The sequence below is a fragment of the Escherichia sp. HH091_1A genome, from assembly GCF_030295175.1.
In the GTDB taxonomy this organism is placed as follows: Bacteria; Pseudomonadota; Gammaproteobacteria; order Enterobacterales; family Enterobacteriaceae; genus Escherichia; species Escherichia coli_F.
In genome coordinates this window covers 749,731-865,073 of sequence record NZ_AP025747.1, presented here as the reverse complement: position 1 = coordinate 865,073, position 115,343 = coordinate 749,731, and the positions used below count along the sequence as shown (strand labels likewise).

The window sequence follows — 115,343 nt, the reverse complement described above, 5'->3', positions numbered from 1 at the left end:
CGAAGCCAGTCAGCAATTTGGTATTGGTGCGCAATTTGGGGGTAAATATTTCGCTCATGATATTCGCGTCATTCGTCTGCCGCGTCACGGTGGCTCTTGCCCGATAGCTATGGCGCTCTCCTGTTCTGCCGATCGCAATATCAAAGCAAAAATTAACAAGCACGGTATCTGGCTGGAAAAACTCGAACACAATCCGGGGCAATATATTCCAGCCTCATTGCGGGAAGAAAATCACTCGCAACATGTACACCTGGATCTAAACCGTCCGTTGCGTGACGTGATGCAGGATCTCGCCAGATTACCGGTAGGTACCCGCGTGTCGTTAAGTGGTCCCATCGTAGTGGCGCGCGATATCGCCCACGCAAAAATAAAAGCGCGGCTGGATAGCGGCGAATCGATGCCGGATTACCTGAAGCATCATATTGTCTATTACGCTGGCCCGGCGAAAACACCGGAGAACATGGCCTGCGGTTCACTGGGTCCAACCACGGGCGGTCGAATGGACGGTTATGTCGAAACCTTCCAGGCGGCTGGCGGCAGTCTGGTAATGTTATCGAAAGGTAACCGCAGCCAGCAGGTCACCGATGCCTGTCACAAACATGGCGGCTTCAATCTGGGAAGTATTGGCGGTGCAGCTGCGTTACTGGCGCAAGAATATGTCAAAAGTCTGCGTTGCCTGGAATACCCGGAGCTGGGTATGGAAGCGGTGTGGATGATGGAAGTGGAAAATCTGCCCGCATTCATCCTGGTCGATGATAAAGGCAATAATTTCTTTAGTCAGTTTGAGCAGCAACACCGCTGCGCCAGTTGCCCTGCGGGACATTAAGGAAAATGAATGGAAGCGCGAATTTCAACTGAACGGCATATGCAGCGCCAGCAGAAATTGAAGGAACAGGTCGATACGCGCGTCGCGGCGGCGATAGAGAAAAAAGGGATCTTGATTGTTTTCACCGGCAACGGCAAAGGGAAATCCACTGCCGCGTTTGGTACTGTGACGCGCGCGGTGGGTCATGGCAAAACGGTGGGGGTTGCGCAGTACATCAAGGGGCAATGGGACAACGGCGAATACAACCTTCTCCAGCCGCTGGGGGTTGAGTTTCATATTATGGGAACCGGTTTTACCTGGGAGACTCAGAACCGGCAAGCGGATATCGACGCGGCGAAAGAGGTCTGGTCGGAAAGCAAACGGATGCTGGCTGACAAGCGTTACGACTTAGTGGTGCTTGATGAGCTCACCTATATGCTGGCTTACCATTATCTGGATACCGAAGAAGTGATCGCTTCTCTGCAAAACCGCCCGGCACAACAAAGTGTCATTGTCACCGGACGCGGTTGCCACAGTCAGATATTAAAAATGGCGGATACGGTCAGCGAAATCCGCCCCGTCAAACATGCTTTTGATAACGGCATTCAGGCCCAGCCGGGTATCGACTGGTAATAACTGCGCCTGGCATCCCGCCAGGCGCAGGTTTTACATCTCCTGCGGTACGACCGATTTCGCCAGCAACCATTCACGAAATTGCTGCAAGTGCGGCGAGTCAGACTTCTCTTCCTGCCACGTCATAATAAAACGATTACCGGTACGAATAGGCACATCACAGGGAATCACCATATCGCCACTATCCAAATCATGTTGAATAGCGAACCGTGGTAACAGCGCCACGCCGAGATTAGAGCGCACGGCGGCAATCAGCATTGAAAGCAAATCGAAACGTGGTCCGTTATTGACCAGCGGACTGCTAACGCCAGATAAAGCAAACCACTCTTCCCAGCCAGTAATACGGGTGCTTTGATGCAGAAGTGGTAACTCAGTAAGCAGTTCTGCCACTGACAGTTTTTGATCGGACATTGCAAGCAAACTGCCGCTGCATACCGGCAAAATCTCCTCTTCAAAGAGATATTCTACTTCCGCCCAGGGCGCGCAAAAATTTTCGCGCATAATGACAGCATCGTACTCCCGATTAAGAAAATCGCCGTTATTAGCTAAAGAATGAATATTAACAATAATATCGGGATGTAACTTTGTGAATTCATGTAAATTTGGGATTAACCAGTGGGTACTAAACGTAGGATTAACGGCAAGTTCAATAACCTGAACCGTAGGCTGCCAGGTCATAATCGTATTGGTATCGCGTTCCAGCTTATTTAATGATTCTTTTACTATCCCCAGGTAATACTTCCCTGCATCATTAAGAAAAATGCGTTTTTTAGAGTGTGAAAATAGCGGAGTATGTAAAAATTCCTCCAGCGCACTTACTTGTCTGAATACAGCACTTTGGGTTAACGCTAACTCCTCTGCCGCTCTGGTATAGCTTTCATGACGTGCGACGACCTCAAAAGTCACCAGCAGCTCCGTTTTAGGTATTTTTCCTCGCATAATGCCGTCCGTGAAAAAATAACAATTCAAAAATTATTTTATAAAAAACAGTAGCACTAATGAATATCATAATTCAAATAAACAAACCAGTCAGCTATATGTCTAACCAGGAAAATAAAGTGACAATAATCCTAAAACAGGAATTTCACCTCAGTTATCCGCATGCAATACTTTAAAGCTATTATTGCAAGAATATTATTCATATACATGAATATACTCTAAATAAGTCAAGTTGCAGGAAGGGAACAAATAATGAATTTCCAGAAGCTTACATAAGTAAGTGACCTGGGTGAGCGAACATCGATGCAGCACATGCAACTTGAATTATGACAAGTATACAATGATAAATTTATATACCCTATGTTATATATTATCTATGTCCGGTTAAATTGAATGAGTCATAGCCTTAAAAGACTTCACAAAAGATAATTCCTCTTTAACAATAAGCCAGATTTACCACTTGTAAAACTTGCTATCGCCACATACACTACGCGCGTTTTCTTTCCCTTTTGCTGGCTGCTGACCGGAAAGACAAAATTACCCTCGCAATACAGGGGGTTGTTTAACGTCTATATTTCAGGACAGCGTTATGCATCATCTTTTAAGGCTTGATAAAGCCTTTCTGCGCAAAGGGATCCAACTTTCCCGTGCCAACAATATTGTTTCATTATGTCGTCCATCAGGAGCCAGTGCCCGCGTACTGCTGCCGGACGAACTGCCGCTGGAAGAAAAAGCAGTGACACAACTGCTTGATTTTGCAGAAGTGAAGATACCAGGCCATCCAGGTTACGTACGCCAGACCTGTGCGACGCCAGATTTTCATCCCGGCAATGGCGTCCCCGTTGGCGCGGTGGTGGCCTCAACGCCGGATTTAGTCATTCCCGCCGCCATCGGCACCGATATTTCTTGTGGCATGCGGCTGCTGACGACCGGATTAACACTTGAGCAAGCCGAAGCGCATAAAGACATCATCACTCAGCGGTTAACGCAAGTGCTACTACAAAATGAGCGCGATGTTCCGTTATCCGCACAGGCGTTCACCGCGCTTTTTGATGGCGGACCGGCAGATTGCGTGTCGACCTTGCCATCAGCAGGTCTCTGGACACGCACGAATATCCCCCGAATGGTACAAGAGATTGACCGCTGCATTGGGCTTAACGAGCATAACAGTCATTCGCGTTATGCCCCACCCGCCCTGCTGGCAACGGACCGCGCATTACTCCGCGATCCTTGTCTGGGTACGCCGGGTTCAGGTAATCATTTTATTGAACTTCAGGTCGTTGATAGCGTGGTTGATCGCCATGTAGCCTGGCAACAAGGGCTGAAAACAGGCGATATTGTGGTGATGATCCACAGTGGATCGCGAGATGTTGGCTTTTACGTCGGAAGACGCTGGATGGATCGCGCCCGTGCTGAATGGCCCACCGGACATAAACATCCACAAAGCGGGTTATATGGTCTGGCAGGCGGACTGGCGGAGGAATATCTACAAGCGATAGGAATGGCGGCGCGTTACGCGTGGTTAAATCGCGTGACAATTGCCGAAATGGTGCGCGTATGTCTTGCCAATCTCTTTCATCAGGACAATTCGCATCTGGTGGTGGATGTGCCACATAACATCATCCTTCGCGAGCATGAAATGAATATTCATCGCAAAGGCGCAACACCGGCACGAGTGGGCAATCTGGCGTTAATCCCTGGTTCAATGGGCGATTATTCGTGGCTTGCGGTAGGTTGCGGCAACTCGGAGTGGCTGTGGTCATGCAGTCACGGAGCAGGACGCAGCCAGCGTCGGCAGGCCATGCGCTCACGCGCGACTGAAGAGTCAACGCTGCCGTGGCAATGCGTCACATTGCGCGAAGAACGACGTCTTGAAGAAGCGCCAGCGGCTTATAAAGATATTGGTCCGGTTATCGAAGCTCAACAAGAAGCCGGATTAATTCAGCCAGCGGTCAGATTTCGACCGTGGTTAACGTTTAAAGCATAAAAAAGGCCATCATATGATGGCCAACCATGTCGAAACCGACAGCCCTTCGCCATTCCTGTAGAGGGAAGCGGCGAGGGCTATTTCTTATTACAAGTATTTATTTCAGAACAGTTTTCAGAGCTTCACCGATGTCAGCCAGGCTGCGAACGGTTTTCACGCCTGCGGCTTCCAGAGCAGCGAATTTCTCATCCGCAGTCCCTTTCCCACCGGCAATGATGGCACCCGCGTGGCCCATACGTTTGCCTTTCGGCGCAGTTACACCAGCGATGTAACCTACAACTGGCTTGGTAACGTGCTCTTTGATGTACGCAGCCGCTTCTTCTTCAGCGCTACCGCCGATCTCACCGATCATCACGATCGCTTCGGTCTGCGGATCTTTTTCGAACATTTCGAGGATGTCGATAAAGTTAGAACCAGGGATCGGGTCGCCGCCGATACCGACACAGGTCGACTGACCGAAACCGTAATCCGTGGTCTGTTTAACCGCTTCATAGGTCAGTGTACCGGAACGGGAAACGATACCCACTTTACCCGGTTTGTGAATGTGACCAGGCTGGATGCCGATTTTACATTCACCCGGAGTGATAACGCCCGGGCAGTTCGGGCCGATCATGCGTACGCCAGCTTCGTCCAGTTTCACTTTCACCGTCAGCATATCCAGCGTCGGGATGCCTTCAGTGATGGTGATAATCAGTTTGATACCTGCGTCGATGGCTTCCAGAATGGAGTCTTTGCAGAACGGAGCCGGTACGTAGATAACAGAAGCGGTAGCGCCAGTGGCAGCAACGGCTTCACGCACGGTGTTGAACACCGGCAGACCAAGGTGGGTAGTACCGCCTTTACCTGGGGTTACGCCGCCAACCATTTTAGTGCCGTATGCAATGGCCTGTTCAGAGTGGAAAGTCCCCTGGCTACCAGTAAAGCCCTGGCAAATAACCTTGGTGTTTTTATCAATTAAAATGGACATTATTTCCCCTCCACTGCGGCAACAACCTGCTGAGCTGCATCCGTCAGACCTTTTGCTGCAATAATATTCAGGCCGCTGTCAGCCAGTTTCTTCGCGCCGAGTTCGGCGTTGTTACCTTCCAGACGTACCACGACCGGTACGTTAACACCCACTTCCGCTACCGCGCCGATGATACCGTCAGCGATCAGGTCGCAACGAACGATACCACCGAAGATGTTAACCAGAACGGCTTTCACTTTGTCGTCAGAGAGGATGATTTTGAATGCTTCGGTTACACGTTCTTTGGTTGCGCCACCGCCAACGTCCAGGAAGTTAGCCGGTTCGCCGCCGTGCAGTTTAACGATGTCCATGGTGCCCATCGCCAGACCTGCGCCGTTAACCATACAACCGATGTTACCGTCCAGCGCAACGTAGTTCAGTTCCCACTGTGCAGCCTGTGCTTCACGTGGATCTTCCTGCGACTGGTCGCGCATTTCGCGCAGATCAGGCTGGCGGAACAGTGCGTTGCCGTCAGCGCCCAGTTTGCCGTCGAGGCAAATCAGATCGCCCTGTTTGGTGATGACCAGCGGGTTGATTTCGATCAACGCCAGGTCGCGCTCCAGGAAAATGGTCGCCAGGCCCATGAAGATTTTGGTGAACTGCTGAACCAGTTTACCTTCCAGACCCAGTTTGAACGCCAGCTCGCGTCCCTGATACGGCATCGGGCCAGTCAGCGGATCAAGCGCAACTTTGTGGATCAGGTGCGGAGTTTCTTCCGCCACTTTTTCGATTTCCACGCCGCCTTCGGTGGAGGCCATAAAGACCACGCGACGGGAACTACGGTCTACAACGGCACCAAGATACAGCTCTTTAGCGATATCGGTCGCTGCTTCAACCAGAATCTGGTTAACCGGTTGACCATTGGCATCTGTTTGATACGTTACCAGACGCTTGCCCAGCCAGTTTTCTGCAAAAGCACGGATGTCTTCTTTGCTGTTTACAACTTTCACACCGCCCGCTTTACCGCGGCCACCAGCGTGAACCTGACATTTCACTACCCACGGACCGGCACCGATTTTTGAAGCGGCTTCTTCTGCTTCGCGCGGAGTAGTACAGGCATAACCCACCGGTGCTGGTAAGCCATAGCGGGCAAACAGTTGTTTTGCCTGATATTCATGTAAGTTCATGTGTTCTGTCCATCCTTCAGTAATCGTTATCTTTTAAACCGTAGACCGAATATTTCGTATCGCTTCCGGGTATTGTCGGTCACCCGTAGGCCTGATAAGACGCGCAAGCGTCGCATCAGGCATCGCGTGTCGGATGCGGCGCGAGCGCCTTATCCGACCTACATCGGTGCTTCCCGTAGGCCTGATAAGACGCGTTAAGCGTCGCATCAGGCTTCAATTGCCGGAGAAAGCGATAATGCCTCATCCGGTCTACAGTGCAGGTGAAACTTAAACTACTACACGTCCAGCAGCAGACGCGTCGGATCTTCCAGCAACTCTTTGATCGTTACCAGGAAGCCCACGGACTCGCGACCATCGATCAGACGGTGATCGTAGGACAGCGCCAGGTACATCATCGGCAGGATCTCAACCTGACCATTCACTGCCATCGGACGATCTTTGATAGCGTGCATACCCAGAATTGCGCTCTGCGGCGGGTTGATGATAGGCGTAGACATCAGGGAACCGAACACACCACCGTTGGTGATGGTAAAGTTACCACCGGTCAGATCTTCAACCGTCAGCTTGCCGTCACGGCCTTTAACTGCCAGCTCTTTAATTTTCTTCTCGATGTCTGCCATGCCGAGGGTATCGACATCACGCAGAACCGGCGTCACCAGGCCGCGCGGCGTAGATACCGCCATGCTGACGTCGAAATAGTTGTGGTAAACCACATCATCGCCGTCGATAGAAGCATTCACTTCCGGATAACGTTTCAGGGCTTCAACCACTGCTTTAACGTAGAAGGACATAAAGCCCAGACGGATGCCGTGACGTTTTTCAAACGCTTCACCATACTGCTTACGCAGATCCATAATCGGCTTCATGTTGACTTCGTTGAACGTGGTCAGCATGGCAGTAGAGTTTTTCGCTTCCAGCAGACGCTCTGCCACACGCTTACGCAGGCGAGTCATCGGAACACGTTTTTCGCTACGTGCAGCCAGAGCCGGTTGCGCCGCCGTAGTAGCTGCTGCTGGTGCAGACTCTTTCGCCGGGGCTTTCGCCAGATGTTTTTCCACATCTTCACGGGTCAGACGACCACCTACACCGGTGCCTTTAATGGCGCTGGCATCAAGATTGTGTTCAGCCAAAAGGCGACGGATCGCCGGGCTTAAGGCATCGTTGTTTTGCTCTTCCAGAGACGCCTGTTGGCGTTGTGCCGGAGTTGACGCTTTCTCTTCAGATTTGGCGCTGGTTTCTTTACCGGCGCTGTTGCCTTCACGCAGGCGACCAAGGATCTGACGAGACGTTACGGTTGTACCTTCATCTTCCAGAACCGCATCCAGAATGCCGTCTGCTGATGCCGGTACTTCCAGTACCACTTTGTCAGTTTCGATTTCTACCAGCACTTCATCACGTACGACTGCGTCGCCGGGTTTTTTATGCCAGGTTGCGACGGTGGCATCGGCTACGGATTCAGGCAGGTCAGGGACCAGAATATCTACGCTACTCATTGTGTATCCTTTATTTATTCGACGTTCAGCGCGTCATTAACCAGATCTTGTTGCTGTTTCTGGTGAACGGACATATACCCTACCGCCGGAGAGGCGGAGGCCGGGCGGCCTGCATAACGCAGAGAAGCCCCAAACGGAATCACTTCACGGAAATGATGCTGGCTACAGTACCATGCGCCCTGGTTGAGCGGCTCTTCCTGGCACCAGACAAAATCCTTGACGTGAGCAAACTGCTGCAACACTTCCTGCATCGCTTTATGCGGGAACGGGTAGAGTTGCTCGATACGCACGATGGCGACATCGTGTTGATTGTTCTTACGACGTTGTTCCAGCAGGTCGTAATAAACCTTACCAGAACACATCACTACGCGCTTCACGCCCTTCGGATCAAGCTCGTCGATTTCACCAATGGCAGGCAGGAAGGTGCCGTTCGCCAGTTCTTCGAGGCTGGAAACCGCCAGCGGATGACGCAGCAGGGATTTCGGCGACATCACCACCAGCGGACGACGCATCCCGCGCAGCGCCTGACGACGCAGCATATGGTAAACCTGTGCCGGGGTAGACGGTACGCACACCTGCATGTTTTGTTCAGCACAAAGTTGCAGATAACGTTCCAGACGCGCGGAGGAGTGCTCCGGCCCTTGCCCTTCATACCCGTGCGGCAGCAGCATTACCAGACCACACATCCGGCCCCATTTCTGTTCGCCAGAGGAGATGAACTGGTCGATAACCACCTGCGCACCGTTAGCGAAGTCACCAAACTGCGCTTCCCAGATGGTCAGCGTGCGCGGCTCTGCGGTGGCATAACCGTATTCAAACGCCAGCACTGCTTCTTCAGACAGTACGGAGTCCCAGACGCGGAACGCGCCCTGACCATTATGGATATGTTGCAGCGGCGTGTAAGTGGAACCGTTGGACTGATTGTGGATCACCGCATGACGATGGAAGAAGGTACCGCGACCGGAGTCTTCACCCGACAGGCGGACCGGAATGCCTTCATCAACCAGCGTGGCGTAAGCGAGGTTTTCCGCGCCGCCCCAGTCGAACAGTTTCTCACCGGCAGCCATTGCCTGGCGATCGCCATAAATCTTGGCAACGCGAGACTGCATTTCAACCGCTTCCGGCACCGTACTGATACGTTTAGCCAGTTCCTGCAGGCGCTTCATCTCAACTTTGTTCGGGTACTCTTCGTCCCATTCGTGGTTGAGGTACGGCGACCAGGTGAAAGAGTGCATGTTCATCGGACGCCACTCTGCTACCACGCAATCGCCAGCATCCAGCGCATCACGGTACAGGTTAACCATCTCGGTGGCATCTTCCAGCGTCGCGACTTTTTCCTGCTCCAGCTTGTCAGCGTAGATTTTGCGCGGCGTCGGATGTTTTTTGATTTTCTGATACATCAGCGGCTGAGTTGCACTCGGCTCGTCGGCTTCGTTGTGGCCGTGACGGCGGTAGCACACCAGGTCGATGAAGACATCACGTTTAAAGGTGTTACGGAAATCGAGCGCCAGACGGGTCACAAAGGCAACGGCTTCCGGATCATCCGCATTAACGTGGAAAATCGGTGCCTGTACCATCTTGCCGATATCAGTACAGTACGGCGTAGAACGGGCATCCAGCGGGTTAGAGGTAGTGAAACCGACCTGGTTGTTGATAACGATACGTACCGTACCGCCAACTTCATAACCACGCGCTTTCGACATGTTCAGGGTTTCCTGAACCACGCCCTGCCCGGTCACTGCGGCGTCACCGTGGATGGTGATTGGCAGCACTTTGTTGCTGCTCGGCTCATCGAGTCTGTCCAGACGGGCGCGAACAGAACCGATAACTACCGGGCTTACAATCTCAAGGTGAGACGGGTTAAACGCCAGCGCCAGGTGAACCAGGCCGCCGTCGGTCTGGAAGTCAGACGAGAAGCCCATGTGGTATTTCACGTCGCCCGTGCCGAGGTGTTCTTTATGTTTACCGGCAAACTCGTCGAACAAGTCTTGCGGTTTTTTACCCAGCACGTTAACCAGCACGTTCAGACGACCACGGTGCGCCATCCCGAGAACCACTTCACGGGTGCCGCTATTGCCAGCATGGCGGATCATCTCTTTAAGCATCGGGATTAACGCGTCACCGCCTTCCAGCGAGAAGCGTTTTGCGCCAGGGAATTTTGCGCCGAGGTAACGTTCAAGGCCTTCAGCGGCGGTCAGTTCGCTTAAGAAGCGTTTTTTCTCTTCGCTATTGAAAGTCGCGCGACCAGACTCGATACGCTGTTGGATCCAGCGTTTTTCTTCGGTGCTGGTAATGTGCATGTACTCGGCACCAATCGGGCCGCAGTAGGTTTGCTTGAGGGCTTCCAGCAGCTCGCCGAGTTTCATGGTTTCTTTGCCGCTGGCAAATGAACCGACGTTGAAGGTCTCCTGGAAGTCTGCTTCGGTCAGATCGTGGAAAGACGGATCCAGATCGGCCACTTTATCTTGCTGCCACAGTCCCAGCGGATCGAGATTCGCATGCTGGTGACCGCGGAAGCGGTATGCGTTAATGAGCTGCAGGACTTTAACCTGCTTCACATTGGTGTCAGGGTCGGAGATCGTTGAAGAGTAACGTGAAGCGTCTTTCGCCAGGCGGCGGAAATATTCACGCGTTTGAGAGTGGAATTGATCCGGTTTGACTCCCGTACCAGGTAACTGCTGGAACGTCGAACGCCAGTTAGCGTCAACCGAGTCAGGATCGGTTAAGAAGTCTTCATAGAGCTGTTCTATCCAGCTCTGGTTTGCGCCAGAGAGGTAAGAAGAGTCCAACCAGGCTTTCAAAGCGCTGTTCTGCATCGTGATCCCTTAAGCATCTTTTTTATGCTTACTTCGCCGTGGATACTACCACGCACAGTGATGTGCGTGCCGGGGTTCACTTGCGAGCTCTTGTCTACGTAGTGGCTCGCGAAGGAACCTTTAAAAACTGTCTTAGTGTCAGGGGCAGTTTTTAAAGATTTCCTGCATTTCTTTTGTAGGCCGGATAACGCATTCACGCCGCATCCGGCACTGGTTGCCTGATGCGACGCTTGTGCGTCTTATCAGGCCTACGATTCCTGCATTTCTTTTGTAGGCCGGATAACGCATTCACGCCGCATCCGGCACTGTTTGCCTGATGCGACGCTTGCGCGTCTTATCAGGCCTACGATTTCTGCATTTCTTTTGTAGGCCGGATAAGGCGTTCACGCCGCATCCGGCCCTGGTTGCCTGATGCGACGCTTGCGCGTCTTATCAGGCCTTGAATTTATGCATTACGTTGCAACAACATCGACTTGATATGGCCGATGGCGCGCGTCGGGTTCAGCCCCTTCGGACATACACTGACGCAGTTCATGATGCTGTGACAGCGGAATACGCTGAATGCATCGCTCAAACCGTCGAGGCGGCTGTCAGTCTCGGTATCACGGCTATCGATCAGGAAACGATATGCCGCTAACAAGCCTGCCGGGCCGATAAACTTATCGGGATTCCACCAGAAAGACGGACAAGAGGTTGAACAACATGCGCAGAGAATACATTCATACAGCCCGTCGATTTTTTCGCGCTGCTCTGGCATCTGTAAATGCTCACGAGCTGGCGGATTTTGTCCATTATTCAACAGGTAAGGCTTAATTTTCTCATATTGCGCATAGAATTGTCCCATGTCTACCACCAAATCGCGGATCACCGGTAAACCTGGCAGCGGGCGAATAACAATCTTCTTGCCCGGCTGGTTGAGTGCCGAAATCGGGGTAATACAGGCCAGACCATTCTTACCGTTCATGTTCAGACCGTCGGAACCGCACACACCTTCACGGCAGGAACGACGGAACGACAGGCTGGGATCTTTCTCTTTCAACTGGATAAGCGCATCCAGCAGCATCATGTCGCGACCTTCTTCCGCTTCCAGGGTGTAATCCTGCATACGCGGAGCATCATCAACATCCGGGTTATAGCGATAAATTGAAAACTCGAGTCTCATTTTCCTGTCTCCGCATTAGTAAGTACGAATCTTCGGCGGGAATGCCGGGCGCAGTTTCGGTTCCATGTTGACGCTTCGGCGCGTCATGGATTCCGACTCTGGCAGATACAGGGAGTGGCACAGCCAGTTTTCATCATCACGATCCGGGAAGTCGAAGCGGCTATGCGCGCCACGGCTTTCGGTACGGAAGTTGGCAGAAACAGCCGTTGCATACGCCGTTTCCATCAGGTTATCCAGTTCCAGGCATTCAACGCGCTGGGTGTTGAACTCGCTGGAAGTGTCATCCAGACGGGCATTTTTCAAACGCTCACGGATCACTTTCAACTGCTCAAGCCCTTTTGCCATCGCATCACCTTCACGGAAGACCGAGAAGTTATGCTGCATACATTCTTGCAGTGCTTTACGGATCGCCATCGGATCTTCACCGTTACGGTTGTTGTTCCAGCGATTCAGACGCTCCAGAGACGCTTCTACATCAGACTCGCTGGCATCGCGCAGTGCGCCCTGCTCGGCAATAGACTCTTGCAGATGCAGACCCGCTGCGCGACCAAAGACCACCAGGTCCAGCAGCGAGTTACCGCCCAGACGGTTAGCGCCGTGTACCGATACACAAGCAATTTCACCTACCGCGAACAGCCCCGGAACAACCACATCTTCGCCTTTCTCGTTCACCGTCAGCGCCTGACCGGTCACTTTGGTCGGAATACCGCCCATCATGTAGTGACAGGTTGGGATAACCGGAATCGGCTCTTTCACCGGATCGACGTGTGCGAAGGTACGGGAGAGTTCAAGGATACCCGGCAGACGGGATTCGAGAACTTCTTTACCCAGGTGGTCGAGTTTCAGTTTTGCATGTGGCCCCCACGGACCATCACAGCCGCGACCTTCACGGATTTCGATCATGATGGAACGCGCCACCACGTCACGGCCCGCCAGGTCTTTGGCGTTCGGCGCATAACGCTCCATAAAGCGTTCGCCATGTTTGTTCAGCAGATAACCGCCTTCACCACGGCAACCTTCGGTGACCAGTACGCCCGCACCTGCTATACCGGTCGGGTGGAACTGCCACATTTCCATATCCTGCACAGGTACACCTGCACGGATAGCCATACCGACGCCGTCGCCGGTGTTAATGTGGGCGTTGGTGGTGGACTGATAAATACGCCCTGCCCCGCCGGTTGCCAGCACAGTCGCACGGGCTTTGAAGTAAACCACTTCACCGGTTTCGATGCACAGTGCGGTACAACCAACTACCGCGCCATCCTGGTTCTTCACCAGATCCAGCGCATACCACTCGGAGAAAATGGTGGTGTGGTTTTTCAGGTTTTGCTGATAAAGCGTGTGCAACAGTGCGTGACCGGTACGGTCAGCTGCCGCCGCAGTACGTGCCGCTTGCTCGCCACCGAAGTTTTTCGACTGGCCGCCAAACGGACGTTGATAGATACGACCATCATCAAGACGCGAGAACGGTAGCCCCATGTGTTCCAGTTCCAGAATCGCTTCCGGCCCGGTTTTACACATATATTCAATCGCGTCCTGGTCACCGATATAGTCCGACCCTTTTACGGTGTCGTACATATGCCATTCCCAGTTATCTTCATGGGTATTACCCAGCGCAACGGTAATGCCGCCTTGCGCAGAAACGGTATGGGAACGGGTCGGGAAGACTTTGGAGAGCAGCGCACAGGTTTGGCCGCTCTGGGAAATTTGCAGCGCCGCGCGCATACCTGCGCCACCGGCACCAATCACAACTGCATCAAATTCTCTGACTGGCAATTTCATCACACACCCCACACCACAACGAATCCATAAATCACGTAAACCACCAGTGCAACGACAATCACCAGTTGCAGCATCAGGCGCAAGGCCAGTGGTTTAACGTAGTCGGTCAACACCTGCCACATGCCGATCCAGGCATGGATCAAGATAGAAAACAGCGCCAGCAGGGTGAACACTTTGGTGAACGCAGAGGCGAAGAAACCAATCCAGACTTCATATGTCAGCTCGCCACTGGTAGCGAAAAAACCGACCATATAAATGATGTAAAGCGTCAGGACGATAGCGGTAGCGCGAACGAGGATGAAATCATGTACGCCATTGCGTCCTAATGCGGAGGCGTTGCTTACCATACGAGGACTCCTGCGAGAAGTGAAAGCACGACAGTAATAACAAAGGAGATTTTGGCGGAGCGTTTACCCGCTTCGAATGTTTCTTCCAGATAGCCAAAATCCATCATCATGTGGCGAATACCTACGACGACGTGATACGCCAGAGCGGTAAGGATGCCCCACATGATAAATTTGACGAAGAAGCTGCCCATAATCGCGGAAGCTTGCTCGAAACCTTCAGGGGAAGAGAGGCTGGTACCCAGAAGCCACAGCAGGATGCCCACTGCAACAAAGGTGATCACACCGGAAACGCGATGGAGAATGGACGCTATCGCCGTGACGGGGAACCGGATGGTCTGTAGGTCCAGATTAACAGGTCTTTGTTTTTTCACATTTCTTATCATGAATAACGCCCACATGCTGTTCTTATTATTCCCTGGGGACTACGGGCACAGAGGTTAACTTTCTGTTACCTGGAGACGTCGGGATTTCCTTCCTCCGGTCTGCTTGCGGGTCAGACAGCGTCCTTTCTATAACTGCGCGTCATGCAAAACACTGCTTCCAGATGCGAAAACGACACGTTACAACGCTGGGTGGCTCGGGATTGCAGGGTGTTCCGGAGACCTGGCGGCAGTATAGGCCGTTCACAAAATCATTACAATTAACCTACATATAGTTTGTCGGGTTTTATCCCGAACAGTGATCTGGGTCACGATAACAACATTTATTTAATTTTTAATCATCTAATTTGACAATCATTCAACAAAGTTGTTACAAACATCACTAGGAAAAGCATATAATGCGTAAAAGTTATGAAGTCAGTATTTCACCTAAGATTAACTTATGTAACAGTGTGGAAGTATTGACCAATTCATTCGGGACAGTTATTAGTGGTAGACAAGTTTAATAATTCGGATTGCTAAGTACTTGATTCGCCATTTATTCGTCATCAATGGATCCTTTACCTGCAAGCGCCCAGAGCTCTGTACCCAGGTTTTCCCCTCTTCCGCAGAGCGGCGAGCCAAATAACAAACGGGTAAAGCCAGGTTGATGTGCGAAGGCAAATTTAAGTTCCGGCAGTCTTACGCAATAAGGCGCTAAGGAGACCTTAAATGGCTGATACAAAAGCAAAACTCACCCTCAACGGGGACACAGCTGTTGAACTGGATGTGCTGAAAGGCACGCTGGGTCAAGATGTTATTGATATCCGTACTCTCGGTTCAAAAGGTGTGTTCACCTTTGACCCAGGCTTCACTTCAACCGCATCCTGCGAATCTAAAATTACTTTTATTGATGGTGATGAAGGTATTTTGCTGCACCGCGGTTTCCCGATCGATCAGCTGGCGACCGATTCTAACTACCTGGAAGTTTGTTACATCCTGCTGAATGGTGAAAAACCAACTCAGGAACAGTATGACGAATTTAAAACGACGGTGACCCGTCATACCATGATCCACGAGCAGATTACCCGTCTGTTCCATGCTTTCCGTCGCGACTCGCATCCAATGGCAGTTATGTGTGGTATTACCGGCGCGCTGGCGGCGTTCTATCACGACTCGCTGGATGTTAACAATCCTCGTCATCGTGAAATTGCCGCGTTCCGCCTGCTGTCAAAAATGCCGACCATGGCCGCGATGTGTTACAAGTATTCCATTGGTCAGCCATTCGTTTACCCGCGCAACGATCTCTCCTATGCCGGTAACTTCCTGAATATGATGTTCTCCACGCCGTGCGAACCGTATGAAGTTAATCCGATTCTGGAACGTGCTATGGACCGTATTCTGATCCTGCACGCTGACCATGAACAGAACGCCTCTACCTCCACCGTGCGTACCGCTGGCTCTTCGGGGGCGAACCCGTTTGCCTGTATCGCAGCAGGTATTGCTTCGTTGTGGGGACCAGCGCACGGTGGTGCTAACGAAGCGGCTCTGAAAATGCTGGAAGAAATCAGCTCCGTTAAACACATTCCGGAATTTGTTCGTCGTGCGAAAGACAAGAATGACTCTTTCCGCCTGATGGGCTTCGGTCACCGCGTGTACAAAAACTACGACCCGCGCGCCACCGTCATGCGTGAAACCTGCCACGAAGTCCTGAAAGAGCTGGGCACGAAGGATGACCTGCTGGAAGTAGCTATGGAGCTGGAAAATATCGCGCTGAACGACCCGTACTTTATTGAGAAAAAACTGTACCCTAACGTCGATTTCTACTCTGGTATCATCCTGAAAGCGATGGGTATTCCGTCTTCCATGTTCACCGTCATATTCGCTATGGCACGTACAGTTGGCTGGATCGCCCACTGGAGCGAAATGCACAGTGATGGCATGAAGATTGCCCGTCCACGTCAGCTGTATACCGGCTATGAAAAACGCGATTTTAAAAGCGACATCAAACGTTAACTGCTGATTCCTAAGCTGTAAATTCTGTTAACCCGCCTTTAAAAGGCGGGTTAATTTTTATCTACCTGAACACAAAAAAATGTAAAAATAAAATTAATTAACCGGCTGACATTAATATTGAAAAATAATAGAATTGTTCACTTTATCGGCAAAATAATAAATTTTAATTAAGGTATCTGCTTTTAGTTACATTTATAACCTCATGAAAATGAGGTATATCTCTCTCATTCCCCCCGATAACATTCATTAAATTATTAATTCATTACATCAAGTAGTTAACCTTGCATTTAATATAATTAATAATATTTTTAAGTAAAACTAAAAACATTCGACAATCAAATAAGATATTCTGATATCGCTATACTTTTTCTATTTCTGTAAAGGACTCAGTTATGTTTAAAGGACAAAAAACATTGGCCGCATTGGCCGTATCTCTGTTATTCACTGCACCGGTTTATGCAGCTGATGAAGGTTCTGGTGAAATTCACTTTAAAGGTGAGGTTATAGAAGCACCATGTGAAATACATCATGATGATATTGATAAAGAAATTGAGCTAGGTCAGGTGACCACCAGCCACATTAATCAGTCTCATCACAGCGATGCGGTTGCTGTCGACCTGCGTTTAATCAACTGCGACCTGGAAAACTCTAATAACGGTTCCGGTGGCAAGATTTCTAAAGTCGCGGTCACCTTCGATAGCTCAGCGAAAACCACTGGCGCAGATCCGATACTCAACAATACCAGCACTGGCGAAGCCACCGGTGTCGGCGTGCGTTTAATGAATAAGGATCAAAGCAATATCATTTTAGGCACTGCTTCTCCGGATATCGACCTCGCACCAACGTCCAGTGAACAAACACTGAACTTCTTTGCCTGGATGGAACAAATTGATCAAGCGACACCAGTAACGGCAGGGGCTGTTACAGCGAATGCAACCTACGTACTGGATTATAAATAAGCGTTATTGGGCGGCATCACTGCCGCCTTTCTTAAAATATTTATCTGGTATGGACACCGTGAATATTTATCGACTCTCTTTTGTATCCTGCCTGGTCATGGCGATGCCTTCCGCCATGGCGGTTGAATTCAACCTGAATGTCCTCGACAAATCGATGCGTGAGCGCATTGATATTTCATTATTAAAGGAAAAAGGTGTCATTGCTCCCGGTGAATATTTTGTCAGCATTGCGGTAAATAATAACCAAATCAGTAATGGGCAAAAAATTAACTGGCAAAAAAAGGGGGACAATACCATTCCGTGCATCAATGATTTATTGGTCGATAAATTTGGCTTAAAACCTGAAGTCCGTCAGTCGTTACCCCTGATTAATCAGTGCGTCGATTTTAGCACCCGACCAGAAATGCTCTTCAATTTTGATCAGGCCAGTCAGCAACTGAATATCACCATCCCACAGGCCTGGCTGGCGTGGCACTCAGATAACTGGACTCCACCCTCCACATGGAAAGAAGGTGTCCCCGGTGTCCTGATGGATTACAACTTGTTTGCCAGCAGCTACCGCCCACAGGATGGCAGCAGCAGCACTAATCTTAACGCCTACGGAACAGCCGGAATTAACGCGGGGGCATGGCGCTTACGCAGTGACTATCAGTTGAATCAAAATGATGGCAATGATAACCATGAACAGTCAGGCGAAATATCACGTACCTATCTTTTTCGCCCGCTACCGCAATTAGGTTCAAAATTAACCCTCGGCGAAACGGATTTTAGTTCCAATATTTTCGACGGTTTTTCTTATACCGGCGCGGCACTGGCGAGTGACGACCGGATGTTACCGTGGGAACTGCGCGGCTACGCTCCACAAATTAGCGGTATTGCACAAACCAATGCCACGGTGACGATCAGTCAATCAGGCCGCGTCATCTACCAGAAAAAAGTCCCACCAGGTCCGTTTATCATTGATGACCTTAATCAGTCCGTCCAGGGTACGTTGGATGTCAAAGTGACGGAAGAAGATGGTCGGGTGAACAATTTCCAGGTTTCGGCAGCATCGACGCCTTTCCTTACGCGCCAGGGGCAGGTTCGCTATAAACTTGCTGCCGGTCAGCCGCGAACATCTATGTCTCATCAAACTGAAAATGAAACCTTTTTTAGCAATGAAGTTTCCTGGGGGATGCTGTCAAATACCTCGCTGTACGGCGGCCTGCTGATTTCGGGTGACGACTACCATTCTGCCGCAATGGGTATCGGGCAAAATATGCTCTGGCTTGGCGCGCTATCGTTTGATGTCACCTGGGCCAGTAGTCAGTTTGATACTCAGCAGGACGAGCGGGGCTTAAGTTACCGCTTTAATTACAGCAAACAAGTGGATGCCACTAACAGCACGATTTCGCTCGCCGCTTATCGCTTCTCAGATCGTCATTTTCACAGCTACGCCAACTATCTGGATCACAAATACAACGACAACGATGCGCAGGACGAAAAACAGACGATCAGCTTATCCGTGGGGCAACCGATTACCCCACTGAACCTCAATCTGTACGCCAACCTGCTGCATCAAACCTGGTGGAATGCAGACGCCTCCACGACCGCCAACATCACGGCGGGTTTTAATGTTGATATTGGTAACTGGAGAGATATCTCTATTTCGACGTCATTCAATACAACCCATTACGAAGATAAAGATCGCGACAACCAGATTTACCTGTCGATTTCGCTTCCCTTCGGTAACGGTGGTCGGGTCGGTTATGACATGCAAAACAGTAGCCACAGCACCACACACCGCATGTCGTGGAACGATACGCTGGATGAACGAAATAGCTGGGGGATGTCTGCTGGACTACAATCCGACCGTCCGGACAATGGAGCCCAGGTGAGCGGTAACTATCAGCACCTGAGTTCAGCGGGTGAGTGGGATCTTTCTGGTACTTATGCTGCCAATGACTACAGTTCTGTTAGCAGCAGCTGGAGTGGTTCTTTCACGGCGACGCAATATGGTGCAGCCTTCCATCGCCGCAGCTCCACCAATGAACCACGCCTGATGGTCAGCACCGATGGCGTGGCAGATATTCCGGTTCAGGGCAATCTCGACTACACCAACCATTTTGGCATTGCAGTGGTACCGCTGGTTTCCAGTTATCAACCTTCCACCGTGGCCGTGAACATGAACGACTTACCCGACGGCGTGACGGTGACAGAAAACGTCATCAAAGAAACGTGGATTGAAGGCGCAATAGGTTACAAATCACTGGCATCCCGTTCCGGTAAAGACATTAACGTCATCATTCGCAACGCCAGCGGTCAGTTCCCTCCCCTCGGTGCGGATATCCGTCAGGATGGCAGCAGCATTAGCGTGGGGATGGTTGGCGAGGAAGGACACGCCTGGTTAAGCGGAGTCGCTGAAAATCAAAAGTTTACCGTGGTCTGGGGTGATAGTCAGCGTTGCTCGATCCATCTTCCTGAACATATGGAAGACACCGCAAATCGCCTGATTTTACCTTGTCATTAATTAAGGAAATGAAAATGACATTTATGAAAGGACTTCCCCTTTTGTTGTTGGTTACCAGTCTGTGTAGCCACGCTGCACTACAACCCGACCGCACTCGCATTGTGTTTAACGCTAATGATAAAGCTACCAGTCTGCGAGTAGATAATCGTAGCGATAAACTCCCCTACCTCGCTTATTCCTGGCTCGAAAATGAAAAAGGGGAGAAAAGCGACGATCTTCTGGTCGCCCTGCCACCGATACAACGTCTGGAACCGAAAGCAACAACGCAGGTGCGGATAGTCAAGCAAGCCTCGACCGCGAAATTACCGGGCGATCGCGAAACGCTATTTTTCTACAATATGCGTGAAATTCCTCCCGCCCCGGAAAAAAACAGCGACCATGCCGTTCTGCAAGTCGCCATCCAGAGCCGTATCAAGGTGTTCTGGCGACCGTCTGCATTACGCAAGAAAGCAGGAGAAAAGGTCGAACTGCAGTTACAGGTCAGCCAGCAGGGCAATCAGCTTAGCTTAAAAAACCCTACTGGCTATTATCTGACCATCGCGTATCTTGGGCGAAATGAGCAAAGCGTTCTCCCGGGCTTCAAAACTGTGATGATTGCGCCTTTTAGTACAGTAAGTACAACCACTGGAAATTATAGTGGCAGCCAGTTTTATCTCGGTTATATGGATGATTATGGCGCATTACGCATGACAACGCTCAACTGTAACGGGCAATGCCGTTTACAGGCTGTGGAGGCGAAGAAATGAGTGCTGGCAAGGGATTGTTGCTCATCATCTGTCTGTTATTTCTACCGTTAAAATCTGCGCTTGCCCTGAACTGTTACTTTGGTTCATCCGGTGGTTCGGTAGAAAAATCGGAATCTATTCAACCATTTGCTGTGCCAGGGAATGCCAAACCCGGCGATAAGATCTGGGAGTCTGACGATATTAAAATTCCCGTCTATTGTGACAACAATACTAACGGCAACTTTGAGAGCGAGCATGTCTACGCCTGGGTAACCCCGTACCCGGGAATTCAGGATCGCTATTATCAACTCGGCGTAACTTACAATGGTGTTGATTATGATGCTAACCAGGGAAAAAGCCGCATCGACACTAACCAGTGCATCGACAGCAAAAACATTAATATTTATACCCCTGAGCAGATCATCGCGATGGGATGGCAGAACAAAATTTGCTCTGGTGATCCCAATAATATTCATATGTCGCGTACGTTTCTCGCTCGCATGCGGTTATACGTCAAGATACGAGAGATACCGCCGCATGATTATCAAAGCACGCTCAGCGATTACATTGTGGTGCAATTTGATGGCGAAGGAAGCGTTAATGAGGACCCAACCGCCCAAAACCTGAAATATCATATTACCGGTCTGGAAAACATTCGGGTATTGGATTGCAGCGTCAATTTTTCTATTACCCCAGCCAACCAGGTCATTGATTTTGGTAAATTTAATGTACTGGATATCCGGCGACACAACATGACAAAAACATTCGGTATTAAAACGACAAAATCACAAAACGATCAATGTACCGACGGATTCAAAGTCAGCTCCTCGTTTTATACCGAAGAAACGTTGGTTGAAGAAGATAAAGCATTGCTGATTGGTAATGGTCTGAAACTACGTTTACTGGATGAAAACGCTTCGCCCTATACCTTCAACAAATACAGCGAATATGCCGACTTCACCAGTGACATGCTGATCTACGAAAAAACCTATACGGCTGAACTTTCGTCTATTCCCGGCACTCCCATTGAGGCTGGCTCCTTCGATACCGTGGTGCTTTTTAAGATTAACTATAACTAATTTCCCATGATGCCCTTTGCAACCGAAAGGGCATCTCTTTCAGAAAATTGCTGATTTTCCCCTTTTCCTTGATTGCTGTTATTTTTTCCTGGCCCGGCTTTCTTTATGCTGTATCGATACACCAAAGAGAAAATAATGAGGAAGCGAAGGATGCCAGTTTTGCAGTGGGGAATGTTATGTGTGCTTTCACTTCTCCTTTCTATTGGCTTCCTCGCGGTACATCTTCCGGCGGCACTATTACTTGGGCCAATGATCGCCGGAATCATCTTTAGTATGCACGGAATTACTCTGCAACTTCCCCGATCCGCTTTTCTCGCCGCCCAAGCCATTCTTGGCTGCATGATTGCGCAAAACCTAACCGGTTCGATTCTCACCACGCTAGCGGTGAACTGGCCGATTGTGTTAGCTATTTTACTGGTGACGTTACTTTCCAGCGCCATCGTGGGTTGGTTATTGGTGCGCTATAGCTCACTGCCTGGAAATACCGGTGCCTGGGGTTCTTCTCCTGGCGGCGCGGCTGCGATGGTTGCTATGGCACAGGATTACGGCGCAGATATTCGTCTGGTGGCGTTTATGCAATACCTACGAGTGCTGTTCGTCGCGGGGGCGGCGGTACTGGTTACGCGGATGATGTTGGGTGATAACGCTGAAGCGGTTAACCAGCAGATCATCTGGTTCCCGCCAGTGAGCATTAATCTCCTGCTTACAATTTTGCTCGCGGTCGCTGCCGGTACGGCGGGATGCTTGCTACGTCTTCCTTCCGGCACGATGCTCATCCCGATGCTGGCAGGCGCGCTGCTCCAGTCTGGTGAGTACATAACCATCGAACTACCGGAATGGCTTCTGGCGATAGCGTATATGGCAATTGGCTGGCGGATTGGTCTTGGTTTCGATAAACAAATATTACTGCGAGCATTGCGTCCACTGCCACAAATCCTGCTGTCGATTTTTGCTCTGCTGGCTATTTGTGCGGGTATGGCGTGGGGGCTGACCCGGTTTATGCATATTGATTTTATGACTGCCTACCTCGCCACCAGTCCCGGCGGGCTTGATACCGTGGCGGTCATCGCCGCAGGGAGCAATGCCGATATGGCGCTTATTATGGCGATGCAAACCCTACGCCTGTTCAGTATTTTGCTGACGGGGCCAGCCATTGCGCGGTTTATTTCAACCTATGCGCCGAAGCGGTCGGCCTAGTGCTGGCAGCCTGGACACCAGTAAAACGGGCGCGAGGACAACGTGGTTTTCTCAATGATGCTGCCACAACGTTCGCACGGTTCGCCATCACGATGAAAAACCTTAAAGCGAAACAGCGCCCCATGATGTTTATTCTCATCCACCTGCCCCCGCGTAGCGTAAGAAAGTCGAGGAATCTCCAGTAACACGTGTGCGAGTGCATCCAGTTGCGCCGCATTGAGATCTTTCGCTTTATGATTGCCGGTTAACCCCACCTGCCAGAGGATCTCCACCCGCAAATAATTGCCAAGCCCAGCCAGAAACGCCTGATCGAGTAGTAATCCAGCAAACTGACGGTTACGAAAGCGCGGCGACAATAACCGTTCTTTCGCCGCCTCCGGCGTCAGTTTCGGATCCAGCACATCGGGGCCAACGCGTTGTAAAAACGGATGCGTGGTCAGTTGTTCCGGGGTCAACATCTCAATATCCGAGGCGCTATAAAGCAGAATGGTTTTGTCAGCCGTTTGCAGTTTTACCCGCAATACTCGCGTGGTCTGCGGCTCTTCGCCGGTATCAACCACGCGCCAGACGCCGTAAAGCTGATTATGGCTGTAGAGCGTTAACCCGTTGGAAAAATGAGTTAACAACGCCTTACCTCGCGTTTCCACATGGGTAACGTGTTGACCGATAAGTTGTGATTGATAAGGTTTTAACTGCGGGAAGGCAAACCAGACATCAGTTAGAGGTTTGCCTTTGATCGCCGCCTCCAGGTTATCCGCTGCACGGCGGATCTCCGGGCCTTCAGGCATGGTGATATCCTTTTTTCATTCTTTATTAAGCGGGGTTATGCTGCGACAACAATCCCCTTTTCGGCAAATGTAGAGCGTAGTCGGCGGGCGAACGCCAGTGCGTGTTCTCCATCGCCATGCAGGCAGACCGTTTGCGCCGTGACCGTTGCCCATTCGCCGTTGATACTTTTGACTCTGCCGTATTGCACCATCTCCAACGTTTGCGCCAGCGCCTGTTCTTCGTTTTCAATCAACGCGCCTGGCTGGCTTCGCGGCACCAGCGAGCCGTCAGCCTGATAACCGCGATCGGCAAACACTTCCTCGCGCGTTGTCAGGCCATATTGCTTGCCTGCACGAATCAGCTCGCTTCCCGCCAGCCCGACGAGAATCAATGCCGGATCGCAAGCGTAAACCGCTCTGGCGATGGCGTCTGCCAGTTGTGCCTCTTTCGCCGCCTGGTTGTATAACATGCCGTGCGGTTTGACATGACGCATTACGCCGCCTTGCGCACGGGCAATCGCTGCCAGCGCGCCAATTTGATACAGCGTCTGGGCATAAACGGTTTCTGGCGGCAGCTGCATAGCGCTGCGACCAAAATTTTCCCTGTCGGGAAAACTCGGATGAGCGCCAATCGCGACACCATTTTTTATTGCTTCACGCACGCAAGCCTGCATGGTTTGTGCATCGCCTGCATGAAATCCACAGGCAATATTGGCTGAGGAAACCAGCGTTAATAGCTCTGCGTCGCTGACACAGCCTTCGCCCAGATCGGCGTTCAGGTCAATTTTCATTGTGCAGCCGCCACGCTAATTGTTCGAAATAACGCTGCTGATCTTGCCGTGCTTTCAGTGCCTCTTCCAGTGAACACTGGACAAAATGAATCGGCTGACCGAGCGGAATTTGCGCCAGATGGTACATATCAGCCTCAATGATACAGGCAATACGCGGATAACCACCGGTGGTCTGTGCGTCGTTCATCAATACAATCGGCTGCCCGTTATGCGGCACCTGCACCACGCCCGGCAACAAACCGTGAGATAACAGTTCGCGATCGGTGGTGCGTTTTAAAATTTGCCCCTGTAAGCGATAACCCATACGGTTACTTTGCGGACTAAGCTGCCACGGCGAACGCCAGAATGCATCCTGCGAGGCGCGATCGAACTCATGATATTCCGGCCCCGGCAAGGCGCGAATGCGGTTGCCCCACAGCAGCTGTTTAACGCCCTGCGCTTCCATAAAATCACGCTTCGATTTACCCATCGGGAGTCGGTCACCATCCTTCAGTAAACGGCCCTCCAGCCCACCAATCCCCACTTTGAGATCGGTACTGCATGACCCCATTACCGGCGGAACATCAATACCACCCGCGACCGCCAGATAACTGCGCATCCCGTGCTGTGGGCGTTTAAGCGTTAAACGCTGGCCTGCTTTCATCGGCAATCGCCAGCCAGTCCAGACGGCATTATCATCCAGCCGCGCTTCGCAACCTGCCCCCGTCAGGGCAAACCAACCATCAGTTTCGAACTCTACCGTTAACTGACCGAGCGTTATCTCCAGCGCGGGGGCATTGGCGTCATTACCCACCAGCAGGTTAGCAATGCGTAACGCAGGCATATCCAGTGCGCCGCAGTGGCTGATACCCGACTGGCGAAAACCGTGACGACCGCCATCCTGCACAGTGGTATACATGCCCGCACGAATAATCTTCAGCATACTCCCTCCTTCTGCGGTACAAAGCGCACGCTGTCTCCCGGACGTAATAAGATGGGTTCGTCACGCGCCGGATCAAACAGGCTGAGTGAGGTATGACCAATCAACTGCCAGCCGCCCGGCGTTGCCAGCGGATAAACGCCAGTCTGCGGCCCGCCGATCCCGACAGAACCTGCCGGAACGAGCAAGCGCGGTTCAGCGCGCCGTGGCGTGTGTAGTTGTTCCGGCAAACTCCCGAGATACGGGAAGCCCGGTTGAAAACCTAAAAACCAGACCACGTATTCCACAGAGGAGTGCAATTCAACAACCTGTTTTTCGCTCAATCCACAATGCGCCGCGACCACCGCCAAATCCGGTCCGCCTGCGCCACCGTAAACCACCGGAATTTCAATAAAACGAGACTCCGGCTCCAGCGCCTCACTCTCCTCCCACCAGCGTTGCAAACGCTCTATGGCATCCAGCGCCAGCGACTCAGGATTACGTAAAATCACCGTGATATTGTTCATGCCGGGAATGGCTTCAACCACATTCGGCATATCCACCAGACGCTGCGCCAGTCGCCAAATCCGTTTCTGGCTAGCCAGCGTCACCGGCGGTTCCAGTTCCAGCACTACCGCCGTTTCACCTATCAGATAACAACGCGCTCGTTGCACTTTCGATCCCTCTGATTATTCGTTATGCAGGATTAGGAATATCAATAAAGGTCACATCAAGATCGGTATTTTCATTCAGCCACTCGCTCAATGCGCGAATACCACCGCGTTCAGTGGCATGGTGACCCGCAGCATAAAAATGCAATCCCTGCTCGCGGGCTGAATGAATGGTCTGTTCAGAAACTTCGCCAGTAATAAAAGCATCCACGCCAAAACGCGCGGCGCTATCGATAAAACTCTGCCCGCCGCCCGTGCACCAGGCGACGCGCTGAACCACCTCAGGTCCGGTATCGCCACACCATAACGGCTTACGTCCCAGACGCGCTTCAATCCAGGAGGCTAGTTCCAGTCCCGGCACAGGCATAGTCAGTTCGCCCCACGGCACTAACGGCTCAATTTCACCCAAGACCGTAATCCCAAGTAACGCCGCCAGCTGTGCGTTATTGCCCAGCTCCGGATGTGCGTCAAGCGGCAAATGCCAGCCATACAGGTTGATATCATTCGCCAACAATGTTTTTAAGCGGTTACGCTTCATACCGCGAATTACTGGCGATTCCCCTTTCCAGAAATAACCATGATGCACAATGACCGCATCCGCGCCCAGACGCACCGCTTCATCGAGCAGCGCCTGGCTGGCGGTGACACCGGTAACAATTTTTTGCACCGTCTCTTTGCCTTCTACCTGCAAACCATTCGGCGCGTAATCACTTATGGCCGCGCTGTTCAGTTTCTCGTTAATCAGTTGTTCCAGTTCGGTGTTTTTCATCTTCGCGCCTTCCGTATTCTGATAGCTATACCGTTAACATAGCGTTACCTCGCCTGTTCGTCGATAGCCAATCTTTTGACATATTAAGAAACAAACCCGACGCCAAAAGACGCAAATTGTTTATATCATCACGCTTCAGCTAATGTATATTTATGCAATCAGACAGCATATTGCACAAATAATCAGATCTGTATCAAAGTTTTAACTTTAAGGAAACACAAGCACGCCGCGCAACTATTACGTGACGTTGCAGTTAATTGTGGAATTATTATGAATAAACACGCATCACAGCCGCGCGCTATTTACTATGTCGTTGCGCTGCAAATCTGGGAATATTTTAGCTTTTACGGCATGCGTGCCCTGCTGATTCTCTATCTCACCAATCAACTAAAATACAACGATACTCACGCCTACGCGTTATTTAGCGCCTACTGTTCGCTGGTCTATGTCACTCCAATCCTCGGTGGCTTTTTGGCGGATAAAGTTCTCGGCAACCGTATGGCGGTGATGCTGGGGGCGTTATTGATGGCGATCGGACATGTGGTGCTGGGTGCCAGTGAGATCCATCCGTCATTCCTCTATCTGTCCCTGGCGATTATCGTTTGTGGTTACGGTCTGTTTAAATCCAACGTCAGTTGCCTGCTCGGCGAGCTGTATGAGCCAACCGATCCGCGTCGTGATGGCGGTTTCTCGCTGATGTATGCGGCGGGTAACGTGGGGTCTATTATCGCACCTATCGCCTGTGGCTACGCCCAGGAAGAGTACAGTTGGGCGATGGGCTTTGGCCTGGCGGCGGTTGGCATGATCGCGGGTCTGGTTATCTTCTTATGTGGCAATCGTCATTTTGCTCATACCCGTGGCGTTAACAAAGACGTACTGCGTGCGACAAACTTTCTCCTGCCTAACTGGGGATGGCTGCTGGTTCTGCTGGTGGCAACACCTGCGCTGATTACCGTACTGTTCTGGAAAGAGTGGTCGGTATACGCCTTGATTGTCGCGACTATCATTGGCCTTGGCGTTTTGGCAAAAATTTATCGCAAAGCAGAAAACCAGAAACAGCGTAAGGAGCTGGGGCTGATTGTGACGCTCACCTTCTTCAGCATGTTGTTCTGGGCCTTCGCACAACAGGGGGGTAGCTCGATTAGCCTTTATATTGATCGCTTCGTTAACCGCGATATGTTTGGTTATACCGTTCCGACCGCTATGTTCCAGTCGATTAATGCCTTCGCGGTCATGCTGTGCGGTGTGTTCCTGGCGTGGGTAGTTAAAGAGAGCGTCGCAGGTAATCGTACCGTGCGCATCTGGGGAAAATTTGCTCTTGGCCTCGGCCTGATGAGCGCCGGATTCTGCATTCTGACCTTAAGCGCCCGCTGGTCCGCTATGTATGGTCACTCTTCTCTGCCACTGATGGTGTTAGGCCTGGCGGTGATGGGATTTGCGGAACTGTTTATCGACCCGGTTGCTATGTCGCAGATTACGCGCATTGAAATCCCCGGCGTGACCGGCGTATTAACCGGTATTTATATGCTGCTTTCCGGCGCAATTGCGAACTATCTGGCGGGCGTGATTGCCGATCAGACATCGCAAGCTTCGTTTGATGCTTCCGGAGCGATCAACTACTCCATCAATGCATATATTGAAGTGTTTGATCAAATCACCTGGGGTGCACTGGCGTGTGTAGGACTGGTACTGATGATTTGGCTGTATCAGGCGCTTAAGTTCAGAAACCGCGCGCTGGCGCTGGAGTCTTAACAGGCCTGGATGTCCCTGCAATATATTGAATTTGCACTATTTGCCAGGCCGGAGAAGGCGTTCACGCAGTATCCGGCATCCGGGCAAGATTGCCTGACGCGTCTGTTATTTCCCCTTCCTCGCCGCCTCATACGCTGCTAACGTTCGTACTCTCGCTTCTTTGTGATCAACTATCGGTTGCGGATAATCCAGCGTCACACCTGATTTATCTGCCCACTTCCACGGTTCATGCACCGCTTTCCCTGGTACATCACGCAACTCTGGTAACCACTGGCGGATAAACTCACCTTCGTGGTCAAATTTCTCGCCCTGGGTTGTCGGGTTAAAAATACGGAAATACGGTGCAGCATCAGTTCCAGTAGAAGCCGCCCACTGCCAGCCACCGTTATTGGCTGCCAAATCACCATCAATCAGTTGCGACATGAAATATCGCTCGCCTTCGCGCCAGTCGATCAATAAATCTTTCACCAGAAAACTGGCTGTAATCATCCGTAGCCGGTTATGCATCCAGCCAGTGCTGTTAAGCTGACGCATGGCCGCATCAACAATCGGGTATCCCGTTTTGCCTTCCTGCCAGGCCTTTAAATGCGCGGGATTGCTTTGCCACTGTACGCGATCGGTCCAGGCAATAAAGGGGCGATGCTTACACAGTGACGGGTGATACGTCATCAAATGACGGTAGAACTCGCGCCAGATCAGCTCATTAAGCCAGACGCTACCCGGTCCGCCTTCCAGCGCCTGCGGCTGTTCCGCCAACAGGCGATGCAGACACTGGCGAGGCGATAACCCGCCCGTTGCCAGGCTGGCGGACAAACGGCTGGTGCCTTCCACTGCAGGAAAATCTCGTTGTTGCTCATACTCTCCGGCACCGTTCTGGCAAAAATAGCGTAATTGCGCAATCGCTGCTTTTTCTTCCACCGGGAAATGCGCGGTATCGAAAGGCTGACGAGGGTAATTCAGCGTAATAGATGGCGCGGGATCTATCGATCCGCTACTCCGAACTTTTGGCGCAGCGACGCACTCCGGCATCCCTTCTCGCAGCCGTTTCAACCAGGCGTTTTTAAATGGCGTAAAGACTTTGTACATCTCATGATTGCCAGTCATCACCGCCCCCGGCGGCAGGATCACGCTGTCATCAAATCCTTCACACACCACGTTACGCAGCGTTCTCTCAACCTGCACATCCCGCGCCCGCTCATTCACCTCATACTGATAGTTATAAAACAGATGGGTAACACGATTTTCCGCGCACACCTGTTCAACTATTTCGACGCTGGCGGCAAAGTCATCCACTTCATGAAACAGCAAAGGAATGCCTTTTTCCGCCAGCGCTATTCGTAGCCCATTCAGTTGAGCATTGATAAGTTCAGCCTGACGCGGCGACATGTTATGCGTCGCCCACTGGCGTGGTGTAGCGATATACAACGCCAGCACGCGTGCAGACGAATTGCGGCAGGCGGCAGCCAGCGCGAGATTATCATGCAGACGTAAATCCTGGCGAAACCAGACCAGATGGGTAGTCATAAAACTCCTGAATGGCGCAAGTTAATCACACGCGGCCAAAGTTCGAAATAACGCTGCTCTGAAAGCCAGGCGTCGGGATAAAGCGCCATATAGTGTTTGATACGCATCAGCGGCGCAAGAAGCGGTTGCTCGCCACGGCGATAACTGTCGATAAGCGCCGCCAGCTGCTGGCGATCTGTGGAATCAATATGTGGGCGAAAATACCCCTGAACGTGCATCAAAACGTTAGTATGATCGCGCCGATTGGCGGGGTGAGAAAGCAAAACAATTACGCGTTGGCGGTACTGGTTGTAATAGTCATCCAGATTTTGCCACTGGTGAATATCAGCCACAAACGGGCCAAGTTTGCGGTACTCCGGCTGAGAATGAGCCAGAAAGACGAGTTTATAGCGGCTGTGATAATCGAGAAGCGCCCCGCGCGTTAAGCCGTGTGATTTCAGTCGATGTAACTCATGAAGGGCGAAGATACGGATTAGAGTGCTGTCATCAAATCGTTGCTGATTCATTACTGCTCCTGAACGGTTTACAGGAGTAAGTGTAGACGTTGGGAAATGATATTTGTGAAGTTAATCCTGTTGTAGCAGGGCAAGATTACGAAAGCCCGCTCCCCGCAAGGACTGACGTCAGCTAGTTTCTGTCCATAGCTGCCCTTTCCATTCAAACGTGAAATCAATAAGTTCATCAGGGACATCGCAAACAATGTGAAGACGGATTTCTTCTCTGCCGTGACTCTTTTCACTAATTGCGTAACTGTCATGCTCTGGATTATTTAATTCTTTCAGCGGAAATTTTTCCTCGAAGGCTTTATTTAGCCGCCCCTGGTTTCCTTTTACAGCGAATAAATAATCACCTCCCTGTTTTTGTATCTTCTCTGCAATATCTTTCTGGCAACCCATCGCACCAGTTGTGATGATTTTTCCTTTAATATCCAGCATGTTAAGAAGTTCAGGGATAGCTGTAATCTCATTGGATTTCTCATCCGTCTTGATCTGTCCGATGACCAGACTGTGCATTGTTGAGAACGCACTAATGACATGAATCGCTCCCCTGCGGCGACTCTTGTCATAAGAGTGCCGGAGCGTTTTTCCATCAATTGCAATGACGCCTTTATCTTCTGAAGAATGGCAGTCACGCATCCAGTTAATAAAGCACTCGTGAAATTTTGCAGGACTGATACAGGATACAACTCTGGCAATGGTATCGTGAACAGGAATACCATTTTCAAAATCACCGTATTGTTTTAAAAAATCGAGATGTGTTTCCCCAAAATCCTCTATATCTTCCCAACCTTCCGCACCCGAAATAACGGCACAAATAGTCAACAGTAGAATATCCGATAATTTATGTTCCACTTTCCAGGCTTGTCTGTAATCGGGGATAATAGAAATATGTTCCATCAATTTTTTAAGTTCCATTTTTTTCTCCTTAATTATGTAAGGAGTATTTGATCATGTATAAGCAATAAAAAACAGCTTCAGGTAATGAGGAATATCTCAATTTTTAAACATAAAATGCGAATTATTTAGTACAAAAAAGCAGCGTTAAGTGAGTAGGCCACCGGAACCTCCCCGACAGCCTCTCGCAGAACCGTACGTGAAACTCTCGCTTCATACGGCTCCCGTCAGGCAAACGAGCTTCCTGGTCCTGCTTTCCAGTGGGCAAACAACTCCGGCTTCTCTTTTGACAGCCTTTCCATTAGCTGACACGCCTTCGTCTTTCTATACCGCAGGGTTTTATATTTCTTTCTCGCCCACGCAATCAGCGTCAGATTAATATATCTGCATACTTTCTTCATCGCTGATTTGTGGTATCTCGCGTAATAATTCAGCCACCCCGATATTATCGGATTCAGCCACTTCGCAATATCTTCGAGACTCATCTCCACCCTGCGTCTGATCCACAGTTTCCTGAGTTTTCCAATCATGCCTTTCTGCGCACGGTTACTCGCCGCCGGGCTGAAACTCGTAAAGAGGTTTCCCCGCCGGTGGTTACGTGCTCTTCGCGCTCTGAACGTATACCCCAGAAAATCAAACTGCACTGTTTCATGGTTCGCCTGTCGTTCGCTGTCTTTGCAGTAAACTATTTTCGTTTTCTCCGGATGTAATTCCAGTCCACATTCCTGAAAACGTTTTGCCAGCTTATTCAGTAATTCCTCTGCCTGTTGTTTACTGCCACAATGAATTAATCCATCATCTGCATAACGGCACCAGGGAATTTCCGGATAATGTAACGTCAGCCATTTATCAAACACATAGTGCAGAAATAAATTCGCCAGTACCGGGCTGATGACTCCACCCTGTGGCGTACCTTTATTTCTTTCCTTCAGTGTTCCATCCGGCATCTGCACCGGCGCTGTCAGCCACCGGCGAATAGACAGTCTTACCCATTTATCCGCACAATGTTTATCTACTGCCCTGAGTAATAAATCGTGGGGGATATTATCGAATAACCCTTTAATATCAAACTCAAGACACCAGTCGTATTGCCAGCAACGTTTTCTGGTGACTGCTATTGCATCCAGCGCTGATTTTCCATGCCGGTATCCGTATGAATCATTCAGGAAATAACGCTCCACTAATGGTTCAAACGTTACCAGCACCGTCATCTGCGCTATTCGATCGCTTACTGTCGGTATTCCTAAAAGTCTTTTGCTGCCATCCTTCTTCGGAATTTCCACCGCACGCACTGGCGGCGGCATCCAGCTTCCCGACGATAACCTGTTCCAGATTTTGTACAGATTTCCTTTCAGATCCCGCTCAAAATCTTTCAGCGTCTGGTTATCCACTCCGGCAGCTCCGGCATTCGCCTTTATCCGCCGGTACGCTTCCACCACATGCAATTTACTGACCTGAAACGGTTTTGTCTGTTCACACACAGCCTCCTCCTGCCTACAGTTGGGCTGTGATGCAGACTGCCCGACGCTGTCCCTTCGCTCCACGTTCATTACAAACGCTTCCTCACTACTACGAACAGCTCTGCCCCGGTTTCGCACATCGATACTCTCATACTCATAATTTCGGTTATTTGTATTTCTCTCTTGACATTGCGACGACCGGTTCCCGTAGTTCCTGCAAAGAGCCCGATACAGCGTCATGCCTGCTATACACCGGACATCATTCACGCAGCATTCGGAATTCACCCGTAAATTAATCCCGGCGGTATCACGAAACCTCCGGTTTTGATGTCACTTAGGACTAACGACGTTTCAACACAGGTTCGGGTTTACTCATCTCACTGTATCTCACATACGATCAGATCTCGTCTGATCGTTCCCCCTGCGCTCACTACCATGGCTCTTTACCACAGCAGCCGGGGTTGTTTGGGACCGACTTCCGACAGCAGATCCCGGTGGGCCTGCCACCATCTCTTCACAAGCTTATGCTTATTACATGCAAAACGTTCCGTTTTGCATCTTTGTGCCTACGGCACACCGTGATCTTTCCCTGCCATGGGTCTTTACCACAGCAGCAGGGGTTGTTTGGGACCGACTTCCGACAGCAGATCCCGGTGAGCCTGCCACCATCTCTTCACAAGCTTATGCTTATTACATGCAAAACGTCCCGTTTTGCATCTTTGTGCCTACGGCACACGATGATCTTTCCCTAAGGAGTCATACTTTGTTAGGATAAAAAACCTTTAAATAGCTTTCCTACCTTCCAATAAAAACCACAGAATCAGCAATGTTTAAATTTAAATCAGTATTGAGTTTCATTTGTGATCTCTACATTCACTCCTGATGGCTTCTCGCTAAATAAATATCTCATACTCTCATTCTCCATAATCACGGATATATTTAACCCTCCATGAATCCATTGATATGTAATATTTTTATCATCAATCTTATAACTAAAATTCCCAATTGGTAACTTTTCCTTCAGATAATTATTCTCCTCATAACTAAGTGCTAGTAATTTATCATAGGCACCTTTTAAATCAAAACCCTCAAAATAGCAATGTTCTTTTGATGAACCATCAAATTCTTTTCTGGGATTAGCATCATGACACCAAGTCGACCATTTTTCTTTTTTTTCCTCAGAAGTATGCTTTTTTTCATTGAAAAACAGCACATAATATTTCTCTGGGATTATTATCTGATCATTAATTTTTAAGATATCTCTATATGGCCCAGGACATTTATGAACAGAATCCATAATGGATATTTCTTCAGGAAAAAGTTTGCCTTCATGTTTAAATAATTTCCTGTACATACCTACTGTTGTTTGTGATAAGTAATATGACAAGGGCTTTTTTTTAACTTCAACATAGTCAGTCGAACATACGAGACTATTTTCCAATGAATAATCATTTATCGTTAGCTTTCGCCCATCCATATTTATCACTACCTTACTGTATGTTTCATCAAGGGCACTTATTATAAGCGAATCATGTTTACCAAAAACATCGATATCTGAAACATTATGATAAATCCATACGGTATTTTTAGTATTATCATTAGAATATGCGATACCATGAATAAAAAAAATCATTAGAAAGCCCATAAAAAATTTACCGCGCATACAAATTCCTTAATGTAAATCAATGTGATGAATCATAAACATTATTCAAAAATAGATTTTGTTCTTTTCGGCGTCGTATAACAAGGCCAGCAACTCCGCCATTTGTAATATCAAGAAATTCATTGGAGGCACCTATATAATCCTTTTGATTAAGTTTAGAATTCAAATTCGGTGCCTTACTCATGCTCCCCATATTAAACAATAAACTTATTAACGCATCAAATTCGTACTGATATAAATCCACACTCACTGTTCTTTTAAGCTCACTAACAAAACCAGATAAACGCTCTTCAAATAACTCATCAGCTTTAGCAATTGTTATTCCATGCTGAAATTCTTCTGGTAAAACTATATCATTGCAACGTTGTGTAGCAATTAAATGTCCATAACCTATAGTACAGTAACCTTCTGAATCATTATATGCTGTTAGTTGTAAATATTCCCATTCTTTTATAAAACCCTTACCTTTATTTGATACATTCAAATCTGCAATGGCGATCCTTTCAGCAGTTTGTTCTTCGTTAAAACTATTGATGTACCCCTCCATCAATATATCAATTGGATCATGTAAATCATCCCGTCTATAAAATGGAGGTATTTGTGTATTATTCGGCGGAGGCGTTCCATTGTTTCCTGGATAGTATTCAAAATGCAACATATAAACCACTTCTTCCCCAGGGATTATAACTGGAGGCCTCCCTGTATCAGGTTTAATCATCAACCCTGTTTTGGCAATTATTGCCCCTTGCATAATATGATCATTAATCTTTACTAAAATACTTGATGGATCAACTTCACCATACCGCACATAGAAATGCCGACCATCTCTAGTCGAGTGCTCAATCGTAACTTGCCAAGTACCGTAATAGTATCGAGAAATAGCTCTTACTATTCCGTTGCAAACCGAAACAATATCAGACTTCGGTTCCGTATATAGATCACGCGCTCCATGTTTTCTATTACCATTATTACGATTTCGTCCAAATATAGCTTGAGAGGCATTTCGATCTGTCAAGGCAGCAGCCCAAAAATAATTTTTCCACTTTCCATTTTTGTCATTATTAGGTTTTACTTTTAAAGGAAAAATAATTTGATTTGATTTTTTCTGAGATAATGAATCTAAAAACACAACCGGATGAAAATGCCACACAGCATCATCACTATTAAACGGAGATACCCCGCTCATCCACTCCAGATCCAGCTGCCACTTCTCACAGTATGCCACTTCCTCTGTGTCCAGATCTTTATAAAATCCTTCCCACCGCCCTGTCGAGCGCCCTCCGTACCATTCGCTGTGGTGTTTAACTATCAGATGATTCACCACATTTCTCACCAGTGGTTCACGCACGATCAGCGCCTGTCTGATCTCTTCCTCCGTCACTTTTCCATCACCGTCCTGATCCATACCCGCCATCAGCTCACGATAAAAGGGCGGTACCTGCTCATACAGCCACTCATCTCCCTGTTCTGCGGCACGGCTTATTGAGTCAAACGCTTCCGGCACCCATCCTTCGTACGGGCTGTACGTCATGTCACCGCTGCTGTTCTCCTCCAGCGGCTGAAAACCCAGCTTCAGTAAATCATACTGTCCGGCCTCTTCAACATCCTTCTGTGGCAGCCAGCCGGTTCCGGTGATATTAAGCCGCCCCTGGTTTCCTTTTAATAAAGCACTCATGAAATTTTGCAGGGCTGATACAGGATACAACTCTGGCAATGGGATGTGAACAGGAATACCATTTCAAAAATCACCATGTCGCTTCAAAAAATCGAGATGTGTTTCCCCAAAATTCTCTATATCTTGCCATCCTTCTGTACCAGAAATGACGGAGCAAATAGTCAAAAGTAGAATATCCGACAATTTATGTTCCACTTTCCAGGCTTGTCTGTAATCGGGAATAACAGAAATATGTTCCATCAATTTTTTAAGTTCCATTTTGTTCTCCTTAATTATGTAAGGAGTATTTGATCATGTATAAGCAATAAAAAACAGCTTCAGGTAATAAGGAATATCTCAATTATTGAACATAAAATGCGAATTATTTAGTACGAAAAGTGTACTTCTGATGATCTTTCCCTGTACCACCTCCTCAGGAAGTGGTTTAAGGTTAATAACAAAAATACCAATCATTTTAATAAAATATGACGAGTATTTATTTTCATTATATTTTAAAGCATCCTAGCCCCTGCGATGCTCGCCATCGTTTTAACTCATCAACAATCCCTTGGGGACTATCTTCTCTATCTTCAGATGGATAGAATATCAAATCACTACCATCTGGGTGCTGAGTGATTCTAATAAAATGACTTACAAGATCATCAATAAACTTCGACAATTTATCGCCATGCAATTCCTCAGGTGGTTCAAAAAAATTATTTAGAAGTTCGATAAATTCATCTTCCGTATAATCTTCTAGATTATTTTTAAACTCCATTACTACCTCCTTTTTTATTTATGCAATCGTATGTGGTTTTTAGGTGTATTTACTCTAAGATTATCAATATCATAGACTTCTCCCCCATATTGGATTTCGTCAATATGATGAATTTCAAATGTACCTCGCCCCCCAACTCTTTGTCTTGATATAGTATAAGGTGCGCGTCCACGCTTTATCAACGTTTGGTTAGCTTTATTAAATTGGCTCAATAGTTCTGGACATTCACCTACAGCAGTCCAGAAAGCTGCCCTGAATTCATCAAAATTGTTAAATGACTTACTCCGAAGTTTATTTGCGACCTGTTGTGGAATTGGCACTCCTAAGCTTTTCCCCGCCTGCGACAGCCATCTTCCTGTACCTGCTAACACCTCCCCCTTACCTGTTACTGTTCCCGCTTCATCCCTTGCAGTTTTCAGATACACATATATTGGTGTTAATTCCGCACCGTCAGGAAAGACAAGTATCCAGTCATTAAAATTTCGCTCCTCCGGCATTGGAGAAGGCGGCGTGGTGATATCTGTTTTTTCATCGGGTATCGGATTAACATAAATATCAGGTAGATCAACTGGTTCGACAGGAGTTCCGGTGTGTATGGGCTGCTCTGAACCTTCTGGCTTTGCAGGCGTCCAAAATATTTTTGGTCCCGAATCAGACACAGGTGAAAATTCATAACGGGAAAATTCCTTATTCCACTCCATCAATGCTACCCGAACACCTTCAAGTTCCGAACCTGCGGGTGTGTGGTATCCGTATGTTCTCAATTCACCAGCAGTATTCCGCTGAAAGAGAAAGCGCGCCCGCGTAGCTGCCGTCTCTCCAGATTGCGCTTTACGACGTAGCTCATTTTCGAGCCACTGTTCATCCCGTCCAGGAACTTTATCACTACCTTCACCGGCAGGTATTGGATATAGTGCTGATACTAGAACACCAAGGGCTGGCACCGTTTTTGATACACTTAAAAAACCTTCTCCACCCCATGCCCCTAATGTTCCCCATACGCGAGTTAAAACTCCCGCAGACTGTTCCGCCGCTAGTGGAACCGCAACACCCGCTGACGCAACTGTCATTTCCCCCGTCAGTGAGTTCGCTCCTGAAGTTTTTTTTGCTGACTGCGCAAGTTGCTCCACTTCATCGTCATGATAGTGTGTACCATAGCCGCAACAGTCATCCTCCACTGGCTGGGCAAATAGAGCCATATCACCAAAATGTTTCGATGGCTCCATGGTCGTACCAGCATCAGTGCAGCCTTTCTCCTTCAGACAAGATTTTGCGTATACAGGAATTACCAGTTCATCTGAATCGTCCTTGTCTTCTTCTCCACCTTCTGATTCATCCTCATCACTAGGCTCTCCGTCATTCCCGCCGCCAGCATTCCCTCTGTCATACTGCTCGTCAGCCAGAGCGTCCATAACTGCCGGTTGTAGTGTATTTATCGGCGTCCCCGGACTGCCCCCGCCATTCAGATTTATTTTCGGTCCGACAATATCCACACCACCAGAATGAACGACCACAAACGAGCCCCCCACCTTCAGGCTTATCCGGCTGCTGCTCTCCAGCACGATATCCCCGTCCACCTTGATCCCCAGCGCGCCACTCACCTTCTCCGCCAGGTCGCCCTTCACCTCCAGACTGTGCGTTCCCTCCACCAGACTGATATGGTTCCCCGTCGTCTTATGCTCCTGCTTCCCTTCCACCGTCACTTTACGGTCGTTTCTGACATACAGGCCGTCATCGTGACTCACGCTCACCGTCCGGTCATTCGTCACCTTCAGCGTCTGGTCATTACGTACCGTTATGCGCCGGTCGTTCGCCACCGTGATACTCTGGTCGTGGCCCCCTTCTTTTCTGGTGCCGACCTCAACCGTCTGCCCCTTCACCACCCTTATCTTCTGGTCGTTACCGATGGTCTCCGTATGGTCATGCTTCACGTCCGTCGTCCGGTCGTTAAGCACCTCCGTGTCCATGTTCTTCTGCGCGTGGATATACACCTGCTCACTGTCCGTCGCATCCTCGAAACGCAGTTCATTAAAGCCGCTTCCTTTATAGGTCTTCGAGCGGATGGTCATCTGCGTCCGCGTGCCCGGTAAATCCCCCGGTGAACGGTTATCTTCATGGTAGGTCCGCCCCGTCACAATGGGCTGGTCCGGGTCGCCGTTCAGAAAGTCCACTATCACTTCCTGACCCACACGCGGTATCGCCAGATTGCCGAACCCCGGTCCCGCCCATGCCTGCGACACCCGTATCCAGCATGAACTCTCCTCCGTCATCCCGTGATAACGGTCCCAGTGAAACTTCACCCGTACCCGGCCATGCTCGTCGCAGAATATCTCCTCACCCTTCGGCCCGGTCACGATGGCACTCTGCGGGCCGTCCACCTTCGGCTTCGGCAGCGGCGCGTGACGCCACGTCCTGTCTGCCGGTATCACCTCAAACTGATTGCTCAGTGTCGTCCCTTCACCGTGACTCCCGTGCAGCGCCTGCGGCTGTTCTCCCCGCAGTGTGCTTCCCACAACCTGCCATTCCCGGTTCAGCGTCGCTGACGGATGGCCCGTCAGCCGGAACCGCGTTCCCGGCCACAGTCGCGCCGTGTTACACACCCCGCTCGCCGTCTCCGCCCCGTTCCGCCACCCTTCCGTCTGGTAACGCGCAAAATCCTGGCCATGCTGCTCATCCTTGAAACGCCCCGGATAATCAAATATCTCGTACTGCGTTCCCTGTCCGTTCAGGCTCTCCCCGTCATGGCTGTAGTACCCCGGCCACCCCGGCGTTTTGAACGTATAATCCTGCGTCTCCACCGACGCCACGCTTATCTGCGCACGGTAACGGAAGTCGCGGATGTACTCTGTCGTGCCTCCGGTCGTGGTATTCGGGTTAAACGCCAGCGCCCCCATTCCCGTCAGCCCCGCCACGTCATCACACACCGCCAGCTTCTGTTCCGGCCCGTCCTGACTGCAGCGTTCATAAAAGAAGATACCTTCCTCCGCCCACAGCCGGGTCAGGAATGTCAGGTCGCTCTCCCCGTACTGCACGCAGAACTCCCGCGCCGGGTGCGCCTCATAGAACAGCGGCATCCACGCCGTCACCCCGTTCTCTCTCAGAAGCTGTGCTGATATCGTCTGAATGTCCTGCTGCTGGAAGATACGGAAGTTCTGCCGTAACCCTGCCCGCCACAGCGGCGGGCTGATGCTCAGGGAATAACGCATCTGCCAGTCGTTGTTCTCACCGAGCTGCACCTCCGTCACGATACCGCTGACGTAACGCTGCGGGATATCACCCTGCCAGACCGTCAGCACCGCGCTTTTCTCCAGAAAATCCTCCGCCGTCAGGTCAGACAGCCCGCTGGCGATATCCACATCCAGGATGAACGGCGTGCAGTGGTGCTGGTACAGACGGAAGCTCACCACCGCCGTCGCCATCTCCACGATACCGGCCACCGACAGCGTGAAACGTAATCCTTCTGAGGACATATAAACCCCATAGCTACCGCACTCATGGTGCAAACCATACGGGCTTATAAGAAAGGCTTAAGTGAGATATCTGCCAGATAGCAACTATTAGGAAAATATTTATATATATTTCATGAATATATATTTCGGTTGGTATAACGGTGTCTAAATATTCCTCTGAACATCTTCCTGATACAAAAAAACCGCCAGCGTTTCCGCTGGCGGTTTTCTTTGAACGTCATGTTTAGCAATCAGTAAAAATCACCGGTTGCCTTTTCGGCCTGATCCATCCACACCGGTTTATCGCTGGTTTTCGACCAGACGCGGTGCAGGTAGCTGTAAAAGCGGGCGCGGTCTTTCCAGAAAAGCATGAAAGGCAGCGCCAAAACGCCCGCTGCAACCGCATAAGTACGGCGTAAAAAGATAAGCCATGCAGGATATTCTCTGTAGAGTTCCATACTTTTCTCCCCCTTTTGTATCTACCCGGTGAATGGCACCGGAAAAATGAATTTGTTTATCTGATGAAAATAGTACCGCCTTTTGTGTAATTTTACTACTCATCCGACCACTTATTTTTGCTTATTGATGGTTTATTTACATTCATCGTGTAATTAAGTTACATGAAAGTTAAATTAATACTAAACATTAGTTAAATCATGGCTTTTGCCATTTTTATACTTTTTTTACACCCCACCCGCAGATTTTTGCGAAATCTTTGCAGCCAGAATTCTACCCTTCCGGTATCACTTTTAGGCCACTGGAGGTGCACTGTGAGTGCAGGCGTGATAGCCGGCGTGTTGCTGGTGTTTTTATTACTGGGTTATCTGGTTTATGCCCTGATCAATGCGGAGGCGTTCTGATGGCTGCGCAAGGGTTCTTACTGATTGCCACGTTTTTACTGGTGTTAATGGTGCTGGCGCGCCCTTTGGGCAGTGGGCTGGCGCGGCTGATTAATGATATTCCTCTTCCTGGTACGACGGGCGTTGAGCGCGTACTTTTTCGCGCACTTGGCGTGTCTGACCGTGAGATGAACTGGAAGCAGTATCTCTGTGCCATTCTCGGCCTGAACATGCTGGGGCTGGCAGTGCTGTTTTTTATGTTGCTCGGTCAGCACTATCTGCCGCTTAATCCACAGCAGTTGCCAGGGCTGTCGTGGGATCTGGCGCTGAATACCGCCGTCAGCTTTGGCACGAATACCAACTGGCAATCTTACAGCGGTGAAACCACGTTGAGCTATTTCAGCCAGATGGCGGGCTTAACGGTGCAAAACTTTCTTTCTGCCGCCAGCGGGATTGCGGTGATTTTTGCCCTCATTCGTGCATTTACCCGCCAGAGCATGAGCACACTCGGGAATGCCTGGGTCGATCTGCTACGCATCACGTTATGGGTGTTAGCCCCGGTGGCGTTGTTGATCGCGCTGTTTTTTATTCAACAAGGTGCGTTGCAAAACTTTCTTCCCTATCAGTCGGTTACGACTGTTGAAGGGGCGCAACAGCTGTTACCAATGGGTCCGGTGGCTTCTCAGGAAGCGATCAAGATGCTCGGCACTAATGGCGGCGGTTTCTTTAATGCCAACTCATCGCATCCGTTTGAAAACCCGACCGCACTGACCAACTTCGTGCAGATGCTGGCGATCTTCTTGATCCCAACAGCGCTGTGCTTTGCCTTTGGTGAAGTGGCAGGCGATCGCCGCCAGGGGCGCATGTTGCTGTGGGCGATGTCAGTGATTTTTGTCATCTGCGTAGGCGTGGTGATGTGGGCAGAAGTTCAGGGTAATCCTCATCTGCTGGCGCTGGGTGCGGACAGCAGCATCAATATGGAAGGTAAAGAGAGCCGTTTCGGCGTGCTGGTCAGTAGCCTGTTTGCGGTCGTGACTACGGCGGCTTCCTGTGGCGCGGTGATTGCGATGCATGATTCGTTTACCGCTCTCGGTGGCATGGTGCCGATGTGGCTGATGCAAATTGGTGAAGTGGTATTCGGCGGTGTCGGTTCTGGTCTTTACGGCATGATGCTGTTCGTTCTGCTGGCGGTGTTTATTGCCGGGCTGATGATTGGTCGTACACCGGAATATCTGGGTAAAAAAATCGACGTACGTGAGATGAAACTGACTGCACTGGCGATTCTGGTCACCCCGACGCTGGTGCTGATGGGCGCGGCGCTGGCAATGATGACCGACGCCGGACGTAGCGCCATGCTCAACCCTGGCCCGCATGGTTTTAGCGAAGTGCTGTACGCCGTGTCATCCGCCGCTAACAACAACGGCAGCGCCTTTGCCGGCTTAAGCGCCAACTCTCCGTTCTGGAACTGTTTACTGGCGTTCTGCATGTTTGTCGGTCGCTTCGGGGTGATTATCCCGGTGATGGCGATTGCCGGTTCGCTGGTGAGTAAAAAGAGCCAGCCCGCCAGCTCCGGCACGCTACCAACGCACGGCCCGCTGTTTGTTGGTCTGTTGATCGGCACCGTGTTGCTGGTTGGCGCACTGACCTTTATCCCTGCCCTGGCGCTTGGTCCGGTGGCGGAATATCTCTCCTGATGATATTGAGTGAGCACTGAATATGAGTCGTAAACAACTGGCGCTATTCGAACCAACACTTGTCGTTCAGGCGCTGAAAGAAGCGGTGAAAAAATTAAACCCGCAGGCGCAATGGCGTAATCCAGTGATGTTTATCGTCTGGATCGGCAGTCTGCTGACCACCTGTATTAGCATCGCGATGGCAAGCGGCGCGATGCCTGGCAATGCGCTGTTTAGCGCGGCAATTAGCGGCTGGCTGTGGGTCACCGTACTGTTCGCTAATTTCGCCGAGGCGCTGGCAGAAGGCCGCAGTAAAGCGCAGGCCAACAGTCTGAAAGGGGTGAAAAAAACTGCCTTTGCCCGCAAGCTGCGTGAGCCGAAATATGGCGCTGTGGCAGACAAAGTTCCTGCCGATCAACTGCGTAAAGGCGATATCGTACTAGTAGAAGCTGGCGATATTATCCCCTGCGATGGTGAAGTCATTGAAGGGGGTGCATCGGTCGATGAAAGCGCCATCACTGGGGAATCGGCACCGGTGATCCGTGAATCCGGTGGCGATTTTGCCTCCGTCACTGGCGGCACGCGTATTCTTTCTGACTGGCTGGTGATTGAGTGCAGCGTTAACCCCGGTGAGACATTTCTGGATCGGATGATCGCGATGGTGGAAGGCGCGCAGCGACGTAAAACGCCGAACGAGATTGCCCTGACCATTCTGCTGATTGCCCTGACTATCGTCTTTTTACTGGCAACCGCCACGCTGTGGCCGTTTTCCGCGTGGGGCGGTAATGCAGTCAGCGTAACGGTACTGGTGGCGCTGTTGGTCTGTCTGATCCCAACCACTATTGGCGGCCTGTTGTCAGCGATCGGCGTCGCCGGAATGAGTCGGATGCTGGGCGCGAATGTGATTGCCACCAGCGGACGTGCAGTTGAAGCGGCGGGCGACGTGGACGTCCTGCTGCTGGATAAAACCGGTACCATCACCCTCGGTAACCGTCAGGCATCAGAGTTTATCCCCGCGCAGGGCGTAGAGGAAAAAACGCTGGCCGACGCAGCACAACTGGCTTCGCTGGCCGACGAAACGCCGGAAGGCCGCAGTATTGTGATCCTCGCCAAGCAGCGTTTTAACCTGCGCGAGCGCGATGTGCAGTCGCTTCACGCCACTTTTGTACCGTTTACTGCGCAAAGTCGAATGAGCGGGATCAATATCGACAACCGTATGATCCGTAAAGGTTCTGTCGATGCCATTCGCCGCCATGTTGAGGCTAACGGTGGTCACTTCCCTGCCGATGTTGATCAAAAAGTCGATCAGGTTGCGCGTCAGGGGGCCACGCCGTTGGTGGTGGTGGAAGGTTCCCGTGTGCTGGGCGTTATTGCGCTGAAAGATATCGTCAAAGGCGGTATTAAAGAGCGCTTCGCCCAGCTGCGCCAAATGGGCATAAAAACGGTGATGATTACTGGCGATAACCGTCTGACTGCCGCCGCCATTGCTGCGGAAGCGGGCGTCGATGATTTTCTCGCTGAAGCGACACCGGAGGCCAAGCTGGCATTGATCCGTCAGTATCAGGCGGAAGGCCGTTTGGTGGCGATGACCGGCGACGGCACCAACGATGCTCCGGCGCTGGCGCAGGCAGATGTCGCGGTGGCGATGAACTCAGGTACTCAGGCGGCGAAAGAAGCGGGCAATATGGTGGATCTCGACTCTAACCCGACCAAGTTGATCGAGGTGGTGCATATTGGCAAACAGATGCTGATGACCCGTGGCTCGCTGACCACCTTCAGCATTGCCAACGATGTGGCGAAATACTTCGCCATTATTCCGGCGGCGTTCGCGGCAACGTATCCGCAGTTAAATGCGCTGAACATCATGCGCCTGCATTCGCCCGACTCCGCCATTCTCAGTGCGGTCATTTTCAACGCCTTGATTATCGTCTTTTTGATTCCCCTGGCGTTAAAAGGCGTGAGTTATAAACCGCTTACCGCTTCTGCCATGTTGCGCCGTAACTTATGGATTTACGGTCTGGGTGGGCTGCTGGTGCCGTTTATTGGTATCAAAGTCATTGATTTACTGCTGACCGTTTGCGGTCTGGTGTGAGGTTTACCATGCGTGGATTACGTCCGGCATTATCAACATTTCTCTTTTTGTTACTGATTACTGGCGGTGTTTACCCGCTGCTGACCACCGCGCTGGGGCAATGGTGGTTTCCCTGGCAGGCCAATGGTTCGTTGATTCGCGAAGGTGATACGGTGCGCGGCTCGGCATTAATCGGGCAGAATTTTACCGGCAACGGCTATTTTCATGGTCGCCCGTCGGCAACGGCAGAAATGCCCTATAATCCACAGGCTTCTGGCGGGAGCAATCTGGCGGTTAGTAACCCGGAGCTGGATAAACAAATCGCTGCACGCGTTGCCGCATTACGGGCCGCTAACCCGGACGCCAGCACGAGCGTTCCGGTTGAACTGGTGACGGCGTCAGCAAGCGGGCTGGACAATAACATTACCCCGCAAGCGGCGGTCTGGCAGATCCCACGCGTGGCGAAAGCGCGTAATCTCAGCGTTGAACAGCTCACGCAACTGGTCGCAAAATACAGCCAACAACCGCTGGTGAAATATATCGGCCAGCCGGTCGTCAATATTGTCGAACTCAATCTGGCGCTGGATAAGCTTGATGAATAACGAACCCTTACGTCCCGACCCCGATCGTCTGCTGGAACAAACTGCCGCGCCGCATCGGGGGAAGCTGAAAGTTTTTTTCGGTGCCTGTGCAGGCGTCGGGAAGACCTGGGCGATGCTGGCAGAAGCCCAGCGACTGCGGGCGCAAGGGCTGGATATTGTGGTTGGCGTGGTTGAAACTCACGGACGGAAAGATACCGCCGCAATGCTGGAAGGGCTGGCTGTTCTGCCGCTAAAACGCCAGGCGTACCGTGGGCGGCATATCAGCGAGTTTGATCTCGATGCCGCCCTCGCCCGCCGTCCGGCGCTGATCTTAATGGACGAACTGGCGCACAGTAATGCGCCAGGTTCTCGTCATCCTAAACGCTGGCAGGACATCGAAGAGCTGCTGGAAGCGGGCATTGATGTTTTCACGACCGTCAACGTTCAGCATCTGGAAAGCCTGAATGATGTGGTCAGTGGCGTCACCGGAATTCAGGTGCGGGAAACCGTGCCCGATCCCTTTTTTGATGCTGCCGACGACGTAGTGCTGGTGGACTTGCCCCCGGACGATCTGCGTCAACGGCTGAAAGAAGGCAAAGTCTATATTGCCGGGCAGGCGGAGCGCGCCATTGAACATTTTTTCCGCAAAGGCAATCTGATCGCTCTGCGAGAACTGGCACTGCGCCGTACTGCCGATCGCGTAGATGAACAAATGCGCGCCTGGCGGGGGCATCCTGGCGAAGAGAAAGTCTGGCACACGCGCGACGCGATTCTTTTATGTATTGGGCATAACACCGGCAGTGAGAAACTGGTCCGCGCGGCGGCGCGGCTGGCATCGCGCCTTGGGAGCGTCTGGCACGCGGTGTATGTTGAAACCCCTGCCCTGAATCGCTTACCGGAGAAAAAACGTCGGGCAATTCTCAGCGCCTTACGTCTGGCGCAGGAGCTGGGCGCGGAGACGGCAACACTTTCTGATCCGACGAAAGAGAAAGCCGTAGTGCGTTATGCCCGTGAACATAATCTCGGCAAGATTATTCTCGGTCGCCCGGCCTCGCGCCGCTGGTGGCATCGGGAAACGTTTGCTGACCGACTGGCGCGCATCGCCCCCGATCTCGATCAGGTGCTGGTCGCGCTTGATGAACCACCCGCCCGCCCGCTTAATAACGCGCCGGATAGCCGCTCTTTTAAAGACAAGTGGCGGGTACAGATTCAGGGGTGCGTGGTTGCCGCCGCGTTATGTGCCGTTATCACCTTAATTGCCATGCAGTGGCTGATGGCGTTTGATGCCGCCAACCTGGTGATGCTGTATCTGCTTGGCGTGGTGGTGGTGGCGCTATTTTATGGACGCTGGCCTTCGGTGCTTGCTACCGTCATTAATGTGGTGAGTTTCGATCTCTTTTTTATCGCCCCACGCGGCACGCTCGCCGTCTCTGATGTGCAATATCTGCTGACCTTCGCGGTGATGTTAACCGTCGGGCTGGTGATCGGGAACCTTACTGCTGGCGTGCGTTATCAGGCGCGGGTAGCCCGTTACCGCGAACAACGCACACGGCACTTATATGAAATGTCGAAAGCTCTGGCTGTGGGCCGCAGTCCGCAGGACATCGCCGCCACCAGCGAACAATTTATTGCTTCCACGTTTCATGCCCGCAGCCAGGTGTTGTTGCCCGATGACAACGGTAAATTGCAGCCGTTGACACATCCGCAAGGAATGACGCCGTGGGAAGATGCCATCGCGCAGTGGAGTTTTGATAAAGGCCTGCCTGCGGGCGCGGGCACCGATACGTTACCCGGTGTGCCATACCAGATTTTGCCGTTAAAAAGCGGCGAGAAAACCTACGGACTGGTGATGGTGGAACCGGGGAATCTGCGCCAGTTGATGATCCCGGAACAGCAACGCCTGCTGGAGACGTTCACGCTGTTAGTTGCCAATGCCCTGGAACGCCTGGCGCTGACCGCCAGCGAAGAACAGGCGCGGATGGCAAGCGAACGAGAACAGATCCGCAACGCCCTGCTGGCGGCGCTTTCGCATGATTTACGCACGCCGCTTACGGTGCTGTTCGGTCAGGCAGAAATCTTAACGCTCGATCTGGCAAGCGAAGGATCGCCTCACGCCCGCCAGGCCAGCGAGATTCGTCAGCATGTGCTGAACACGACCCGACTGGTGAATAATCTACTGGATATGGCGCGAATTCAGTCCGGCGGCTTTAATTTGAAGAAAGAGTGGTTAACGCTGGAAGAAGTGGTCGGTAGCGCGCTACAAATGCTGGAACCGGGATTATCATCGCCCATCAACCTGTCTTTGCCAGAACCGCTGACCTTAATCCACGTTGATGGGCCACTCTTTGAACGGGTGCTGATTAATCTGCTGGAGAACGCGGTGAAATACGCGGGTGCGCAGGCCGAAATTGGTATCGATGCCCACGTTGAGGGCGAAAATCTACAACTGGATGTCTGGGATAACGGCCCCGGTCTTCCACAAGGCCTGGAGCAGACGATATTCGATAAGTTTGCTCGTGGAAATAAAGAGTCGGCAGTGCCGGGCGTCGGGCTTGGGCTGGCAATTTGTCGGGCGATTGTGGATGTACACGGCGGCACCATTACCGCGTTCAACCGACCGCAAGGTGGTGCCTGTTTTCGTGTTACACTTCCCCAGCAAACAGCCCCTGAACTTGAAGAATTTCATGAGGATATGTGACAAACGTTCTGATTGTTGAAGATGAACAGGCTATTCGTCGCTTTCTGCGCACAGCGCTGGAGGGCGATGGGATGCGCGTTTTTGAAGCCGAAACGCTGCAACGGGGGCTGCTGGAAGCGGCGACTCGTAAGCCAGATTTGATTATTCTCGATCTCGGCCTGCCAGACGGTGATGGGATTGAGTTTATCCGCGACCTGCGCCAGTGGAGCTCGGTGCCAGTAATTGTGCTTTCCGCCCGCAGCGAAGAGAGCGACAAAATCGCCGCGCTGGATGCCGGAGCGGATGATTACCTGAGTAAGCCATTTGGTATTGGCGAATTACAGGCCCGTCTGCGCGTTGCTTTACGTCGCCACTCCGCCACCACCGCGCCCGAGCCGCTGGTGAAATTTTCTGATGTTACCGTCGATTTAGCCGCCCGCGTGATTCACCGCGGTGAGGAAGAGGTGCATCTCACCCCGATTGAATTCCGCCTGCTGGCGGTGCTGCTCAACAATGCCGGAAAAGTGCTCACCCAGCGCCAGCTTCTCAACCAGGTGTGGGGACCAAACGCGGTCGAACACAGCCACTATTTGCGTATTTATATGGGACATCTGCGACAAAAACTGGAGCAAGATCCCGCCCGCCCTCGCCATTTTATTACTGAAACCGGTATTGGGTATCGGTTTATGCCATGAATTATTATTCAATAAATACGCTTAACTAATTATTAATTCATTATTAAACCTGCCCCGAAAATTATTATTTGGCAGGTTTAATTTCTTAATGAAAATATAACCTACGAAATTACAACATTTAAACAACAAAACAGCATCTAATATGGCGCCACTCTTAATTAACGATTTATTATTTTGGGCGTGATCGTTTTTTGTTGATCTTCTTCACAGTTTATAGCCTTTTCATGGATAGAATAACTCTACCTTCAACTGACACAGCAAAAGGTAAAGGTAAATGGAAAATAATAACCGCTTAATGCCTCATATAAGGCGGACAACCCATATCATGAAGTTTGCCCATCGTAATAGTTTTGACTTTCATTTCTTTAATGCCCGTTAGTCTTCTGACTAAAGGGCACCCCAGCGTACAGGTCTCCCTGACTTTAAGCATTACAGGTTAATACCTGTATCCCTCGGTGCTCATATACTGCTAACCCTTTTAAACTCTAAATAATTCAAGTCGCAGCACTAGCAACTTGAAGTATGACGAGTATAGCCAGTTACCGGGCTGGTCTGGGTTATTGCATCTGCAAAAAGCAAACTACTGATTTATTTATCAGCGGTGGAGTTTTGCTTTTTTTCCGGCGTGATCGATTTCTCCTTTGAGAAATTGAGGACCTGCTATTACCTGAAATAAAGAGATGAACAAAATGTCAGAATTAAAAATTGCCGTTAGTCGTTCTTGCCCGGATTGTTTTTCCACTCATCGTGCATGCGTGAATATTGACGAAAGTAATTATATTGACGTTGCCGCCATTATTTTGTCGGTCAATGATGTTGAACGTGGAAAACTCGATGAAATAGACGCTACTGGCTATGGCATTCCTATTTTTATTGCAACGGAAAATGAAGAACGTGTACCAGCAGAATATCTGCCACGTATTACTGGTGTCTTCGAGCATTGCGAATCACGGAAAGAATTTTACGGACGTCAGTTAGAAACCGCCGCCAGCCATTATGAAACGCAGCTGCGCCCGCCCTTCTTCCGCGCACTGGTCGATTATGTCAATCAGGGCAATAGCGCTTTTGACTGCCCGGGTCATCAGAGGGGTGAGTTTTTCCGTCGCCATCCGGCAGGCAATCAGTTCGTGGAATATTTTGGCGAAATGCTCTTCCGCTCCGACTTGTGTAATGCCGACGTAGCAATGGGCGATCTACTGATTCATGAAGGTGCGCCATGCATTGCACAGCAACATGCAGCTAAAGTGTTTAATGCCGATAAAACGTACTTTGTTTTAAACGGCACCTCCTCTTCCAACAAAGTGGTTTTAAACGCCCTGCTAACACCGGGTGATCTGGTGCTGTTTGACCGCAATAACCATAAGTCTAACCACCACGGGGCCTTGCTACAGGCTGGTGCAACACCGGTTTATCTGGAAACAGCACGTAACCCGTATGGTTTTATCGGTGGTATTGATGCGCACTGCTTCGAAGAAAGTTATCTGCGTGAACTGATTAAAGAAGTTGCACCGCAACGGGCAAAAGAGGCGCGTCCGTTCCGCCTCGCTGTGATTCAGTTAGGCACCTACGACGGTACTATTTATAACGCCCGCCAGGTGGTGGATAAAATCGGTCATCTGTGTGACTACATCCTGTTTGACTCAGCATGGGTCGGCTATGAACAGTTTATTCCGATGATGGCGGACTGTTCGCCGCTGCTACTGGAGCTTAATGAGAACGATCCGGGTATTCTGGTTACGCAATCTGTACATAAGCAGCAGGCTGGTTTTTCCCAGACTTCACAAATTCATAAAAAAGACAGCCATATCAAAGGGCAACAGCGTTATGTCCCGCACAAACGCATGAACAACGCCTTTATGATGCACGCCTCCACCAGCCCGTTCTATCCGCTGTTTGCCGCACTGGATATTAACGCCAAAATGCATGAAGGTGTCAGCGGTCGTAATATGTGGATGGATTGTGTGGTTAACGGTATTAATGCCCGCAAATTGATCCTCGATAACTGTCAGCACATTCGTCCGTTCGTTCCTGAACTGGTGGATGGTAAACCCTGGCAATCGTATGAAACAGCGCAAATTGCGGTTGATCTGCGCTTCTTTAAATTTGTACCCGGTGAGCACTGGCATTCTTTTGAAGGTTACGCAGAGAATCAATACTTTGTCGATCCGTGCAAACTGTTGCTGACAACTCCTGGCATTGATGCACGTAACGGCGAATATGAAGCATTCGGTGTACCCGCGACGATTCTTGCTAACTTCCTGCGCGAAAATGGCGTAGTGCCGGAAAAATGCGATCTTAACTCCATCCTCTTCCTGCTGACTCCGGCAGAAGATATGGCCAAACTGCAGCAACTTGTTGCCCTGCTGGTACGCTTCGAAAAACTACTGGAAGCTGATGCGCCTCTGGCGGAAGTATTGCCTTCCATCTACAAACAGCATGAAGAGCGCTACGCCGGTTATACCCTGCGTCAGTTGTGCCAGGAAATGCATGATTTGTATGCCCGTCACAACGTGAAACAACTGCAAAAAGAGATGTTCCGTAAGGAACACTTCCCACGCGTCAGCATGAATCCACAGGAAGCCAACTATGCCTACTTACGCGGTGAAGTGGAACTGGTTCGTCTGCCGGATGCAGAAGGCCGTATCGCAGCCGAAGGTGCGCTTCCTTATCCTCCGGGTGTGCTGTGTGTTGTTCCGGGTGAAATCTGGGGTGGTGCTGTTCTGCGTTACTTCAGCACTCTGGAAGAAGGGATCAACCTGCTGCCAGGTTTTGCACCGGAGCTGCAGGGTGTCTATATCGAAGAACATGATGGTCGTAAGCAAGTTTGGTGCTATGTCATCAAGCCTCGTGATGCGCAAAGCACCCTGTTGAAAGGGGAAAAATTATGAGTCAGGCTAAATCGAACAAAATGGGCGTCGTTCAGTTAACCATACTGACGATGGTCAACATGATGGGCTCCGGCATCATCATGCTGCCGACAAAGCTTGCCGAAGTTGGGACAATCTCAATAATCTCCTGGTTGGTGACAGCCGTAGGCTCAATGGCGCTGGCATGGGCATTCGCAAAATGCGGTATGTTCAGCCGTAAATCAGGCGGTATGGGCGGTTATGCCGAGTATGCTTTCGGTAAATCCGGTAACTTTATGGCGAACTATACCTACGGCGTCTCGCTGCTGATTGCTAACGTGGCGATTGCTATTTCGGCAGTTGGTTACGGCACCGAACTGCTCGGCGCGAGTTTGTCACCAGTGCAGATTGGTCTGGCAACCATCGGAGTGCTGTGGATTTGTACCGTGGCTAACTTTGGTGGTGCGCGCATTACCGGGCAAATCAGTAGCATTACCGTGTGGGGGGTCATTATTCCGGTGGTAGGCCTGTGCGTTATCGGCTGGTTCTGGTTTAGCCCGACACTTTACGTTGATTCCTGGAATCCGCATCATGCACCGTTCTTCAGTGCGGTAGGTTCTTCCATCGCCATGACGCTGTGGGCTTTTCTTGGTCTGGAGTCTGCGTGTGCGAATACTGATGTAGTGGAAAACCCGGAACGTAATGTGCCAATCGCGGTACTCGGCGGTACGTTAGGTGCGGCGGTGATTTATATCGTCTCCACCAACGTGATTGCCGGGATTGTGCCCAATATGGAGCTGGCAAATTCAACGGCACCATTTGGTCTGGCCTTCGCGCAAATGTTCACACCGGAAGTGGGTAAAGTCATTATGGCGCTGATGGTGATGTCCTGCTGCGGTTCGCTACTTGGCTGGCAGTTCACCATTGCCCAGGTGTTTAAATCTTCATCTGATGAAGGCTACTTCCCTAAAATTTTCTCCCGTGTAACCAAAGTGGATGCACCGGTTCAGGGGATGTTGACCATTGTGATTATTCAGAGTGGATTGGCACTGATGACCATTAGCCCGTCACTGAACAGCCAGTTCAACGTGCTGGTTAACCTGGCCGTGGTGACCAATATCATCCCATATATTCTGTCGATGGCGGCATTAGTCATTATTCAGAAGGTCGCCAATGTGCCACCATCAAAAGCGAAAGTAGCAAACTTTGTTGCCTTTGTTGGTGCGATGTACAGTTTCTATGCGCTGTACTCATCCGGGGAAGAAGCCATGCTGTACGGTTCCATCGTGACTTTCCTTGGTTGGACACTGTATGGTCTGGTATCACCACGCTTTGAACTGAAAAACAAACACGGTTAAAAAAGCGAAATAAAAAAGGGCGATTGAATGATCGCCCTTTCAGATTATTAACAAAGTGCTCGTTGTTCATGCCGGATGCGGCGTGAACGCCTTATCCGTCCTACAAAATAGTGCAAATTCAATATATTGCACCATCCTCGTAGGCCTGATGAACGTAGCGTATCAGGCTATCATAAGTAAAAAGGGCGATCTTCCGATCGCCCTTTTTCTTATTTAATGTGTTTACGCGTTTTTCAGAACTTCGCTAACAATCTCAACCGCTTCTTTCTCAATCTGCTTGCGATGTTCTTCACCAAGGAAGCTTTCGCAGTAGATTTTGTATGCGTCTTCTGTGCCTGACGGACGCGCGGCGAACCAACCGTTGTCAGTCATCACTTTCAGACCGCCAATAGAAGCACCGTTGCCCGGTGCCGCCGTCAGGCGCGCGGTGATCGGGTCGCCTGCCAGGGTGCTGGCGCTCACCATTTCCGGAGACAGCTTAGACAGCGCCGCTTTTTGTGCGGAAGTCGCAGCTGCCTGCAAACGGTTGTAGCTCGGCGCACCAAAGCGTTTTGCCAGTTCGTTGTAGTGTTCCTGCGGGTTCTTACCGGTAACAGCAGTGATTTCCGCCGCCAGCAGACACATGATGATGCCGTCTTTATCAGTAGACCACGGCGTGCCATCGAAACGCAGGAAGGAAGCCCCCGCGCTTTCTTCGCCGCCGAAGCCAAAGCTGCCGTCAAACAGACCATCCACAAACCATTTGAAACCTACCGGTACTTCTACCAGCTTACGGCCCAAATCGTTGACCACGCGGTCGATCATCGCAGAAGAAACCAGCGTTTTACCGACAGCAACATCTTTGCCCCACTGCGGACGATGCTGGAACAGGTAGTTGATCGCCACCGCCAGGTAGTGGTTCGGATTCATCAAACCTGCCGGAGTGACGATACCGTGACGGTCATAATCCGGGTCGTTAGCAAACGCCAGATCGAACTTATCACGCAGTGCCAGCAGACCCGCCATCGCACACTCGGAGGAGCAGTCCATACGGATCGCGCCGTCTTTATCGAGGTGCATAAAGCGGAAGGTTTGATCGACCTGATCGTTAACGATGGTCAGGTTAAGGTTGTAATACTCGCCAATACGCTTCCAGTATTCGATACCGGAACCGCCCAGCGGATCAACGCCCAGCGTCAGGCCCGCTTTCTGAATCGCCGCCATATCAACGATATCGGCCAGACCTTCCACAAACGGCTGCACCAGATCCTGCTCTTTCACATGACCGGATGCCATCGCTTCGTCAAGGGAGATACGCTTCACGCCTTTCAGGCCATCGGCCAGCAGTGCGTTGGCCCTGTCTTCCACCACTTTGGTGACGTTAGTATCAGCCGGGCCACCATTTGGCGGATTGTACTTGATACCACCATCTTCCGGCGGGTTATGGGACGGTGTAATCACGATACCGTCTGCCAGCGGGCCACCTTTTTTATTGTGAACCAGGATGGCATTGGAAACGGCAGGCGTCGGAGTGAAGCCATTGTTTTCCTGCACAATAACATCTACGCCGTTCGCTGCCAGCACTTCCAGTACGGAAATGAACGCAGGCTCGGACAGGGCGTGAGTATCTTTACCCACATAGCAAGGGCCAGTGATGCCGTTTTTCGCACGTTCTTCAGCAATTGCCTGAGCGATCGCCAGAATGTGCGGCTCGTTAAAGCTGTGGCGCGCTGCACTGCCACGGTGACCGGAAGTACCGAATTTCACCGCGTGCTCCGCATTCCCTGCTTCTGGTTTCAGTACATAATATTGCGCCGTCAGTTGGGCGACGTTAATCAAATCACTCTGTTGTGCAGGTTGGCCTGCACGATTGTGGATTGCCATTGCTTTGTCCTTTGTCTGCAACGTTTTAGATAGTTCCGCAAACCTTCTCAATCAATTCCGCCGGGAATTGCATCGACTGCATGATGTGTTCGATCATGCTGCATTTACGGCCGGTGTTGGTGTTGGTGATCACCCAATACGGCGTGCCTGGCACATGTTTCGGCTTGGTCTGATTACCATTTTTCAGCAGCGTTTGTTCATCTGCCGCAAAGTAAACGCGTGTACGACCGTGCAACGATTCCGTGGCCTCGGCAAACGCCTGGGCGTCAAGAGAATATAGTGTAGACAACAGCAGCATGAAGCGATTGACCGCTCGCTTTTGCTCTGCGTATTCGTCTGAAAGCAAAAGTTCACGCATTGCGCGAACCTTGTCTTTAATCGTTTTGACCGGCTTCGCTTCGACGATAGCAGGTGACGCAACGCGAACCTCTTTCGTCACCGGAGCAGCAGGCTGTGATGCGGCGGAAAATTTCAACATACGCCGTAAAATGTCGGATGCGCTCTCGCCGATATGCTTAGTGTGGCTGGCAATATAGCTGTAGAGTTCATCATCAACTTCAATCGTTTTCATCTTAATCCAGTGCAGTGTCTTAGCTGAATACAAGTCGCCAGGAGTATATGAATAAATCCCGGCAGCGGATAGCGTCAAGCCTGGCTTGCAGAAAAACTCGGATTAAACCTTATTTGTTGCAGCCCTGTGGCACAATGGTCAACATAATACCCTAACCCGACAACGCGAAAAAAAGAACTTTGCCATGAAATTGAATATCCGCGCGCAAACTGCACAAAACCAGCACAATAATTCTCCCATCGTTCTTGTCCATGGTCTGTTTGGCAGCCTCGACAACCTTGGCGTACTGGCTCGCGATCTGGTAAACGATCACAATATCATCCAGGTTGATATGCGTAACCACGGTCTTTCCCCGAGAGATCCGGTGATGAGTTACCCGGCGATGGCCCAGGATCTTGTTGACACTCTGGATGCACAGCAGATCGATAAGGCAACATTTATTGGACACTCAATGGGCGGTAAAGCGGTGATGGCACTGACTGCACTGGCCCCCGATCGCATCGATAAACTGGTGGCGATTGATATCGCGCCGGTCGACTATCACGTACGCCGTCATGATGAAATTTTCGCGGCTATCAACGCAGTCAGTGAATCCGACGCGCAAACTCGCCAGCAAGCAGCGGCAGTAATGCGCCAGCATCTTAATGAAGAAGGGGTGATTCAGTTTCTGTTGAAATCTTTTGTTGACGGGGAGTGGCGCTTTAACGTGCCGGTATTGTGGGATCAGTATCCGCATATTGTGGGTTGGGAGAAAATCCCGGCATGGGATCACCCTGCCCTGTTTATCCCAGGCGGCAATTCTCCGTATGTTAGCGAGCAGTATCGTGATGATTTACTGACACAATTTCCACAGGCACGAGCGCATGTGATTGCTGGCGCGGGTCACTGGGTCCATGCTGAAAAACCGGATGCGGTATTACGCGCTATCCGTCGCTATCTCAATGATTAACGTAACTGATTAAAAACCCAGCGTCCGCGTCGCTTTCCGCGCGTGGGCGTTGGCGTGACTCATCGCGCTGATGTATTATGGCGCGCTATCCATCCGGGCAGGCGCCTGGCTGATTGTTTCCCCCGAAGTCACCAAGATCATGGCCAAAGAACAAACGGACCGTACGACATTAGATCTGTTCGCGCACGAGCGTCGACCGGGACGACCGAAAACTAATCCGCTTTCGCGCGATGAACAGCTGCGTATTAATAAACGCAACCAGCTAAAACGCGACAAAGTACGTGGCCTTAAGCGTGTCGAACTGAAGCTAAACGCGGAAGCTGTCGAGGCGCTGAACGAGCTGGCGGAATCGCGCAATATGAGCCGTAGCGAACTGATCGAAGAGATGTTAATGCAGCAACTGGCGGCGCTGCGTAGTCAGGGCATCGTTTAAATTTCCACTTTCATGTAGCACAGTGTGCAGTCCTGCTCGTTTGCTGATTCCGCAAGACTGCCTGTTCTGCTATGATTGCCTTTATCCGTGGGCAATTTTCCACCCCCATTTCAATAAGTTTCAAGAGGTTATTTCACTCATGGCTATCACTGGCATCTTTTTCGGCAGCGACACCGGTAATACCGAAAATATCGCAAAAATGATTCAAAAACAGCTTGGTAAAGACGTTGCCGATGTCCATGACATTGCAAAAAGCAGCAAAGAAGATCTGGAAGCATATGACATTCTGCTGCTGGGCATCCCAACCTGGTATTACGGCGAAGCGCAGTGTGACTGGGATGACTTCTTCCCGACTCTCGAAGAGATTGATTTCAATGGCAAACTGGTTGCGCTGTTTGGTTGTGGCGACCAGGAAGATTACGCTGAATACTTCTGTGACGCATTGGGCACCATCCGCGACATCATTGAACCGCGCGGTGCAACCATCGTTGGTCACTGGCCAACTGCGGGCTACCATTTCGAAGCATCAAAAGGTCTGGCAGATGACGACCACTTTGTCGGTCTGGCTATCGACGAAGACCGTCAGCCGGAACTGACCGCTGAACGTGTAGAAAAATGGGTTAAACAGATTTCTGAAGAATTGCATCTCGACGAAATTCTCAATGCCTGATGTGATGCGGCGTAGACTCATGTCTACGCCGTATTAATAGATAATGCCAATCAAAATAATTGCTACAAATTTGTAACTTTTGCTGTTGTACCTGTACAATGTCCCGGTGTTCAAGTGGCCTTGCCGTTGTAAATGTAAGCTGTGCCACGTTTTTATTAACAATATTTGCCAGGGACTTGTGGTTTTCATTTAGGCGTGGCAATTCTATAATGATACGCATTATCTCAAGAGCAAATTCTGTCACTTCTCCTAATGAAGTGAACCGCTTAGTAACAGGACAGATTCCGCATGACTGATAACAATACCGCCCTAAAGAAAGCTGGCCTGAAAGTAACGCTTCCTCGTTTAAAAATCCTGGAAGTTCTTCAGGAGCCGGACAACCATCACGTCAGTGCGGAAGATTTATACAAACGTCTGATCGATATGGGTGAAGAAATTGGTCTGGCTACGGTATATCGCGTACTGAACCAGTTCGACGACGCTGGTATCGTCACCCGCCACAATTTTGAAGGCGGTAAATCCGTATTTGAACTGACACAGCAACATCACCACGATCACCTGATCTGCCTCGACTGCGGCAAGGTTATCGAATTTAGTGATGATTCCATCGAAGCGCGTCAGCATGAAATTGCCGCAAAACATGGCATTCGCCTGACTAACCACAGTCTCTATCTTTACGGTCACTGTGCCGAAGGCGATTGCCGCGAAGATGAGCACGCGCACGAAGGCAAATAAGCCAGCCTGAACGAGAAAAGCCAACCTGCGGGTTGGCTTTTTTATGCAAGGGAAATAAGAAAAGCGAGAGTTACAGCTCTCACTTATTTGTTATTACTGCGAATTTCCTGCCAGACTTTATCACAATCGGCTTTCACCGCCTGATCATTTCCGGTTTGCGTTGCACGCAGACACTGCTGATAATCCAGTACGCGTACACTTTCCTGCTCGGCAAACTGCTGATGTTGTTTCTCTTTCTTCAGCACGTTTAACACGCTCTGACAGGCTTCAATTTTTTCCGGCGAACCTTGCGCGGTGTTGATACAGGCGCTGTAAGCTTCTTTCAGATGGCTGTCTTCCTGTGGCGCGGTGGATTGTGCACAAGCCACCAGCCCCGATGCCATCATGGCGATGAGAATCAGTTTTTTCATTGCAAATTCCTCAAACGTGCGGCAGGCACAAAACCTGCCGCGTCGGGCATCAGAAGATGGTGAATGGTGCGATTACCATAAATTTCACGTCACGCTCATCCTGGAAGATGTTGCCGTAACCACCGCCCCAGCTTGGGATGTCGGAGTGGTTGTCGTATTCGGTAAAGTGCAGTTTGAACATCGTGCCTTTGGCGCGACCGTCCTGAATGGTGTAGACCGCATCCAGGCTGTATGCAGACTCTTCAATAGTCCGGTTCTTGTCGTAGTACGCATCCGGATTGCTCTGCCAGGTAGCGGTTTTAGCATCCCATGCGTAAACGTAGGAAGCGCCGATGGCGAAGCCTGGAAGATTCCAGTTTTTCAGGTCATACATCGCACCGAAGAAGACCGCTTTTTCGCCGTTGGCGTTGAAGTCAGAACGGTTATCCCACCAGATATCCAGGCGACCGTTCGAGGAAGCATAGGTTGGAGTCATACGTTGCAGGAAGTATCCCTGCTGGCCGTCGGCTTTAACCCAGGTGCCTTCCAGACGCAAATCCACTACGTCAGCCGCCCGGTAACCAAAGGTCAACGCTTGCAGCCAGGCAGTGCCGTCGTAAAGGTCGTTGACGCTACGATCGTCAACTTTATCGCGCGTACCGTAGAACTGGTAGCTGGTGGTTAACGGGCTACCGGCGATATCAAATTTGTAGCTGGCTTTGGCAAAATATTGATCAATATACCCTTCCGCCTGACCAAACGCCGCTTCCAGTACGAAGTTATTTTTGAAGTCGTACTTCGCCCCAAGGGAGTGTAGATAATCAACTTTGGTGGTTTTATCGTTCTGATAAAACTCATCCATTTCCAGATGCCACGGCGCTTTATATTCGTTGGTCCACATGTAGGAGAAACTCAACGCACCAGCATCGCCGTAATCAAAATTCGCCCCCGCTTCCGCCCCCTGATAAGTACCCGGCATAAAGCTCCAGTGCGGCGCTAACAGCGTCTGACCGGTTGGCTGAATATAACCTGCCCGCGCCCACACCGGACCGTATTTAAATTTGGCCGCTGCTTTATACAGGCTTATACCGCTTTTATCGCCGGACCAGTCTTCGTCATAGGCTTTATTGCTTTTTGAAAACGCGATTTCGTTCGGGTGAGAACTGTCGCCGTTTTCCGCCATTTCAATCGCCGTAAACGCCGCAATATCAAGGCCGAACATATCAGCAGCATAACCAGACTGAAAATCGAGGTTGGCATTCCAGGTGGAGTGAGAAAGGTTAGTTTTGTATTTGTCGCCGTCGGTAACGTCTTTACGGTCGCGTTCACGCTGCCAGTAATAGATACCGCCGGTTAAGGTTGAATCGTCGATGAATCCTTCGGCGCGAGCCTCCGGCATTGCCATAAAGCCCGACATTGCTGTAACACCGGCGATAGCCAGCGCCAGCGTACTACGTTTGCCACTAAACGTACGCATGGGTTAATCCTCTTTGACGTATAAATTGCTGCACCAAAGGTGAACAGCGAAAAAAAATAAAAATTAAAAAGTAGCGTTGAGAAAAGTCTCGCTGACTACAGGAACAGACTATTTTTCGCGACGCGAATTATCAATCTCTTTCTGTAACCAGAATGTAAGAACATGAGCAACCGCACATATTTTGATGATTTTTGTTACAAGGCTTAAGTTTGCAGTTGAAAGGCTTGCAGAAGAATAAAAGCGTGAATTTCCAGCAAGATGAAAACGGTTACATTTTATTTAATTATGGTTTGTGATTTTAAATTTGTTTTATGGATAAATTGCGAAGCGGAATTAATTCGCGAAGAAAAGCAGAAAAAAACGCCGCGGAGCGCGGCGTTTGGGTTTGTTTGCTATTTCTTGCCGGATGCGGCGTGAACGCCTTATCCGGCCTACAAAAGCACGCAAATTCAATATATGGCAGAGATCATGTAGGCCTGATAAGCGTAGCGCATCAGGCAATTTAGCGTTTGAAACTGTTTCTATGTTTCTTGCCGGATGCGGCGTAAACGCCTCACCCGGCCTGGTAGAACTTAAAATTACTCGCCTACTTTCGCCCAGGTATCACGCAGCCCAACGGTGCGGTTAAATACCGGTTTTTCCGCCGTAGAATGGCGGCTGTCGAGGCAGAAATAACCTTCACGCTCAAACTGGAATGCTTTACCCGCTACCGCATCTTTCAGCGAAGGTTCAGCAAAGCCCTGTTTGATCACCAACGATTCCGGGTTAATCACCGACAGGAAATCATCCGCAGCACCTGGGTTCGGCACGCTGAACAGACGATCGTACAGGCGGATTTCAACCGGCAGCGCATGTGCCGCGCTCACCCAGTGAATAACGCCTTTCACTTTACGACCATCTGCCGGATCTTTGCTTAAGGTGTCGGCGTCATAAGTACAGAAGATGGTGGTGATATTGCCTTCGGCATCTTTCTCCACGCGTTCTGCCTTAATAACGTAAGCATTACGCAGACGCACTTCTTTACCCAGCACCAGACGTTTGTACTGCTTGTTAGCTTCTTCGCGGAAATCGGCGCGATCGATCCAAATCTCACCGCTAAACGGCACCTGACGGCTACCCATTTCCGGTTTGTTTGGATGGTTCGGCATGGTAACCATTTCGCCTTCGCCCTGGTAGTTTTCGATAACCAGTTTCACCGGATCGATAACCGCCATTGCGCGCGGGGCGTTTTCGTTGAGATCTTCACGAATGCAGGATTCCAGCGACGCCATCTCAATGGTGTTGTCCTGCTTGGTCACGCCAATGCGTTTGCAGAACTCACGAATAGAAGCCGCCGTGTAACCACGACGACGCAGACCGGAAATAGTCGGCATACGCGGATCATCCCAGCCTTCAACGTGCTTGTCGGTCACCAGCAGGTTCAGCTTACGCTTGGACATCACGGTGTATTCCAGATTCAGGCGCGAGAATTCGTACTGGCGCGGATGAACAGGAATGGTGATGTTGTCCAGTACCCAGTCATACAGACGACGGTTATCCTGGAACTCCAGCGTACACAGAGAGTGTGTAATACCTTCCAGCGCATCGCTGATGCAGTGGGTGAAGTCGTACATCGGGTAGATGCACCACTTGTTACCGGTCTGGTGGTGTTCAGCAAACTTAATGCGGTACAGCACCGGATCGCGCATCACGATAAACGGCGAAGCCATGTCGATTTTCGCGCGCAGGCAGGCTTTACCTTCTTCAAAACCACCGGTACGCATTTTTTCGAACAGCGCCAGGTTCTCTTCAACGCTACGGTCGCGGTACGGGCTGTTTTTACCCGGCTGAGTCAGGGTGCCACGATATTCGCGGATCTGTTCCGGTGTCAGTTCATCAACATACGCCAGGCCTTTATTGATCAGTTCGATCGCATAGGCGTGGAGCTGATCAAAATAATCGGAGGAGTAACGGACGTTACCAGACCAGTGAAAACCTAACCACTCTACGTCGTTTTTGATCGAATCGACATACTCGATATCTTCTTTTACCGGGTTAGTGTCGTCGAAACGCAGGTTGCACTGGCCTTTATAGTCCTGGGCGATCCCGAAGTTCAGGCAGATAGATTTCGCATGGCCAATATGCAGATAGCCATTCGGCTCCGGCGGGAAACGGGTGTGTACTGTGGTGTGCTTACCACTGGCCAGATCTTCATCGATGATCTGACGGATAAAGTTAGTCGGGCGGGCTTCTGCCTCACTCATCGTGGATTCCTCAAAGCGTAAACAACGTATAACGGCGTATGATCTTATAAGCGGGACAGGCTGACAACTGTTAGTTAGTGAAAATCGAAAATCTCACTGAGATTATGGGGATGATTGATGAAAAAAAAAGCGGCAGAGAAGATCTCCACCGCTTCTGCCAGTCCTGCGTCATTGTTGGATGCGACGCTTAAGCGTCTTATCCAACCTGGACTGAGCTTTTGTAGATACTGTTATGGCCTGCAAGTTTTTTTCTACCCTGGTTTCCCAGATTGCAGGCATGCCAGACACAGCGCCGTCAGGCGCTGTTTTTTTCATCCCTTCCGCGATTTTTACGCAGCTACCGGATTATGCCGTGACGCATCGAACGGTACGCCTGACTTCAGCACTCCATACGCCACCTGTGCCAGCTTGCGCATCATCGCGCCGAGAATCACTTTTCCTTTCTTGCCATTAGCCGCCAGACGGTCGCGGAACGCCCGTCCCCACTCAGTCTTACTGGTGGCTACCATTGCAGGCATATACAACGCCCTGCGAAGCGACACATGTCCGGCTTTACTCAACCGGCTTGCCCCTCTCACACTACTGCCTGATTCATAACGCCGTGGTGTCAGACCCGCAAAAGCGGCGAACTGTCTGGCATGGGCGAAGCGGTCCTTCAGACCGATATAAGCCAGTAATACCGCAGATGTTTTCTCTCCGATACCCGGGATACTTTCCAGCAGTTTCCTGCGGTGTTTCATATCCGGATCATCGTCTGTCAGGTCTTTTATCTGCTTCTCAAGACGCTTCAGCTCTGCTTCAAGCCACAGAAGGTGAGCATCAATGCTCGGTCTCTGGACTTCCCGCGCCGTTTCAGTGCGGTTCAGTTCCTGCGTGTGCATATCTGTCAGCGCCTGGTGGCGTACTACCAGGGCACGCAACGCGCGTTCAAGCGGGTGAGGCGCTTCCCAGGCTGCAGGGCGCTTCTGACGACAGAACTCTGCCAGCATGCGCGCATCCACGGTATCAGTCTTGTTACGCAGTCCTTCACTCTGAGCGAAAGCTTTACCCAACGCAGGATTAATGACTGACACTATGTAGCCTGCATCGTAAAGGCACTCTGCGACAGGTTCCATATAGGTGCCGGTCGCTTCGATGCAGATATGCGCATGGTCAATCTTGTGACCCTTCAGCCAGCTCACCAGCTCATCGTGCCCTTTAGTGGTGTTAGCGAATTTTTTGGTGCGATGACGACCATCAGGACGCAACACATCGACATCCAGTTTCTCTTTAGCGGTGTCGATACCGATATAATGAAGTTCATGTTCCATCGTGAAACCAACCTTGCAAATACGGATTACCGGGAAAACCGGTCCATGATACTGTCCGGTTTATCACTTTGGGAGAAAGGCAGTCCGCTGCATAAATCTACGCAACAGGTTGAAAACCTAAGGCCCGATACGGCATGCGGACTGCAGGCAGAGAAAACTGGCCGATTTTCTCTGCACAGGAGGGATAATACAAGGCCTGATAAGACGCGTCATGCGTCGCATCAGGCATGAAGCAGATTACTTTTTGATTTCATACAGCGGCGTTTGACCCGCCACAACATGACCTTGAGCTTTAATGATAAGGCCGCTGAAATCGTCGATATTGCTGCAAACCACCGGGCTAATCATCGAACGGGCGTTAGCGTTCAGGTAATCCAGATCCATTTCCAGAATCGGTTGCCCTGCGCTTACTTGCGCACCCTCTTCCACCAGACGTTTAAAGCCTTTGCCTTCCAGCGCTACGGTGTCGATACCCATATGGACGACAATCTCAGCGCCTTTTTCGGTTTCCAGGCAGAACGCGTGATTGGTGTTGAAGATTTTCACGATTGTCCCTGCGGCTGGCGATACGACGATTTTATCCGTCGGTTTCACCGCCACACCGTCACCCACCGCTTTGCTGGCAAATGCTTCGTCAGGAACCTGATCCAGCGCCACAACATCACCGGTAATCGGCGATACCAGCTCCGCGACAGACACCGCGTTTGGTACGGCCTGCGGTTTTGCTACAGGCACGGTAGTTGCAGGCGCAGTTTCAGCAGAGGCGGCTGCTACCGGACCACGGGCAACGACTTTCTTCATTGCATCGCCAATGGATTCCGCTTTCGCGCCAACAATCACCTGAATAGTCTGTTTGTTCAGTTTTACCACCCCAGAAGCACCCAGACGTTTACACATCGCATCGTTGACGCGAGCTGAGTCAGCCACCGTCAGGCGCAGACGAGTAATACAGGCGTCAATGGCTTTCAGGTTGTCAGTGCCGCCAACCGCAGCAATATAGTTGGTCGCCAGTTGATTGAGACCTTCCTCGGTATTGCTGTTGGCTTCTTCAGTAACGATCTCGTCTTCTTTATCTTCGCGACCCGGCGTTTTCAGATTGAACATGCGGATAACCACACTGAACACCACGAAGTAGATAGCGAAGAACACAACCCCCATCACCAGCAGCATCCAGACGTTCTGGCTGGCGGCCGGCAGGTTATACATCAACGCGTAGTCGATAGCCCCCGCAGAGAAGGAGAAGCCAGCATGGATACCCAGCAGCGTTGCCACAAACAGGCTGATACCCGTCAGCAGTGCGTGCAGGAGGTACAGCAGCGGTGCAAGGAACATGAACAGGAATTCCAGCGGCTCAGTCACACCGGTCAGGAACGCAGTAACAGCAACAGAAAGCAGCATACCGCCAACCATCGGACGACGCTCTTTCGGTGCTGCGAAGTACATCGCCAGCGCCGCGCCCGGCAGACCGAACATCATAATCGGGAAGAAGCCGGACATGAACATCCCCGCGGTGCCGTCACCGGCATAGAAGCGGTTAATGTCGCCGTGGAAAACCGTACCCGCCGCGTTGGTGAATTCACCAATCTGGAACCAGGCGATGGTGTTCAGCACCTGATGCAGACCGGTTGGGATCAGCAGACGGTTGATGAAACCAAAGATACCGGAACCCAGCGCGCCCGCAGAAACGATCCATTCGCCGCCTGCATGGATAGCGTGCTGTACCGGTGGCCAGACGTAACCAAAAATGGCCGCCAGCACCAGGCAGAAGAAGCCGGTGGCGATCGGCACAAAACGTTTGCCACCGAAGAAGCTCAGGAAGTCCGGCAGTTTAATATCGGACCAACGGTTATAGGCAGCACCACCGACCAGACCGGTAATGATACCCGCCAGTACACCCATGTTAATTTCTGGGTTGATGGTCACCATCGCTTTGGTTAACACAAAGTAACCGACCGCACCCGCCAGCGCCGCCGCACCTGCGCTGTCTTTCGACCAGCTGGATGCCACACCGATAGCGAAGATTAATGCGAGGTTATCAAAAATCGCACCGCCCGCCTGGGCAATAAACGCAACGTTAAGTAAATCTGGCTGACCGAATCGCAGCAACAGTGCCGCCACCGGCAGCACCGCGATAGGGAGCTGTAACGCCCTACCGAGTCGCTGGAAAAAACCTAAAATATTCATCTTATTCCCCCTACGAGAACCCTATTTGGCTCGTTTAAAGCCGTATTTTTATTTTGCTGCAAATTGTACTGCCGATGTTCTGTAATCAGATTGTTAGATCATCTGCTACAGAGTGTGTGAAAATTTAATTCGTATCGCAAATTAAACGCGTGTCTTTTGTGAGTTTTGTCACCAAATATCGTTATCATCACTCCCTTTTACTGGCTAAACCAGAAAACTTATTTTATCATTCAAAAAATCAGGTCGGATTGACGCCTGTCTGCGCAAATCCAGGTTACGCTTAAAGATGCCTAATCCGCCAACGGCTTACATTTTACTTACTGAGGTGAATAATGAGACTGATCCCCCTGACTACCGCTGAACAGGTCGGCAAATGGGCTGCTCGCCATATCGTCAATCGTATCAATGCATTCAAACCGACTGCCGATCGTCCGTTTGTTCTGGGCCTGCCGACTGGCGGCACGCCGATGACCACCTATAAAGCGTTAGTCGAAATGCATAAAGCAGGCCAGGTCAGCTTTAAGCACGTTGTCACCTTCAACATGGACGAATATGTCGGTCTGCCGAAAGAGCATCCGGAAAGCTACTACAGCTTTATGCACCGTAACTTCTTCGATCACGTTGATATTCCAGCAGAAAACATCAATCTTCTCAACGGCAACGCCCCGGATATCGACGCCGAGTGCCGCCAGTATGAAGAAAAAATCCGTTCTTACGGAAAAATTCATCTGTTTATGGGCGGTGTAGGTAACGACGGTCATATTGCATTTAACGAACCAGCGTCTTCTCTGGCTTCTCGTACTCGTATCAAAACCCTGACTCATGACACTCGCGTCGCGAACTCTCGTTTCTTTGATAACGATGTCAATCAGGTGCCAAAATATGCCCTGACTGTCGGTGTTGGTACATTGTTGGATGCCGAAGAAGTAATGATTCTGGTGCTGGGCAGCCAGAAAGCACTGGCGCTGCAAGCCGCCGTTGAAGGTTGCGTGAACCACATGTGGACCATCAGCTGTCTGCAACTGCATCCAAAAGCCATCATGGTGTGCGATGAACCTTCCACCATGGAGCTGAAAGTTAAGACTTTAAGATATTTCAATGAGTTAGAAGCAGAAAATATCAAAGATCTGTAATTATTATCCCTGCCCTGACGCATTGCTCAGGGCAATATTTTTTTAAATCGGGGGTCAGAATGTATGCATTAACCCAGGGCCGGATCTTTACCGGTCACGAATTTCTTGATGACCACGCGGTTGTAATCGCTGATGGCCTGATTAAAAGCGTCTGTCCGGTAGCGGAACTGCCGCCAGAGATTGAACAACGTTCACTGAACGGGGCCATTCTCTCCCCCGGTTTTATCGATGTGCAATTAAACGGCTGTGGCGGCGTGCAGTTTAACGATACCGCAGAGGCGGTCAGCGTGGAAACGCTGGAAATCATGCAGAAAGCCAATGAGAAATCGGGCTGCACCAACTATCTGCCGACGCTTATCACTACCAGCGATGAACTGATGAAACAGGGCGTGCGCGTAATGCGCGAGTACCTGGCAAAACATCCGAATCAGGCGTTAGGTCTGCATCTGGAAGGTCCGTGGCTGAATCTGGTAAAAAAAGGCACCCATAATCCGAATTTTGTGCGTAAGCCTGATGCCGCGCTGGTCGATTTCCTGTGTGAGAACGCCGACGTCATTACCAAAGTGACCCTGGCACCAGAAATGGTTCCTGCGGAAGTGATCAGCAAACTGGCAAATGCCGGGATTGTGGTTTCTGCCGGTCACTCCAACGCGACGTTGAAAGAAGCAAAAGCCGGTTTCCGCGCGGGGATTACCTTTGCCACCCATCTGTACAACGCGATGCCGTATATTACCGGTCGTGAACCGGGCCTGGCGGGCGCTATCCTCGACGAAGCCGACATTTATTGCGGTATTATCGCTGATGGCCTGCATGTTGATTACGCCAACATTCGTAACGCTAAACGTCTGAAAGGCGACAAACTGTGTCTGGTTACCGATGCCACCGCGCCAGCAGGTGCCAACATTGAACAGTTCATTTTTGCGGGTAAAACAATATACTACCGTAACGGACTTTGTGTGGATGAGAATGGTACGTTAAGCGGTTCATCCTTAACCATGATTGAAGGCGTGCGTAATCTGGTCGAACATTGCGGTATCGCACTGGATGAAGTGCTGCGTATGGCGACGCTCTATCCGGCGCGTGCGATTGGCGTTGAAAAACGTCTCGGCACGCTCGCCGCTGGTAAAGTAGCCAACCTGACTGCATTCACACCTGATTTTAAAATCACCAAGACCATCGTTAACGGTAACGAGGTCGTAACTCAATAAGAGAAAGTATGACACCAGGCGGACAAGCTCAGATAGGTAATGTTGATCTCGTAAAACAGCTTAACAGCGCGGCGGTTTATCGCCTGATTGACCAGTATGGGCCAATCTCGCGGATTCAGATTGCCGAGCAAAGCCAGCTTGCCCCCGCCAGCGTAACCAAGATTACGCGTCAGCTTATCGAACGCGGGCTGATCAAAGAAGTTGATCAGCAGGCCTCCACCGGGGGCCGCCGCGCTATCTCCATTGTCACCGAAACCCGCAATTTCCACGCAATCGGCGTACGGCTTGGTCGTCATGACGCCACCATCACCCTGTTTGATCTCAGCAGCAAAGTGCTGGCAGAGGAACATTACCCGTTGCCTGAACGCACTCAGCAAACGCTGGAACATGCCCTGCTGAATGCCATTGCTCAGTTTATTGATAGCTACCAGCGCAAACTGCGCGAGCTGATCGCCATTTCCGTGATCCTGCCAGGGCTTGTTGACCCGGACAGTGGCAAAATTCATTACATGCCGCATATTCAGGTAGAAAACTGGGGACTGGTAGAAGCACTGGAAGAACGTTTTAAAGTGACCTGTTTTGTCGGCCACGATATCCGCAGTCTGGCACTGGCAGAGCACTACTTCGGTGCAAGCCAGGATTGCGAAGACTCCATTCTGGTGCGTGTGCATCGCGGAACCGGGGCAGGGATTATCTCTAACGGGCGCATTTTTATCGGGCGCAACGGCAACGTCGGTGAAATTGGCCATATTCAGGTCGAACCGCTGGGTGAACGCTGCCACTGCGGCAACTTTGGCTGCCTGGAAACTATCGCCGCCAACGCTGCCATTGAACAACGGGTGTTGAATCTGTTAAAGCAGGGCTACCAGAGCCGTGTGCCACTGGACGACTGCACCATCAAAACTATCTGCAAAGCCGCGAACAAAGGCGATAGCCTGGCGTCGGAAGTGATTGAGTATGTCGGTCGTCATCTGGGCAAAACCATCGCCATTGCTATCAACTTATTTAATCCGCAAAAAATTGTTATTGCCGGTGAAATCACCGAAGCCGATAAAGTGCTGCTCCCTGCTATTGAAAGCTGCATTAATACCCAGGCGCTGAAGGCGTTTCGTACTAATCTGCCGGTGGTACGTTCTGAGCTGGATCACCGCTCGGCAATCGGCGCTTTTGCGCTGGTAAAACGCGCCATGCTCAACGGTATTTTGCTCCAGCATTTGCTGGAAAATTAATGTGCTTTTATAGTGGCGCTTATTGTTGTCAATATTCTGGGTAGTCCATGACCATTAAAAATGTAATTTGCGATATCGACGGCGTGCTGATGCACGATAACGTCGCCGTACCGGGTGCAGCGGAATTTTTGCACGGGATTATGGATAAAGGCCTGCCGCTGGTGTTGCTGACCAACTATCCTTCGCAGACCGGGCAGGATCTGGCGAACCGCTTTGCCACTGCGGGTGTAGATGTGCCGGACAGCGTGTTTTATACCTCCGCGATGGCGACCGCCGATTTCCTGCGTCGCCAGGAAGGCAAGAAAGCGTATGTGGTGGGCGAAGGCGCACTGATTCATGAACTGTACAAAGCCGGTTTCACTATTACCGATGTGAACCCTGATTTTGTGATTGTTGGCGAAACGCGTTCCTACAACTGGGACATGATGCATAAAGCAGCCTATTTCGTCGCTAACGGTGCACGCTTTATCGCCACCAATCCGGATACTCACGGACGCGGTTTTTATCCAGCCTGCGGCGCGTTGTGCGCGGGGATCGAGAAAATCTCCGGACGTAAACCGTTCTATGTCGGTAAGCCCAGCCCATGGATCATCCGCGCGGCATTAAACAAAATGCAGGCGCATTCGGAAGAAACGGTGATTGTCGGTGATAATCTGCGTACCGACATTCTGGCGGGCTTCCAGGCCGGTCTGGAGACGATTCTTGTACTGTCCGGTGTTTCGTCGCTCGACGATATCGACAGTATGCCGTTCCGCCCGAGCTGGATTTACCCATCGGTCGCTGAAATCGACGTTATCTGAATAGCAACCACGCCTCAGGGCGTGGTTTCTTATTTTTACCCATCATTAAAATTCGCCCATTCAATAAAACCCGCCAAAAAATATCGATTCATCAATAAATACACCTCCAAACCCTCCTCTTTTTCATCAATCAGCAATCACCATTACGTTTTTTATTTTCCCCCTGCCAAATCGCTTGCGCATAGTGCTGCTTTGCGGCATTTTTTTAAACAAGCAAACACAATAAGCAACAAACACCAGGTTAACGGAGAAGGTTATGTGTTCAATTTTTGGCGTATTCGATATCAAAACAGACGCAGTTGAGCTGCGTAAGAAAGCACTCGAGCTGTCACGCCTGATGCGTCATCGTGGCCCGGACTGGTCCGGTATTTATGCCAGCGATAACGCCATTCTCACCCACGAACGTCTGTCCATTGTTGACGTTAACGCGGGGGCGCAACCTCTCTACAACCAACAAAAAACTCATGTGCTGGCAGTAAACGGTGAAATCTACAACCACCAGGCATTGCGCGCTGAATATGGCGATCGTTACCAGTTCCAGACCGGGTCTGACTGTGAAGTGATCCTCGCGCTGTATCAGGAAAAAGGGCCGGAATTTCTCGACGATTTGCAGGGCATGTTCGCTTTTGCCCTGTACGACAGCGAAAAAGATGCGTATCTGATTGGTCGCGACCATCTGGGGATCATCCCACTGTATATGGGCTATGACGAACATGGTCAGCTGTATGTGGCCTCAGAAATGAAAGCCCTGGTGCCGGTATGCCGCACGATTAAAGAGTTCCCGGCGGGGAGCTATTTGTGGAGTCAGGACGGCGAAATCCGTTCTTATTATCACCGCGACTGGTTCGACTACGATGCGGTGAAAGATAACGTGACCGACAAAAACGAGCTGCGTCAGGCACTGGAAGATTCCGTTAAAAGCCATCTGATGTCTGATGTGCCTTACGGTGTGCTGCTTTCTGGTGGTCTGGATTCCTCAATTATTTCCGCGATCACCAAGAAATACGCCGCCCGTCGCGTGGAAGATCAGGAACGCTCTGAAGCCTGGTGGCCGCAGCTGCACTCCTTTGCTGTAGGTCTGCCGGGTTCACCGGATCTGAAGGCAGCCCAGGAAGTGGCAAACCATCTGGGCACTGTGCATCATGAAATTCACTTCACTGTACAGGAAGGTCTGGACGCCATCCGCGACGTGATTTACCACATTGAAACCTATGATGTGACCACTATTCGCGCTTCAACACCGATGTATTTAATGTCGCGTAAGATCAAGGCGATGGGCATTAAAATGGTGCTGTCCGGTGAAGGTTCTGATGAAGTGTTCGGCGGTTATCTTTACTTCCACAAAGCACCGAATGCCAAAGAACTGCATGAAGAGACGGTGCGTAAACTGCTGGCCCTGCATATGTATGACTGCGCGCGTGCCAACAAAGCGATGTCAGCCTGGGGCGTGGAAGCACGCGTTCCGTTCCTCGACAAAAAATTCCTTGATGTGGCGATGCGCATTAACCCACAGGATAAAATGTGCGGTAACGGCAAAATGGAAAAACACATCCTGCGTGAATGTTTTGAAGCGTATCTGCCTGCAAGCGTGGCCTGGCGGCAGAAAGAGCAGTTCTCCGATGGCGTCGGTTACAGTTGGATCGATACCCTGAAAGAAGTGGCGGCGCAGCAGGTTTCTGATCAACAGCTGGAAACTGCCCGCTTCCGCTTCCCGTACAACACGCCGACGTCCAAAGAAGCGTATCTGTACCGGGAGATCTTTGAAGAACTGTTCCCGCTTTCGAGCGCCGCAGAGTGCGTACCGGGCGGTCCTTCCGTCGCGTGTTCTTCCGCTAAAGCGATTGAGTGGGATGAGGCGTTCAAGAAAATGGACGATCCGTCTGGTCGTGCGGTTGGTGTTCACCAGTCGGCGTATAAGTAAGAAATGCGGTACTGCCCCGGAGAAATCCGGGGCTGTTTCAGTTATTGAGCTGCTTGTTGATTCTGATATGCAGTAAGGAAATGTTCCGGGTTTGCCACATCACTGTTTGACAACTCATCACTGTAGGCCACCGACCAGGTCGCCTGCTCATCCGGAATATGCAGGCTGCCATTCCCCTCTTTCAGGCGTAATAACTCAAAAGATTTGCCCTTAATTACGGCGGTATAGGATTTTTCACCTTCCTGTAATGCTTTCACTTTACAGCGAAAAATCTGGCCATCGATGTCATTATCAACATGCGATACCTGAATGAGGGCTTCATTAGAGGCTTTCGGCCCTATCCGCATCATCCACACCACAGCGCCTTCCTGCCCACGATAGCCAAAAACATATTTACCGATTTCCGGTTTGACCGTATCGGCAAACGCAGATTGCATAAGTAATAACGCACCCATCAGCGCCGTCATAAAACGCAGCATAGTATTCCCTCAATAAATCGCCTGAAGTGGTAGCAGAGATGCAGGCGTAGCGATCCCTGCCCTGTCCTGTTGCAACGGGCCAGTATTTCATAGATTAATTTCCTACCACTATTGTTGAATTCCGAATTTCATCCTGTATGACAAAAGAATGGCTGTAGGGTGGGAAAAAAACACAAAGTAAACAATAATTGACGAATATAGCGCCACGCTGTTCGCAACCTAACCAAACAGTCACTTTCGAGCAATTTTCCTTGAAAAAGAGGTTGACGCTGCAAGGCTCTATACGCATAATGCGCCCCGCAACGCCGATAAGGTATCGCGAAAAAAAGATGGCTACGTAGCTCAGTTGGTTAGAGCACATCACTCATAATGATGGGGTCACAGGTTCGAATCCCGTCGTAGCCACCATCTTTTTTGCGGGAGTGGCGAAATTGGTAGACGCACCAGATTTAGGTTCTGGCGCCGCAAGGTGTGCGAGTTCAAGTCTCGCCTCCCGCACCATTCACCAGAAAGCGTTGTACGGATGGGGTATCGCCAAGCGGTAAGGCACCGGTTTTTGATACCGGCATTCCCTGGTTCGAATCCAGGTACCCCAGCCATCTTCTTCGAGTAAGCGGTTCACCGCCCGGTTATTGGGGTATCGCCAAGCGGTAAGGCACCGGTTTTTGATACCGGCATTCCCTGGTTCGAATCCAGGTACCCCAGCCATCGAAGAAACAATCTGGCTACGTAGCTCAGTTGGTTAGAGCACATCACTCATAATGATGGGGTCACAGGTTCGAATCCCGTCGTAGCCACCAAATTCTGAATGTGTCGAATGCGTTCGGCAAATTCACAAACCAATTTGTTGGGGTATCGCCAAGCGGTAAGGCACCGGATTCTGATTCCGGCATTCCGAGGTTCGAATCCTCGTACCCCAGCCAATTTATTCAAGACGCTTACCTTGTAAGTGCACCCAGTTGGGGTATCGCCAAGCGGTAAGGCACCGGATTCTGATTCCGGCATTCCGAGGTTCGAATCCTCGTACCCCAGCCACATTAAAAAAGCTCGCTTCGGCGAGCTTTTTGCTTTTCTGCGTATATTCAATGTCGAATGCGATGTTGACACGTCTTATTCTTCAAAGTCGGATGCGACGCTGACGCGTCTTATCCGACCTACGGTTGGCATGCATTCGGCAATGTTGTAAGGCTACAACCCTAACGCATATTTCAGCGCCTGCCGTTTCAATACGCCAGCACGCTCCGCCGCCATTAACCCGAGATTACGCATAAAACGCAGTGGCGGCAGATTATTGCTGAATCCGGCATAAAACAGATCCATACCGCTTTGCATAATGAAGTTATCCGCCATACGCCGCATCTGGTAACGCTTGAGGACAGGATAACTGGCCCACGCTTCACCGTAGCTGCGGGCATTCACCAGAACGTCAATCAGCGCATCAACATCGCGATAACCAAGATTCACCCCCTGCCCCGCCAGCGGATGAATGGTGTGCGCCGCATCGCCCACCAGCGCCAGCCCTGGTTGCACATACTGCAACGCATGGCGGCGCGTCAGCGGAAACGCACCAGCGGCGAGTGGCATCACGTACCCAAGACGCGACGGGAAATGCTTCGCGATTTCCGCCTGTAGCTGCGCCATATTCATATTCTGCAACTGGCGAATGCGTGCCGGAGAGTCATACCACACCAGCGATGCCCAGTTATCAAACAACGGCAGAAACGCACGAGGTCCATCCGGGGTAAATTGCTGCCAGGTGCTGTCGCCGGGATCGTTCTCACACTGTACGCTAATCAACATACACGACTGTGCATACTGCCAGGCATGAACGCCAATTCCCGCCATTTGCCGCACCTGCGAATTTGCACCGTCAGCGCCAATCACCAGCTTCGCCTGGATCAATTCTCCCCCCTTCAGTTCCAGTTCCTGAAGATCATTATGGCGATGCAGAGCAATCAGTGAGCCTGGCACACGTAACGTTACTTTCGGATGCGCCTCCAGCGCCTGCCACAGCGCCTGTTGCAGGACAGTGTTTTCCACCATATAGCCAAGCAACGGCAGCTTCAATTCGGCTGCATCAAACACCACATGCGCCGTTTCCCACTCCCACGTTTCCAGTCTGCGATAAGGATGGCAACGCATGGCCTGTACCGCGTCCCAGACGCCTAAACCTTTAAGCAATGATACCGAAGCCGCACTAATCGCCGAGATCCGCACATCCGGCTGGCTGTCAGCGACAAACGGCGCAGGTTCTGCGTGCTCGATTACCGTTACCGAAAATCCGTGCTGTGCCAGTCCCAGCGCCAGTGCGCCGCCGACCATTCCTCCGCCGACAATGGCAATTTCCGTTGGTTGATTTGTCATGGTCAATCATCCTGTTAGCAATATGCTTTAAGTTTACAGGATTTTTACCCCCAAGGGCTGATAACGCTCATACTGGTCACAACGGCAGCAAAGCATTACACTATGCGCCCTGCATTCCTGGCTACTATTTCGCAAGAGCAAGTCGATGACCAAAAAACTCCATATTAAAACCTGGGGCTGTCAGATGAACGAGTACGATTCATCGAAGATGGCCGATCTGCTGGATGCCACCCACGGCTATCAACTGACCGACGTGGCGGAAGAAGCGGATGTGCTGCTGCTGAACACCTGCTCAATCCGCGAGAAGGCTCAGGAAAAAGTCTTCCATCAGTTGGGTCGCTGGAAACTGTTAAAAGAGAAGAATCCAGACCTGATTATCGGCGTCGGCGGCTGCGTGGCATCGCAAGAAGGCGAGCACATTCGCCAGCGCGCCCACTATGTTGATATTATTTTTGGGCCGCAAACACTGCACCGTCTGCCGGAGATGATCAACTCCGTACGCGGCGACCGCAGCCCGGTTGTAGATATCAGCTTCCCGGAAATCGAGAAGTTTGACCGTCTGCCGGAACCGCGTGCCGAAGGACCAACCGCGTTTGTCTCCATCATGGAAGGCTGCAATAAATATTGCACCTACTGTGTGGTGCCTTACACCCGTGGTGAAGAGGTAAGCCGTCCTTCCGACGATATTCTGTTTGAGATTGCCCAGCTTGCGGCTCAGGGCGTGCGTGAAGTCAACCTGCTCGGTCAGAACGTGAACGCCTGGCGTGGTGAGAACTACGACGGCACCACCGGATCGTTTGCCGATCTGCTGCGTCTGGTTGCGGCGATCGACGGGATCGATCGTATTCGCTTTACCACCAGCCATCCGATCGAATTCACCGACGATATCATCGAAGTGTACCGCGACACGCCGGAGCTGGTGAGCTTCCTGCATCTGCCGGTTCAGAGCGGTTCCGATCGCATTCTAAACCTGATGGGACGTACCCACACGGCGCTGGAGTACAAAGCGATCATCCGTAAATTGCGTGCGGCGCGTCCTGATATTCAGATCAGTTCTGACTTCATTGTCGGCTTCCCGGGCGAAACCACCGAAGACTTCGAAAAAACGATGAAGCTGATTGCCGACGTCAATTTCGACATGAGCTACAGCTTTATCTTCTCCGCTCGTCCGGGTACACCAGCCGCCGATATGGTTGATGATGTTCCGGAAGAAGAGAAGAAGCAGCGTCTGTATATTCTGCAAGAGCGCATTAATCAGCAAGCGATGGCATGGAGCCGCCGTATGCTCGGCACCACCCAGCGTATTCTGGTAGAAGGTACATCGCGTAAGAGCATCATGGAGCTTTCCGGTCGTACTGAAAATAACCGCGTGGTTAACTTCGAAGGCACGCCGGATATGATCGGTAAATTCGTCGATGTAGAAATTACCGACGTCTATCCGAACTCTCTGCGCGGTAAAGTGGTGCGAACTGAAGATGAAATGGGTCTGCGCGTGGCAGAAACACCGGAATCGGTGATTGCCCGTACCCGCAAAGAAAATGACCTGGGCGTGGGTTATTATCAGCCGTAATTCTCAGGCCCGCCGTTCCGGTGGGCCTTGTTTTTTCTCTCTTTATCCCCATCTTTATCGCAATGCTTGCGCCTTTTTCCTGTGGCGTGAATAATTTCCTTATAGGCCGGTGAATGTTCAGCTTCCGGCGGCATACAGATAAGAGGAACGGTTTGAACATAGACACTCGCGAAATCACTCTGGAGCCAGCAGACAACGCACGTCTGTTGAGCCTGTGCGGCCCGTTTGATGACAACATCAAACAACTCGAACGCCGTCTCGGCATCGAAATCAATCGCCGCGATAATCATTTTAAACTGACCGGCCGTCCGATTTGCGTCACCGCTGCGGCAGACATTCTGCGTAGCCTGTATGTCGATACTGCCCCGATGCGCGGTCAGATTCAGGATATCGAGCCGGAACAGATCCACCTTGCGATTAAAGAAGCGCGCGTGCTGGAACAAAGTGCGGAGAGCGTGCCGGAGTATGGCAAAGCGGTCAATATCAAGACCAAACGCGGTGTAATTAAACCGCGCACGCCAAACCAGGCGCAGTACATCGCCAATATTCTCGACCATGACATTACCTTCGGCGTTGGCCCGGCGGGTACGGGTAAAACCTACCTGGCAGTGGCTGCGGCAGTTGATGCCCTGGAGCGTCAGGAAATTCGCCGTATTCTGCTGACTCGTCCGGCGGTAGAAGCCGGTGAGAAACTGGGCTTCCTGCCTGGCGATTTAAGCCAGAAAGTGGACCCGTATCTGCGCCCGCTGTATGACGCGCTGTTTGAAATGTTGGGCTTTGAGAAAGTCGAGAAGCTGATTGAGCGCAACGTTATTGAAGTCGCGCCACTGGCCTATATGCGTGGCCGTACGCTGAACGACGCGTTTATCATTCTTGATGAGAGCCAGAACACCACCATCGAACAGATGAAGATGTTCCTGACTCGTATCGGTTTTAACTCAAAAGCAGTTATTACCGGCGATGTCACGCAGATCGACTTACCGCGTAATACTAAATCAGGTTTACGTCACGCTATCGAGGTGTTAGCCGATGTCGAAGAGATCAGCTTTAACTTCTTCCACAGCGAAGACGTGGTTCGTCACCCGGTGGTAGCGCGTATCGTTAACGCTTATGAAGCCTGGGAAGAAGCCGAACAAAAACGAAAAGCGGCGCTGGCAGCAGAACGCAAGCGCGAAGAACAGGAACAAAAATGAGTCAGGTGATCCTCGATTTACAACTGGCATGTGAAGATAATTCCGGGTTACCGGAAGAGAGCCAGTTTCAGACATGGCTGAATGCGGTGATCCCGCAGTTTCAGGAAGAATCGGAAGTGACGATTCGCGTGGTCGATACCGCCGAAAGCCACAGTCTCAATCTGACCTATCGCGGTAAGGATAAGCCGACCAACGTGCTCTCCTTCCCGTTTGAAGTACCGCCTGGCATGGAGATGTCGCTGCTGGGCGATCTGGTTATCTGCCGTCAGGTGGTTGAAAAGGAAGCACAGGAGCAAGGCAAACCACTGGAAGCGCACTGGGCGCATATGGTGGTGCACGGCAGTCTGCATTTGTTAGGTTACGATCACATCGAAGATGACGAAGCAGAAGAAATGGAAGCCCTCGAAACAGAGATTATGCTTGCTCTGGGCTATGAGGATCCGTACATTGCCGAGAAAGAATAATTTGCCAGGCATTTGACTGGCAGACGTCCCCGCCGTTGGTGATTAACGACGGCGTTTTGATTAACTAACATGAGAACCCATACGACGCCATGAGCGACGACAATTCACACAGTAGTGACACGATAAGCAACAAGAAGGGATTTTTCTCCCTGTTACTCAGCCAACTTTTCCACGGTGAACCGAAAAACCGTGACGAACTGCTGGCGCTGATCCGTGATTCCGGGCAGAACGACCTTATCGACGAAGATACGCGCGATATGCTCGAAGGGGTGATGGACATCGCAGACCAACGCGTTCGCGACATCATGATCCCCCGCTCCCAGATGATTACCCTGAAACGCAACCAGACGCTGGACGAATGCCTTGATGTCATCATCGAGTCCGCCCACTCACGTTTCCCGGTGATTAGCGAAGACAAAGATCACATTGAAGGGATTCTGATGGCGAAAGACTTGCTGCCGTTTATGCGCAGCGATGCTGAAGCCTTCAGCATGGACAAAGTGTTACGTCAGGCGGTTGTCGTTCCTGAAAGTAAGCGCGTAGACCGGATGCTGAAAGAGTTTCGCTCTCAGCGTTACCACATGGCGATCGTCATTGACGAATTCGGTGGGGTTTCCGGTCTGGTGACCATTGAAGATATCCTGGAACTGATTGTTGGTGAGATTGAAGACGAGTATGACGAAGAAGATGATATCGACTTCCGTCAGCTGAGTCGTCATACCTGGACCGTGCGCGCACTGGCTTCCATCGAAGATTTCAACGAAGCCTTCGGCACCCACTTTAGCGATGAAGAAGTCGACACCATCGGAGGTCTGGTGATGCAGGCATTTGGGCATCTCCCGGCGCGTGGCGAAACCATCGACATCGACGGTTACCAGTTCAAAGTGGCGATGGCCGACAGTCGGCGTATTATTCAGGTTCATGTCAAAATCCCGGATGACTCACCCCAGCCAAAGCTGGATGAATAAAACCGAAACTGGATAGATAACTACATGGCTTTTGCCTCATTAATTGAACGCCAGCGCATTCGCCTGCTGCTGGCGTTATTATTCGGTGCCTGCGGAACGCTGGCCTTCTCTCCTTACGATGTCTGGCCTGCGGCGATTATTTCGCTGATGGGGCTTCAGGCGCTGACCTTTAACCGCCGTCCACTCCAGTCTGCCACTATTGGCTTTTGCTGGGGATTTGGCCTGTTTGGCAGCGGTATTAACTGGGTCTATGTCAGCATCGCGACCTTTGGCGGAATGCCTGGCCCGGTTAACATCTTCTTGGTGGTGCTGCTGGCGGCGTATTTGTCGCTGTATACCGGACTGTTTGCTGGCGTACTGTCGCGTCTGTGGCCGAAAACCACCTGGCTGCGCGTGGCGATTGCCGCCCCTGCTCTCTGGCAAGTGACCGAGTTTCTGCGCGGTTGGGTGCTGACTGGCTTCCCGTGGTTGCAGTTCGGCTATAGCCAGATTGACGGTCCGTTAAAAGGACTGGCACCGATAATGGGCGTGGAAGCCATTAACTTCCTGCTGATGATGGTAAGCGGCCTGCTGGCACTGGCGTTGGTCAAACGCAACTGGCGTCCGCTGGTGGTGGCCGTCGTGCTGTTCGCCCTTCCCTTCCCGCTGCGTTACATCCAGTGGTTCACCCCGCAACCGGAGAAAACCATTCAGGTTTCGATGGTTCAGGGCGACATTCCGCAATCGCTGAAGTGGGATGAAGGCCAGCTTCTCAATACGCTGAAGATTTACTACAACGCAACGGCACCGCTGATGGGCAAATCATCGCTGATTATCTGGCCGGAGTCGGCGATAACCGACCTGGAAATTAATCAGCAGCCGTTCCTCAAAGCACTGGACGGTGAGTTGCGTGATAAAGGTAGCTCGCTGGTCACCGGGATTGTCGACGCGCGTCTCAATAAGCAGAATCGCTACGATACCTACAACACCATCATCACGCTGGGTAAAGGTGCACCGTATAGCTACGAATCAGCCGATCGCTATAACAAAAACCATCTGGTACCGTTTGGCGAGTTTGTCCCGCTGGAGTCGATTCTGCGTCCGTTAGCACCGTTCTTTGATCTGCCGATGTCGTCATTCAGCCGTGGACCATATATCCAACCACCGCTGTCGGTAAATGGTATTGAGCTTACTGCGGCTATTTGCTACGAGATCATTCTCGGCGAGCAAGTGCGCGATAACTTCCGCCCGGATACCGACTATCTGCTGACTATCTCCAACGATGCGTGGTTTGGTAAGTCTATTGGCCCATGGCAGCACTTTCAGATGGCGCGAATGCGTGCGCTGGAGCTGGCGCGCCCGCTGCTGCGTAGCACCAACAACGGCATTACGGCGGTGATTGGCCCGCAGGGTGAGATTCAGGCGATGATCCCGCAATTCACCCGCGAAGTGTTAACCACTAATGTGACGCCGACCACCGGACTCACACCGTACGCACGTACCGGCAACTGGCCGCTGTGGGTGCTGACGGCACTGTTTGGTTTTGCCGCTGTGTTGATGAGTCTGCGTCAACGACGTAAATAATCCCTTCTTATCGTGCCGGAATACATCCCGTATTTCGGCACGCTCGCCGGATGTGGTATCAGTGCGTTATCCGGATGACAAAATTCCCCTATCCAACTTTGGCACATCTATTGCTTTGTTATACAAGGCAAAGCTTGAACCCGCGTCAGTACAACCCGGTTGCACCATAGCAATCCACCGGTAGCACCAAAAGAGTGCATTTTAAGAGTTTTGCTTCGGAATGGTGCGGCGCATCTCGCAAAAACAAACAATAAAACATCAATATCTTTACATTTAGCCAAACTAAATGTTACCTAACAAACACAACACTGCACAATAAAGTTGCAGATGATAACAACACAAACACTCACAACGGGTATCCATGCGTTCTTAACGCAGAAGATAAAGGAGTTGGATATGCAATTACGTAAACCTGCCACAGCAATCCTGGCCCTGGCGCTTTCCGCAGGCCTGGCACAGGCAGATGACGCCGCCCCGGCAGCGGGCAGTACGCTGGACAAAATCGCCAAAAACGGTGTGATTGTCGTCGGTCACCGTGAATCTTCAGTACCTTTCTCTTATTACGACAATCAGCAAAAAGTGGTGGGTTACTCGCAGGATTACTCCAACGCCATTGTTGAAGCAGTGAAAAAGAAACTCAACAAACCGGACTTGCAGGTGAAATTGATTCCGATCACCTCACAAAACCGTATTCCGCTGCTGCAAAACGGCACTTTCGATTTTGAATGTGGTTCTACCACCAACAATGTCGAACGCCAAAAACAGGCGGCTTTCTCTGACACTATTTTCGTGGTCGGTACGCGCCTGCTGACCAAAAAAGGCGGCGATATCAAAGATTTTGCCGACCTGAAAGACAAAGCCGTAGTCGTTACTTCCGGCACTACCTCTGAAGTTTTGCTCAACAAACTGAATGAAGAGCAAAAAATGAATATGCGCATCATCAGCGCCAAAGATCACGGTGACTCTTTCCGCACCCTGGAAAGCGGTCGTGCCGTTGCCTTTATGATGGATGACGCTCTGTTAGCCGGTGAGCGAGCGAAAGCGAAGAAACCAGACAACTGGGAAATCGTCGGCAAGCCGCAGTCTCAGGAAGCCTACGGTTGCATGTTGCGTAAAGACGATCCGCAGTTCAAAAAGCTGATGGATGACACTATCGCTCAGGTGCAGACCTCCGGTGAAGCGGAAAAATGGTTTGATAAGTGGTTCAAAAATCCAATTCCGCCGAAAAACCTGAACATGAATTTCGAACTGTCGGACGAAATGAAAGCACTGTTCAAAGAACCGAATGACAAGGCACTGAACTAATTACAAGAACCAGGGGCGGAAATTCCAGCCCTCTCGATTGTTACGTAGCACGGACAGACTATACGCCTGATGGTCGTTCCCCATCGGGCCTGAAAACCGCAATACGCTGGGTAACAATCTTCGAGGGTAGCAGTTAACGCTGCTACCCTCTTTTTTCTGGAGTAGATTTATGTCTATAGACTGGAACTGGGGTATTTTTTTACAACAAGCCCCGTTCGGCAACACCACCTATCTTGGTTGGATCTGGAGTGGTTTTCAGGTGACGATTGCTTTGTCGATCTGCGCCTGGATTATCGCTTTCCTCGTCGGTTCATTTTTCGGCATTTTACGTACCGTTCCAAACCGTTTTCTCTCCGGTCTGGGTACGTTGTATGTCGAACTGTTCCGCAACGTGCCGTTGATTGTGCAATTCTTTACCTGGTATCTGGTTATCCCTGAACTGTTGCCGGAAAAAATCGGCATGTGGTTTAAGGCAGAACTAGACCCCAATATTCAGTTTTTCCTCTCCTCCATGCTCTGTCTGGGACTGTTTACTGCAGCTCGTGTTTGCGAACAAGTACGCGCCGCGATTCAGTCGTTGCCGCGTGGGCAAAAGAATGCCGCGCTGGCAATGGGTCTGACGCTACCGCAGGCTTACCGCTACGTACTGTTGCCTAACGCTTATCGCGTTATCGTCCCGCCAATGACCTCTGAGATGATGAACCTGGTGAAAAACTCCGCCATCGCCTCGACCATCGGTCTGGTGGATATGGCGGCGCAGGCCGGTAAATTGCTCGACTACTCGGCCCACGCCTGGGAGTCATTTACCGCCATTACGCTGGCGTATGTGTTGATTAACGCTTTTATCATGCTGGTGATGACGCTGGTTGAACGTAAAGTTCGCCTGCCCGGCAACATGGGGGGCAAATAATGTACGAGTTTGACTGGAGTTCCATTGTTCCTTCCCTGCCATATCTGCTCGACGGGCTGGTGATCACCCTGAAAATCACCATCACGGCGGTGGTCATTGGTATTTTGTGGGGTACGATGCTGGCAGTGATGCGCTTGTCCAGCTTTGCGCCGATTGCCTGGTTTGCCAAAGCCTACGTTAACGTGTTCCGTTCGATCCCGTTAGTCATGGTTTTGCTATGGTTTTACCTGATTGTGCCGGGTTTTCTGCAAAACGTGCTGGGATTATCGCCAAAAAATGATATCCGTTTAATTTCGGCGATGGTGGCGTTTTCGATGTTTGAAGCGGCCTACTATTCAGAGATTATCCGTGCCGGTATTCAAAGTATTTCCCGTGGGCAGTCGAGCGCCGCGCTGGCGTTGGGGATGACTCACTGGCAGTCGATGAAACTGATTATTCTGCCGCAGGCGTTCCGCGCGATGGTGCCGCTGCTGCTCACTCAGGGCATCGTACTGTTCCAGGATACCTCGCTGGTGTATGTGTTATCTCTGGCCGATTTCTTCCGTACCGCCTCAACCATTGGTGAGCGTGATGGTACACAGGTCGAAATGATTCTGTTTGCCGGGTTTGTTTATTTCGTTATTAGCCTTAGCGCATCGTTGTTGGTCAGCTACTTGAAAAGAAGGACAGCATAATGATTACCCTGAAAAATGTTTCAAAATGGTATGGTCACTTTCAGGTGCTGACCGACTGCTCAACCGAAGTGAAAAAAGGTGAAGTAGTGGTGGTTTGTGGGCCGTCAGGCTCCGGCAAATCAACACTGATTAAAACCGTCAACGGCCTCGAACCGGTGCAGCAAGGTGAAATCACCGTCGATGGCATCGTGGTTAATGATAAGAAAACCGATCTGGCAAAGCTGCGTTCCCGCGTCGGGATGGTGTTCCAGCATTTCGAGCTGTTCCCTCATTTGTCGATTATTGAAAACCTGACCCTGGCGCAGGTAAAAGTGCTTAAACGCGATAAAGCGCCCGCTCGTGAAAAAGCCCTGAAATTACTGGAGCGCGTAGGACTTTCCGCACATGCCAATAAATTTCCAGCGCAGCTTTCCGGCGGTCAACAGCAGCGTGTGGCAATCGCTCGCGCATTGTGCATGGACCCTATTGCGATGCTGTTCGACGAACCGACATCAGCGCTGGATCCGGAGATGATCAACGAAGTGCTGGACGTGATGGTGGAACTGGCGAACGAAGGAATGACCATGATGGTGGTGACCCACGAAATGGGCTTTGCCCGTAAAGTGGCGAATCGGGTGATCTTTATGGACGAGGGTAAAATTGTCGAAGACTCGCCGAAAGACGCTTTCTTCGATGATCCGAAATCGGACCGCGCAAAAGACTTCCTCGCGAAAATCCTGCATTAATCACTCTGGCGCGCATACCCAAGTGCGCGCCATCTCACGCTTTCTCGTTTCGGCCCTCGTATCTGTTACATCCTGGCGGTACCCTTGTCGCAAAGAAGCACACAACAAGGAGCAACAATGGCACTGCCGATTCTGTTAGATTGCGACCCAGGTCATGACGACGCTATCGCAATAGTTCTCGCCCTCGCCTCACCAGAGCTTGATGTCAAAGCAATTACGTCTTCCGCCGGAAACCAGACACCAGAAAAAACCTTACGCAATGTTCTGCGTATGCTGACCTTGCTTAATCGCACCGATATTCCGGTAGCAGGCGGCGCGGTAAAACCATTAATGCGTGATTTGATTATCGCGGACAATGTGCACGGCGAAAGCGGTCTCGACGGCCCGGCATTACCGGAACCAACGTTCGCACCGCAAAACTGCACGGCGGTGGAGCTGATGGCGAAAACGCTGCGCGAAAGTGCGGAACCCGTCACGATTGTTTCTACCGGACCGCAAACTAACGTTGCCTTGCTGCTCAATAGCCATCCGGAATTGCATAGCAAAATCGCCCGAATCGTGATTATGGGCGGCGCAATGGGGCTTGGTAACTGGACGCCAGCCGCCGAGTTTAATATTTATGTTGACCCGGAAGCGGCAGAAATTGTTTTCCAGTCAGGGATCCCGGTGGTGATGGCCGGTCTGGATGTTACCCACAAAGCACAAATCCACGTTGAAGACACCGAGCGTTTCCGCGCGATTGGCAACCCTGTTTCAACCATTGTTGCCGAACTGCTGGATTTCTTCCTCGAATATCATAAAGACGAAAAATGGGGCTTTGTCGGCGCACCGCTGCATGACCCATGCACCATCGCCTGGCTGTTAAAACCGGAGTTGTTTACCACTGTTGAGCGCTGGGTTGGCGTGGAAACACAGGGGAAATATACTCAGGGCATGACGGTTGTTGATTATTATTATCTGACAGGCAATAAACCGAATGCCACTGTAATGGTCGATATTGATCGTCAGGGCTTTGTTGATTTACTGGCTGAGCGTCTGAAATTTTACGCTTAACACACCACATTGATTAAGATCACCACGCGTTCACAGGGTGGTCTTAATCTGTTTATCTCTTTTTCTTTCAAGATATAAATGCAATGGATAATGCAGAACTCGCCATTGGTATCGATCTCGGCACTACCAATAGTTTAATTGCCGTCTGGAAAGACGGTGCCGCGCAATTAATTCCAAATAAGTTCGGTGAATATTTAACACCATCCATAATTAGCATGGATGAAAATAATCATATTTTAGTCGGAAAACCCGCTGTATCACGGCGCACTTCGCATCCGGATAAAACGGCAGCGTTATTTAAACGTGCAATGGGCAGTAATACCAACTGGCGGTTAGGCAGCGACACATTTAACGCACCAGAACTGTCCTCTTTGGTATTACGCTCATTAAAAGAAGATGCCGAAGAATTTCTGCAACGTCCGATTAAAGATGTGGTGATCTCCGTTCCGGCTTATTTCAGCGATGAACAACGCAAGCATACCCGTTTAGCAGCGGAGTTAGCCGGGTTAAATGCGGTACGCTTAATTAATGAACCCACAGCAGCTGCGATGGCATATGGCCTGCATACGCAACAAAATACCCGCTCGCTGGTTTTTGATCTCGGTGGTGGCACGTTTGACGTCACGGTGCTCGAATACGCCACGCCGGTGATTGAAGTTCACGCCTCCGCGGGAGATAACTTTCTTGGCGGCGAAGATTTTACTCATATGCTGGTGGATGAAGTTTTAAAACGCTCCGCAGTGGCTAAAAACATGCTCAACGAAAGTGAGCTGGCAGCCCTGTACACCAGCGTGGAAGCGGCAAAATGCAGCAATCAATTACCGCTGCAAATTAGCTGGCAGTATCAGGAAGAAACGCGTGAGTGCGAATTTTACGAGAACGAACTGGAAGATTTGTGGTTGCCGCTGCTCAATCGCTTGCGAGTGCCGATTGAACAGGCGTTGCGCGATGCACGTCTGAAGCCAAGTCAAATCGACAGTCTGGTGCTGGTTGGCGGCGCATCACAAATGCCGCTGGTGCAGCGAATCGCCGTGCGTCTGTTTGGCAAATTGCCATATCAAAGTTACGACCCGAGCACCATTGTCGCGCTGGGCGCAGCGATCCAGGCTGCCTGCCGCTTACGCAGCGAAGACATTGAAGAGGTAATCCTCACCGATATTTGCCCTTACTCGTTGGGTGTTGAAGTTAACCGCCAGGGTATTTCCGGCATTTTCTCGCCGATTATTGAACGAAACACCACTGTACCGGTGTCGCGTGTAGAAACTTACTCGACCATGCACCCGGAGCAGGATTCAATTACGGTTAACGTCTATCAGGGAGAAAACCACAAAGTTAAGAATAACATTCTGGTGGAATCCTTTGATGTTCCGCTGAAAAAAACCGGGGGTTATCAGTCTATCGATATTCGCTTTAGTTATGATATCAACGGATTGCTTGAAGTTGACGTACTTCTGGAAGACGGCAGCGTTAAGTCCAGAGTCATTAACCACAGCCCGGTAACGTTAAGTACCCAGCAAATTGAAGAGAGTCGGGCAAGGTTATCCGCATTAAAAATTTATCCGCGCGATATGCTTATTAACCGTACCTTTAAAGCCAAACTGGAAGAGTTATGGGCGCGGGCGCTGGGTGACGAGCGAGAAGAGATTGGCCGGGTGATCACCGATTTTGATGCGGCGTTGCAGTCAAACGATATGGCCCGCGTCGATGAAGTTCGGCGACGGGCGAGCGATTATTTGGCTATTGAGATCCCTTAAACACGGCTCACGGATGCGGCATAAACGCTGCATCCGGCATCGGCGCAAAAAACACATCCTCAGCTAAACAACATCGCGATTTTTCCGAGAGCATAGCCTATCACCAGCACCGTTAAGCTGATTTTGATAATGCTGGCAATGCTCTGTGGTTTTTCACTCTCATTATTCTTCTCTTCGTGTTCTTCAGGTGCTGGCTCGTCGATATCTTCTTCCACCGGCTCGAGCTTCACTTTCGTCAACAGCATCCGCGTGGTAATGGCCTCTAATGGATGAGCATCTCCACCTTCCAGCCTTGTATTAAGACGGGCCAGCATCTCTTGTTTTGGGAACGCTTCCAGCACAACCTGTTCCGCTACCCGATACAAATCCAGTAACGGTGAATCTTGTTCTGTCTCGCTACCGACTCTCGATTTCCACCATGCCCATGCTTTGCGCTTGAAGAATAACGACTCAATAAACGATTGACCTAACGGCGATAATTTTCCGCTATGTAAAATTTCCGCCCATAACAGCCGCGTCCGGGCGCTCTCGCCAGGAACATATTTCAACGGTTGACCTTGCGCATCTATCATGCTTCGCGCTTCGATAACCATCACTAATAACGCGAAATAATCCGGGCAATGTTGCGCACTCCACTGCAGTAATAAATTATCGGCTTGTGTAGACGGATAACTTTCCCAGTAACCGCAGAGATCGGCAAGCATGCTTTCCCCCTCGCCGCAGTACAACCGTTGCGCACACTGGTAATATCGGGCATCTTCACTTTCTGGTTCTTCCGTTTGCCACTGTTGCGCTACAGGAATGAGTTCCGCCATACCTGTTTGCACCGAGCTGTACCAGCGCAACAGTTTGCGATGTAACTTTGCATCATCAGGAATGAACCACGGACCTTCCATCGCCAAAAACGCAGTGACATAGTCGGGATGGTAACGGCAGCAGCGTTCCAGCGCGAAGTAATATTCAACAGTCTGGTTCTGTAACGCGGCGGGATATTCCTGAAGGCTAAGGAAATCGAAACAATCCCCAGCCTGAATGGCCTCAAGAAAAGCCTCCCGCTCTTCTTCATCCATTCCTTCGCTGTCACTAAATGAATGCCAGTTCAAACGCTCTGCCAGCAAAGAAGCACAATTTAATGAAAGATATCGCGCTTCTATAGCGACTGCACACAGCGGCCAGCGTAATTGATCGACATCCTCCATGTTCCAGGTATTTAATTGCTGAATAAATTTCTGCCAGGCGGAGGGCTGAAAACGATCACTTTCAGAATCGAGTAATGCCCTGAATGCACGTAGTATTTCATGTTCAGCGGCGGCATCTTTTTCTTCATCATCTGCTTCCTCGACAGGATTTACCGCCAGTCGCAGCGCCTCTTCATAGGCCTGGCGTAATGCTTTAAACCCCTGCGGATCGGTTTCGGGATGACACAACGGTAAGCGAGCAAGATAAGCCTGGCGGATAATGTCTATTTGCGTCGTGCTTTCAATTTCGAGGATTTGCCAACATGTTTTCATAGGTCGCTCACATCCTTAAGCGTTACCGGGCATTCAGGCTGGACAGTTAATGGCTGCCAGGGAAGCGTGGCATAGAAACGGTCGCTTCCCGCTGCCAGCTCTTCGAACATCCGACTCCCGGCGCTATCGTATTTGTACAGGGTTAGCGCCTCGCGTAGCGAAGCGTTGTCTTCGCACTGAGAAGATTGCCAGTAGAGACGCCCTAACGAATAGGCGGAAAAATAGTGCATCCAGCTGTGATAGTAATGGTGTGCTCGTATATAGACGCGCGATTGCAGCCATAAACTCTCGTCTTCCGTCAGCCACTTGTTGAGCACACCAACCCGTGATAAAAAACCCATCCGCACATAATCCCAAGCTTTGATTCCCCCTTCCCCACAACACATAGCGGTTTGGGCAACGAATTGGGTATAAATCAACCCTCTCTCCGAGCCGCCAGCAATTAATGCTTTCCACTCTTCAGGGGAAGAGCGATGCCATGTCAGATATAAGCCAGCTAAATCATTGGCATGACCATCATCGGTCATCTGATAAATAGTCTGAATTAAATCATCACGATTATTTATTCCCCAGGATGATGAGAGATCGAATTCTTTTATCCCAGTATACATTTTTGGCGAGTCATGCGCTGGCTTGCAACCCTGATTAAGTATTTCCATGGGTGCAGAAAGCGCAAAAAGAAGATATTGTTCTTCCTTATTCATTTGTTAATAATCCCTTAAGTGCATTAACTGACTACTTTTTTATTATTGATGAGTATAAACTTGACGCTTTCAAAATAAAAAGAAAATCGAAGCATTCACACATGAATAAAAAATTAATGTATATATTCGCAATATTTATAGTTGCAGCAATAACCTGTATTAGCCAACCCAAGAAAACGACGTTGCGTGATAAAGCCATGGCGAATTATGCCTTTGATTATTTAAGCTCACCGGGCAGTCTTCCATTCACCACGGCAGCCACGGAGCTTTCCGCGATTCATGGTCACTCAACGTCGCAATATCGCCTTGGAGAATTTTATCTTCATGGTAGCGACGGTAAACCACTGGATTATACACAGGCGAGATACTGGTATGAGCAATCAGCGGAACAGGAAAATCCACGCGCGCAAAGTAAACTGGGATGGATCTACCTGAAAGGTTTGGGAGTCAATCCCGATACCCGTAAAGCAATTCTCTGGTATAAGGAAGCAGCTGAACAAGGGCATGTTCATGCACAATACACGTTGGGTTTGATCTACAGAAACGGCACGGGCATTAGCACCAACAATTATGAAGCTCGCAAATGGTTAGAACTGGCGGCAGAGCAACATTATAAAAATGCGGAAAGATTACTTGCAGAGCTTCCCGCACATTAACGTCGACTGTCACCCGAACAGATGGAGTATTTTCCCTATCAAACCGGCAAAGATAAAAATGTAGAAAATAATTTTGATGACGCCCAGGCAGCCCGGCCCACCATCGTCAACGGGCATCGACTGCGGTTGCGGCTCCGGTTCGACGGTTTGCTTCTCGGTAAAATTTGCCGCCTGAATTAATAATCGACGAATCATTAATGCTTCCAGTGGACAACGATCTTCTGCATCAAGGCGGCTGACGATCGGCATTAATGATTCTTCTGTCGGTTGGCTGGCCTGAACTAATTGTTTAGCAACTAAATATAATGGCCATAAGGGATGTTCTGTATCACGCGTGAGTGAGATCCGCGGCTTACGTCCTTTGTGCAAAACCATCTCGACCAGAGAACGCCCCAGCGCAGAGAGTTTTTCATCACTGAGTATTTCGTATAAATGAAAACGCGTACGAGCGCTGTCACCAGGGACATAAAGTAGCGGTTTTCCCTGATCGTTAACCAGATCACGCGCTTCAATCATCATCACCACTATCGGGTAATAATCGACCCGATGCTGACGGCACCATTGCAACATTAAAGCATCCGCCTGGGTGGAGGGATACTCGCGCCAGTAGTCACAAAGTTCTGCCAGCAGGCTTTCGCCTTCTCCACAATAGACGCGTTGCGCGTATTCATAATAACGCGCATCTTCATTATCAGGTTCAGCTACCCTCCACGACCGGGCGTAATCCAGAAGTTCGGGGATATCCAGACGGCTTGTGCTATACCAGCGGAGTAAATTTCTGTGCAAATTTGCATCATCGGGGATAATCACTGCGCGATGTTGCGCTAAATACAATGTCAGCCATTCTGGATGCGATGACCAAATCCGCGCGAACATTTGGTAAAAATCAATGGTGTCATTTTGTACGGCAACGGGCAGATGCAGAATGGTCTGGAAGTTAAAAACATTCCCCTTCGCAATGGCATATAAAAAGGATTCCAGTTCTTCTTCGTCTATTTCCCCGACGTTTTCCTCCTGCAACCACCGCAATCTTTCTGCTAATAACACCACGCACTCGAAAGATAAATGGGCAGTGTTCATGGCTATTGTGCACAGCGACCAGCGTAATTCATCAATATCTTCCATCGAGCAATAATTTAATTGCTGAATGAATCGCTGCCAGGCAGAGGGCAGAAAACGTTCGCTATCAGAGGCGAGTAACGCACGAAAGGCGAGCAGAATTTCATGTTCTGCAACTTCATGTTCTTCTGGTTGCCAAACAGATTTAGCAGGCGACTGCGCAATCCGTAGCGCGTCCTCATACGCCTGACGAAGTTGTTTAAAACCCTGCGGATCGGTTTCTGGATGAAAGGACGGTAACAGCGCCAGATAAGCGCGGCGGATAATATCGACGTCAGTCGTTTCCTCTATGCCGAGGATATTCCAGCAATTTTTCATAGGTCGCTCATATCCTTAAGCGTTTCCGGACATGTGGGGTAGTCAGCCAGTGGTTGCCAGGGTAAGGTCGCGTAATATGCATCGTCACTGGCAAGTAATTGATAAAACATATCATTGCCGGAATCGTCGTATTCTTTGCGTGCCAATGTTTCCCGCAATAACGGTAAATTGTCATCATCAGGAGACTGCCAGTATTGCCGGCCAAAGGTATAACCGGCAAAATACTGCCGCCAGCTGGTATAATAACGTAGCACCCGCAGGTGAAGACGCGATTGGATCCACAGGCTTTCTTCTTCGCTGAGCCAGTTATTAAGTACGCCCATCCGGCTTAAAAAACCCATACGGACATAATCCCAGGCTTTTATACCGCCTTCGCCACAACATTCGGCAGTGCTGGCGACAAACTGCGCATAAGCCTGACCTTGCTCATTTAGTTCAGCAAGATAGTCACGCCATTCACATGGAGAATAACGAAACCAGCGGTGATAAAAACCAGCCAACCGCGCAGCATGACCGTTATCCATCATTCGATGAATTGTCCGCAACAGGTCTTCACGGTCATCAATTCCCCATGAGGAAGAAAGGTCAAAAAAGCGTGTACCTAAATACATTTTGGGCGATGAATGCGAAGGTAAACAGCATTCATTGCGTATTTCCATCGGAGTGGAAAGTGCAAACAATATTTTTTGCGACTCCATGTCCATATAATTTATCCTTAAATATTCATCCGGTGAATATTGACCGTATTGCGAGACTCAGTTATTTATACTTTTCTGACGCAACATAATACGCATAAAATAAGGCTCACGCAAAAATGGAATATATAAAAATATAATATATTTTCTCCGTAACCATAAGGAAATGACAATGATTTTCACATCAAGTTGCTGCGATAATTTATCAATAGATGAGATTATCGAACGTGCTGAAAAAGGCGATTGCGAGGCTCAATATATTGTTGGGTTTTATTATAATCGCGATAGCGCAATTGACTCTCCGGACGACGAAAAGGCCTTTTACTGGCTGAAGCTGGCCGCTGAGCAAGGTCATTGTGAAGCACAATATTCCTTAGGGCAAAAGTATACCGAGGATAAAAGCCGTCATAAAGATAATGAGCAAGCCATCTTTTGGCTGAAAAAAGCAGCCCTACAAGGACATACTTTCGCTTCCAACGCCCTTGGCTGGATACTGGATCGTGGAGAAGACCCCAACTATAAAGAAGCGGTTGTCTGGTATCAGATAGCCGCGGAGAGCGGAATGTCTTATGCGCAAAATAATCTTGGGTGGATGTACAGAAATGGCAACGGAGTCACACAAGATTATGCGCTGGCATTTTTCTGGTACAAACAAGCTGCATTGCAAGGCCATAGTTACGCACAAGACAATCTGGCCGATCTTTATGAAGACGGTAAAGGTGTTGCTCAAAACAAGACACTCGCCGCATTCTGGTATTTGAAAAGCGCACAGCAGGGTAATCGGCATGCCCAGTTTCAAATTGCATGGGATTATAACGCTGGCGAAGGGGTGGACCAGGACTATAAGCAAGCGATGTACTGGTATCTGAAGGCTGCCGCTCAGGAAAGCGTCGGCGCTTACGTTAACATCGGCTATATGTATAAACACGGTCAAGGCGTTGAGAAGGATTATCAGGCCGCCTTTGAATGGTTTACGAAAGCCGCTGAATGCGATAATGCCACTGCCTGGTATAACCTTGCCATTATGTATCATTACGGAGAAGGAAGACCTGTCGATCTCCGACAGGCTCTCGATCTGTATCGTAAAGCTCAGTCATCCGGTACCAGGGATGTCAGTCAAAAAATCCGTGAGATTGAAGATTTACTGTAGAGATAAAAACAAGGGCCGGGGAATTTTATTCGGCCCATATTCTCTTTATTGCTGTTTGAAATCGGACCATTAAGGCTCGAACGGGCGTCTCTGGAACTGATCATGACCACATTTCGGGCATAGCGTCAGCACTTCCGGTGTGTAGATTGGGAGATGGAAGTGACATTTCTCGCAGACCAGATTCCCCAGACCTACGACTTCCCCGCTGTGATAAACCCCGTGATGATTGAGATCCTGGAAAACTTCGCGCCACTCAAGTTGCGTTTTATCGGTAATGTCCGCCAGTTCCTGCCAGAGGCTTTCTTTAATCACCCGCATAAAGACGCTGTCAGACTCTTCTTTCAGGCTCTCTTCATAGCTCATGGCGAACTCTTCCAGGTCACGTCTGACAGCTCGCGTCAGCTCATCGACCTCGGTTCGCGTTAACTCCCCTGTTTTTATTACGCGCTCGCGCGCCTGTTCCACCAGTGCGTCGATATCACGTTCGCCATTACGCAGGCGTTCGCTCAGTGACGCGACCAGTTCACGGTAATATTGAGCAACCTTGTTCATCGTTTCATCTCCCGGGTCGTTAACTGACTATAATAATAGACGTTCTTTGTTCCTTGCTTTGCTATTACGCCCACAAACTCTGTAAATTAATGTATGAATAATCCGGGCATCATTTCAACGTCGAGTGCGCGAAAGGCTGTTTTGACGCGGACGTTTGGGCTATGCTATGCGGATCTGAAAAACCACCTCTAACGCTACTTTTGTAGCCGTATTGAAAACAGGACCACTGGCTGCCATGCAAGAGCAATACCGCCCGGAAGAGATAGAATCCAAAGTACAGCTTCATTGGGATGAGAAGCGCACATTTGAAGTAACAGAAGACGAGAGCAAAGAGAAGTATTACTGCCTGTCTATGCTTCCCTATCCTTCTGGTCGACTACACATGGGCCACGTACGTAACTACACCATCGGTGACGTGATCGCCCGTTACCAGCGCATGCTGGGCAAAAACGTTCTGCAGCCAATCGGCTGGGACGCGTTTGGTCTGCCTGCGGAAGGCGCAGCGGTGAAAAATAACACCGCGCCAGCACCGTGGACGTACGACAACATCGCGTACATGAAAAACCAGCTCAAAATGCTGGGCTTTGGTTATGACTGGAGCCGCGAGCTGGCAACCTGTACGCCGGAATATTACCGTTGGGAACAGAAATTCTTCACCGAGCTGTATAAAAAAGGCCTGGTATATAAGAAGACTTCTGCGGTCAACTGGTGCCCGAACGACCAGACCGTACTGGCGAATGAACAGGTTATCGATGGCTGCTGCTGGCGCTGCGATACCAAAGTTGAGCGTAAAGAGATCCCGCAGTGGTTTATCAAAATCACCGCTTACGCTGACGAGCTGCTCAACGATCTGGATAAACTGGATCACTGGCCAGACACCGTTAAAACCATGCAGCGTAACTGGATCGGTCGTTCTGAAGGCGTAGAAATCACCTTCAACGTTAACGACTATGACAACACGCTGACTGTTTACACTACCCGCCCGGACACCTTTATGGGTTGTACCTACCTGGCGGTAGCGGCAGGTCATCCGCTGGCACAGAAAGCGGCGGAAAATAATCCTGAACTGGCCGCCTTTATTGACGAATGCCGTAATACCAAAGTTGCCGAAGCTGAAATGGCGACGATGGAGAAAAAAGGCGTCGATACTGGCTTTAAAGCGGTTCACCCATTAACGGGCGAAGAAATTCCCGTTTGGGCAGCAAACTTCGTATTGATGGAATACGGCACGGGCGCAGTTATGGCGGTTCCGGGTCACGACCAGCGCGACTACGAGTTTGCCTCTAAATACGGCCTGAACATTAAGCCGGTTATCCTGGCAGCTGACGGCTCTGAGCCAGATCTTTCTCAGCAAGCCCTAACCGAAAAAGGCGTGCTGTTCAACTCTGGCGAGTTCAACGGCCTTGATCATGAAGCAGCCTTCAACGCCATCGCCGATAAACTGACTGCGATGGGTGTTGGCGAGCGTAAAGTGAACTACCGCCTGCGCGACTGGGGTGTTTCCCGTCAACGTTACTGGGGCGCGCCGATTCCGATGGTAACACTGGAAGACGGTACTGTTATGCCGACCCCGGACGACCAGCTGCCGGTGATCCTGCCGGAAGATGTGGTGATGGACGGCATTACCAGCCCGATAAAAGCTGATCCTGAGTGGGCAAAAACCACCGTTAACGGTATGCCAGCGCTGCGTGAAACCGATACTTTCGACACCTTTATGGAGTCCTCCTGGTACTATGCGCGCTACACTTGCCCTGAGTACAAAGAAGGTATGCTGGATTCCGAAGCGGCCAACTACTGGCTGCCGGTGGATATCTACATTGGTGGTATCGAACACGCCATTATGCACCTGCTCTACTTCCGCTTCTTCCATAAACTGATGCGTGATGCAGGCATGGTGAACTCTGACGAACCAGCAAAACAGTTGCTGTGTCAGGGTATGGTGCTGGCGGATGCCTTCTACTATGTTGGCGAAAACGGCGAGCGTAACTGGGTTTCCCCAGTTGATGCTATCGTTGAACGTGACGAGAAAGGCCGTATCGTGAAAGCGAAAGACGCGGCAGGCCATGAACTGGTTTATACCGGCATGAGCAAAATGTCCAAGTCGAAGAACAACGGTATCGACCCACAGGTGATGGTTGAACGTTACGGCGCGGACACCGTTCGTCTGTTTATGATGTTTGCTTCTCCGGCGGATATGACTCTCGAATGGCAGGAATCCGGTGTGGAAGGGGCTAACCGCTTCCTGAAACGTGTCTGGAAACTGGTTTACGAGCACACTGCAAAAGGTGATGTTGCAGCACTGAACGTCGACGCGTTGACTGAAGATCAGAAAGCACTGCGTCGCGATGTTCATAAAACTATCGCTAAAGTGACCGATGATATCGGCCGTCGTCAGACCTTCAACACCGCGATTGCGGCAATTATGGAGCTGATGAACAAACTGGCGAAAGCACCGACCGATGGCGAGCAGGATCGCGCCCTGATGCAGGAAGCGCTGCTGGCGGTAGTCCGTATGCTTAACCCGTTCACCCCGCACATCTGCTTCACGCTGTGGCAGGAACTGAAAGGCGAAGGCGATATCGACAACGCGCCGTGGCCGGTTGCTGACGAAAAAGCGATGGTGGAAGACTCCACCCTGGTGGTGGTGCAGGTTAACGGTAAAGTCCGTGCCAAAATCACTGTTCCGGTGGACGCAACGGAAGAACAGGTTCGCGAACGTGCTGGCCAGGAACATCTGGTAGCAAAATATCTTGATGGCGTTACCGTGCGTAAAGTGATTTACGTACCGGGTAAACTCCTCAATCTGGTCGTTGGCTAAGCGCGGGAGGAAGCGTGCGATATCTGGCAACATTGTTGTTATCTCTGGCGGTGTTAATCACCGCCGGGTGTGGCTGGCATCTGCGTGATACTACGCAGGTTCCTTCCACTATGAAGGTCATGATCCTGGACTCTGGCGACCCGAACGGGCCGTTAAGTCGTGCGGTGCGTAACCAGTTACGTCTGAACGGTGTCGAGTTGCTTGATAAAGAAACCACCCGTAAGGACGTTCCATCCCTGCGTTTGGGTAAAGTGAGCATCGCGAAAGATACCGCATCGGTATTCCGTAACGGTCAAACAGCAGAGTATCAGATGATCATGACGGTCAATGCGACCGTGTTGATCCCCGGCCGTGACATCTACCCGATTAGCGCCAAAGTCTTCCGTTCGTTCTTCGATAACCCGCAAATGGCGTTAGCGAAAGATAACGAACAAGACATGATCGTAAAAGAGATGTACGACCGTGCTGCCGAACAGCTGATTCGTAAGCTGCCAAGCATCCGTGCTGCGGATATTCGTTCCGACGAAGAACAGACGTCGACCACAACGGATACTCCGGCAACGCCTGCACGCGTCTCTACCACGCTGGGTAACTGATGATTCGGTTGTACCCGGAACAACTTCGCGCGCAGCTCAATGAAGGGCTGCGCGCGGCGTATCTTTTACTTGGTAACGATCCTCTGTTATTGCAGGAAAGCCAGGACGCTATTCGTCAGGTAGCTGCGGCACAAGGATTCGAAGAACACCACACTTTTTCCATTGATCCCAACACTGACTGGAATGCGGTCTTTTCGTTATGCCAGGCCATGAGTCTGTTTGCCAGTCGACAAACGCTATTGCTGTTGTTACCAGAAAACGGACCGAATGCGGCGATCAATGAACAACTTCTCACACTCACTGGACTTCTGCATGACGACCTGCTGTTGATCGTCCGCGGTAATAAATTAAGCAAAGCGCAAGAAAATGCCGCCTGGTTTACTGCTCTTGCAAATCGAAGCGTGCAGGTGACCTGTCAAACACCGGAGCAGGCTCAGCTTCCTCGCTGGGTTGCTGCGCGTGCAAAACAGCTCAACTTAGAACTGGATGACGCGGCAAACCAAGTGCTCTGCTACTGTTATGAAGGTAACCTGCTGGCACTGGCCCAGGCACTGGAGCGTTTATCGCTGCTCTGGCCGGACGGCAAACTGACCTTACCGCGCGTTGAACAGGCGGTGAATGATGCCGCGCATTTCACCCCTTTTCATTGGGTTGATGCTTTGTTGATGGGCAAAAGTAAGCGCGCGTTGCATATTCTTCAGCAACTGCGTCTGGAAGGCAGCGAGCCGGTTATTTTGTTGCGCACATTACAACGAGAACTGTTGTTACTGGTTAACCTGAAACGCCAGTCTGCCCATACGCCACTGCGTGCGTTGTTTGATAAACATCGCGTTTGGCAGAACCGCCGGAGCATGATGGGCGAGACGCTAAACCGCTTAAGCCAGCCGCAGTTACGTCAGGCCGTGCAACTCCTGACACGAACGGAACTCACCCTCAAACAAGATTACGGTCAGTCAGTATGGGCAGAGCTGGAAGGATTATCTCTTCTGTTGTGCCATAAACCGCTGGCGGACGTATTTATCGACGGTTGATATGAAATCTTTACAGGCTCTGTTTGGTGGCACCTTTGATCCGGTGCACTATGGTCATCTTAAGCCCGTGGAAACGCTGGCGAACTTGATTGGTCTGACGCGAGTCACCATCATCCCTAATAATGTTCCTCCGCATCGTCCCCAGCCGGAAGCAACCAGCGTGCAGCGTAAACACATGCTTGAACTGGCGATTGCCGACAAGCCACTGTTTACCCTTGATGAACGCGAGCTAAAGCGCAATTCTCCCTCTTACACTGCACAAACACTGAAAGAATGGCGGCAGGAACAAGGGCCAGATGTGCCGCTGGCATTTATTATTGGCCAGGATTCACTGCTCACCTTTCCAACCTGGTACGAATACGAAACGATACTCGACAATGCACATTTGATCGTCTGTCGGCGTCCCGGTTACCCACTTGAAATGGCGCAACCGCAATACCAGCAATGGCTGGAAGATCATTTGACACATAACCCGGAAGATCTTCACCTTCAGCCTGCCGGTAAAATTTATCTGGCTGAAACGCCGTGGTTTAACATCTCGGCGACCATCATCCGCGAACGTTTGCAAAACGGTGAATCGTGTGAGGATTTATTGCCGGAACCGGTACTGACTTACATTAACCAACAAGGCTTGTATCGCTGATACCTGTCGTTACGGAGGGCATGATGCGACTGTGGTTAATTCGTCATGGCGAAACGCAAGCGAATATCGATGGTCTGTACAGCGGTCATGCTCCCACACCCCTGACTGCGCGCGGTATTGAGCAAGCGCAAAATCTGCATACGCTGCTACATGGTGTTTCCTTTGACCTGGTTTTATGCAGTGAACTGGAACGGGCACAGCATACCGCGCGACGGGTTCTCAGTGATCGCCAGCTCCCCGTGCAAATCATCCCTGAACTCAACGAAATGTTTTTTGGCGACTGGGAGATGCGACATCATCGCGACCTCATGCAAGAAGATGCCGAAAACTATAGCGCGTGGTGCAATGACTGGCAGCATGCTATCCCCACGAACGGTGAAGGATTTCAGGCATTTTCACAACGTGTGGAACGGTTTATCGCAAGGCTTAGTGAATTTCAGCACTATCAGAATATTTTAGTCGTCAGCCATCAGGGTGTACTGAGTCTGTTAATCGCTCGTTTAATTGGCATGCCTGCCGAGGCTATGTGGCATTTTCGCGTTGACCAGGGGTGTTGGAGCGCCATTGATATCAACCAAAAATTCGCGACGTTACGCGTCCTCAATAGCCGTGCCATCGGGGTCGAGAATACATGACTTTTCTGTTTTTTTACGGGTAAGCCGCAACGACCATTGACAGCCCCGGGCAGGCTGATATTCTCCGCAGCCAGACTTTTTTCGCCAGACACGACTTTGTAGAAATTGTTTTACAAAAATGGCGATGCAATCTGCGGCGCGGGGTGGGATGATAGCTCACTTTCGAAAGCCGATTCGGCGACAATTGTCCCGAAATCGCCTCTGGTTCAGGTATACTGACAGACCATTTTTATCTATTTGATTCACCCAGGGGGAAAACTTGCAGGGTAAAGCACTCCAGGATTTTGTTATCGACAAAATTGATGACCTCAAAGGTCAGGACATCATCGCCTTAGACGTTCAAGGCAAATCCAGCATCACCGACTGCATGATCATCTGTACGGGTACGTCCAGCCGTCATGTTATGTCCATTGCTGACCACGTTGTGCAGGAGTCTCGCGCAGCGGGCCTGTTGCCGCTCGGCGTAGAAGGTGAAAACAGCGCCGACTGGATTGTCGTGGATTTGGGCGATGTGATTGTCCATGTCATGCAGGAAGAGAGCCGTCGCCTGTATGAACTGGAAAAACTCTGGAGTTAATGCGTGAAGCTGCAACTTGTCGCCGTGGGAACGAAAATGCCGGACTGGGTACAAACCGGTTTTACCGAGTACCTGCGTCGTTTTCCGAAAGATATGCCCTTCGAGCTGATTGAAATTCCGGCCGGAAAACGCGGCAAGAATGCGGACATCAAGCGCATACTCGACAAAGAGGGTGAGCAGATGCTGGCAGCCGCAGGCAAAAACCGCATTGTCACCCTCGATATTCCAGGCAAGCCCTGGGATACGCCGCAGTTAGCCGCTGAACTGGAACGCTGGAAGCTGGATGGTCGCGACGTCAGTCTGCTGATTGGCGGGCCTGAAGGGTTGTCGCCTGCCTGCAAAGCGGCGGCGGAACAAAGCTGGTCGCTGTCGGCGCTTACCCTTCCCCATCCGCTGGTTCGCGTGCTGGTCGCAGAGAGCCTGTACCGGGCGTGGAGCATCACCACCAACCATCCTTATCACCGTGAGTGATAAGGGAGCTTTGAGTAGAAAACGCAGCGGATGAAACTACAGAACTCTTTTCGCGACTATACGGCAGAGTCCGCGCTGTTTGTGCGCCGGGCACTGGTCGCCTTTTTGGGGATTTTGCTGCTGACCGGCGTGCTTATCGCCAACCTGTATAATCTGCAAATTGTTCGCTTTACCGATTACCAGACCCGATCTAATGAAAACCGCATTAAGCTGGTGCCTATCGCGCCCAGCCGCGGCATTATCTACGACCGCAACGGTATCCCTCTGGCACTTAACCGCACTATCTACCAGATAGAGATGATGCCGGAGAAAGTCGATAACGTGCAGCAAACGCTGGACGCTTTGCGCAGCGTGGTTGATCTGACCGATGACGATATTGCTGCATTCCGAAAAGAGCGCGCACGTTCACACCGTTTCACCTCCATTCCGGTGAAAACTAACCTGACTGAAGTACAAGTGGCACGCTTTGCCGTCAATCAGTACCGTTTTCCGGGTGTCGAAGTTAAAGGCTATAAGCGTCGTTACTATCCTTACGGTTCGGCGTTGACCCACGTTATCGGCTATGTGTCGAAAATCAACGATAAAGACGTCGAACGCCTGAATAATGACGGCAAACTGGCCAACTATGCGGCAACGCATGATATCGGTAAGCTGGGCATTGAGCGTTACTATGAAGACGTGCTGCACGGTCAGACCGGTTATGAAGAGGTTGAAGTTAACAACCGTGGGCGTGTTATCCGCCAGTTAAAAGAAGTGCCACCGCAAGCCGGACACGATATTTACCTGACGCTGGATCTCAAACTGCAGCAATATATTGAAACGCTGCTGGCGGGTAGCCGCGCAGCGGTGGTAGTCACCGATCCGCGTACAGGTGGGGTGCTGGCGCTGGTTTCCACGCCTAGTTATGACCCAAACCTGTTTGTTGACGGTATCTCCAGCAAAGATTATTCCGCCTTGCTGAACGACCCAAATACACCGCTGGTGAACCGCGCCACACAGGGGGTTTATCCTCCCGCGTCTACAGTTAAACCCTATGTGGCGGTTTCGGCATTGAGCGCAGGAGTGATCACGCGTAATACGACGCTGTTTGACCCAGGCTGGTGGCAACTGCCAGGTTCGGAAAAACGTTACCGTGACTGGAAAAAATGGGGCCACGGGCGTCTGAATGTCACAAGATCGCTGGAAGAATCTGCGGATACCTTCTTCTATCAGGTGGCCTACGATATGGGAATCGATCGCCTCTCCGAATGGATGGGTAAATTCGGTTATGGTCATTACACCGGTATCGACCTGGCGGAAGAACGTTCCGGCAACATGCCTACCCGTGAATGGAAACAGAAACGCTTTAAAAAACCGTGGTATCAGGGTGACACCATTCCGGTTGGTATCGGTCAGGGTTACTGGACAGCGACCCCAATCCAGATGAGTAAGGCACTGATGATCCTGATTAATGACGGTATCGTGAAAGTTCCACATTTGCTGATGAGCACCGCCGAAGACGGCAAACAGGTGCCATGGGTACAACCGCATGAACCGCCCGTCGGCGATATTCATTCCGGTTACTGGGAGCTTGCGAAAGACGGTATGTACGGTGTTGCTAACCGCCCTAACGGTACGGCGCATAAATACTTTGCCAGCGCACCGTACAAAATTGCGGCGAAATCTGGTACCGCTCAGGTCTTCGGTCTGAAAGCGAACGAAACCTATAATGCGCACAAAATTGCCGAGCGTTTACGTGACCACAAACTGATGACCGCCTTTGCGCCATACAACAATCCGCAAGTGGCTGTCGCCATGATTCTGGAGAACGGTGGCGCGGGTCCGGCGGTTGGTACGCTGATGCGCCAGATCCTCGACCACATTATGCTGGGTGATAACAACACCGATCTGCCTGCGGAAAATCCAGCGGTTGCCGCAGCGGAGGACCATTAATCATGACGGATAATCCGAATAAAAAAACATTCTGGGATAAAGTCCATCTCGATCCCACAATGCTGCTGATCTTACTGGCATTGCTGGTTTACAGCGCCCTGGTTATCTGGAGCGCCAGCGGTCAGGATATTGGCATGATGGAGCGTAAAATCGGCCAAATCGCGATGGGTCTGGTCATCATGGTGGTGATGGCGCAAATTCCTCCACGCGTTTATGAAGGCTGGGCCCCCTATCTCTATATCATCTGTATTATTTTGCTGGTGGCGGTAGATGCTTTCGGTGCCATCTCTAAAGGTGCTCAACGCTGGCTGGACCTCGGTATTGTTCGTTTTCAGCCGTCGGAAATTGCCAAAATAGCCGTACCACTGATGGTTGCGCGCTTTATCAACCGCGACGTTTGCCCGCCATCGTTGAAGAACACTGGCATCGCGCTGGTGCTGATATTTATGCCCACGCTGCTGGTGGCTGCACAGCCTGACCTGGGAACATCAATCCTCGTTGCGCTTTCTGGTCTGTTTGTACTGTTCCTCTCTGGCCTTAGCTGGCGTCTGATTGGCGTCGCAGTAGTGCTGGTAGCGGCGTTCATTCCGATTCTGTGGTTCTTCCTGATGCATGATTACCAGCGCCAGCGCGTAATGATGCTCCTGGACCCGGAATCAGACCCACTCGGCGCGGGCTATCACATTATTCAGTCTAAAATTGCTATTGGCTCCGGCGGATTACGCGGCAAAGGCTGGCTGCATGGCACTCAGTCACAACTTGAATTTCTACCCGAACGCCATACCGACTTTATCTTCGCGGTACTGGCGGAAGAGCTGGGATTAGTGGGCATTTTGATTCTGCTCGCTCTCTACATTCTGCTGATCATGCGCGGGCTGTGGATAGCCGCCAGAGCGCAAACCACCTTTGGTCGCGTCATGGCTGGCGGCTTAATGCTGATATTATTCGTTTATGTCTTCGTAAATATTGGTATGGTAAGCGGTATTCTGCCGGTTGTAGGGGTTCCGCTCCCACTGGTCAGTTATGGAGGATCGGCGCTAATTGTGCTGATGGCTGGGTTCGGGATTGTAATGTCAATCCACACCCACAGGAAAATGTTGTCGAAAAGCGTGTAAGAGGTGCGCAATGCGTAAGCAGTGGCTCGGGATCTGCATCGCGGCAGGAATGCTCGCGGCATGTACAAGCGATGATGGTCAGCAACAGACGGTAAGTGTACCGCAGCCTGCGGTATGTAACGGCCCCATAGTTGAAATTAGCGGGGCGGACCCGCGTTTCGAACCACTGAACGCGACGGCAAATCAGGATTACCAGCGCGATGGTAAAAGCTACAAAATCGTGCAGGATCCGTCTCGATTTAGCCAGGCGGGACTGGCGGCAATCTATGATGCCGAACCAGGCAGTAACCTGACGGCCTCTGGCGAAGCTTTCGATCCGACACAGCTGACGGCGGCCCATCCAACGCTTCCGATCCCCAGCTACGCCAGAATCACTAACCTGGCTAACGGGCGAATGATCGTGGTGCGCATTAATGATCGCGGTCCTTATGGCAACGACCGCGTTATTTCGCTTTCTCGCGCAGCAGCTGACCGTCTTAACACGTCAAACAACACCAAAGTTCGTATCGATCCGATTATTGTCGCCCAGGATGGTTCGCTTTCTGGTCCTGGTATGGCTTGTACCACAGTCGCCAAACAGACTTACGCCCTGCCTGCACCTCCCGATTTAAGCGGCGGCGCAGGAACAAGTTCAGTGTCTGGCCCGCAGGGTGACATTCTTCCGGTCAGTAATTCGACGCTAAAAAGCGAAGATCCGACCGGCGCGCCGGTAACCAGCAGCGGTTTCCTCGGCGCACCAACGACCTTAGCGCCTGGTGTTCTGGAAGGCAGCGAACCAACGCCTGCACCACAGCCCGTTGTTACAGCTCCCTCGACAACGCCTGCAACCTCGCCTGCAATGGTGACACCGCAAGCCGCCTCGCAAAGCGCTAGCGGCAACTTTATGGTGCAAGTTGGGGCAGTAAGCGATCAGGCGCGTGCGCAACAGTACCAACAGCAACTGGGACAGAAGTTCGGCGTCCCCGGTCGCGTAACTCAAAATGGCGCGGTCTGGCGGATCCAGCTTGGCCCATTCGCCAGCAAAGCCGAAGCCAGTACCTTGCAGCAACGTTTGCAAACCGAAGCCCAATTGCAGTCATTTATTACCACCGCGCAGTAGCGTAAAGCAGGCATCTGATGTGTCAATTTCTGTAAATGACGTTAACAAAGTCACGCGGAAAGTCAGATGCCTGCCGGTAGTGCATTTGCTATAGTAGGGCACTTTTTTTAATTCCATCACGGATGTCGTAGTTCAGACCATGAATACCATTTTTTCCGCTCGTATCATGAAGCGCCTGGCGCTCACCACGGCTCTTTGCACAGCCTTTATCTCTGCTGCACATGCCGATGACCTGAATATCAAAACTATGATCCCGGGTGTACCGCAGATCGATGCGGAGTCCTACATCCTGATTGACTATAACTCGGGCAAAGTGCTCGCCGAACAGAACGCAGATGTCCGCCGCGATCCTGCCAGTCTGACCAAAATGATGACCAGTTACGTTATCGGCCAGGCAATGAAAGCCGGTAAATTTAAAGAAACTGATTTAGTCACCATCGGCAACGACGCATGGGCCACCGGTAACCCGGTATTTAAAGGTTCTTCGCTGATGTTCCTCAAACCGGGCATGCAGGTTCCGGTTTCTCAGCTGATCCGCGGTATTAACCTGCAATCGGGTAACGATGCTTGCGTCGCCATGGCCGATTTTGCCGCTGGTAGCCAGGACGCTTTTGTTGGCTTGATGAACAGCTACGTTAACGCACTGGGCCTGAAAAACACTCACTTCCAGACCGTGCACGGTCTCGACGCTGACGGTCAGTACAGCTCCGCGCGAGATATGGCGCTGATCGGCCAGGCGTTGATCCGTGACGTACCGAATGAATACTCGATCTATAAAGAAAAAGAATTTACGTTTAACGGTATTCGCCAGCTGAACCGTAACGGCCTGTTATGGGATAACAGCCTGAATGTCGACGGCATCAAAACCGGACACACTGACAAAGCAGGTTACAACCTTGTTGCTTCTGCGACTGAAGGCCAGATGCGCTTGATCTCTGCGGTGATGGGCGGACGTACTTTTAAAGGCCGTGAAGCCGAAAGTAAAAAACTGCTAACCTGGGGCTTCCGTTTCTTCGAAACCGTTAACCCACTGAAAGTAGGTAAAGAGTTCGCCTCTGAACCGGTTTGGTTTGGTGATTCTGATCGCGCTTCGTTAGGTGTTGATAAAGACGTGTACCTGACCATTCCGCGTGGCCGCATGAAAGATCTGAAAGCCAGCTATGTGCTGAACAGCAGTGAATTGCATGCGCCGCTGCAAAAGAATCAGGTCGTCGGTACTATCAACTTCCAGCTTGATGGCAAAACGATCGAACAACGCCCGCTGGTTGTGCTGCAAGAAATCCCGGAAGGCAACTTCTTCGGCAAAATCATTGATTACATTAAATTAATGTTCCATCACTGGTTTGGTTAAAAATCGAACACTTGAAAGTGTAATTTCCGTCCCCATATACTAAGCATCAGTAAAAAACTCCCGCCTTCTGGCGGGAGTTGCTATTTAATTACGTTACGCCGGAGCTGACATGAAAACCAAACTTAACGAACTGCTTGAATTCCCTACTCCTTTTACTTACAAAGTTATGGGGCAGGCGTTACCTGAGCTGGTTGATCAGGTGGTTGAAGTGGTACAGCGCCATGCGCCAGGTGACTACACCCCAACGGTAAAACCAAGCAGCAAAGGCAACTACCACTCGGTATCTATCACTATCAACGCCACTCATATTGAGCAGGTTGAAACACTGTATGAAGAACTGGGCAAAATCGATATTGTCCGCATGGTTCTGTAACTCGCGTATTCTTTACCCGGCCCCTGGTCGGGTAACTCCCCTCTCCTCGCTGTGATATACTTTTCCCCCACTTTTACTCATTCTCCACGGAGATGCCGTTTTGTATCAGGATAAAATTCTTGTCCGCCAGCTCGGTCTTCAGCCTTACGAGCCAATCTCCCAGGCTATGCATGAATTCACCGATACCCGCGATGAAAGTACTCTTGATGAAATCTGGCTGGTCGAGCACTATCCGGTATTCACCCAAGGGCAGGCAGGAAAAGCGGAGCACATTTTAATGCCGGGCGATATTCCGGTGATCCAAAGCGATCGCGGTGGGCAGGTGACTTATCACGGGCCGGGGCAACAGGTGATGTATGTGTTGCTTAACCTGAAACGCCGTAAACTCGGTGTGCGTGAACTGGTGACCTTGCTCGAGCAAACAGTGGTGAATACCCTGGCTGAACTGGGTATAGAAGCACATCCTCGGGCTGACGCGCCTGGTGTCTATGTCGGGGAAAAGAAAATTTGCTCACTTGGCTTACGTATTCGGCGCGGTTGTTCATTCCACGGTCTGGCATTAAACGTCAATATGGATCTTTCGCCATTTTTACGTATTAATCCTTGTGGGTATGCCGGAATGGAAATGGCTAAAATATCACAATGGAAACCCGAAGCGACAACTAATAATATTGCACCGCGTTTGCTAGAAAATATTTTAGTGCTACTAAACAATCCCGACTTCGAATATATTACCGCTTAATTACATACATCAATGGCCCAATTTACACTGGGTCATTACTCATAATACCTGCTAATGCTTTACTTCTCCTTCGCGTTTGTATATTTTCTTTATCACTTGCAGAAATGCGATGCAATGCTTCGCTCCGTAACTCACCCCATTGATTAACTTATTGAAATAGTTGACTATGGTGAGCAAAAGCGTTCCATTCAAATTAGATATAAGATTATTGTAATTTTTTTAAATATTATTTTTCCATGAATAAAATTGGAGTAAGTGCGTGGATAGTAATAATCAAATTGAACCCTGTTTAAGCAGAAAGTCGTCAGAAGGTAAACCACAAATATTTACAACCTTACGAAATATTGATCTTAACCTTCTGACTATTTTTGAAGCTGTGTATGTGCATAAAGGGATCGTTAATGCAGCGAAAGTGCTTAATCTGACACCCTCGGCAATCAGTCAGTCTATTCAGAAACTGCGCGTTATATTCCCTGACCCATTGTTTATTCGCAAAGGCCAGGGCGTCACTCCTACTGCATTTGCAATGCATTTGCATGAGTATATCAGTCAGGGCCTTGAATCCATTCTCGGCGCGCTGGATATCGAAGGAACCTATGATAAGCAACGAACGATAACTATCGCGACCACCCCCTCGGTCGGAGCCCTGGTCCTTCCTGTCATCTATCGGGCGATTAAATCTCACTATCCGCAGCTTTTACTGCGCAACCCCCCCATCAGCGACGCGGAAAACCAACTCAGTCAGTTTCAAACCGATCTCATCATCGATAACATGTTTTGCACCAATCGTACGGTGCAACATCATGTTCTGTTCACCGACAATATGGTGTTAATTTGCCGCGAGGGAAATCCGCTACTCTCTTTAGAAGATGACAGAGAGACTATTGGCAACGCTGCGCATATACTCCTGTTACCGGAAGGGCAAAATTTCAGCGGTCTGCGGCAGAGAGTTCAAGAGATGTTTCCGGACCGGCAAATCAGTTTCACCAGCTACAACATTTTGACAATCGCTGCACTGGTTGCCAACAGTGACATGTTAGCGATTATTCCCAGCCGTTTTTATAACCTGTTTAGCCGTTGCTGGCCGCTGGAAAAACTGCCTTTTCCGTCCTTAAATGAGGAGCAAATAGATTTCTCTATCCACTACAACAAATTCAGCCTGCGTGATCCCATCCTGCACGGGGTAATAGATGTTATCCGTAATGCATTTTGAAAAAGTATTGTTACAGCCAGATCACAGCGAAGAACGAAAAAATGGCACAATCCAACGACAATTTTACATTTTCGCGACCGCTTTGGCTGCTTTCAGGTCCGTTTCAATGATATACTGCCAGTCGTTAATTCAAAAATAGTTGATAATTACAACAATCTATTGAATTGAAACGCTTTCCTTCGTAATTCGCAACTGGAACACGCACGCTATGAGTAAACCCATTGTGATGGAACGCGGTGTTAAATACCGCGATGCCGATAAGATGGCCCTTATCCCGGTTAAAAACGTGGCAACAGAGCGCGAAGCCCTGCTGCGCAAGCCGGAATGGATGAAAATCAAGCTTCCAGCGGACTCTACACGTATCCAGGGCATCAAAGCCGCAATGCGCAAAAATGGCCTGCATTCTGTCTGCGAGGAAGCCTCCTGCCCTAACCTGGCGGAATGCTTCAACCACGGCACAGCAACGTTTATGATCCTCGGCGCTATTTGTACCCGCCGTTGTCCGTTCTGTGACGTTGCTCACGGTCGCCCGGTAGCTCCGGATGCCAATGAACCAGTGAAACTGGCACAGACCATTGCCGATATGGCGCTGCGTTATGTGGTTATCACCTCCGTTGACCGTGATGACCTGCGCGATGGCGGTGCCCAGCACTTTGCGGATTGCATTACTGCCATTCGGGAAAAAAGCCCGCAAATCAAAATTGAAACTCTGGTGCCGGATTTCCGCGGTCGTATGGATCGTGCTCTGGATATTCTGACCGCCACACCACCAGATGTGTTCAACCATAACCTGGAAAACGTACCGCGTATTTACCGTCAGGTACGGCCTGGTGCAGATTACAACTGGTCGCTGAAGCTGCTGGAACGCTTTAAAGAAGCGCATCCGGAAATCCCGACCAAGTCTGGTCTGATGGTGGGTCTGGGTGAAACCAATGAAGAAATTATTGAGGTAATGCGCGACCTGCGCCGTCATGGTGTGACGATGCTAACGCTGGGGCAATATTTGCAGCCAAGCCGCCATCACCTGCCGGTTCAACGTTACGTTAGCCCGGATGAGTTCGACGAAATGAAAGCCGAAGCGCTGGCGATGGGCTTTACCCATGCTGCATGCGGTCCGTTTGTCCGCTCGTCTTACCACGCCGATTTGCAGGCGAAAGGGATGGAAGTTAAGTAATCCTGTAATAATTACTTACATCTGTCTGATAAAAAACCCGCTTTTTGAAGCGGGTTTTTTGTATCGAACAAGATATTGAGGGAGCGTCCTGCTCGCCACGTCACTCTTTATGAGAGAGCTTTTCAGCCTGAAGATCAACGTCTGCGCCTTTTTTCGCCGCAGCATCGTCATCATTCATCGCCTTCTTGAACCCTTTAATGGCCGCTCCAAGGTCTCCGCCCAGCGTACGTAACTTCTTAGTCCCAAACAGCAGAACGACCAGCGCCGCAACTACCAGCAGTTTGGTAATACTAATCTCACCCATAGATACCTTCTTGACATATAACCGGCAACAGAACGCGCCTTAAAAACCAGAGAATATTAACGGTCATTCGACGCGCGCACACAATAGCAATCTGTAACAAGGTGAATCAAGCGCCGCGTAAAAAAACATCATAATAATTGCGGCGGCGCAAAGCGACGGTTGTTTAAGACGGGCAGTTGCGCGCGGACCTGACGCACACGTTCGGGCGTCACTTCCGCCATAATGAGTGCAGGCATTTCTGACGCTGCCGCAATGGTGACGCCAAAGGGATCTATAATCCGGCTTTGCCCGATATTTTTGTTCCCGCACTCCCCCGCCGCCACCATATAACAGGTGGTATCCAGCGCACGAGCGGCAAGCAACGTTGACCAGTGATGCTCTTTGAGCGGCCCGCGAACCCAGGCGGCAGGAAGTACCAGGATTTCAGCTCCCTGTAATGCCTGTGCCAGCGCCAGCTCTGGAAAGCGTAAGTCATAACAGGTCATCAGACCGACCTTCATCCCTTCCACCTCCAGTAACGGAGCTATTTCATTACCAGCATCAACATGGCGTGATTCCTGAATGGCAAATGCATCATAGAGATGCAGTTTGGCATAACGGGCGACGATGTTTCCTGCCTGTAGCGCCACCAGCATATTCCATGCGCGCCCCGGCGTTGAAGGAACATGAATCGTCAGAATTGTCGTCATCATGTTACGTTTACTTTCTCGCCGTAAACGTCCGAGGAATTCGCCTTCCAGCAGCTGTGCTGATTTAACCGATAGATCTGCATCATGATCATCACGCGCCAACAATGCTTCCGGCAGGACAAACAGCGAAACGTCGTTTTCCGCCGCCTGCGCCATCAACGAGGCACAAATCTCAGCGTTCTTTTCCCACACAGATGTAACAGCAAACTGTCCTGCGGCAACCAGCATTGCCACCTCCTCCTGTCAGAGTCGTAAAATTCGCCAACGGCGATTATTCGGCGTTACACTTATCACTCATACAAATCAAATAGCAGGATTTTGCAGTGTTACAACTTCTTTTAGCAGTTTTTATTGGCGGTGGTACGGGAAGCGTGGCGAGATGGCTGTTAAGTATGCGATTTAACCCGCTGCATCAGGCGATTCCGTTGGGGACGCTGGCTGCAAACCTGATTGGGGCATTCATCATAGGAATGGGATTCGCCTGGTTTAGCAGGATGACGAACATTGATCCAGTGTGGAAAGTATTAATCACCACCGGATTTTGTGGCGGTCTAACAACCTTCTCAACATTTTCGGCAGAAGTGGTGTTTTTGTTACAAGAGGGCCGCTTTGGCTGGGCATTACTGAACGTTTTCGTCAACCTTCTGGGGTCTTTTGCCATGACCGCACTGGCTTTCTGGCTGTTTTCGGCCTCAACCGCACACTAAAGACCAAAAAAAACCCGCTGATTAAGCGGGTTTTGAATTCTTGCTGACGTATCTTACAGAGCGATTACGTTTGCAGCAGAAGGGCCTTTGGCACCGTTAGTGATTTCGAACTCTACGCGCTGACCTTCAGCAAGAGTTTTAAAACCATTAGTCTGGATTGCAGAGAAGTGTACGAACACGTCTTTGCTGCCGTCTTCCGGAGTAATGAAACCGAATCCTTTGGACTCATTAAACCACTTAACGTTACCTTTAATCTTAGACATCAAAATTACCTTTACATGAAAAATAGACACAAATGCTGTGTCGGTTACCAGTACACCAATTGTGGTACGCTTTGTCCAGTGCAACTTTACTAAAAAGTGATAAAAGTCGCGTTATTTTTGATGTTAATTATTTTACTCATTGATTTTAAAGAAGTTACTAAAATTTCATTTGTCTCAAAACTGAAAGCGCATCCAGGCAAAGTACACATTGCCATTGTTATAGGTACCCGGAATGTAGGTCATCTGAAAAGTCACTGGACCATAACCCACAGAGGCCAATGGCAGTAGAACCGGGAGAGGGATGTAATTCCAGTTATCGCGTGCCGTTACGCCAGCGGTGAATCCCAGTCCTAAATGAAAATTTTCATCCGCCAGCGGTCGCCAGGTACTTTCCCATCCGTATCCGGCAATCGGTTCCCATTTGTTCCACGAGTCCTTAAATGCCATGGCATACAGGCCATGCCAGTTTCCTTTTTCATCCCAACGCGACTGACCAAAACCGCCACCCCACGGTCGCTCGTTATAACGATCGGTTTTTTCTTTGTCGTAAGCGAAACGTGCATGCCAGGTGATGGCAGGAATATATAAATCATAATGTTCAGGCTGTTGCCAGGTTTGTGTAATATTTTCTCCAAACGTTGTCATCCACTCATCTGCGTTAGCTAAAACTTTACCAACGCTGATTAACTGAATAAAAACAAAGGAAAATATAGCGACATATTTACTCACGTTCATTTGTGACCATAAAACATTTATCAAAAATCTACTACTAGCATAGCAAAACTACAATTAACATAACCTTAATAGACCCAACATGAAGAATAATCTGAATAGCTGCTCTATTTATTTCCGCTTGTTCAAGATAAATATTTCCGTGCATCGATTTAAGATGATACTTCGTTTTCTGCGATGGGAATAGTCATAAAAGAAAAAGCAAGTTGTTTCTGATAGCAAAATGCAACCAAGAAAAAATTAACTTATTTTTTAATAAGATACAAAAAAACATCTTAATGAAGAATATATTATATATTGTCAACCCACGCCCATTGCAGATTGTTTTTTGAGCACACAACCGCAGCTAACACCATTGCAATTAACAAATTTGCATCAATCCACCATCAATTTACACACATTATTATGTGATAATTGCCAAACGCTAAATATGCGTTTTGTTATCTATGTATAAAAACAGCAACTTCAATGTCTTAATGGCAGTTTTTCTTGATTTTAATCAGCATTCACCGCCAATTTATTGGGCATATTTTTTCCTTAAGTTTTAGGAATTTTTTATTATTTACTTTGGGGCCTGGAGACAGGAAAAATTATGCTGACATTCATTGAACTCCTTATTGGGGTTGTGGTTATTGTGGGTGTAGCTCGCTACATCATTAAAGGGTATTCCGCCACTGGCGTGTTATTTGTCGGTGGCCTGTTATTGCTGATTATTAGTGCCATTATGGGGCACAAAGTGTTACCGTCCAGCCAGGCTTCAACAGGCTACAGCGCCACGGATATCGTTGAATACGTTAAAATATTGCTAATGAGCCGCGGCGGCGACCTCGGCATGATGATTATGATGCTGTGTGGCTTTGCCGCTTACATGACCCATATCGGCGCGAATGATATGGTGGTCAAGCTGGCGTCAAAACCATTGCAGTATATTAACTCCCCTTACCTGTTGATGATTGCCGCCTATTTTGTCGCCTGTCTGATGTCTCTGGCCGTCTCTTCCGCAACCGGTCTGGGTGTTTTGCTGATGGCAACCCTGTTTCCGGTGATGGTGAACGTTGGTATCAGCCGTGGTGCAGCTGCTGCTATTTGTGCCTCCCCGGCGGCGATTATTCTCGCACCGACTTCAGGGGATGTGGTGCTGGCGGCGCAGGCTTCCGAAATGTCGCTGATTGATTTCGCCTTCAAAACGACGCTGCCTATCTCAATTGCTGCAATTATCGGCATGGCGATCGCCCACTTCTTCTGGCAACGTTATCTGGATAAAAAAGAGCACATCTCTCATGAAATGTTAGATGTCAGCGAAATCACCACCACTGCTCCTGCGTTTTATGCCATTTTGCCGTTCACGCCGATCATCGGAGTGCTGATTTTTGACGGCAAATGGGGGCCGCAATTACACATCATCACTATTCTGGTGATTTGTATGCTGATTGCCTCCATTCTGGAGTTCATCCGCAGCTTTAATACCCAGAAAGTGTTCTCGGGCCTGGAAGTGGCTTATCGCGGGATGGCAGATGCGTTTGCTAACGTGGTGATGCTGCTGGTTGCCGCTGGGGTATTCGCTCAGGGGCTTAGCACCATCGGCTTTATTCAAAGTCTGATTTCTATCGCCACTTCGTTTGGTTCGGCGAGTATCATCCTGATGCTGGTATTGGTGATCCTGACAATGCTGGCGGCAGTCACGACCGGTTCAGGCAATGCGCCGTTTTATGCGTTTGTTGAGATGATCCCGAAACTGGCGCACTCTTCCGGCATTAACCCGGCGTATTTGACTATCCCAATGCTGCAGGCGTCAAACCTCGGTCGTACCCTGTCACCCGTTTCTGGCGTAGTCGTTGCGGTTGCCGGGATGGCGAAAATCTCACCATTTGAAGTCGTAAAACGCACCTCGGTGCCGGTGCTTGTTGGGCTGGTGATTGTTATCGTTGCTACAGAGCTGATGGTGCCAGGAACGGCAGCCGCGGTCACAGGCAAGTAAATAGTCATGCCGGAGGCAAGCTTCCTCCGGCTTTATCATGTCACCCACTGTGGTATATGCGTTGCGGTCTGCCAACTTTGCCGTGAACAATTTCAGCAATAATCAGATGGCGGCTGGCGCAATATTCAAGATAACGTCTGGCAGTGGTGCGGCTGATAGTCAGTGCCTGCGCCACCGTTTCTGCCGTATGTTGCACACCAGGCTCTTTAAACAGTTTTCGCACCGCGTTTAGCGTCAAGGGGTCAATGCCGGTCGGCAGTTCGTCTTTGGGTTCACCGCGAGCATAGGCATTAAACATCTCATCGATTTGCTTCTGGCTGGCGCTATCAATACTTTCCAGCATATGTTTACGCTGGCGGAAACGGGTTAGCGTTTGCCCCAGCCGTTCATAGGCAATTGGCTTAATGAGATAATCAAATACACCACAACGTACGGCTTCAGACACCGTTTCCATATCACTGGCTGCAGTGGTAAACACCACGTCGCCGGGATAATGCGCCTGCACCAGTTCATGCAGTAAATTAATCCCTCTACCGTCAGGAAGATAGTTATCGAGCAAGATTAGCCCCGGCTTAAAACGCTCGATCATCATTCGGGCCTGCGCCAGGTTTCCCGCCAGTAATATCTGACTGAATCCGGGAATGTGACGAATATATTCCGCATGCATCTCTGCCAGCGGCGTTTCGTCCTCAACGATCAATAGGGTTAATGGAGCTGTCATTAGGTTTCACTTTCGGAATATAGATTGAAAATAAGGTACCGCAGGGATCATTATCTTCGAGAGTGATAACACCACCGCAGCGCGTT

103 protein-coding genes, 7 tRNA genes and 3 pseudogenes (2 of these 113 only partly in view) are annotated in these 115,343 nt (G+C 50.4%); 68 read left to right on the top strand and 45 right to left on the bottom strand.

The window, feature by feature from the left end; genetic code table 11:
* Positions 1 to 826, top strand: partial view of a class I fumarate hydratase gene (locus tag QUF14_RS03960; protein ID WP_100734003.1) — the 3' end only. Its footprint begins 827 nt before the window's first position; 826 of the gene's 1,653 nt are visible here — the last part of the coding sequence; its start codon lies beyond the left edge, outside the window; the stop codon is at positions 824 to 826.
* 9 nt (positions 827 to 835) lie between these two features.
* Positions 836 to 1,438, top strand: coding sequence for a cob(I)yrinic acid a,c-diamide adenosyltransferase (gene cobO / locus QUF14_RS03955; RefSeq protein WP_100734002.1), 603 nt, complete (start codon positions 836 to 838; stop codon positions 1,436 to 1,438).
* A gap of 33 nt (positions 1,439 to 1,471) precedes the next feature.
* Here the strand turns inward: cobO and QUF14_RS03950 are convergent, their stop codons facing one another.
* Positions 1,472 to 2,377, bottom strand: coding sequence for a LysR substrate-binding domain-containing protein (locus tag QUF14_RS03950; RefSeq protein ID WP_001214254.1), 906 nt, complete (start codon positions 2,375 to 2,377; stop codon positions 1,472 to 1,474).
* Positions 2,378 to 2,966: 589 nt separating this feature from the next.
* Between QUF14_RS03950 and QUF14_RS03945 the strand changes: the two genes are divergently transcribed.
* The gene (locus tag QUF14_RS03945) at positions 2,967 to 4,364 is read left to right on the top strand and encodes an RtcB family protein (protein ID WP_000546463.1); all 1,398 of its coding nucleotides are present in this window, start codon (positions 2,967 to 2,969) and stop codon (positions 4,362 to 4,364) included.
* 97 nt (positions 4,365 to 4,461) lie between these two features.
* On the opposite strand, the gene sucD is transcribed toward QUF14_RS03945, so the two are convergent.
* The 8 genes from sucD to sdhC form a co-directional block, all read right to left on the bottom strand.
* On the bottom strand, positions 4,462 to 5,331 hold the full coding sequence (gene sucD / locus QUF14_RS03940; RefSeq protein WP_000025458.1) for a succinate--CoA ligase subunit alpha: 870 nt from the start codon (positions 5,329 to 5,331) through the stop codon (positions 4,462 to 4,464).
* The gene (sucC, locus tag QUF14_RS03935; RefSeq protein WP_001048602.1) at positions 5,331 to 6,497 is read right to left on the bottom strand and encodes an ADP-forming succinate--CoA ligase subunit beta; all 1,167 of its coding nucleotides are present in this window, start codon (positions 6,495 to 6,497) and stop codon (positions 5,331 to 5,333) included. Before sucC ends, sucD begins: the two co-directional genes overlap by 1 nt.
* Positions 6,498 to 6,772: 275 nt before the next feature.
* The gene (gene odhB, locus QUF14_RS03930; RefSeq protein ID WP_000099835.1) at positions 6,773 to 7,990 is read right to left on the bottom strand and encodes a 2-oxoglutarate dehydrogenase complex dihydrolipoyllysine-residue succinyltransferase; all 1,218 of its coding nucleotides are present in this window, start codon (positions 7,988 to 7,990) and stop codon (positions 6,773 to 6,775) included.
* 14 nt (positions 7,991 to 8,004) lie between these two features.
* Positions 8,005 to 10,806, bottom strand: coding sequence for a 2-oxoglutarate dehydrogenase E1 component (gene sucA, locus QUF14_RS03925; protein WP_001181473.1), 2,802 nt, complete (start codon positions 10,804 to 10,806; stop codon positions 8,005 to 8,007).
* Positions 10,807 to 11,251: 445 nt separating this feature from the next.
* A complete protein-coding gene (gene sdhB / locus QUF14_RS03915) occupies positions 11,252 to 11,968 on the bottom strand; it encodes a succinate dehydrogenase iron-sulfur subunit SdhB (protein WP_001235259.1) in 717 nt (238 codons plus the stop codon).
* A 15-nt stretch (positions 11,969 to 11,983) separates the two neighbouring features.
* Positions 11,984 to 13,750: a succinate dehydrogenase flavoprotein subunit gene (gene sdhA / locus QUF14_RS03910; RefSeq protein WP_000775546.1), complete on the bottom strand. Its 1,767-nt coding sequence runs from the start codon at positions 13,748 to 13,750 to the stop codon at positions 11,984 to 11,986.
* Positions 13,750 to 14,097: a succinate dehydrogenase membrane anchor subunit gene (gene sdhD, locus QUF14_RS03905; RefSeq protein ID WP_000254365.1), complete on the bottom strand. Its 348-nt coding sequence runs from the start codon at positions 14,095 to 14,097 to the stop codon at positions 13,750 to 13,752. The genes sdhA and sdhD overlap by 1 nt, the downstream gene beginning before the upstream one ends.
* A complete protein-coding gene (sdhC, locus tag QUF14_RS03900) occupies positions 14,091 to 14,495 on the bottom strand; it encodes a succinate dehydrogenase cytochrome b556 subunit (RefSeq protein WP_000263355.1) in 405 nt (134 codons plus the stop codon). Before sdhC ends, sdhD begins: the two co-directional genes overlap by 7 nt.
* Before the next feature lie 380 nt (positions 14,496 to 14,875).
* Here sdhC and QUF14_RS03895 point away from each other — a divergent pair, with 380 nt between their 5' ends.
* The 7 genes from QUF14_RS03895 (at position 14,876) to QUF14_RS03865 (ending at position 22,941) form a co-directional block, all read left to right on the top strand.
* Entirely contained in the window at positions 14,876 to 14,983 is a 108-nt protein-coding gene (locus QUF14_RS03895) for a hypothetical protein (protein ID WP_123057340.1), read from the top strand.
* Between the two features lie 205 nt (positions 14,984 to 15,188).
* Positions 15,189 to 16,472, top strand: coding sequence for a citrate synthase (gltA, locus tag QUF14_RS03890; RefSeq protein ID WP_000785834.1), 1,284 nt, complete (start codon positions 15,189 to 15,191; stop codon positions 16,470 to 16,472).
* 392 nt (positions 16,473 to 16,864) lie between these two features.
* Complete coding sequence (locus QUF14_RS03885) at positions 16,865 to 17,431, top strand: fimbrial protein (RefSeq protein WP_000472411.1); 567 nt, start codon at positions 16,865 to 16,867, stop codon at positions 17,429 to 17,431.
* Positions 17,432 to 17,480: 49 nt separating this feature from the next.
* Positions 17,481 to 19,940, top strand: coding sequence for a fimbria/pilus outer membrane usher protein (locus tag QUF14_RS03880; protein WP_072157023.1), 2,460 nt, complete (start codon positions 17,481 to 17,483; stop codon positions 19,938 to 19,940).
* Between the two features lie 14 nt (positions 19,941 to 19,954).
* A complete protein-coding gene (locus QUF14_RS03875; protein ID WP_000143540.1) occupies positions 19,955 to 20,686 on the top strand; it encodes a fimbrial biogenesis chaperone in 732 nt (243 codons plus the stop codon).
* A complete protein-coding gene (locus tag QUF14_RS03870) occupies positions 20,683 to 21,744 on the top strand; it encodes a fimbrial protein (protein ID WP_100734001.1) in 1,062 nt (353 codons plus the stop codon). The genes QUF14_RS03875 and QUF14_RS03870 overlap by 4 nt, the downstream gene beginning before the upstream one ends.
* A gap of 150 nt (positions 21,745 to 21,894) precedes the next feature.
* On the top strand, positions 21,895 to 22,941 hold the full coding sequence (locus tag QUF14_RS03865; RefSeq protein ID WP_024212289.1) for an AbrB family transcriptional regulator: 1,047 nt from the start codon (positions 21,895 to 21,897) through the stop codon (positions 22,939 to 22,941).
* Here the strand turns inward: QUF14_RS03865 and nei are convergent.
* From nei to ybgI, 5 genes are read right to left on the bottom strand one after another with little or no spacing between them, the layout of a single operon-like run.
* On the bottom strand, positions 22,938 to 23,729 hold the full coding sequence (gene nei, locus QUF14_RS03860) for an endonuclease VIII (RefSeq protein ID WP_001113991.1): 792 nt from the start codon (positions 23,727 to 23,729) through the stop codon (positions 22,938 to 22,940). The two genes, QUF14_RS03865 and nei, sit on opposite strands and share 4 nt — an antisense overlap.
* A 35-nt stretch (positions 23,730 to 23,764) precedes the next feature.
* Positions 23,765 to 24,499 carry a 5-oxoprolinase subunit PxpA gene (gene pxpA, locus QUF14_RS03855; RefSeq protein WP_000687170.1) on the bottom strand — a complete coding sequence of 245 codons (735 nt, stop codon included), beginning with the start codon at positions 24,497 to 24,499 and terminating at the stop codon, positions 23,765 to 23,767.
* Complete coding sequence (gene pxpC / locus QUF14_RS03850) at positions 24,489 to 25,421, bottom strand: 5-oxoprolinase subunit PxpC (protein WP_000912727.1); 933 nt, start codon at positions 25,419 to 25,421, stop codon at positions 24,489 to 24,491. Before pxpC ends, pxpA begins: the two co-directional genes overlap by 11 nt.
* Entirely contained in the window at positions 25,415 to 26,071 is a 657-nt protein-coding gene (pxpB, locus tag QUF14_RS03845) for a 5-oxoprolinase subunit PxpB (RefSeq protein WP_001188343.1), read from the bottom strand. The genes pxpC and pxpB overlap by 7 nt, the downstream gene beginning before the upstream one ends.
* A 22-nt stretch (positions 26,072 to 26,093) precedes the next feature.
* The gene (ybgI, locus tag QUF14_RS03840) at positions 26,094 to 26,837 is read right to left on the bottom strand and encodes a radiation resistance protein YbgI (RefSeq protein WP_000798864.1); all 744 of its coding nucleotides are present in this window, start codon (positions 26,835 to 26,837) and stop codon (positions 26,094 to 26,096) included.
* 270 nt (positions 26,838 to 27,107) lie between these two features.
* Here ybgI and dtpD point away from each other — a divergent pair, with 270 nt between their 5' ends.
* Entirely contained in the window at positions 27,108 to 28,589 is a 1,482-nt protein-coding gene (gene dtpD, locus QUF14_RS03835; RefSeq protein WP_001032670.1) for a dipeptide permease DtpD, read from the top strand.
* A gap of 105 nt (positions 28,590 to 28,694) precedes the next feature.
* On the opposite strand, the gene phrB is transcribed toward dtpD, so the two are convergent.
* From phrB to QUF14_RS03780, 11 genes and pseudogenes are all read right to left on the bottom strand, one after another.
* Positions 28,695 to 30,113: a deoxyribodipyrimidine photo-lyase gene (gene phrB / locus QUF14_RS03830; protein ID WP_000207153.1), complete on the bottom strand. Its 1,419-nt coding sequence runs from the start codon at positions 30,111 to 30,113 to the stop codon at positions 28,695 to 28,697.
* Positions 30,110 to 30,619, bottom strand: a complete 510-nt coding sequence (locus QUF14_RS03825; RefSeq protein WP_100734000.1) for a YbgA family protein — start codon at positions 30,617 to 30,619, stop codon at positions 30,110 to 30,112. The genes phrB and QUF14_RS03825 overlap by 4 nt, the downstream gene beginning before the upstream one ends.
* A 141-nt stretch (positions 30,620 to 30,760) precedes the next feature.
* Positions 30,761 to 31,528, bottom strand: a pseudogene (locus tag QUF14_RS03820) (ISAs1-like element ISEc1 family transposase); the annotation flags it as partial.
* Positions 31,529 to 31,734: 206 nt separating this feature from the next.
* Positions 31,735 to 33,057, bottom strand: coding sequence for a group II intron reverse transcriptase/maturase (gene ltrA / locus QUF14_RS03815; RefSeq protein WP_038813497.1), 1,323 nt, complete (start codon positions 33,055 to 33,057; stop codon positions 31,735 to 31,737).
* Positions 33,058 to 33,808: 751 nt separating this feature from the next.
* Complete coding sequence (locus QUF14_RS03810; RefSeq protein ID WP_100733722.1) at positions 33,809 to 34,630, bottom strand: hypothetical protein; 822 nt, start codon at positions 34,628 to 34,630, stop codon at positions 33,809 to 33,811.
* Positions 34,631 to 34,649: 19 nt separating this feature from the next.
* Positions 34,650 to 35,177 (bottom strand): lysozyme, encoded by a 528-nt coding sequence (locus tag QUF14_RS03805; protein ID WP_286333531.1) that lies wholly within the window; start codon positions 35,175 to 35,177, stop codon positions 34,650 to 34,652.
* Positions 35,178 to 36,291: 1,114 nt separating this feature from the next.
* Positions 36,292 to 36,563 (bottom strand): annotated as a pseudogene (locus tag QUF14_RS03800) (transposase family protein); the annotation flags it as partial.
* Positions 36,564 to 36,789: 226 nt separating this feature from the next.
* Positions 36,790 to 37,062, bottom strand: a complete 273-nt coding sequence (locus QUF14_RS03795) for a bacteriocin immunity protein (protein WP_000394623.1) — start codon at positions 37,060 to 37,062, stop codon at positions 36,790 to 36,792.
* A gap of 14 nt (positions 37,063 to 37,076) precedes the next feature.
* Positions 37,077 to 38,132 (bottom strand): pyocin-S2/colicin E7-DNase domain-containing protein, encoded by a 1,056-nt coding sequence (locus QUF14_RS03790; RefSeq protein ID WP_241957718.1) that lies wholly within the window; start codon positions 38,130 to 38,132, stop codon positions 37,077 to 37,079.
* 222 nt (positions 38,133 to 38,354) lie between these two features.
* Positions 38,355 to 40,532, bottom strand: a pseudogene (tssI, locus tag QUF14_RS03785) (type VI secretion system tip protein TssI/VgrG); the annotation flags it as partial.
* A 230-nt stretch (positions 40,533 to 40,762) separates the two neighbouring features.
* On the bottom strand, positions 40,763 to 40,969 hold the full coding sequence (locus QUF14_RS03780; RefSeq protein WP_000424924.1) for a YbfA family protein: 207 nt from the start codon (positions 40,967 to 40,969) through the stop codon (positions 40,763 to 40,765).
* Between the two features lie 312 nt (positions 40,970 to 41,281).
* Between QUF14_RS03780 and kdpF the strand changes: the two genes are divergently transcribed.
* The 10 genes from kdpF (at position 41,282) to potE (ending at position 53,251) form a co-directional block, all read left to right on the top strand.
* Positions 41,282 to 41,371 carry a K(+)-transporting ATPase subunit F gene (gene kdpF, locus QUF14_RS03775; RefSeq protein ID WP_001365534.1) on the top strand — a complete coding sequence of 30 codons (90 nt, stop codon included), beginning with the start codon at positions 41,282 to 41,284 and terminating at the stop codon, positions 41,369 to 41,371.
* Positions 41,371 to 43,044 (top strand): potassium-transporting ATPase subunit KdpA, encoded by a 1,674-nt coding sequence (kdpA, locus tag QUF14_RS03770; RefSeq protein ID WP_000741126.1) that lies wholly within the window; start codon positions 41,371 to 41,373, stop codon positions 43,042 to 43,044. Before kdpF ends, kdpA begins: the two co-directional genes overlap by 1 nt.
* A gap of 22 nt (positions 43,045 to 43,066) precedes the next feature.
* Entirely contained in the window at positions 43,067 to 45,115 is a 2,049-nt protein-coding gene (kdpB, locus tag QUF14_RS03765) for a potassium-transporting ATPase subunit KdpB (protein WP_000087981.1), read from the top strand.
* 8 nt (positions 45,116 to 45,123) lie between these two features.
* The gene (gene kdpC / locus QUF14_RS03760; RefSeq protein WP_001354849.1) at positions 45,124 to 45,696 is read left to right on the top strand and encodes a K(+)-transporting ATPase subunit C; all 573 of its coding nucleotides are present in this window, start codon (positions 45,124 to 45,126) and stop codon (positions 45,694 to 45,696) included.
* On the top strand, positions 45,689 to 48,373 hold the full coding sequence (kdpD, locus tag QUF14_RS03755) for a two-component system sensor histidine kinase KdpD (protein ID WP_024211920.1): 2,685 nt from the start codon (positions 45,689 to 45,691) through the stop codon (positions 48,371 to 48,373). Before kdpC ends, kdpD begins: the two co-directional genes overlap by 8 nt.
* The gene (kdpE, locus tag QUF14_RS03750; RefSeq protein ID WP_000186090.1) at positions 48,370 to 49,047 is read left to right on the top strand and encodes a two-component system response regulator KdpE; all 678 of its coding nucleotides are present in this window, start codon (positions 48,370 to 48,372) and stop codon (positions 49,045 to 49,047) included. Before kdpD ends, kdpE begins: the two co-directional genes overlap by 4 nt.
* 164 nt (positions 49,048 to 49,211) lie before the next feature.
* The gene (locus QUF14_RS28875) at positions 49,212 to 49,343 is read left to right on the top strand and encodes a TonB-dependent receptor (RefSeq protein ID WP_071533241.1); all 132 of its coding nucleotides are present in this window, start codon (positions 49,212 to 49,214) and stop codon (positions 49,341 to 49,343) included.
* On the top strand, positions 49,322 to 49,426 hold the full coding sequence (gene speFL, locus QUF14_RS03745; protein WP_001312672.1) for a leader peptide SpeFL: 105 nt from the start codon (positions 49,322 to 49,324) through the stop codon (positions 49,424 to 49,426). Before QUF14_RS28875 ends, speFL begins: the two co-directional genes overlap by 22 nt.
* A gap of 310 nt (positions 49,427 to 49,736) precedes the next feature.
* On the top strand, positions 49,737 to 51,935 hold the full coding sequence (speF, locus tag QUF14_RS03740) for an ornithine decarboxylase SpeF (RefSeq protein WP_286333354.1): 2,199 nt from the start codon (positions 49,737 to 49,739) through the stop codon (positions 51,933 to 51,935).
* On the top strand, positions 51,932 to 53,251 hold the full coding sequence (potE, locus tag QUF14_RS03735) for a putrescine-ornithine antiporter (protein ID WP_000075850.1): 1,320 nt from the start codon (positions 51,932 to 51,934) through the stop codon (positions 53,249 to 53,251). Before speF ends, potE begins: the two co-directional genes overlap by 4 nt.
* Positions 53,252 to 53,473: 222 nt before the next feature.
* Here the strand turns inward: potE and pgm are convergent, their stop codons facing one another.
* On the bottom strand, positions 53,474 to 55,114 hold the full coding sequence (gene pgm / locus QUF14_RS03730; RefSeq protein WP_001297249.1) for a phosphoglucomutase (alpha-D-glucose-1,6-bisphosphate-dependent): 1,641 nt from the start codon (positions 55,112 to 55,114) through the stop codon (positions 53,474 to 53,476).
* A gap of 25 nt (positions 55,115 to 55,139) precedes the next feature.
* A complete protein-coding gene (gene seqA, locus QUF14_RS03725; protein WP_000848387.1) occupies positions 55,140 to 55,685 on the bottom strand; it encodes a replication initiation negative regulator SeqA in 546 nt (181 codons plus the stop codon).
* A 184-nt stretch (positions 55,686 to 55,869) separates the two neighbouring features.
* Between seqA and ybfF the strand changes: the two genes are divergently transcribed.
* The 5 genes from ybfF (at position 55,870) to fur (ending at position 58,472) form a co-directional block, all read left to right on the top strand.
* On the top strand, positions 55,870 to 56,634 hold the full coding sequence (gene ybfF, locus QUF14_RS03720) for an esterase (protein WP_000773298.1): 765 nt from the start codon (positions 55,870 to 55,872) through the stop codon (positions 56,632 to 56,634).
* Between the two features lie 139 nt (positions 56,635 to 56,773).
* The gene (ybfE, locus tag QUF14_RS03715) at positions 56,774 to 57,067 is read left to right on the top strand and encodes a LexA regulated protein (protein WP_001300829.1); all 294 of its coding nucleotides are present in this window, start codon (positions 56,774 to 56,776) and stop codon (positions 57,065 to 57,067) included.
* Between the two features lie 139 nt (positions 57,068 to 57,206).
* Entirely contained in the window at positions 57,207 to 57,737 is a 531-nt protein-coding gene (fldA, locus tag QUF14_RS03710; protein WP_001018618.1) for a flavodoxin FldA, read from the top strand.
* A 209-nt stretch (positions 57,738 to 57,946) separates the two neighbouring features.
* Entirely contained in the window at positions 57,947 to 58,033 is an 87-nt protein-coding gene (gene uof / locus QUF14_RS03705; RefSeq protein ID WP_001695552.1) for a fur leader peptide, read from the top strand.
* On the top strand, positions 58,026 to 58,472 hold the full coding sequence (fur, locus tag QUF14_RS03700; RefSeq protein ID WP_100733679.1) for a ferric iron uptake transcriptional regulator: 447 nt from the start codon (positions 58,026 to 58,028) through the stop codon (positions 58,470 to 58,472). Before uof ends, fur begins: the two co-directional genes overlap by 8 nt.
* Positions 58,473 to 58,555: 83 nt before the next feature.
* Here fur and QUF14_RS03695 read toward each other — a convergent pair whose 3' ends face one another.
* From QUF14_RS03695 to nagE, 5 genes are all read right to left on the bottom strand, one after another.
* Positions 58,556 to 58,882: a ChiQ/YbfN family lipoprotein gene (locus QUF14_RS03695; protein WP_000733585.1), complete on the bottom strand. Its 327-nt coding sequence runs from the start codon at positions 58,880 to 58,882 to the stop codon at positions 58,556 to 58,558.
* A gap of 49 nt (positions 58,883 to 58,931) precedes the next feature.
* Entirely contained in the window at positions 58,932 to 60,338 is a 1,407-nt protein-coding gene (gene chiP / locus QUF14_RS03690; protein WP_001258841.1) for a chitoporin ChiP, read from the bottom strand.
* A gap of 578 nt (positions 60,339 to 60,916) precedes the next feature.
* Positions 60,917 to 62,581, bottom strand: a complete 1,665-nt coding sequence (glnS, locus tag QUF14_RS03685) for a glutamine--tRNA ligase (protein WP_001287134.1) — start codon at positions 62,579 to 62,581, stop codon at positions 60,917 to 60,919.
* A gap of 329 nt (positions 62,582 to 62,910) precedes the next feature.
* Positions 62,911 to 63,891 (bottom strand): IS110-like element IS621 family transposase, encoded by a 981-nt coding sequence (locus tag QUF14_RS03680; RefSeq protein WP_000399629.1) that lies wholly within the window; start codon positions 63,889 to 63,891, stop codon positions 62,911 to 62,913.
* 237 nt (positions 63,892 to 64,128) lie between these two features.
* Positions 64,129 to 66,075, bottom strand: coding sequence for a PTS N-acetyl glucosamine transporter subunit IIABC (gene nagE / locus QUF14_RS03675; protein ID WP_001023131.1), 1,947 nt, complete (start codon positions 66,073 to 66,075; stop codon positions 64,129 to 64,131).
* A 332-nt stretch (positions 66,076 to 66,407) separates the two neighbouring features.
* Between nagE and nagB the strand changes: the two genes are divergently transcribed.
* From nagB to asnB, 5 genes are all read left to right on the top strand, one after another.
* Positions 66,408 to 67,208 (top strand): glucosamine-6-phosphate deaminase, encoded by an 801-nt coding sequence (nagB, locus tag QUF14_RS03670; protein WP_001237071.1) that lies wholly within the window; start codon positions 66,408 to 66,410, stop codon positions 67,206 to 67,208.
* Positions 67,209 to 67,267: 59 nt separating this feature from the next.
* Positions 67,268 to 68,416: an N-acetylglucosamine-6-phosphate deacetylase gene (gene nagA, locus QUF14_RS03665; RefSeq protein ID WP_000271153.1), complete on the top strand. Its 1,149-nt coding sequence runs from the start codon at positions 67,268 to 67,270 to the stop codon at positions 68,414 to 68,416.
* Between the two features lie 8 nt (positions 68,417 to 68,424).
* Positions 68,425 to 69,645 carry a DNA-binding transcriptional regulator NagC gene (nagC, locus tag QUF14_RS03660; RefSeq protein ID WP_000187594.1) on the top strand — a complete coding sequence of 407 codons (1,221 nt, stop codon included), beginning with the start codon at positions 68,425 to 68,427 and terminating at the stop codon, positions 69,643 to 69,645.
* Between the two features lie 47 nt (positions 69,646 to 69,692).
* A complete protein-coding gene (gene nagD / locus QUF14_RS03655; protein WP_000153129.1) occupies positions 69,693 to 70,445 on the top strand; it encodes a ribonucleotide monophosphatase NagD in 753 nt (250 codons plus the stop codon).
* A gap of 256 nt (positions 70,446 to 70,701) precedes the next feature.
* Positions 70,702 to 72,366 carry an asparagine synthase B gene (asnB, locus tag QUF14_RS03650; RefSeq protein ID WP_000337105.1) on the top strand — a complete coding sequence of 555 codons (1,665 nt, stop codon included), beginning with the start codon at positions 70,702 to 70,704 and terminating at the stop codon, positions 72,364 to 72,366.
* 41 nt (positions 72,367 to 72,407) lie between these two features.
* Here asnB and QUF14_RS03645 read toward each other — a convergent pair whose 3' ends face one another.
* On the bottom strand, positions 72,408 to 72,845 hold the full coding sequence (locus tag QUF14_RS03645) for a hypothetical protein (protein WP_000943486.1): 438 nt from the start codon (positions 72,843 to 72,845) through the stop codon (positions 72,408 to 72,410).
* Positions 72,846 to 73,176: 331 nt separating this feature from the next.
* Between QUF14_RS03645 and QUF14_RS03640 the strand changes: the two genes are divergently transcribed.
* The 7 genes from QUF14_RS03640 to QUF14_RS03610 all read left to right on the top strand — a co-directional run bounded on the left by QUF14_RS03640 (position 73,177) and on the right by QUF14_RS03610 (position 73,880).
* Positions 73,177 to 73,253, top strand: a tRNA-Met gene (locus QUF14_RS03640).
* Positions 73,254 to 73,261: 8 nt separating this feature from the next.
* Positions 73,262 to 73,346: transfer RNA gene (locus tag QUF14_RS03635), tRNA-Leu, on the top strand.
* A 23-nt stretch (positions 73,347 to 73,369) separates the two neighbouring features.
* A tRNA-Gln gene (locus tag QUF14_RS03630) sits at positions 73,370 to 73,444 on the top strand.
* Positions 73,445 to 73,478: 34 nt separating this feature from the next.
* A tRNA-Gln gene (locus QUF14_RS03625) sits at positions 73,479 to 73,553 on the top strand.
* Between the two features lie 15 nt (positions 73,554 to 73,568).
* Positions 73,569 to 73,645 (top strand) — tRNA-Met (locus QUF14_RS03620).
* Between the two features lie 48 nt (positions 73,646 to 73,693).
* Positions 73,694 to 73,768, top strand: a tRNA-Gln gene (locus QUF14_RS03615).
* A 37-nt stretch (positions 73,769 to 73,805) separates the two neighbouring features.
* Positions 73,806 to 73,880 (top strand) — tRNA-Gln (locus QUF14_RS03610).
* 153 nt (positions 73,881 to 74,033) lie between these two features.
* Here the strand turns inward: QUF14_RS03610 and ubiF are convergent.
* A complete protein-coding gene (gene ubiF / locus QUF14_RS03605) occupies positions 74,034 to 75,209 on the bottom strand; it encodes a 3-demethoxyubiquinol 3-hydroxylase (protein WP_000184586.1) in 1,176 nt (391 codons plus the stop codon).
* A gap of 145 nt (positions 75,210 to 75,354) precedes the next feature.
* Here ubiF and miaB point away from each other — a divergent pair, with 145 nt between their 5' ends.
* The 11 genes from miaB (at position 75,355) to hscC (ending at position 87,388) form a co-directional block, all read left to right on the top strand.
* Entirely contained in the window at positions 75,355 to 76,779 is a 1,425-nt protein-coding gene (miaB, locus tag QUF14_RS03600; RefSeq protein WP_000162740.1) for a tRNA (N6-isopentenyl adenosine(37)-C2)-methylthiotransferase MiaB, read from the top strand.
* 152 nt (positions 76,780 to 76,931) lie between these two features.
* Positions 76,932 to 77,972: a PhoH family protein gene (locus QUF14_RS03595; protein WP_001018040.1), complete on the top strand. Its 1,041-nt coding sequence runs from the start codon at positions 76,932 to 76,934 to the stop codon at positions 77,970 to 77,972.
* Positions 77,969 to 78,436 carry an rRNA maturation RNase YbeY gene (gene ybeY, locus QUF14_RS03590; RefSeq protein WP_000084469.1) on the top strand — a complete coding sequence of 156 codons (468 nt, stop codon included), beginning with the start codon at positions 77,969 to 77,971 and terminating at the stop codon, positions 78,434 to 78,436. Before QUF14_RS03595 ends, ybeY begins: the two co-directional genes overlap by 4 nt.
* Positions 78,437 to 78,525: 89 nt before the next feature.
* A complete protein-coding gene (gene corC / locus QUF14_RS03585; protein ID WP_001278605.1) occupies positions 78,526 to 79,404 on the top strand; it encodes a CNNM family magnesium/cobalt transport protein CorC in 879 nt (292 codons plus the stop codon).
* 24 nt (positions 79,405 to 79,428) lie between these two features.
* Complete coding sequence (gene lnt / locus QUF14_RS03580) at positions 79,429 to 80,967, top strand: apolipoprotein N-acyltransferase (protein WP_000853067.1); 1,539 nt, start codon at positions 79,429 to 79,431, stop codon at positions 80,965 to 80,967.
* Positions 80,968 to 81,363: 396 nt separating this feature from the next.
* Complete coding sequence (gene gltI, locus QUF14_RS03575; RefSeq protein WP_001309342.1) at positions 81,364 to 82,272, top strand: glutamate/aspartate ABC transporter substrate-binding protein GltI; 909 nt, start codon at positions 81,364 to 81,366, stop codon at positions 82,270 to 82,272.
* Between the two features lie 169 nt (positions 82,273 to 82,441).
* Entirely contained in the window at positions 82,442 to 83,182 is a 741-nt protein-coding gene (gltJ, locus tag QUF14_RS03570; RefSeq protein WP_000020941.1) for a glutamate/aspartate ABC transporter permease GltJ, read from the top strand.
* Positions 83,182 to 83,856: a glutamate/aspartate ABC transporter permease GltK gene (gene gltK / locus QUF14_RS03565; protein WP_000272807.1), complete on the top strand. Its 675-nt coding sequence runs from the start codon at positions 83,182 to 83,184 to the stop codon at positions 83,854 to 83,856. Before gltJ ends, gltK begins: the two co-directional genes overlap by 1 nt.
* On the top strand, positions 83,856 to 84,581 hold the full coding sequence (gene gltL, locus QUF14_RS03560; RefSeq protein ID WP_000631384.1) for a glutamate/aspartate ABC transporter ATP-binding protein GltL: 726 nt from the start codon (positions 83,856 to 83,858) through the stop codon (positions 84,579 to 84,581). The genes gltK and gltL overlap by 1 nt, the downstream gene beginning before the upstream one ends.
* A 117-nt stretch (positions 84,582 to 84,698) precedes the next feature.
* Complete coding sequence (gene rihA / locus QUF14_RS03555) at positions 84,699 to 85,634, top strand: pyrimidine-specific ribonucleoside hydrolase RihA (protein ID WP_001207495.1); 936 nt, start codon at positions 84,699 to 84,701, stop codon at positions 85,632 to 85,634.
* A gap of 83 nt (positions 85,635 to 85,717) precedes the next feature.
* Positions 85,718 to 87,388 (top strand): molecular chaperone HscC, encoded by a 1,671-nt coding sequence (gene hscC, locus QUF14_RS03550; protein WP_100733598.1) that lies wholly within the window; start codon positions 85,718 to 85,720, stop codon positions 87,386 to 87,388.
* 59 nt (positions 87,389 to 87,447) lie between these two features.
* On the opposite strand, the gene djlC is transcribed toward hscC, so the two are convergent.
* Together djlC and QUF14_RS03540 are read right to left on the bottom strand one after the other, a co-directional pair.
* Positions 87,448 to 88,899, bottom strand: coding sequence for a co-chaperone DjlC (gene djlC, locus QUF14_RS03545; RefSeq protein ID WP_024212249.1), 1,452 nt, complete (start codon positions 88,897 to 88,899; stop codon positions 87,448 to 87,450).
* Positions 88,896 to 89,603, bottom strand: a complete 708-nt coding sequence (locus QUF14_RS03540) for a DUF1266 domain-containing protein (protein WP_001030924.1) — start codon at positions 89,601 to 89,603, stop codon at positions 88,896 to 88,898. Before QUF14_RS03540 ends, djlC begins: the two co-directional genes overlap by 4 nt.
* 101 nt (positions 89,604 to 89,704) lie before the next feature.
* Here QUF14_RS03540 and QUF14_RS03535 point away from each other — a divergent pair, with 101 nt between their 5' ends.
* On the top strand, positions 89,705 to 90,259 hold the full coding sequence (locus tag QUF14_RS03535; protein ID WP_001035662.1) for a tetratricopeptide repeat protein: 555 nt from the start codon (positions 89,705 to 89,707) through the stop codon (positions 90,257 to 90,259).
* Between the two features lie 9 nt (positions 90,260 to 90,268).
* Here QUF14_RS03535 and QUF14_RS03530 read toward each other — a convergent pair whose 3' ends face one another.
* Positions 90,269 to 91,696: a J domain-containing protein gene (locus QUF14_RS03530; protein WP_000786630.1), complete on the bottom strand. Its 1,428-nt coding sequence runs from the start codon at positions 91,694 to 91,696 to the stop codon at positions 90,269 to 90,271.
* Positions 91,693 to 92,400 carry a DUF1266 domain-containing protein gene (locus QUF14_RS03525; protein WP_000367048.1) on the bottom strand — a complete coding sequence of 236 codons (708 nt, stop codon included), beginning with the start codon at positions 92,398 to 92,400 and terminating at the stop codon, positions 91,693 to 91,695. Before QUF14_RS03525 ends, QUF14_RS03530 begins: the two co-directional genes overlap by 4 nt.
* A gap of 163 nt (positions 92,401 to 92,563) precedes the next feature.
* Here QUF14_RS03525 and ybeQ point away from each other — a divergent pair, with 163 nt between their 5' ends.
* Positions 92,564 to 93,541 carry a Sel1 family TPR-like repeat protein YbeQ gene (gene ybeQ, locus QUF14_RS03520; protein ID WP_000578174.1) on the top strand — a complete coding sequence of 326 codons (978 nt, stop codon included), beginning with the start codon at positions 92,564 to 92,566 and terminating at the stop codon, positions 93,539 to 93,541.
* Between the two features lie 69 nt (positions 93,542 to 93,610).
* On the opposite strand, the gene QUF14_RS03515 is transcribed toward ybeQ, so the two are convergent.
* Positions 93,611 to 94,093 carry a zinc ribbon-containing protein gene (locus QUF14_RS03515; RefSeq protein WP_001044880.1) on the bottom strand — a complete coding sequence of 161 codons (483 nt, stop codon included), beginning with the start codon at positions 94,091 to 94,093 and terminating at the stop codon, positions 93,611 to 93,613.
* A gap of 235 nt (positions 94,094 to 94,328) precedes the next feature.
* Here QUF14_RS03515 and leuS point away from each other — a divergent pair, with 235 nt between their 5' ends.
* The 15 genes from leuS (at position 94,329) to lipA (ending at position 109,863) form a co-directional block, all read left to right on the top strand.
* On the top strand, positions 94,329 to 96,911 hold the full coding sequence (gene leuS, locus QUF14_RS03510; RefSeq protein ID WP_001157890.1) for a leucine--tRNA ligase: 2,583 nt from the start codon (positions 94,329 to 94,331) through the stop codon (positions 96,909 to 96,911).
* A 14-nt stretch (positions 96,912 to 96,925) separates the two neighbouring features.
* Positions 96,926 to 97,507: an LPS assembly lipoprotein LptE gene (gene lptE / locus QUF14_RS03505; protein ID WP_001269673.1), complete on the top strand. Its 582-nt coding sequence runs from the start codon at positions 96,926 to 96,928 to the stop codon at positions 97,505 to 97,507.
* On the top strand, positions 97,507 to 98,538 hold the full coding sequence (gene holA, locus QUF14_RS03500; protein WP_000620505.1) for a DNA polymerase III subunit delta: 1,032 nt from the start codon (positions 97,507 to 97,509) through the stop codon (positions 98,536 to 98,538). Before lptE ends, holA begins: the two co-directional genes overlap by 1 nt.
* Position 98,539: 1 nt before the next feature.
* The gene (gene nadD, locus QUF14_RS03495) at positions 98,540 to 99,181 is read left to right on the top strand and encodes a nicotinate-nucleotide adenylyltransferase (RefSeq protein WP_000838896.1); all 642 of its coding nucleotides are present in this window, start codon (positions 98,540 to 98,542) and stop codon (positions 99,179 to 99,181) included.
* A gap of 23 nt (positions 99,182 to 99,204) precedes the next feature.
* Positions 99,205 to 99,816 carry an adenosylcobalamin/alpha-ribazole phosphatase gene (locus QUF14_RS03490; protein ID WP_001241879.1) on the top strand — a complete coding sequence of 204 codons (612 nt, stop codon included), beginning with the start codon at positions 99,205 to 99,207 and terminating at the stop codon, positions 99,814 to 99,816.
* A 259-nt stretch (positions 99,817 to 100,075) separates the two neighbouring features.
* A complete protein-coding gene (gene rsfS, locus QUF14_RS03485) occupies positions 100,076 to 100,393 on the top strand; it encodes a ribosome silencing factor (protein ID WP_001161664.1) in 318 nt (105 codons plus the stop codon).
* Between the two features lie 3 nt (positions 100,394 to 100,396).
* Positions 100,397 to 100,864, top strand: coding sequence for a 23S rRNA (pseudouridine(1915)-N(3))-methyltransferase RlmH (rlmH, locus tag QUF14_RS03480; RefSeq protein ID WP_000776104.1), 468 nt, complete (start codon positions 100,397 to 100,399; stop codon positions 100,862 to 100,864).
* Positions 100,865 to 100,894: 30 nt separating this feature from the next.
* Positions 100,895 to 102,796: a peptidoglycan DD-transpeptidase MrdA gene (mrdA, locus tag QUF14_RS03475; protein ID WP_000776191.1), complete on the top strand. Its 1,902-nt coding sequence runs from the start codon at positions 100,895 to 100,897 to the stop codon at positions 102,794 to 102,796.
* A gap of 2 nt (positions 102,797 to 102,798) precedes the next feature.
* A complete protein-coding gene (gene mrdB / locus QUF14_RS03470) occupies positions 102,799 to 103,911 on the top strand; it encodes a peptidoglycan glycosyltransferase MrdB (RefSeq protein ID WP_000131719.1) in 1,113 nt (370 codons plus the stop codon).
* A 10-nt stretch (positions 103,912 to 103,921) separates the two neighbouring features.
* On the top strand, positions 103,922 to 105,010 hold the full coding sequence (gene rlpA, locus QUF14_RS03465) for an endolytic peptidoglycan transglycosylase RlpA (protein WP_001231428.1): 1,089 nt from the start codon (positions 103,922 to 103,924) through the stop codon (positions 105,008 to 105,010).
* A 139-nt stretch (positions 105,011 to 105,149) separates the two neighbouring features.
* Positions 105,150 to 106,361: a D-alanyl-D-alanine carboxypeptidase DacA gene (gene dacA / locus QUF14_RS03460; RefSeq protein WP_001092082.1), complete on the top strand. Its 1,212-nt coding sequence runs from the start codon at positions 105,150 to 105,152 to the stop codon at positions 106,359 to 106,361.
* 109 nt (positions 106,362 to 106,470) lie between these two features.
* Complete coding sequence (gene ybeD, locus QUF14_RS03455; RefSeq protein WP_000850550.1) at positions 106,471 to 106,734, top strand: DUF493 family protein YbeD; 264 nt, start codon at positions 106,471 to 106,473, stop codon at positions 106,732 to 106,734.
* Positions 106,735 to 106,834: 100 nt separating this feature from the next.
* A complete protein-coding gene (lipB, locus tag QUF14_RS03450) occupies positions 106,835 to 107,476 on the top strand; it encodes a lipoyl(octanoyl) transferase LipB (protein ID WP_000284041.1) in 642 nt (213 codons plus the stop codon).
* Between the two features lie 259 nt (positions 107,477 to 107,735).
* A complete protein-coding gene (locus QUF14_RS03445; RefSeq protein WP_000378040.1) occupies positions 107,736 to 108,689 on the top strand; it encodes a YbeF family transcriptional regulator in 954 nt (317 codons plus the stop codon).
* Positions 108,690 to 108,897: 208 nt separating this feature from the next.
* Positions 108,898 to 109,863 (top strand): lipoyl synthase, encoded by a 966-nt coding sequence (gene lipA, locus QUF14_RS03440; protein WP_000042632.1) that lies wholly within the window; start codon positions 108,898 to 108,900, stop codon positions 109,861 to 109,863.
* Positions 109,864 to 109,963: 100 nt separating this feature from the next.
* On the opposite strand, the gene tatE is transcribed toward lipA, so the two are convergent.
* Together tatE and QUF14_RS03430 are read right to left on the bottom strand one after the other, a co-directional pair.
* A complete protein-coding gene (tatE, locus tag QUF14_RS03435) occupies positions 109,964 to 110,167 on the bottom strand; it encodes a twin-arginine translocase subunit TatE (RefSeq protein ID WP_000503931.1) in 204 nt (67 codons plus the stop codon).
* Between the two features lie 128 nt (positions 110,168 to 110,295).
* Positions 110,296 to 111,084 carry a deaminated glutathione amidase gene (locus tag QUF14_RS03430; protein WP_001305561.1) on the bottom strand — a complete coding sequence of 263 codons (789 nt, stop codon included), beginning with the start codon at positions 111,082 to 111,084 and terminating at the stop codon, positions 110,296 to 110,298.
* Positions 111,085 to 111,179: 95 nt separating this feature from the next.
* Here QUF14_RS03430 and crcB point away from each other — a divergent pair, with 95 nt between their 5' ends.
* Positions 111,180 to 111,563: a fluoride efflux transporter CrcB gene (gene crcB, locus QUF14_RS03425; RefSeq protein WP_000939738.1), complete on the top strand. Its 384-nt coding sequence runs from the start codon at positions 111,180 to 111,182 to the stop codon at positions 111,561 to 111,563.
* Between the two features lie 53 nt (positions 111,564 to 111,616).
* Here the strand turns inward: crcB and cspE are convergent, their stop codons facing one another.
* Positions 111,617 to 111,826 (bottom strand): transcription antiterminator/RNA stability regulator CspE, encoded by a 210-nt coding sequence (gene cspE, locus QUF14_RS03420; protein WP_000034825.1) that lies wholly within the window; start codon positions 111,824 to 111,826, stop codon positions 111,617 to 111,619.
* Positions 111,827 to 112,000: 174 nt separating this feature from the next.
* Positions 112,001 to 112,561, bottom strand: coding sequence for a lipid IV(A) palmitoyltransferase PagP (pagP, locus tag QUF14_RS03415; RefSeq protein ID WP_001601868.1), 561 nt, complete (start codon positions 112,559 to 112,561; stop codon positions 112,001 to 112,003).
* A gap of 589 nt (positions 112,562 to 113,150) precedes the next feature.
* On the opposite strand from pagP, the gene dcuC reads away from it, so the two are divergent.
* Positions 113,151 to 114,536 (top strand): anaerobic C4-dicarboxylate transporter DcuC, encoded by a 1,386-nt coding sequence (gene dcuC, locus QUF14_RS03410; RefSeq protein WP_000955057.1) that lies wholly within the window; start codon positions 113,151 to 113,153, stop codon positions 114,534 to 114,536.
* A gap of 40 nt (positions 114,537 to 114,576) precedes the next feature.
* On the opposite strand, the gene dpiA is transcribed toward dcuC, so the two are convergent.
* Together dpiA and dpiB are read right to left on the bottom strand one after the other, a co-directional pair.
* Entirely contained in the window at positions 114,577 to 115,257 is a 681-nt protein-coding gene (gene dpiA, locus QUF14_RS03405; protein ID WP_000126500.1) for a two-component response regulator DpiA, read from the bottom strand.
* A protein-coding gene (dpiB, locus tag QUF14_RS03400) for a sensor histidine kinase DpiB (RefSeq protein ID WP_001353363.1) crosses the window boundary here: on the bottom strand, positions 115,226 to 115,343 show its final stretch. 1,541 nt of this gene lie beyond the right edge of the window; only the last 118 of its 1,659 coding nucleotides appear in the window; the start codon falls outside the window, past its right edge; it ends in the stop codon at positions 115,226 to 115,228. The genes dpiA and dpiB overlap by 32 nt, the downstream gene beginning before the upstream one ends.

What these genes read in the sequence shown, in the direction of transcription:
- cobO (WP_100734002.1), top strand. Translation starts at nt 836, where the DNA reads ATGGAAGCGCGAATTTCAACTGAACGGCATATGCAGCGCCAGCAGAAA.
- QUF14_RS03950 (WP_001214254.1), bottom strand. Translation starts at nt 2,377, where the DNA reads ATGCGAGGAAAAATACCTAAAACGGAGCTGCTGGTGACTTTTGAGGTC.
- QUF14_RS03945 (WP_000546463.1), top strand. Translation starts at nt 2,967, where the DNA reads ATGCATCATCTTTTAAGGCTTGATAAAGCCTTTCTGCGCAAAGGGATC.
- sucD (WP_000025458.1), bottom strand. Translation starts at nt 5,331, where the DNA reads ATGTCCATTTTAATTGATAAAAACACCAAGGTTATTTGCCAGGGCTTT.
- sucC (WP_001048602.1), bottom strand. Translation starts at nt 6,497, where the DNA reads ATGAACTTACATGAATATCAGGCAAAACAACTGTTTGCCCGCTATGGC.
- odhB (WP_000099835.1), bottom strand. Translation starts at nt 7,990, where the DNA reads ATGAGTAGCGTAGATATTCTGGTCCCTGACCTGCCTGAATCCGTAGCC.
- sucA (WP_001181473.1), bottom strand. Translation starts at nt 10,806, where the DNA reads ATGCAGAACAGCGCTTTGAAAGCCTGGTTGGACTCTTCTTACCTCTCT.
- sdhB (WP_001235259.1), bottom strand. Translation starts at nt 11,968, where the DNA reads ATGAGACTCGAGTTTTCAATTTATCGCTATAACCCGGATGTTGATGAT.
- sdhA (WP_000775546.1), bottom strand. Translation starts at nt 13,750, where the DNA reads ATGAAATTGCCAGTCAGAGAATTTGATGCAGTTGTGATTGGTGCCGGT.
- sdhD (WP_000254365.1), bottom strand. Translation starts at nt 14,097, where the DNA reads ATGGTAAGCAACGCCTCCGCATTAGGACGCAATGGCGTACATGATTTC.
- sdhC (WP_000263355.1), bottom strand. Translation starts at nt 14,495, where the DNA reads ATGTGGGCGTTATTCATGATAAGAAATGTGAAAAAACAAAGACCTGTT.
- QUF14_RS03895 (WP_123057340.1), top strand. Translation starts at nt 14,876, where the DNA reads ATGCGTAAAAGTTATGAAGTCAGTATTTCACCTAAGATTAACTTATGT.
- gltA (WP_000785834.1), top strand. Translation starts at nt 15,189, where the DNA reads ATGGCTGATACAAAAGCAAAACTCACCCTCAACGGGGACACAGCTGTT.
- QUF14_RS03885 (WP_000472411.1), top strand. Translation starts at nt 16,865, where the DNA reads ATGTTTAAAGGACAAAAAACATTGGCCGCATTGGCCGTATCTCTGTTA.
- QUF14_RS03880 (WP_072157023.1), top strand. Translation starts at nt 17,481, where the DNA reads ATGGACACCGTGAATATTTATCGACTCTCTTTTGTATCCTGCCTGGTC.
- QUF14_RS03875 (WP_000143540.1), top strand. Translation starts at nt 19,955, where the DNA reads ATGACATTTATGAAAGGACTTCCCCTTTTGTTGTTGGTTACCAGTCTG.
- QUF14_RS03870 (WP_100734001.1), top strand. Translation starts at nt 20,683, where the DNA reads ATGAGTGCTGGCAAGGGATTGTTGCTCATCATCTGTCTGTTATTTCTA.
- QUF14_RS03865 (WP_024212289.1), top strand. Translation starts at nt 21,895, where the DNA reads ATGCCAGTTTTGCAGTGGGGAATGTTATGTGTGCTTTCACTTCTCCTT.
- nei (WP_001113991.1), bottom strand. Translation starts at nt 23,729, where the DNA reads ATGCCTGAAGGCCCGGAGATCCGCCGTGCAGCGGATAACCTGGAGGCG.
- pxpA (WP_000687170.1), bottom strand. Translation starts at nt 24,499, where the DNA reads ATGAAAATTGACCTGAACGCCGATCTGGGCGAAGGCTGTGTCAGCGAC.
- pxpC (WP_000912727.1), bottom strand. Translation starts at nt 25,421, where the DNA reads ATGCTGAAGATTATTCGTGCGGGCATGTATACCACTGTGCAGGATGGC.
- ybgI (WP_000798864.1), bottom strand. Translation starts at nt 26,837, where the DNA reads ATGAAAAACACCGAACTGGAACAACTGATTAACGAGAAACTGAACAGC.
- dtpD (WP_001032670.1), top strand. Translation starts at nt 27,108, where the DNA reads ATGAATAAACACGCATCACAGCCGCGCGCTATTTACTATGTCGTTGCG.
- phrB (WP_000207153.1), bottom strand. Translation starts at nt 30,113, where the DNA reads ATGACTACCCATCTGGTCTGGTTTCGCCAGGATTTACGTCTGCATGAT.
- QUF14_RS03825 (WP_100734000.1), bottom strand. Translation starts at nt 30,619, where the DNA reads ATGAATCAGCAACGATTTGATGACAGCACTCTAATCCGTATCTTCGCC.
- ltrA (WP_038813497.1), bottom strand. Translation starts at nt 33,057, where the DNA reads ATGAACGTGGAGCGAAGGGACAGCGTCGGGCAGTCTGCATCACAGCCC.
- QUF14_RS03810 (WP_100733722.1), bottom strand. Translation starts at nt 34,630, where the DNA reads ATGCGCGGTAAATTTTTTATGGGCTTTCTAATGATTTTTTTTATTCAT.
- QUF14_RS03805 (WP_286333531.1), bottom strand. Translation starts at nt 35,177, where the DNA reads ATGGAGGGGTACATCAATAGTTTTAACGAAGAACAAACTGCTGAAAGG.
- QUF14_RS03795 (WP_000394623.1), bottom strand. Translation starts at nt 37,062, where the DNA reads ATGGAGTTTAAAAATAATCTAGAAGATTATACGGAAGATGAATTTATC.
- QUF14_RS03790 (WP_241957718.1), bottom strand. Translation starts at nt 38,132, where the DNA reads ATGACAGTTGCGTCAGCGGGTGTTGCGGTTCCACTAGCGGCGGAACAG.
- QUF14_RS03780 (WP_000424924.1), bottom strand. Translation starts at nt 40,969, where the DNA reads ATGGAACTCTACAGAGAATATCCTGCATGGCTTATCTTTTTACGCCGT.
- kdpA (WP_000741126.1), top strand. Translation starts at nt 41,371, where the DNA reads ATGGCTGCGCAAGGGTTCTTACTGATTGCCACGTTTTTACTGGTGTTA.
- kdpB (WP_000087981.1), top strand. Translation starts at nt 43,067, where the DNA reads ATGAGTCGTAAACAACTGGCGCTATTCGAACCAACACTTGTCGTTCAG.
- kdpC (WP_001354849.1), top strand. Translation starts at nt 45,124, where the DNA reads ATGCGTGGATTACGTCCGGCATTATCAACATTTCTCTTTTTGTTACTG.
- kdpD (WP_024211920.1), top strand. Translation starts at nt 45,689, where the DNA reads ATGAATAACGAACCCTTACGTCCCGACCCCGATCGTCTGCTGGAACAA.
- speFL (WP_001312672.1), top strand. Translation starts at nt 49,322, where the DNA reads ATGGAAAATAATAACCGCTTAATGCCTCATATAAGGCGGACAACCCAT.
- speF (WP_286333354.1), top strand. Translation starts at nt 49,737, where the DNA reads ATGTCAGAATTAAAAATTGCCGTTAGTCGTTCTTGCCCGGATTGTTTT.
- potE (WP_000075850.1), top strand. Translation starts at nt 51,932, where the DNA reads ATGAGTCAGGCTAAATCGAACAAAATGGGCGTCGTTCAGTTAACCATA.
- pgm (WP_001297249.1), bottom strand. Translation starts at nt 55,114, where the DNA reads ATGGCAATCCACAATCGTGCAGGCCAACCTGCACAACAGAGTGATTTG.
- seqA (WP_000848387.1), bottom strand. Translation starts at nt 55,685, where the DNA reads ATGAAAACGATTGAAGTTGATGATGAACTCTACAGCTATATTGCCAGC.
- ybfF (WP_000773298.1), top strand. Translation starts at nt 55,870, where the DNA reads ATGAAATTGAATATCCGCGCGCAAACTGCACAAAACCAGCACAATAAT.
- ybfE (WP_001300829.1), top strand. Translation starts at nt 56,774, where the DNA reads ATGGCCAAAGAACAAACGGACCGTACGACATTAGATCTGTTCGCGCAC.
- fldA (WP_001018618.1), top strand. Translation starts at nt 57,207, where the DNA reads ATGGCTATCACTGGCATCTTTTTCGGCAGCGACACCGGTAATACCGAA.
- uof (WP_001695552.1), top strand. Translation starts at nt 57,947, where the DNA reads ATGATACGCATTATCTCAAGAGCAAATTCTGTCACTTCTCCTAATGAA.
- fur (WP_100733679.1), top strand. Translation starts at nt 58,026, where the DNA reads ATGACTGATAACAATACCGCCCTAAAGAAAGCTGGCCTGAAAGTAACG.
- QUF14_RS03695 (WP_000733585.1), bottom strand. Translation starts at nt 58,882, where the DNA reads ATGAAAAAACTGATTCTCATCGCCATGATGGCATCGGGGCTGGTGGCT.
- chiP (WP_001258841.1), bottom strand. Translation starts at nt 60,338, where the DNA reads ATGCGTACGTTTAGTGGCAAACGTAGTACGCTGGCGCTGGCTATCGCC.
- glnS (WP_001287134.1), bottom strand. Translation starts at nt 62,581, where the DNA reads ATGAGTGAGGCAGAAGCCCGCCCGACTAACTTTATCCGTCAGATCATC.
- QUF14_RS03680 (WP_000399629.1), bottom strand. Translation starts at nt 63,891, where the DNA reads ATGGAACATGAACTTCATTATATCGGTATCGACACCGCTAAAGAGAAA.
- nagE (WP_001023131.1), bottom strand. Translation starts at nt 66,075, where the DNA reads ATGAATATTTTAGGTTTTTTCCAGCGACTCGGTAGGGCGTTACAGCTC.
- nagB (WP_001237071.1), top strand. Translation starts at nt 66,408, where the DNA reads ATGAGACTGATCCCCCTGACTACCGCTGAACAGGTCGGCAAATGGGCT.
- nagA (WP_000271153.1), top strand. Translation starts at nt 67,268, where the DNA reads ATGTATGCATTAACCCAGGGCCGGATCTTTACCGGTCACGAATTTCTT.
- nagC (WP_000187594.1), top strand. Translation starts at nt 68,425, where the DNA reads ATGACACCAGGCGGACAAGCTCAGATAGGTAATGTTGATCTCGTAAAA.
- nagD (WP_000153129.1), top strand. Translation starts at nt 69,693, where the DNA reads ATGACCATTAAAAATGTAATTTGCGATATCGACGGCGTGCTGATGCAC.
- asnB (WP_000337105.1), top strand. Translation starts at nt 70,702, where the DNA reads ATGTGTTCAATTTTTGGCGTATTCGATATCAAAACAGACGCAGTTGAG.
- QUF14_RS03645 (WP_000943486.1), bottom strand. Translation starts at nt 72,845, where the DNA reads ATGCTGCGTTTTATGACGGCGCTGATGGGTGCGTTATTACTTATGCAA.
- ubiF (WP_000184586.1), bottom strand. Translation starts at nt 75,209, where the DNA reads ATGACAAATCAACCAACGGAAATTGCCATTGTCGGCGGAGGAATGGTC.
- miaB (WP_000162740.1), top strand. Translation starts at nt 75,355, where the DNA reads ATGACCAAAAAACTCCATATTAAAACCTGGGGCTGTCAGATGAACGAG.
- ybeY (WP_000084469.1), top strand. Translation starts at nt 77,969, where the DNA reads ATGAGTCAGGTGATCCTCGATTTACAACTGGCATGTGAAGATAATTCC.
- corC (WP_001278605.1), top strand. Translation starts at nt 78,526, where the DNA reads ATGAGCGACGACAATTCACACAGTAGTGACACGATAAGCAACAAGAAG.
- lnt (WP_000853067.1), top strand. Translation starts at nt 79,429, where the DNA reads ATGGCTTTTGCCTCATTAATTGAACGCCAGCGCATTCGCCTGCTGCTG.
- gltI (WP_001309342.1), top strand. Translation starts at nt 81,364, where the DNA reads ATGCAATTACGTAAACCTGCCACAGCAATCCTGGCCCTGGCGCTTTCC.
- gltJ (WP_000020941.1), top strand. Translation starts at nt 82,442, where the DNA reads ATGTCTATAGACTGGAACTGGGGTATTTTTTTACAACAAGCCCCGTTC.
- gltK (WP_000272807.1), top strand. Translation starts at nt 83,182, where the DNA reads ATGTACGAGTTTGACTGGAGTTCCATTGTTCCTTCCCTGCCATATCTG.
- gltL (WP_000631384.1), top strand. Translation starts at nt 83,856, where the DNA reads ATGATTACCCTGAAAAATGTTTCAAAATGGTATGGTCACTTTCAGGTG.
- rihA (WP_001207495.1), top strand. Translation starts at nt 84,699, where the DNA reads ATGGCACTGCCGATTCTGTTAGATTGCGACCCAGGTCATGACGACGCT.
- hscC (WP_100733598.1), top strand. Translation starts at nt 85,718, where the DNA reads ATGGATAATGCAGAACTCGCCATTGGTATCGATCTCGGCACTACCAAT.
- djlC (WP_024212249.1), bottom strand. Translation starts at nt 88,899, where the DNA reads ATGAAAACATGTTGGCAAATCCTCGAAATTGAAAGCACGACGCAAATA.
- QUF14_RS03540 (WP_001030924.1), bottom strand. Translation starts at nt 89,603, where the DNA reads ATGAATAAGGAAGAACAATATCTTCTTTTTGCGCTTTCTGCACCCATG.
- QUF14_RS03535 (WP_001035662.1), top strand. Translation starts at nt 89,705, where the DNA reads ATGAATAAAAAATTAATGTATATATTCGCAATATTTATAGTTGCAGCA.
- QUF14_RS03530 (WP_000786630.1), bottom strand. Translation starts at nt 91,696, where the DNA reads ATGAAAAATTGCTGGAATATCCTCGGCATAGAGGAAACGACTGACGTC.
- QUF14_RS03525 (WP_000367048.1), bottom strand. Translation starts at nt 92,400, where the DNA reads ATGGACATGGAGTCGCAAAAAATATTGTTTGCACTTTCCACTCCGATG.
- ybeQ (WP_000578174.1), top strand. Translation starts at nt 92,564, where the DNA reads ATGATTTTCACATCAAGTTGCTGCGATAATTTATCAATAGATGAGATT.
- QUF14_RS03515 (WP_001044880.1), bottom strand. Translation starts at nt 94,093, where the DNA reads ATGAACAAGGTTGCTCAATATTACCGTGAACTGGTCGCGTCACTGAGC.
- leuS (WP_001157890.1), top strand. Translation starts at nt 94,329, where the DNA reads ATGCAAGAGCAATACCGCCCGGAAGAGATAGAATCCAAAGTACAGCTT.
- holA (WP_000620505.1), top strand. Translation starts at nt 97,507, where the DNA reads ATGATTCGGTTGTACCCGGAACAACTTCGCGCGCAGCTCAATGAAGGG.
- nadD (WP_000838896.1), top strand. Translation starts at nt 98,540, where the DNA reads ATGAAATCTTTACAGGCTCTGTTTGGTGGCACCTTTGATCCGGTGCAC.
- QUF14_RS03490 (WP_001241879.1), top strand. Translation starts at nt 99,205, where the DNA reads ATGCGACTGTGGTTAATTCGTCATGGCGAAACGCAAGCGAATATCGAT.
- mrdA (WP_000776191.1), top strand. Translation starts at nt 100,895, where the DNA reads ATGAAACTACAGAACTCTTTTCGCGACTATACGGCAGAGTCCGCGCTG.
- mrdB (WP_000131719.1), top strand. Translation starts at nt 102,799, where the DNA reads ATGACGGATAATCCGAATAAAAAAACATTCTGGGATAAAGTCCATCTC.
- rlpA (WP_001231428.1), top strand. Translation starts at nt 103,922, where the DNA reads ATGCGTAAGCAGTGGCTCGGGATCTGCATCGCGGCAGGAATGCTCGCG.
- dacA (WP_001092082.1), top strand. Translation starts at nt 105,150, where the DNA reads ATGAATACCATTTTTTCCGCTCGTATCATGAAGCGCCTGGCGCTCACC.
- ybeD (WP_000850550.1), top strand. Translation starts at nt 106,471, where the DNA reads ATGAAAACCAAACTTAACGAACTGCTTGAATTCCCTACTCCTTTTACT.
- lipA (WP_000042632.1), top strand. Translation starts at nt 108,898, where the DNA reads ATGAGTAAACCCATTGTGATGGAACGCGGTGTTAAATACCGCGATGCC.
- tatE (WP_000503931.1), bottom strand. Translation starts at nt 110,167, where the DNA reads ATGGGTGAGATTAGTATTACCAAACTGCTGGTAGTTGCGGCGCTGGTC.
- QUF14_RS03430 (WP_001305561.1), bottom strand. Translation starts at nt 111,084, where the DNA reads ATGCTGGTTGCCGCAGGACAGTTTGCTGTTACATCTGTGTGGGAAAAG.
- cspE (WP_000034825.1), bottom strand. Translation starts at nt 111,826, where the DNA reads ATGTCTAAGATTAAAGGTAACGTTAAGTGGTTTAATGAGTCCAAAGGA.
- pagP (WP_001601868.1), bottom strand. Translation starts at nt 112,561, where the DNA reads ATGAACGTGAGTAAATATGTCGCTATATTTTCCTTTGTTTTTATTCAG.
- dcuC (WP_000955057.1), top strand. Translation starts at nt 113,151, where the DNA reads ATGCTGACATTCATTGAACTCCTTATTGGGGTTGTGGTTATTGTGGGT.
- dpiA (WP_000126500.1), bottom strand. Translation starts at nt 115,257, where the DNA reads ATGACAGCTCCATTAACCCTATTGATCGTTGAGGACGAAACGCCGCTG.